The sequence below is a fragment of the Pseudomonas sp. NFPP04 genome, from assembly GCF_900113815.1.
Lineage (GTDB): Bacteria > Pseudomonadota > Gammaproteobacteria > Pseudomonadales > Pseudomonadaceae > Aquipseudomonas > Aquipseudomonas extremorientalis.
Window position 1 is genome coordinate 57,672 of the sequence record NZ_FOQS01000008.1, and the last position, 114,635, is coordinate 172,306.

Annotated in this window: 106 protein-coding genes, 1 tRNA gene and 2 pseudogenes (2 of these 109 cut by a window edge); 55 read left to right on the forward strand and 54 right to left on the reverse strand. The window is 60.4% G+C overall.

The window, feature by feature from the left end:
• Together BM017_RS17865 and BM017_RS17870 are read right to left on the reverse strand one after the other, a co-directional pair.
• Positions 1-1,335 carry the 5' portion of an AmpG family muropeptide MFS transporter gene (locus BM017_RS17865; RefSeq protein ID WP_092246767.1) on the reverse strand. The gene continues 198 nt to the left of window position 1, outside the view, so the window shows 1,335 of its 1,533 coding nt (coding positions 1-1,335); it begins with the start codon at positions 1,333-1,335; its stop codon lies off the left edge, out of view.
• A gap of 43 nt (positions 1,336-1,378) precedes the next feature.
• Positions 1,379-1,732, reverse strand: coding sequence for an MGMT family protein (locus BM017_RS17870; protein WP_058423311.1), 354 nt, complete (start codon positions 1,730-1,732; stop codon positions 1,379-1,381).
• Between the two features lie 154 nt (positions 1,733-1,886).
• Here BM017_RS17870 and BM017_RS17875 point away from each other — a divergent pair, with 154 nt between their 5' ends.
• The 5 genes from BM017_RS17875 to groL all read left to right on the forward strand — a co-directional run bounded on the left by BM017_RS17875 (position 1,887) and on the right by groL (position 6,516).
• Entirely contained in the window at positions 1,887-2,894 is a 1,008-nt protein-coding gene (locus BM017_RS17875; RefSeq protein WP_071489298.1) for a DUF481 domain-containing protein, read from the forward strand.
• Between the two features lie 106 nt (positions 2,895-3,000).
• Complete coding sequence (locus BM017_RS17880) at positions 3,001-3,732, forward strand: HugZ family pyridoxamine 5'-phosphate oxidase (RefSeq protein WP_092246770.1); 732 nt, start codon at positions 3,001-3,003, stop codon at positions 3,730-3,732.
• Positions 3,733-3,798: 66 nt separating this feature from the next.
• Positions 3,799-4,275, forward strand: a complete 477-nt coding sequence (locus BM017_RS17885) for an FxsA family protein (RefSeq protein WP_016975517.1) — start codon at positions 3,799-3,801, stop codon at positions 4,273-4,275.
• Between the two features lie 247 nt (positions 4,276-4,522).
• On the forward strand, positions 4,523-4,816 hold the full coding sequence (locus BM017_RS17890) for a co-chaperone GroES (protein ID WP_003193940.1): 294 nt from the start codon (positions 4,523-4,525) through the stop codon (positions 4,814-4,816).
• 50 nt (positions 4,817-4,866) lie between these two features.
• Positions 4,867-6,516, forward strand: a complete 1,650-nt coding sequence (gene groL / locus BM017_RS17895) for a chaperonin GroEL (protein ID WP_092246773.1) — start codon at positions 4,867-4,869, stop codon at positions 6,514-6,516.
• Positions 6,517-6,591: 75 nt separating this feature from the next.
• On the opposite strand, the gene BM017_RS17900 is transcribed toward groL, so the two are convergent.
• From BM017_RS17900 to BM017_RS17915, 4 genes are all read right to left on the reverse strand, one after another.
• A complete protein-coding gene (locus tag BM017_RS17900; protein ID WP_092246776.1) occupies positions 6,592-6,939 on the reverse strand; it encodes a hypothetical protein in 348 nt (115 codons plus the stop codon).
• A 120-nt stretch (positions 6,940-7,059) separates the two neighbouring features.
• Positions 7,060-8,358 (reverse strand): ATP-binding protein, encoded by a 1,299-nt coding sequence (locus BM017_RS17905; protein WP_092246779.1) that lies wholly within the window; start codon positions 8,356-8,358, stop codon positions 7,060-7,062.
• Positions 8,348-9,046, reverse strand: a complete 699-nt coding sequence (locus BM017_RS17910) for a response regulator (protein ID WP_092246783.1) — start codon at positions 9,044-9,046, stop codon at positions 8,348-8,350. The genes BM017_RS17905 and BM017_RS17910 overlap by 11 nt, the downstream gene beginning before the upstream one ends.
• A gap of 77 nt (positions 9,047-9,123) precedes the next feature.
• Positions 9,124-11,073, reverse strand: coding sequence for an LTA synthase family protein (locus tag BM017_RS17915; RefSeq protein ID WP_092246786.1), 1,950 nt, complete (start codon positions 11,071-11,073; stop codon positions 9,124-9,126).
• Positions 11,074-11,273: 200 nt separating this feature from the next.
• On the opposite strand from BM017_RS17915, the gene colR reads away from it, so the two are divergent.
• The 5 genes from colR (at position 11,274) to BM017_RS17940 (ending at position 15,044) form a co-directional block, all read left to right on the forward strand.
• Complete coding sequence (gene colR, locus BM017_RS17920) at positions 11,274-11,957, forward strand: two-component system response regulator ColR (protein WP_003175870.1); 684 nt, start codon at positions 11,274-11,276, stop codon at positions 11,955-11,957.
• A complete protein-coding gene (locus tag BM017_RS17925; protein WP_092246789.1) occupies positions 11,947-13,227 on the forward strand; it encodes a sensor histidine kinase in 1,281 nt (426 codons plus the stop codon). The genes colR and BM017_RS17925 overlap by 11 nt, the downstream gene beginning before the upstream one ends.
• Before the next feature lie 188 nt (positions 13,228-13,415).
• Positions 13,416-14,096, forward strand: a complete 681-nt coding sequence (locus BM017_RS17930) for a class I SAM-dependent methyltransferase (RefSeq protein WP_092246792.1) — start codon at positions 13,416-13,418, stop codon at positions 14,094-14,096.
• A gap of 4 nt (positions 14,097-14,100) precedes the next feature.
• Positions 14,101-14,820 carry a lipopolysaccharide kinase InaA family protein gene (locus BM017_RS17935; protein ID WP_092246795.1) on the forward strand — a complete coding sequence of 240 codons (720 nt, stop codon included), beginning with the start codon at positions 14,101-14,103 and terminating at the stop codon, positions 14,818-14,820.
• Positions 14,817-15,044, forward strand: a complete 228-nt coding sequence (locus BM017_RS17940; RefSeq protein WP_028617789.1) for a hypothetical protein — start codon at positions 14,817-14,819, stop codon at positions 15,042-15,044. The genes BM017_RS17935 and BM017_RS17940 overlap by 4 nt, the downstream gene beginning before the upstream one ends.
• A 250-nt stretch (positions 15,045-15,294) precedes the next feature.
• Here BM017_RS17940 and BM017_RS28895 read toward each other — a convergent pair whose 3' ends face one another.
• The 4 genes from BM017_RS28895 to BM017_RS17955 all read right to left on the reverse strand — a co-directional run bounded on the left by BM017_RS28895 (position 15,295) and on the right by BM017_RS17955 (position 20,380).
• Complete coding sequence (locus tag BM017_RS28895) at positions 15,295-16,302, reverse strand: hypothetical protein (RefSeq protein ID WP_139216866.1); 1,008 nt, start codon at positions 16,300-16,302, stop codon at positions 15,295-15,297.
• A gap of 454 nt (positions 16,303-16,756) precedes the next feature.
• Entirely contained in the window at positions 16,757-17,854 is a 1,098-nt protein-coding gene (locus BM017_RS17945; RefSeq protein WP_092247151.1) for a DUF1513 domain-containing protein, read from the reverse strand.
• A gap of 2 nt (positions 17,855-17,856) precedes the next feature.
• A complete protein-coding gene (locus BM017_RS17950; protein WP_071489310.1) occupies positions 17,857-18,921 on the reverse strand; it encodes an imelysin family protein in 1,065 nt (354 codons plus the stop codon).
• Between the two features lie 31 nt (positions 18,922-18,952).
• Complete coding sequence (locus BM017_RS17955) at positions 18,953-20,380, reverse strand: di-heme oxidoreductase family protein (protein ID WP_092246798.1); 1,428 nt, start codon at positions 20,378-20,380, stop codon at positions 18,953-18,955.
• A gap of 140 nt (positions 20,381-20,520) precedes the next feature.
• Here BM017_RS17955 and BM017_RS17960 point away from each other — a divergent pair, with 140 nt between their 5' ends.
• Complete coding sequence (locus BM017_RS17960) at positions 20,521-21,084, forward strand: NAD(P)H nitroreductase (protein WP_092246801.1); 564 nt, start codon at positions 20,521-20,523, stop codon at positions 21,082-21,084.
• 135 nt (positions 21,085-21,219) lie between these two features.
• Here BM017_RS17960 and BM017_RS29680 read toward each other — a convergent pair whose 3' ends face one another.
• The 8 genes and pseudogenes from BM017_RS29680 to gap form a co-directional block, all read right to left on the reverse strand.
• The gene (locus tag BM017_RS29680) at positions 21,220-21,975 is read right to left on the reverse strand and encodes a methyl-accepting chemotaxis protein (RefSeq protein WP_370468593.1); all 756 of its coding nucleotides are present in this window, start codon (positions 21,973-21,975) and stop codon (positions 21,220-21,222) included.
• A gap of 102 nt (positions 21,976-22,077) precedes the next feature.
• Positions 22,078-23,358: pseudogene (locus BM017_RS29685) on the reverse strand (HAMP domain-containing protein); the annotation flags it as partial.
• Positions 23,359-23,496: 138 nt separating this feature from the next.
• The gene (locus tag BM017_RS17970; RefSeq protein ID WP_092246807.1) at positions 23,497-23,898 is read right to left on the reverse strand and encodes a YbaN family protein; all 402 of its coding nucleotides are present in this window, start codon (positions 23,896-23,898) and stop codon (positions 23,497-23,499) included.
• Between the two features lie 147 nt (positions 23,899-24,045).
• Positions 24,046-24,654: a biliverdin-producing heme oxygenase gene (locus BM017_RS17975; RefSeq protein ID WP_071489315.1), complete on the reverse strand. Its 609-nt coding sequence runs from the start codon at positions 24,652-24,654 to the stop codon at positions 24,046-24,048.
• Between the two features lie 133 nt (positions 24,655-24,787).
• Positions 24,788-27,352, reverse strand: coding sequence for a TonB-dependent receptor (locus BM017_RS17980; RefSeq protein WP_092246810.1), 2,565 nt, complete (start codon positions 27,350-27,352; stop codon positions 24,788-24,790).
• A gap of 115 nt (positions 27,353-27,467) precedes the next feature.
• A complete protein-coding gene (locus tag BM017_RS17985) occupies positions 27,468-28,436 on the reverse strand; it encodes a FecR family protein (protein ID WP_092246813.1) in 969 nt (322 codons plus the stop codon).
• A 74-nt stretch (positions 28,437-28,510) separates the two neighbouring features.
• Positions 28,511-29,029: an RNA polymerase sigma factor gene (locus tag BM017_RS17990; protein ID WP_092246816.1), complete on the reverse strand. Its 519-nt coding sequence runs from the start codon at positions 29,027-29,029 to the stop codon at positions 28,511-28,513.
• Positions 29,030-29,243: 214 nt separating this feature from the next.
• Positions 29,244-30,245 (reverse strand): type I glyceraldehyde-3-phosphate dehydrogenase, encoded by a 1,002-nt coding sequence (gap, locus tag BM017_RS17995; RefSeq protein WP_058426789.1) that lies wholly within the window; start codon positions 30,243-30,245, stop codon positions 29,244-29,246.
• Between the two features lie 221 nt (positions 30,246-30,466).
• Between gap and edd the strand changes: the two genes are divergently transcribed.
• From edd to BM017_RS18015, 4 genes are read left to right on the forward strand one after another with little or no spacing between them, the layout of a single operon-like run.
• Positions 30,467-32,293 carry a phosphogluconate dehydratase gene (edd, locus tag BM017_RS18000; protein ID WP_092246819.1) on the forward strand — a complete coding sequence of 609 codons (1,827 nt, stop codon included), beginning with the start codon at positions 30,467-30,469 and terminating at the stop codon, positions 32,291-32,293.
• Positions 32,290-33,246, forward strand: coding sequence for a glucokinase (locus BM017_RS18005; protein WP_071489321.1), 957 nt, complete (start codon positions 32,290-32,292; stop codon positions 33,244-33,246). Before edd ends, BM017_RS18005 begins: the two co-directional genes overlap by 4 nt.
• Positions 33,247-33,305: 59 nt before the next feature.
• Positions 33,306-34,082 carry a response regulator gene (locus tag BM017_RS18010; RefSeq protein WP_219731708.1) on the forward strand — a complete coding sequence of 259 codons (777 nt, stop codon included), beginning with the start codon at positions 33,306-33,308 and terminating at the stop codon, positions 34,080-34,082.
• Positions 34,072-35,541 (forward strand): ATP-binding protein, encoded by a 1,470-nt coding sequence (locus BM017_RS18015; protein ID WP_071489322.1) that lies wholly within the window; start codon positions 34,072-34,074, stop codon positions 35,539-35,541. Before BM017_RS18010 ends, BM017_RS18015 begins: the two co-directional genes overlap by 11 nt.
• Before the next feature lie 60 nt (positions 35,542-35,601).
• Here the strand turns inward: BM017_RS18015 and BM017_RS18020 are convergent, their stop codons facing one another.
• Entirely contained in the window at positions 35,602-36,531 is a 930-nt protein-coding gene (locus tag BM017_RS18020) for an AraC family transcriptional regulator (RefSeq protein WP_092246822.1), read from the reverse strand.
• A gap of 328 nt (positions 36,532-36,859) precedes the next feature.
• Between BM017_RS18020 and BM017_RS18025 the strand changes: the two genes are divergently transcribed.
• Together BM017_RS18025 and BM017_RS18030 are read left to right on the forward strand one after the other, a co-directional pair.
• Complete coding sequence (locus BM017_RS18025) at positions 36,860-37,201, forward strand: antibiotic biosynthesis monooxygenase family protein (RefSeq protein ID WP_010208042.1); 342 nt, start codon at positions 36,860-36,862, stop codon at positions 37,199-37,201.
• 9 nt (positions 37,202-37,210) lie between these two features.
• Positions 37,211-37,489, forward strand: coding sequence for a hypothetical protein (locus tag BM017_RS18030; protein ID WP_083351504.1), 279 nt, complete (start codon positions 37,211-37,213; stop codon positions 37,487-37,489).
• A 123-nt stretch (positions 37,490-37,612) separates the two neighbouring features.
• Here the strand turns inward: BM017_RS18030 and BM017_RS18035 are convergent, their stop codons facing one another.
• Positions 37,613-38,245, reverse strand: coding sequence for a flavin reductase family protein (locus BM017_RS18035; protein ID WP_092246825.1), 633 nt, complete (start codon positions 38,243-38,245; stop codon positions 37,613-37,615).
• Between the two features lie 160 nt (positions 38,246-38,405).
• Here BM017_RS18035 and BM017_RS18040 point away from each other — a divergent pair, with 160 nt between their 5' ends.
• On the forward strand, positions 38,406-39,161 hold the full coding sequence (locus BM017_RS18040) for a COG4705 family protein (RefSeq protein WP_071489326.1): 756 nt from the start codon (positions 38,406-38,408) through the stop codon (positions 39,159-39,161).
• 53 nt (positions 39,162-39,214) lie between these two features.
• Here BM017_RS18040 and BM017_RS18045 read toward each other — a convergent pair whose 3' ends face one another.
• From BM017_RS18045 to BM017_RS18060, 4 genes are all read right to left on the reverse strand, one after another.
• Positions 39,215-40,534: an MFS transporter gene (locus BM017_RS18045; protein ID WP_071489327.1), complete on the reverse strand. Its 1,320-nt coding sequence runs from the start codon at positions 40,532-40,534 to the stop codon at positions 39,215-39,217.
• A 284-nt stretch (positions 40,535-40,818) separates the two neighbouring features.
• Complete coding sequence (locus BM017_RS18050) at positions 40,819-42,144, reverse strand: sigma-54-dependent transcriptional regulator (protein WP_092246828.1); 1,326 nt, start codon at positions 42,142-42,144, stop codon at positions 40,819-40,821.
• The gene (locus BM017_RS18055) at positions 42,138-43,904 is read right to left on the reverse strand and encodes an ATP-binding protein (RefSeq protein WP_092246831.1); all 1,767 of its coding nucleotides are present in this window, start codon (positions 43,902-43,904) and stop codon (positions 42,138-42,140) included. The genes BM017_RS18050 and BM017_RS18055 overlap by 7 nt, the downstream gene beginning before the upstream one ends.
• Before the next feature lie 195 nt (positions 43,905-44,099).
• Complete coding sequence (locus tag BM017_RS18060) at positions 44,100-45,623, reverse strand: fumarate hydratase (RefSeq protein WP_027605509.1); 1,524 nt, start codon at positions 45,621-45,623, stop codon at positions 44,100-44,102.
• 216 nt (positions 45,624-45,839) lie between these two features.
• Between BM017_RS18060 and BM017_RS18065 the strand changes: the two genes are divergently transcribed.
• Positions 45,840-46,772 carry an iron-sulfur-binding ferredoxin reductase gene (locus BM017_RS18065; RefSeq protein ID WP_071489330.1) on the forward strand — a complete coding sequence of 311 codons (933 nt, stop codon included), beginning with the start codon at positions 45,840-45,842 and terminating at the stop codon, positions 46,770-46,772.
• Positions 46,773-46,802: 30 nt separating this feature from the next.
• Complete coding sequence (locus BM017_RS18070) at positions 46,803-47,552, forward strand: enoyl-CoA hydratase (protein WP_092246834.1); 750 nt, start codon at positions 46,803-46,805, stop codon at positions 47,550-47,552.
• A gap of 161 nt (positions 47,553-47,713) precedes the next feature.
• Here the strand turns inward: BM017_RS18070 and pyk are convergent, their stop codons facing one another.
• Complete coding sequence (pyk, locus tag BM017_RS18075; protein ID WP_071496512.1) at positions 47,714-49,165, reverse strand: pyruvate kinase; 1,452 nt, start codon at positions 49,163-49,165, stop codon at positions 47,714-47,716.
• A gap of 173 nt (positions 49,166-49,338) precedes the next feature.
• Between pyk and BM017_RS18080 the strand changes: the two genes are divergently transcribed.
• Together BM017_RS18080 and BM017_RS18085 are read left to right on the forward strand one after the other, a co-directional pair.
• Positions 49,339-49,713 (forward strand): tetratricopeptide repeat protein, encoded by a 375-nt coding sequence (locus tag BM017_RS18080; protein WP_092246837.1) that lies wholly within the window; start codon positions 49,339-49,341, stop codon positions 49,711-49,713.
• A gap of 224 nt (positions 49,714-49,937) precedes the next feature.
• On the forward strand, positions 49,938-50,297 hold the full coding sequence (locus BM017_RS18085) for a PilZ domain-containing protein (protein ID WP_071489334.1): 360 nt from the start codon (positions 49,938-49,940) through the stop codon (positions 50,295-50,297).
• 76 nt (positions 50,298-50,373) lie between these two features.
• Here the strand turns inward: BM017_RS18085 and BM017_RS18090 are convergent, their stop codons facing one another.
• Genes BM017_RS18090 through BM017_RS18115 form a run of 6 tightly spaced genes read right to left on the reverse strand, consistent with a single transcriptional unit; the run spans position 50,374 to position 57,056 of the window.
• Positions 50,374-51,705, reverse strand: coding sequence for a DUF58 domain-containing protein (locus tag BM017_RS18090; protein WP_092246840.1), 1,332 nt, complete (start codon positions 51,703-51,705; stop codon positions 50,374-50,376).
• A gap of 7 nt (positions 51,706-51,712) precedes the next feature.
• The gene (locus tag BM017_RS18095) at positions 51,713-52,708 is read right to left on the reverse strand and encodes an AAA family ATPase (protein ID WP_071489518.1); all 996 of its coding nucleotides are present in this window, start codon (positions 52,706-52,708) and stop codon (positions 51,713-51,715) included.
• Positions 52,705-53,874, reverse strand: a complete 1,170-nt coding sequence (locus BM017_RS18100) for a DUF4350 domain-containing protein (protein ID WP_092246843.1) — start codon at positions 53,872-53,874, stop codon at positions 52,705-52,707. Before BM017_RS18100 ends, BM017_RS18095 begins: the two co-directional genes overlap by 4 nt.
• Positions 53,871-55,400 (reverse strand): DUF4129 domain-containing protein, encoded by a 1,530-nt coding sequence (locus BM017_RS18105; protein WP_092246847.1) that lies wholly within the window; start codon positions 55,398-55,400, stop codon positions 53,871-53,873. Before BM017_RS18105 ends, BM017_RS18100 begins: the two co-directional genes overlap by 4 nt.
• On the reverse strand, positions 55,387-56,367 hold the full coding sequence (locus BM017_RS18110; RefSeq protein ID WP_092246850.1) for a stage II sporulation protein M: 981 nt from the start codon (positions 56,365-56,367) through the stop codon (positions 55,387-55,389). The genes BM017_RS18105 and BM017_RS18110 overlap by 14 nt, the downstream gene beginning before the upstream one ends.
• A complete protein-coding gene (locus tag BM017_RS18115; protein WP_092246852.1) occupies positions 56,364-57,056 on the reverse strand; it encodes an RDD family protein in 693 nt (230 codons plus the stop codon). Before BM017_RS18115 ends, BM017_RS18110 begins: the two co-directional genes overlap by 4 nt.
• Positions 57,057-57,223: 167 nt before the next feature.
• Between BM017_RS18115 and sbcB the strand changes: the two genes are divergently transcribed.
• Positions 57,224-58,651 (forward strand): exodeoxyribonuclease I, encoded by a 1,428-nt coding sequence (gene sbcB / locus BM017_RS18120; RefSeq protein WP_092246855.1) that lies wholly within the window; start codon positions 57,224-57,226, stop codon positions 58,649-58,651.
• Positions 58,652-58,739: 88 nt separating this feature from the next.
• Here the strand turns inward: sbcB and mvaT are convergent, their stop codons facing one another.
• Positions 58,740-59,114, reverse strand: coding sequence for a histone-like nucleoid-structuring protein MvaT (mvaT, locus tag BM017_RS18125; protein WP_016970296.1), 375 nt, complete (start codon positions 59,112-59,114; stop codon positions 58,740-58,742).
• A gap of 351 nt (positions 59,115-59,465) precedes the next feature.
• On the opposite strand from mvaT, the gene purU reads away from it, so the two are divergent.
• Complete coding sequence (gene purU / locus BM017_RS18130; RefSeq protein WP_071489376.1) at positions 59,466-60,314, forward strand: formyltetrahydrofolate deformylase; 849 nt, start codon at positions 59,466-59,468, stop codon at positions 60,312-60,314.
• 86 nt (positions 60,315-60,400) lie between these two features.
• Complete coding sequence (locus BM017_RS29150; RefSeq protein ID WP_165447918.1) at positions 60,401-60,571, forward strand: hypothetical protein; 171 nt, start codon at positions 60,401-60,403, stop codon at positions 60,569-60,571.
• Here the strand turns inward: BM017_RS29150 and BM017_RS29690 are convergent, their stop codons facing one another.
• Both BM017_RS29690 and BM017_RS29695 read right to left on the reverse strand, forming a co-directional pair.
• A complete protein-coding gene (locus BM017_RS29690) occupies positions 60,572-61,336 on the reverse strand; it encodes a methyl-accepting chemotaxis protein (protein ID WP_371914386.1) in 765 nt (254 codons plus the stop codon). It abuts the gene before it with no gap.
• A gap of 93 nt (positions 61,337-61,429) precedes the next feature.
• Positions 61,430-62,461: pseudogene (locus BM017_RS29695) on the reverse strand (cache domain-containing protein); the annotation flags it as partial.
• 204 nt (positions 62,462-62,665) lie between these two features.
• On the opposite strand from BM017_RS29695, the gene BM017_RS18140 reads away from it, so the two are divergent.
• On the forward strand, positions 62,666-64,144 hold the full coding sequence (locus tag BM017_RS18140; protein WP_092247154.1) for a helicase HerA-like domain-containing protein: 1,479 nt from the start codon (positions 62,666-62,668) through the stop codon (positions 64,142-64,144).
• Between the two features lie 4 nt (positions 64,145-64,148).
• Here BM017_RS18140 and BM017_RS18145 read toward each other — a convergent pair whose 3' ends face one another.
• Positions 64,149-64,604, reverse strand: a complete 456-nt coding sequence (locus tag BM017_RS18145) for a DUF721 domain-containing protein (protein ID WP_071489378.1) — start codon at positions 64,602-64,604, stop codon at positions 64,149-64,151.
• A gap of 303 nt (positions 64,605-64,907) precedes the next feature.
• On the opposite strand from BM017_RS18145, the gene secA reads away from it, so the two are divergent.
• The 3 genes from secA (at position 64,908) to BM017_RS18160 (ending at position 69,942) form a co-directional block, all read left to right on the forward strand.
• The gene (secA, locus tag BM017_RS18150; RefSeq protein ID WP_092246861.1) at positions 64,908-67,643 is read left to right on the forward strand and encodes a preprotein translocase subunit SecA; all 2,736 of its coding nucleotides are present in this window, start codon (positions 64,908-64,910) and stop codon (positions 67,641-67,643) included.
• A gap of 123 nt (positions 67,644-67,766) precedes the next feature.
• Positions 67,767-68,984, forward strand: a complete 1,218-nt coding sequence (gene argJ / locus BM017_RS18155) for a bifunctional glutamate N-acetyltransferase/amino-acid acetyltransferase ArgJ (RefSeq protein WP_071489380.1) — start codon at positions 67,767-67,769, stop codon at positions 68,982-68,984.
• 13 nt (positions 68,985-68,997) lie between these two features.
• A complete protein-coding gene (locus BM017_RS18160; protein ID WP_071489381.1) occupies positions 68,998-69,942 on the forward strand; it encodes a Nudix family hydrolase in 945 nt (314 codons plus the stop codon).
• A 127-nt stretch (positions 69,943-70,069) separates the two neighbouring features.
• Here BM017_RS18160 and BM017_RS18165 read toward each other — a convergent pair whose 3' ends face one another.
• From BM017_RS18165 to BM017_RS18175, 3 genes are read right to left on the reverse strand one after another with little or no spacing between them, the layout of a single operon-like run.
• Positions 70,070-70,648: a cob(I)yrinic acid a,c-diamide adenosyltransferase gene (locus tag BM017_RS18165; protein ID WP_092246864.1), complete on the reverse strand. Its 579-nt coding sequence runs from the start codon at positions 70,646-70,648 to the stop codon at positions 70,070-70,072.
• Positions 70,649-70,650: 2 nt separating this feature from the next.
• A complete protein-coding gene (locus tag BM017_RS18170; protein WP_071489383.1) occupies positions 70,651-72,687 on the reverse strand; it encodes a sensor histidine kinase in 2,037 nt (678 codons plus the stop codon).
• A 46-nt stretch (positions 72,688-72,733) separates the two neighbouring features.
• Entirely contained in the window at positions 72,734-73,651 is a 918-nt protein-coding gene (locus tag BM017_RS18175) for a putative 2-dehydropantoate 2-reductase (RefSeq protein WP_092246867.1), read from the reverse strand.
• A gap of 123 nt (positions 73,652-73,774) precedes the next feature.
• On the opposite strand from BM017_RS18175, the gene BM017_RS18180 reads away from it, so the two are divergent.
• Together BM017_RS18180 and BM017_RS18185 are read left to right on the forward strand one after the other, a co-directional pair.
• A complete protein-coding gene (locus tag BM017_RS18180; protein ID WP_071489385.1) occupies positions 73,775-74,260 on the forward strand; it encodes a YajQ family cyclic di-GMP-binding protein in 486 nt (161 codons plus the stop codon).
• Positions 74,261-74,395: 135 nt separating this feature from the next.
• Entirely contained in the window at positions 74,396-75,238 is an 843-nt protein-coding gene (locus tag BM017_RS18185; protein ID WP_092246869.1) for a mechanosensitive ion channel family protein, read from the forward strand.
• A 192-nt stretch (positions 75,239-75,430) separates the two neighbouring features.
• On the opposite strand, the gene BM017_RS18190 is transcribed toward BM017_RS18185, so the two are convergent.
• On the reverse strand, positions 75,431-76,729 hold the full coding sequence (locus BM017_RS18190; RefSeq protein WP_092246872.1) for an OprD family porin: 1,299 nt from the start codon (positions 76,727-76,729) through the stop codon (positions 75,431-75,433).
• A gap of 745 nt (positions 76,730-77,474) precedes the next feature.
• Here BM017_RS18190 and BM017_RS18195 point away from each other — a divergent pair.
• A complete protein-coding gene (locus BM017_RS18195) occupies positions 77,475-77,900 on the forward strand; it encodes an HIT domain-containing protein (RefSeq protein WP_092246875.1) in 426 nt (141 codons plus the stop codon).
• Positions 77,901-77,903: 3 nt separating this feature from the next.
• Positions 77,904-78,110, forward strand: coding sequence for a SlyX family protein (locus BM017_RS18200; RefSeq protein ID WP_015885618.1), 207 nt, complete (start codon positions 77,904-77,906; stop codon positions 78,108-78,110).
• Positions 78,111-78,177: 67 nt separating this feature from the next.
• On the opposite strand, the gene BM017_RS29525 is transcribed toward BM017_RS18200, so the two are convergent.
• The gene (locus BM017_RS29525) at positions 78,178-78,780 is read right to left on the reverse strand and encodes a cold-shock protein (protein WP_092246878.1); all 603 of its coding nucleotides are present in this window, start codon (positions 78,778-78,780) and stop codon (positions 78,178-78,180) included.
• 413 nt (positions 78,781-79,193) lie between these two features.
• On the opposite strand from BM017_RS29525, the gene BM017_RS18210 reads away from it, so the two are divergent.
• The 20 genes from BM017_RS18210 to nadA all read left to right on the forward strand — a co-directional run bounded on the left by BM017_RS18210 (position 79,194) and on the right by nadA (position 95,842).
• The gene (locus BM017_RS18210) at positions 79,194-79,667 is read left to right on the forward strand and encodes a Dps family protein (protein ID WP_071489389.1); all 474 of its coding nucleotides are present in this window, start codon (positions 79,194-79,196) and stop codon (positions 79,665-79,667) included.
• A 180-nt stretch (positions 79,668-79,847) separates the two neighbouring features.
• Positions 79,848-80,192: a ribbon-helix-helix domain-containing protein gene (locus BM017_RS18215; protein ID WP_092246880.1), complete on the forward strand. Its 345-nt coding sequence runs from the start codon at positions 79,848-79,850 to the stop codon at positions 80,190-80,192.
• A gap of 165 nt (positions 80,193-80,357) precedes the next feature.
• Positions 80,358-80,579 carry an FmdB family zinc ribbon protein gene (locus BM017_RS18220; RefSeq protein ID WP_003209804.1) on the forward strand — a complete coding sequence of 74 codons (222 nt, stop codon included), beginning with the start codon at positions 80,358-80,360 and terminating at the stop codon, positions 80,577-80,579.
• Positions 80,580-80,686: 107 nt separating this feature from the next.
• Positions 80,687-82,462, forward strand: a complete 1,776-nt coding sequence (aspS, locus tag BM017_RS18225) for an aspartate--tRNA ligase (protein WP_071489391.1) — start codon at positions 80,687-80,689, stop codon at positions 82,460-82,462.
• A 136-nt stretch (positions 82,463-82,598) separates the two neighbouring features.
• Entirely contained in the window at positions 82,599-83,345 is a 747-nt protein-coding gene (locus tag BM017_RS18230) for a YebC/PmpR family DNA-binding transcriptional regulator (protein WP_071489392.1), read from the forward strand.
• A 157-nt stretch (positions 83,346-83,502) separates the two neighbouring features.
• Positions 83,503-84,027, forward strand: coding sequence for a crossover junction endodeoxyribonuclease RuvC (gene ruvC / locus BM017_RS18235; RefSeq protein WP_016975450.1), 525 nt, complete (start codon positions 83,503-83,505; stop codon positions 84,025-84,027).
• A gap of 66 nt (positions 84,028-84,093) precedes the next feature.
• Complete coding sequence (gene ruvA, locus BM017_RS18240) at positions 84,094-84,705, forward strand: Holliday junction branch migration protein RuvA (protein WP_003175802.1); 612 nt, start codon at positions 84,094-84,096, stop codon at positions 84,703-84,705.
• Positions 84,706-85,764, forward strand: coding sequence for a Holliday junction branch migration DNA helicase RuvB (gene ruvB / locus BM017_RS18245; protein ID WP_003193867.1), 1,059 nt, complete (start codon positions 84,706-84,708; stop codon positions 85,762-85,764).
• Between the two features lie 139 nt (positions 85,765-85,903).
• Positions 85,904-86,359, forward strand: a complete 456-nt coding sequence (gene ybgC, locus BM017_RS18250) for a tol-pal system-associated acyl-CoA thioesterase (protein ID WP_025854760.1) — start codon at positions 85,904-85,906, stop codon at positions 86,357-86,359.
• A gap of 1 nt (position 86,360) precedes the next feature.
• The gene (gene tolQ / locus BM017_RS18255; protein WP_015885609.1) at positions 86,361-87,056 is read left to right on the forward strand and encodes a protein TolQ; all 696 of its coding nucleotides are present in this window, start codon (positions 86,361-86,363) and stop codon (positions 87,054-87,056) included.
• Positions 87,057-87,079: 23 nt separating this feature from the next.
• Positions 87,080-87,532 (forward strand): protein TolR, encoded by a 453-nt coding sequence (gene tolR, locus BM017_RS18260; RefSeq protein ID WP_161793227.1) that lies wholly within the window; start codon positions 87,080-87,082, stop codon positions 87,530-87,532.
• Entirely contained in the window at positions 87,532-88,605 is a 1,074-nt protein-coding gene (gene tolA, locus BM017_RS18265) for a cell envelope integrity protein TolA (protein ID WP_034109149.1), read from the forward strand. Before tolR ends, tolA begins: the two co-directional genes overlap by 1 nt.
• Positions 88,606-88,622: 17 nt before the next feature.
• On the forward strand, positions 88,623-89,903 hold the full coding sequence (gene tolB, locus BM017_RS18270; RefSeq protein WP_071489395.1) for a Tol-Pal system beta propeller repeat protein TolB: 1,281 nt from the start codon (positions 88,623-88,625) through the stop codon (positions 89,901-89,903).
• A 55-nt stretch (positions 89,904-89,958) separates the two neighbouring features.
• Positions 89,959-90,459, forward strand: a complete 501-nt coding sequence (gene pal, locus BM017_RS18275; RefSeq protein ID WP_003209827.1) for a peptidoglycan-associated lipoprotein Pal — start codon at positions 89,959-89,961, stop codon at positions 90,457-90,459.
• A 6-nt stretch (positions 90,460-90,465) separates the two neighbouring features.
• Complete coding sequence (ybgF, locus tag BM017_RS18280) at positions 90,466-91,296, forward strand: tol-pal system protein YbgF (protein ID WP_058423266.1); 831 nt, start codon at positions 90,466-90,468, stop codon at positions 91,294-91,296.
• Between the two features lie 165 nt (positions 91,297-91,461).
• Positions 91,462-92,109 carry a 7-carboxy-7-deazaguanine synthase QueE gene (gene queE / locus BM017_RS18285; RefSeq protein WP_092246883.1) on the forward strand — a complete coding sequence of 216 codons (648 nt, stop codon included), beginning with the start codon at positions 91,462-91,464 and terminating at the stop codon, positions 92,107-92,109.
• Positions 92,110-92,125: 16 nt separating this feature from the next.
• Positions 92,126-92,800 (forward strand): 7-cyano-7-deazaguanine synthase QueC, encoded by a 675-nt coding sequence (queC, locus tag BM017_RS18290; RefSeq protein WP_071489524.1) that lies wholly within the window; start codon positions 92,126-92,128, stop codon positions 92,798-92,800.
• A 63-nt stretch (positions 92,801-92,863) separates the two neighbouring features.
• A tRNA-Lys gene (locus tag BM017_RS18295) sits at positions 92,864-92,939 on the forward strand.
• A gap of 317 nt (positions 92,940-93,256) precedes the next feature.
• The gene (locus tag BM017_RS18300) at positions 93,257-94,543 is read left to right on the forward strand and encodes an OmpP1/FadL family transporter (RefSeq protein WP_092246886.1); all 1,287 of its coding nucleotides are present in this window, start codon (positions 93,257-93,259) and stop codon (positions 94,541-94,543) included.
• Positions 94,544-94,783: 240 nt separating this feature from the next.
• Positions 94,784-95,842, forward strand: coding sequence for a quinolinate synthase NadA (gene nadA, locus BM017_RS18305; RefSeq protein WP_060754176.1), 1,059 nt, complete (start codon positions 94,784-94,786; stop codon positions 95,840-95,842).
• Positions 95,843-95,846: 4 nt separating this feature from the next.
• On the opposite strand, the gene BM017_RS18310 is transcribed toward nadA, so the two are convergent.
• From BM017_RS18310 to arcD (BM017_RS18365), 12 genes are all read right to left on the reverse strand, one after another.
• The gene (locus BM017_RS18310; protein WP_071489399.1) at positions 95,847-96,335 is read right to left on the reverse strand and encodes an RDD family protein; all 489 of its coding nucleotides are present in this window, start codon (positions 96,333-96,335) and stop codon (positions 95,847-95,849) included.
• Between the two features lie 96 nt (positions 96,336-96,431).
• Positions 96,432-96,647, reverse strand: coding sequence for a cold-shock protein (locus BM017_RS18315; RefSeq protein ID WP_071496541.1), 216 nt, complete (start codon positions 96,645-96,647; stop codon positions 96,432-96,434).
• 392 nt (positions 96,648-97,039) lie between these two features.
• The gene (gene gcvT, locus BM017_RS18320) at positions 97,040-98,164 is read right to left on the reverse strand and encodes a glycine cleavage system aminomethyltransferase GcvT (protein ID WP_092246889.1); all 1,125 of its coding nucleotides are present in this window, start codon (positions 98,162-98,164) and stop codon (positions 97,040-97,042) included.
• 39 nt (positions 98,165-98,203) lie between these two features.
• Positions 98,204-99,580 (reverse strand): L-serine ammonia-lyase, encoded by a 1,377-nt coding sequence (locus tag BM017_RS18325; RefSeq protein WP_092246892.1) that lies wholly within the window; start codon positions 99,578-99,580, stop codon positions 98,204-98,206.
• A gap of 160 nt (positions 99,581-99,740) precedes the next feature.
• Positions 99,741-102,581, reverse strand: a complete 2,841-nt coding sequence (gene gcvP, locus BM017_RS18330; protein WP_092246894.1) for an aminomethyl-transferring glycine dehydrogenase — start codon at positions 102,579-102,581, stop codon at positions 99,741-99,743.
• A gap of 10 nt (positions 102,582-102,591) precedes the next feature.
• Positions 102,592-102,975, reverse strand: a complete 384-nt coding sequence (gcvH, locus tag BM017_RS18335; protein ID WP_010208126.1) for a glycine cleavage system protein GcvH — start codon at positions 102,973-102,975, stop codon at positions 102,592-102,594.
• A gap of 368 nt (positions 102,976-103,343) precedes the next feature.
• The gene (locus tag BM017_RS18340; protein WP_092246897.1) at positions 103,344-104,855 is read right to left on the reverse strand and encodes a sigma-54-dependent transcriptional regulator; all 1,512 of its coding nucleotides are present in this window, start codon (positions 104,853-104,855) and stop codon (positions 103,344-103,346) included.
• A gap of 120 nt (positions 104,856-104,975) precedes the next feature.
• Positions 104,976-105,338: a DUF5064 family protein gene (locus BM017_RS18345; protein ID WP_058423256.1), complete on the reverse strand. Its 363-nt coding sequence runs from the start codon at positions 105,336-105,338 to the stop codon at positions 104,976-104,978.
• Between the two features lie 18 nt (positions 105,339-105,356).
• Entirely contained in the window at positions 105,357-106,286 is a 930-nt protein-coding gene (arcC, locus tag BM017_RS18350) for a carbamate kinase (RefSeq protein ID WP_071489405.1), read from the reverse strand.
• A gap of 156 nt (positions 106,287-106,442) precedes the next feature.
• Complete coding sequence (locus tag BM017_RS18355; protein WP_092246900.1) at positions 106,443-107,453, reverse strand: ornithine carbamoyltransferase; 1,011 nt, start codon at positions 107,451-107,453, stop codon at positions 106,443-106,445.
• 12 nt (positions 107,454-107,465) lie between these two features.
• A complete protein-coding gene (gene arcA / locus BM017_RS18360; protein WP_092246902.1) occupies positions 107,466-108,722 on the reverse strand; it encodes an arginine deiminase in 1,257 nt (418 codons plus the stop codon).
• Positions 108,723-108,742: 20 nt separating this feature from the next.
• Positions 108,743-110,170: an arginine-ornithine antiporter gene (arcD, locus tag BM017_RS18365; protein ID WP_071489407.1), complete on the reverse strand. Its 1,428-nt coding sequence runs from the start codon at positions 110,168-110,170 to the stop codon at positions 108,743-108,745.
• Between the two features lie 436 nt (positions 110,171-110,606).
• On the opposite strand from arcD (BM017_RS18365), the gene arcD (BM017_RS18370) reads away from it, so the two are divergent.
• Together arcD (BM017_RS18370) and BM017_RS18375 are read left to right on the forward strand one after the other, a co-directional pair.
• The gene (gene arcD, locus BM017_RS18370; RefSeq protein ID WP_092246905.1) at positions 110,607-112,034 is read left to right on the forward strand and encodes an arginine-ornithine antiporter; all 1,428 of its coding nucleotides are present in this window, start codon (positions 110,607-110,609) and stop codon (positions 112,032-112,034) included.
• Positions 112,031-112,894 carry a DNA-3-methyladenine glycosylase family protein gene (locus BM017_RS18375; protein WP_092246908.1) on the forward strand — a complete coding sequence of 288 codons (864 nt, stop codon included), beginning with the start codon at positions 112,031-112,033 and terminating at the stop codon, positions 112,892-112,894. The genes arcD (BM017_RS18370) and BM017_RS18375 overlap by 4 nt, the downstream gene beginning before the upstream one ends.
• A gap of 115 nt (positions 112,895-113,009) precedes the next feature.
• On the opposite strand, the gene BM017_RS18380 is transcribed toward BM017_RS18375, so the two are convergent.
• Both BM017_RS18380 and BM017_RS18385 read right to left on the reverse strand, forming a co-directional pair.
• Positions 113,010-114,359 (reverse strand): CoA transferase, encoded by a 1,350-nt coding sequence (locus tag BM017_RS18380; RefSeq protein ID WP_092246911.1) that lies wholly within the window; start codon positions 114,357-114,359, stop codon positions 113,010-113,012.
• A gap of 40 nt (positions 114,360-114,399) precedes the next feature.
• Positions 114,400-114,635 carry the end of a sensor histidine kinase gene (locus BM017_RS18385; protein ID WP_092246915.1) on the reverse strand. It continues 1,108 nt past the right edge of the window, so the window shows 236 of its 1,344 coding nt (coding positions 1,109-1,344); its start codon lies beyond the right edge, outside the window; its stop codon occupies positions 114,400-114,402.

The window sequence follows — 114,635 nt, forward strand, 5'->3', positions numbered from 1 at the left end:
TTGGGTGGCGGAGAACTTGAGGTTGGTCAGGCTCGACAGGTACGCCACAAACGCCGAGGTCGCCAGCCCTGAGCTGAAGTTATCCAGGGAAATGGTGAAGATCAGCATCTGCAGGTCCGGGCCCATGTCGGCGAGCATCACGAACAGCAGGTTGGTGCCGGCCGACGCCACACCGCCGATGAACAGGATCGGCAGGATACCGAAGCGCACAATCAGCAGGCCGCCCATGCCTGCACCCAGCAGGGTCATGATCAGGCCGAAGATCTTGCTGACCCCGGCGATCTGGTCCTTGGTGAAGCCCTGGTCGATGTAGAACACGTTGGCCATCACGCCCATCACGGTGTCGGACATGCGATAGGTGGCGATCAGTCCCAACAACAGCAACGCCTGCCAGCGGTAACGCAGGATGAAGTCATTGACCGGTGTCAGCACCGGCGCCAGACCCCGGCGACCCATGGCCGACAGGCACAGCGACGTGAGGGTTATATAGAGGATGGCGCGCAGGAAGGCGCGGTCTTCCATCAGCAGATCCCACAGGCTCACGCCGTGGAATATCACGCTGCCGAAGTCCGTGTTGAACAACTGGGTAAACATTGCTGGTACCGATACCAGCAGCACGATCAGCACGAACACCGATGCCAGTTGGTGTACGAAGCTGTAGCGCCCGGCCTGCAACTGGGTGCGCAGTGGCACATCAGGTTCGCGCATGAACAGCGTGGTCAGCAGCGCCGGAATCATCAGCACGCCGAACAGTACGTAGGTGCCGGTCCAGGCCGAGTGCTTGTAGTTGAAACCGGTGGAACCGAACCCTTCGGCAAAGAACAGTGCGCCTGCGGTGGCCAGCAGCGCGGCGATGCGATAACCGGACATGTAGCTGGCGGCCAGCGCAGCCTGGCGGCTGTCGTCGGCGATTTCCAGACGGTAGGCGTCGACCGCGATGTCCTGGGTGGCGGAGGCGAAAGCCACGATGACGGCGATAGCGATCAGCCAGGACAAGTGTTTCTGCGGGTCGCAGAAGCCCATGCCGATCAATCCGAGGATCACCAGCGACTGGGCCAGCACCAGCCATGAACGGCGGCGTCCGAGTTTACCGAGCAGCGGCAGGCGCCATTGGTCGAGCAGTGGCGACCAGACCCATTTAAAGGCATACGCCAAACCGATCAGGCTCGCATAGCCGATGGTCTCGCGTGCCACACCGGCCTCGCGCAACCACACTGAAAGCGTCGAGAACACCAACATGTAAGGCAGGCCGGCGGCAAAGCCGAGCAACAACAGGACTAACGTCGAAGGGCTGGCATAGGCAGCGAGCGCGGCGCGCCAGGTTTTACGGGGCATGGGCTGGAGTCTGCCTCAGATTTGCGGAAACAAAGCGCGCACTCTAACCGCTGTGCTCTACCGGGCGCCAGCCATGGCGCTGAATATCCACGCGATTGTTGCGGACCGTGACGCCTTCATCGCGCAAACGCGCCCGTTGTTCGTCACCCGAGGCACTGCCCACCGGCAGGCTTATCCGACCACCGGCACCCAGTACGCGGTGCCAGGGCAGCCGGGTGTCTTCTGGCAGTTGGCTCAACGTACGGCCCACCCAGCGTGCGGCACGGCCAAGGCCCGCCAGGTGAGCCAGCTCGCCGTAACTCACCACGCAGCCTTCGGGCACTTGCGCCAGGGTCAGGTACAGCGCGGTACGACGCATCTCGGCGGGGCTTTGCGGCGACTCGGCAGGTTGATTCATTGAGCGGCTATCCGTTTAAATCGTCGGCATATTTGTAAGAAACGTCGGTAAACATCGCGATGAGCATTGAACTCGACCTCGATACTTGAGTCAGTCCTAGCTATCTAACACGATAATGCCTCCTTTTCGCCAACCTTGAGCCCCATACCCGCTTATGTTGTCCAGAACCCTGCTGTGCCTTGCTGTTTTCAGCGCCTCCACGCCCTTGCTGGCCGACACCGTCTGGTTGAAGAACGGTGACCGTCTGACTGGCAAGATCAAAGTCTTTGATGGCGGCAAATTGCTGATCCAGACTGACTACGCCGGTGCCATCCCCGTGGACTGGAAGCAGGTGAAAACCCTGGAGAGCGACCAGGAGTTGCTGGTCAAGCAGGACGCCTACACCGGCGAGAAAGCCAAATCCCTGAAAGCAGCGGAGGATGGCAAGGTGGTGTTAGCCAACGGTGAAGCGCCCAAGACGGTGGACTTGGCAAGCATCCAGCAGATCATCAAGCCCAAGCCTGTGATCGAAGACCTGGTGTGGAAGGGCAATGTGGACATGGCGCTGGACTACAAACGCGCCGACAAAGACACCAACGACTACGACATCGATTTCAAGACCACCGCACGCCATGGTCAATGGCGCCATACCGGACAGGGCGAGTACAACCGCGAATTCCAGGACGATGTCACCACCACCGACAACTGGGCCCTGGAATACGATCTCGACCGCTTCCTGACCGAACACTGGTTCTGGCAGGGGCGCTTGACCTACAAGCGTGACAAGGTTGAAGACCTCTCGCGCCAGCGCACCGTCGGTACCGGCCCTGGCTACCAGTTCTGGGACGATGAGCTGGGTGCGTTCTCCCTGGGCTCGCTGGTCAACCGCACCGACTATGAATACGCCGACGGCGGCAAGGACAACTTCTATTCCCTGGCCATGAAGTGGAACTACAACCGCTACCTGGTGGGCAAGACCGTTGAATTCTTTACCAATGGTGAAGTGGGCAAGCCTATCGACGGTCCTGCTGAGTACTCGCTGGATGCGGAAATGGGCCTGCGCTACAAAGTCACCGAGTGGGCCTCCCTCAACCTCAAGGCCGAGCGCGACGTGATCAGCGGCGACTCCGACAGCAGCCTGAGCAAGACCCGCTACACCGCGGGCTTCGGCGTGGCCTGGTAACACGGCCGAACAAAACCTGCTTGGCAACCTTTGCCGATAATGATTACCTTGCGTTGAGATCCATTCCCATATGCCATGGGCGGCTGAATACCCGAGGAGTCATACGTTGAGCGCACAGGTTGCCAAGAACGCCCGAGAGCTGTTGCTCAAGGAATACCGTGGGGCTCTCTCCACTTTGTCCAAAGCCATGCCCGGCTTCCCGTTCGGCTCGGTCGTACCGTATTGCCTCGACGAGCAGGGTCGCCCGTTGATCCTGATCAGCCGTATCGCCCAGCACACCCACAACCTGCAGAAAGACCCCAAGTGTTCGCTGCTGGTGGGGGAACGCGAGGCCGATGATGTGCAGGCCGTCGGGCGCCTGACCTACCTGGCCGAAGCGGAAAAACTGGAGGAGGGCGACGCCATCGAGGCGGCGGCCGAGCGTTATTACCGTTACTTCCCGGATTCGGCCAACTACCACAAGGCCCACGACTTCGACTTCTGGGTACTCAAACCCGTACGCCACCGGTACATCGGTGGCTTTGGCGCGATTCACTGGGTCGACCAGTTGACCCTGGCCAACCCGTTCGCCGGCAAGGCCGAGCGCAGCATGATCGAGCACATGAACAGCGATCACGCCAAGGCCATTGCCCATTACGTCGATCTCAGCGGTTTGCCCACCTCCGAGCCCGCCCAATTGGCCGGCATCGACAGCGAAGGCATGCACTTGCGTATCGGCCAATCCTTATATTGGTTGCCGTTTGCGGAGCCTTGCAACACGCCGACACAAGTACGCGAAGCCCTGGTTTCATTGGCCCACGCCGAGGCCTGGCCGAAAAAAGCCAGCGCCGACGCTTGAATTCACGAAACGGCGACGTCATCTAAGGTGGACTGGCAAGGCATTCTTGCGTTGAGGAACCATTTGATGCGCCCTTTTTTATTGCTCTTTCTGCTGTTCCCGGTGTTGGAGCTGTTCGTATTCGTTCAAGTCAGCAGCGCGATCGGGTTTTTCCCGGCCCTGTTGCTGATCATTCTCGGCTCGATGCTCGGCGTCCTGGTGCTGCGCGTCGCCGGCCTGGCCACGGCGCTGCGTGCCCGTGAAAGCCTGAACCGTGGCGAGCTGCCCGCCCAGACCATGCTTGAAGGCCTGATGATGGCCCTGGCGGGTGGCCTGTTGATCCTGCCGGGCTTCATCAGCGATGTGGTCGGCCTGGTGATGCTGCTGCCGTTCACCCGCAAGCTGCTGGCCGGCAAGATGCGCCAGCGTGCCGAAGAGGCGGCGATTCGCCAGCGAGCTTTCGCCGACGACCTGCAACCCCGTGGCGGCCCCGCTCCGCGCCAGCCGCTGGGGCGTGAAGGGGATGTGATCGAAGGCGAGTTCGAACACCGCGACAGCAAATAACCGCTTCATTGGCACGGCACCTTCGGGTGCCGTGCTGCGTTTAACCGCAGGCAGACACAAAAATTTTCATCCCCGGCCCCTTGTAATAAGCATATGCGCCCTTATGTAACGGTCACCGCAAGGTTTCTGGTGGTGACACTGGACAGACTTCCGCGTTTCGCCCCGCGAACCGCGACCGGCACCGCCGGAATTTAACCCGCCGGAATTGATACCGGCCGATGAAAAACACAATTAGGAGAGATCGACAATGAAGCTTCGTCCTCTGCACGACCGCGTCGTAATCCGTCGCAGCGAAGAAGAAAAGAAAACCGCTGGCGGTATCGTTCTGCCAGGTTCGGCTGCTGAAAAAGCCAACCACGGTGTGATCGTCGCTGCGGGCCCAGGCAAGACCCTGGAGAACGGTGATGTACGCGCGCTGGCCGTGAAAGTGGGTGACAAGGTTGTTTTCGGCCCTTACTCCGGCAGCAACACAGTGAAAGTCGACGGCGAAGACCTGCTGGTTATGGCTGAGAACGAGATTCTCGCTGTTCTGGAAGACTGATTTCCCCGCTCATTTTCCCGTTACTCCAAAGTATTTAAGGAATATCGATCATGGCTGCTAAAGAAGTTAAATTCGGCGATTCCGCCCGCAAGAAAATGCTCACCGGTGTCAACGTCCTGGCTGACGCAGTAAAAGCGACCCTGGGCCCGAAAGGCCGTAACGTGATCATCGAGAAGAGCTTCGGCGCTCCGACCATCACCAAGGACGGCGTTTCCGTCGCCAAAGAAATCGAACTGGAAGACCGTTTCGAAAACATGGGCGCGCAGCTGGTCAAAGACGTTGCCTCCCGTGCCAACGATGACGCAGGCGACGGTACCACCACCGCGACCGTCCTGGCCCAGGCCATCGTCAACGAAGGCTACAAGGCCGTCGCTGCCGGCATGAATCCGATGGACCTCAAGCGCGGCATCGACAAGGCGACCATCGCCATCGTTGCCGAGCTGAAAAACCTGTCCAAGCCATGTGCCGACACCAAGGCTATCGCTCAGGTAGGCACCATCTCCGCCAACTCCGACAGCTCCATCGGTGACATCATTGCCCAAGCCATGGAAAAAGTCGGCAAGGAAGGCGTGATCACCGTGGAAGAAGGTTCGGGCCTGGAAAACGAACTGTCGGTTGTCGAAGGCATGCAGTTCGACCGTGGCTACCTGTCCCCGTACTTCGTCAACAAGCCGGAAACCATGGTTGCCGAGCTGGACAGCCCGCTGATCCTGCTGGTCGACAAGAAGATCTCCAACATCCGCGAACTGCTGCCAGTGCTGGAAGCCGTGGCCAAAGCCGGCCGCCCACTGCTGATCGTTTCCGAAGACGTTGAAGGCGAAGCCCTGGCGACGCTGGTTGTGAACAACATGCGTGGCATCGTTAAAGTCGCAGCCGTCAAGGCGCCAGGCTTTGGCGACCGTCGCAAGGCCATGCTGCAGGACATCGCCGTACTGACCGGCGCTACCGTTATCTCCGAAGAGATCGGCCTGAGCCTGGAAAGCGCCACCCTGGAAAACCTGGGTAGCGCCAAGCGCGTGACCATCTCCAAGGAAAACACCATCATCGTTGACGGTGCTGGTGTAGATCAGGACATCCAGTCGCGCATCACTCAGATCCGTGCCCAGGTTGCCGAAACTTCCTCGGACTACGACCGTGAAAAACTGCAAGAGCGTCTGGCCAAGCTGTCCGGCGGCGTTGCAGTGATCAAGGTTGGCGCCGGTTCCGAAGTTGAAATGAAAGAGAAGAAGGCCCGCGTTGAAGACGCCCTGCACGCAACCCGCGCAGCCGTTGAAGAAGGCGTGGTACCTGGCGGTGGCGTTGCGCTGATCCGTGCTCTGGAAGCCCTGACCAACCTGACCGGCGACAACGCTGACCAGAACGTGGGTATCGCTGTGCTGCGTCGCGCTGTTGAAGCGCCGCTGCGTCAGATCGCTGCCAACTCCGGCGACGAGCCAAGCGTTGTGGTCAACGAAGTCAAGAACGGCAAAGGTAACTACGGTTACAACGCTGCGACTGGCGTCTACGGCGACATGATTGAAATGGGCATCCTGGACCCTACCAAGGTGACTCGTTCCGCACTGCAAGCAGCATCCTCCATCGGCGGCCTGATTCTGACCACCGAAGCGGCTATCGCTGACGCTCCGAAGAAAGCCGAAGTAGGCGGTGGCGGCGGCATGCCAGACATGGGCGGCATGGGTGGCATGGGCGGCATGATGTAAGCCAGCCTTACCCGGCTCATAAAAAACCCCGCCTGCAGTGATGCAGGCGGGGTTTTTTTATGTCCGGTTGACCGCTCAACCCATGCCGCCGCGTCGCAACAGCTTCTTGAATGTCATCCCCCTGGCAAGCGCCGAGGGCACACGTGCAGCGGACCACGGTGCAGACGTGTGGCCGAGCGGGCCTTGGGCAGACAGAGTCGCGGCTTTAGTGCGTGGCCTGGGTATGGGCCGCCGCCAGCGGCTGGACATGGTCACCTCGCCCAGCAGTTTAAGGGTGTGGGCGTCGTAGCCGGGTGACTTGATCGAACCAGTGAAGTCAGGCGCTGCGCGGCTCACGGCAGCCGCCTGACTGGCCAGCAGCGCGCTGGCGACGATACACAGCGATAGCATCAACGTGGATAAATGCTGTTTTTGGGGACGCATGAACGGGCTCTCCAACCGGGTCCAGAGGACGGGGACCCAGGGCGCAGGGGCAACCCTGGATCAGGTGGCGAGATTACGGAGAATGCCAACGGTTCACTGTCACAGGCTGTAACACGCAGGCTATTGCGGGCGCAGCGGCAGGATCAGGGTCAGGCGTGCCCCGCCCAACGGGCTGCGCGCCACGGACAACTCACCGCGATGCCATTGGCTGGCGCGCCTGGCCAGTGCCAGCCCTAGGCCGAAGCCGCCGGGGTCATCGCCGCCCATGGCCAGTCGTACAAACGGCTCGAATATCTTTTCGCGGTTTTCGGCGAGTATGCCGGGGCCGTCGTCGTCCACATGCAGCACCAGGTGCTGGTCATCCTGGTGGGCAGCGCTGACGCTCACTTGGTCACGGGCGTAGGTGATTGCATTACTCAACAAGTTGCGCACGATCAAATGCAACAAGGCGCGGTCGCCGATCAATTGCAGGTCCGCCGGCTCGGTGTCCAGGCTCAGGCGCCGCTGGTGCCCGTCGAGCAAGGCAAACTCCTGATGCAGCCAGTCACGGATAGGGATGGGCTCATGCTGCAGGTCGGCGGGGGCGCCCGCCATCCGGGCAAAGGCCAGGCTGGCGCGCACCAGGGCTTCAAGCTCTTCCACATCGGTTTGCAGGCGTTCCTGCAAGCGTATGCGCGTGGACGGGTCATCGCTTTTGCCCAGCAGGGTCAAGGCAAAACGCATGCGTGCCAGCGGCGTGCGCAACTCATGGGAGACGGCCTGGGAAACCTCTCGGTGACGTTCGCTCATGGCGTTGATGTCTTGGGCATGTTGCTGCAAGGTCTGCAGCACGGGCGCCCATTCCTTGCCCATGGCTGGCAGCATCGCATTGGGGGTACGGGCCAGGGTAGCCAGGCAGCTATCGAGCGCTTGCAAGTCGGCACTACGCTGGCGGCGTGCGCGCAGACCGAACCACATCCACAGCACCAGCGGCAGGCCGGCCACGCACGCGGTGATCCCATACACCGGGAATTGCAGCAGGTCCTTGACCTCGGCGGTGCCCCACATCGGGCCGAATTGGATCAGCGTTTTGTCGTCGAGCGGGAAATAGGTGATGTCTTCATCGCTGCTCTGCGCCGGTTGCTGGTGCTGAAGCATGATCAGCGCTTCGGGCGGCAGTTCGACCTCATCCAGGGTGACGAGCCGGATCGGGTACTGGAAGCGCGCGCGCAGTACCTCCATACGCGCTTCACGCTGGTCAGCCGGCAAGGCCTTGAGCTGCTCCGCCACCAGATAGCCCGGTCCGGCCATCAAGCGCAAAAAGCTGTATTCGCCGACAAACACCGAGGCATTGGCGCACAGCCACAGCAAATACAGGGTCAACGCGCCCCAGCCGGTGCCCGCGAGAATCGCCATCCAGGGTCGCACTCTAGAGAACATGCCGGGCCTCTTGCGGTGTCTCGACAAACAGGTAGCCCTGGGCGGTGATGGTCTGGATCGTCACCGGGCAGCCCAGGCCCATCAGCTTTTTGCGCAGGCGCGATACGCGCATATCCACCGAGCGATTGAGCCCGTCGTACTCCAGGCCGCGCAGGCTTTGCAGGAGTTTTTCCCGGGTCAGCAACACCCCGCAGTGGCGGGCGAAGATCGCAAGCAATTCGAACTCGGCCACCGAGAACTGCAAGGGCACCTCATCGAGCCAGGCGAAATGGCAGTCGAGGTCCAATCGAAACGTGCCCCATTGGTAATACGTACGGGGCGCCTGGGGATGGCGACGCAGCAGCGAGCGGATACGGGCCAGCAACAACAGCGGGTCGACCGGTTTGACCACGTAATCGTCCGCACCGACGTTGAACCCCGTCAGTTGCTCGGCGTTTTCGTCCAGCGCCGTCATCATCAGGATCAGGCCGGGGTACTGCTCGCGGATCTGTCGGCACAGGGTAAAACCGTCGATGCCGGGTAGCATCACATCCAGAATCAACAACGCCGGTTTTTCGTCGAGAATACGCTGGGCGGCACGGTCGCCACGGTGCTCCACCGCCACGCTGAAACCTTCGGCGCGCAGGAACTCCGCCGTCAGGGCGGCCAGTGGGCGGTCATCTTCGATCAGCAGCAGGGTGTCGGACATGAAAAGGCGTCGTCGCCGGAGAATGGGCGCAAGTGTTACGCCCTTGCCCCGCAGGAGGCAAGGGCCACGCGTGGCGATCAGCGGGCGCTGATGGCGGGTTCTGCGACCTTCGGCGCTTTCCAGCCCAGCAACTGTTGTTTGAAGCCATAGCTGGCGGCCTGGTAGTAGGTGATGGCGCGCAGGATCAGCGGGTCATCACTGCCCACCCGCAGCTCCTGGCTTTCACCCAGGGCCTGATCGTGGCGACGCAGGCCCTGGCGCGGGCTGAGGATCGCCAGGTCTTTACCGTCAAACAGCCCCAGGTGCTGGTAGTTGCCGACCACCACACGGGGTGGCAGTGGGTTGTCTTGCAGCAGGTTGCGACCGAAGAAGGTCGATTCGTAGCTCAGGTTGAGCAGGCCGAGCAAGGTGGGCGCCAGGTCGATCTGGCTGGCCAGTTGCGCGGTTTCCCGGGCGTCGACCAGCTTGGGGGCGTAGATGAACAGCGGTATCTGGTAGTTGCTGATGGGCAAGTCTTCCTTGCCCGCGCTGCCGGCAGTGTGGTCGGCGACAAACACGAAGATCGTGTTATCGAACCACGGCTTCTGGCGTGCCGCCTCCAGGAACTCACCGATGGCGTGGTCGGTGTACTTCACCGCACCGTCGCGGCCGTTACCGGATTTGATATCGATGCGCCCATCCGGGTACGTGTAGGGGCGATGGTTGGAGGTGGTCATCAGTTGCAGCAGGAACGGCTGCTGCTTGGCGTAGTCGGCATCGGCCAGTTTCAGGGTTTGTTTGTAGAGGTCTTCGTCGGCCATGCCCCAGGCGTTTTTAAATGAGATCTCCGATTCTGGCACGCTGCTCTGGTCGACGACCCGATAGCCGTTGCCGCTGAAGAACGCATTCATATTGTCGAAGTAGCCACGTCCGCCGTAGACGAACACGCTGTCGTAGCCGATGGCGGTGAGTTGCTGGCCCAGGCTGGCAAAGCCGCTTTCGCGGCCGATGCGCTTGACAATGGAGCGGCCCGGCGTGGGTGGGATCGCCAGGGTGATGGCCTCCAGGCCTCGGTCAGTGCGGGTGCCGGTGGCATAGAAATTATTGAAATACAGGCTTTGTTTGCGCAGCGCATCCAGGTTGGGCGTCAGGTTGCGCTCGTCGCCGTTGCTGCCCATGTATTTGGCGCTGAAGCTTTCGATGGTCACCAGCACGATATTGGGTGTGCGCAGCGTGCCGGGGTTATCGATGGCGCGGCGGATATCCAAGGGGTCCTTGTCGATGAAGCGAGCATTGGGCTCACTCAGTTCGGCGCGCAACTGTTTGGCGACAACGTCCGCGGGCAGGCTTTTATAGAACTGGGTGTAGTCCAGTTCGTTGTTACGGAACGCGGCGAAAAACTGATACGGGCCATTGCTCGCCAGTTCGTTCTTGTAGGCGTTGCCACCTTGGGCGCGTGGGCTGTCCTGGCTGATCAGTTGCAGGCTGAGGCCAGCAACCACCAACAGGCCCAGGGCATTGACCAGGCGACCCCGCATTGCCGGCAGCGGTGCATTCATCGCGGCGATGAACGGTTTGCGCAGAACCAGGCTCAACACCACGGCGAGCATCGCCAGCAGGCTGAGCAGCTTGCCGATCGGGTAGGACTCCAGCAGGTTGTTCAACACCTCATCGGAGTACACCAGGTAATCGACGGCGATAAAGTTGAAGCGCACGCCGAATTCATCCCAGAACAACCATTCGGCGACCGAGGTGAACAGCATGGCGAACAGGCTGACGGTCAGTACCGCCTGCAGGAACCAGCGGTGACCGCGACGGCGCCAGAGGGCAGGTGGGCACAGCAGCAGATACAACCCCAGTGGCAGGGCGGCATAGGCCAGAAAGCCCAGGTCGTACAGCAGGCCCACGCCAAACACCGGCAGCAGGTTGCCACCGACTTCGTCCAGGTGAGTGATGAGCAGCACGCTGCGCGTGAGCAGGAAAACCAACAGCCAGGCACCGGTGACCAGCAGCAAATAGCGCATAGGCGCTGTTTTGAGAAACCCCATGTCCAACTTCCTTATATCGATGGGCGCGATCTTCGCTCTGACACTGTAGTCAGTTTGTGAAGCTATAGTGAAAAACTCGTTCGACTAATTAATCGGTTGAAAACCTTTATCGACGGCGCTTGCGGGTCTATCCCTGAGCCACACTTGGCCTTAAGCTGCGCGAGCCAACACGGCCGTTACCGCGTACGGAGAAACTGCCCATGCGAATTCTACTGGTTGAAGACAACCGCGATATTCTGGCCAACCTGGCCGACTACCTGGGGCTGAAGGGCTACACCGTGGACTGTGCGCAGGACGGTTTGTCGGGCTTGCACCTGGCCGCCACCGAGCATTACGACCTGATCGTGCTCGATATCATGCTGCCCGGCATTGATGGCTACACCCTGTGCAAACGCCTGCGTGAAGACGCCCGCCGCGATACGCCGGTGATCATGCTCACTGCCCGCGATCAGTTGGACGACCGGCTGCAGGGCTTCAAGTCCGGCGCCGACGATTACCTGCTCAAACCGTTTGCGCTATCGGAACTGGCCGCACGTATCGAAGCCGTGCTGCGCCGTGCCCAGGGCGGCGGTCGCCGCGCCCTGCAGGTCGGTGACCTGAGCTACGATCTCGATACCCTGGAAGTTACCCGCGAAGGGCGCCTGCTCAAGCTCAACCCGGTCGGCCTGAAACTGCTGGCGGTGCTGATGCAGAAGAGCCCGCACGTGCTGCGCCGCGAAATTCTCGAAGAAGCCCTGTGGGGCGATGACTGCCCGGACAGTGACAGCCTGCGCAGCCACGTTCACCAATTGCGCCAGGTGATCGATAAACCTTTTGCCAAGCCGTTGCTGCAGACGGTGCACGGTGTGGGTTATCGCCTGGCCGAGGGTCGTGATGGAGTTTAAGCAAAGCCTTGCGCAACGGATCATCATCGCCTTTGCCTTGATGAGTGCGTTGGTGGCGGGGGCCTTCGCCATGGGTATCGTGGCGACGGTGCACCTGGTGGAAGAGAAGTTGATCTCGGCGGGCCTGGGCGGCGACTTGCAACGCCTGCTGCTGATGGACACCGTCGAGGACTGGCGGCACCGGCCCGAGCCGGACCAGCTGTTTTATTTCAGTGGTGGCCCCGGCGACTTCGAGTTGCCCAAGGACCTACGCCACCTTGAGCCCGGTTTCCATGAAGTATTCCGCGAGGCGCTGTCGTACCACGCCATGGTCGAAGTGGTCGACGGGCGGCGCTACGTACTGTTGCAGGACCAAAGCGATTTCGAAGAGCGCGAGCGCGTGTTGTTCGCCGTGGTGCTGGTGGGCTTTGTGCTCAGCCTGGCGCTGGCGGTGTTCCTCGGCTGGGTGCTGGCGCGCAAAGTGATGGCGCCGGTGGTGCGCCTGGCCCGTCAGGTGCGCCACCGTGACCAATTGCTCGGCCTGGCCCCGCCCTTGGCGCCGGATTACGCGGCGGATGAAGTGGGCGAACTGGCGGTGGCGTTCGACGCCACATTGGGACGGCTGCGCCAGGCCCTGTCCCGTGAACAGCTGTTTACCAGTGACGTGAGCCATGAGCTGCGCACACCCTTGATGGTGTTGGCCAGCTCCTGCGAACTGCTGCTGGAAAACCCCGCCATCGATCAGCGCGGGCGCAACCAGGTGCTGCGCATTGCCCGGGCCTGCGAAGAAATGCGCGAACTGGTGCAGACTTTCCTGATGCTGGCCCGTGCCCAGCATGACGAAGCGGCAATGTCGCCCCAGGTCAGCCTGACGCAGGTGGCCGAAGATCTGCTCGGCATCTGGCGCGAGCCCATCGAGCACAAAGGCCTGGAACTGATCTATCAGCCCGGCACCCCCCTGGATACGCGCTATAACACCACCTTCCTGCATGCGGTGATGGGCAACCTGCTGCGCAATGCCCTGCACTACACCGAGCAGGGGTTTATCCGGCTGACCCTGGAACCGAGCGGATTTATCGTGGAGGACAGCGGTGTCGGTATCCCCGAGGACAAGCGCGAGGCGATGTTCGAGCCGTTCGTACGCGGCAGCGAGAAGCGCGGTGAGGGCCTGGGTTTGGGGTTGTCGCTGGTGCAGCGCATCTGCGAGAACCAGGGCTGGAGCGTCAGCCTCAGTACCATGGAGCCCAACGGCTGCCGCTTTCATGTGCAATTGAGTCAGGTCAACGCCTGACGCCATCCCCTGCCGCTATCCTGCCAGAGATCCCGGTAATTCGGCGAAGATGGCCCCATGCTATTGCGTGAGTCTGTAAAGTCTTGAAATGTATAGGGCTGGACAGGACAAGTTTTTCACAACGGGTTGACCTGTTAATCACAGTGCGCTGCTTAACGTTGTAGGCATCAGCTACTGGAGACCCGTTGATGCCTACCCCGATCAAGCTCGAATTTTCCGAAAAGTACGACGACGAACACGCTCAAGAATATTTGCTCAAGCATCAGGACAATCTGGCGCGCCGGTTGTCCCACAAACGCGACGAGCAATTGGCCCGTGGCGCGCTGGCGATGGCGGGTGAGCCTGGCCTGGTGCTGGACTTGCCCTGCGGCGCCGGGCGTTTCTGGCCCTTGCTGGCGGAAAAGCCCAACCGCGTGATCATTGGCGCCGACAACTCGGCGTCGATGTTGAAGGTGGCAATGGCAGCCCAGCCCGCCGATGTGGTGAAACGGGTACGACCCTTGCAGACATCGGCCTTTGATATTGCTTTGCCAGATAACGCGGTCGACAGCATTTTCTGTATGCGCCTGTTGCACCACATTGGTGATCCGGCGCATCGCGTGGCGATATTGCGCGAGTTTCAACGCGTTACCCGTGACAGCGTGATTGTTTCGTTGTGGGTCGATGGCAATTTCAAGGCCTGGAAACGCAAGCGGCTCGAACAGCAGCGTCGCAAGAAAGGTGAGCAGGAAGGTTACCAAAACAGATTTGTGTTACCGGCTGCTACTGTTGAAGCAGAGTTTGAGGAAGCCGGCTTCCGTGTCCAGGAGTCCCTGGACTTCATACCGCTCTACGCCATGTGGCGAGTGTACGTATTACGCAAGAGGTAACAGGATGGCAGTTGAGTGCGTAGCAGGCAGTCACGTAGCTCCCGAGGAACGATTCGATTATTTCTGGCACCAGCAAGGCGAGTGGGTCGAAGAGCCCAATCGTCGCCGTGGTGGTGAAAGCGGTGTGCAGCGTGTGATCAGCCCCAACGGACGCTTGCTCTACAGCAAGCGCCAGACCGGGCACATCTACCGCAGTTGGCTGCATCCGTTTGGCCGCCCGACGGTGCTGCGTGAGCGCGATGCCCTCAAGGGCTTGCGTTTGTTGGACGTGCGTGTGCCGGAAATGGTGTTTTGCGAAGCGCGCCGCGACCCCGAGCACCAATGGAAAGCGCTGCTGGTCACTGCCGCCCTCGACGGTTTCGACGAAATCGAGAACTGGTACGCCGCCGGTGGCCGCGAGCAATACGGCGAACTGGTGCATGAGCGTGTGCTCCAGGAACTGGCCGGCACCCTGGCGCGCATGCACAAGGGCCGATGGCAGCATGGCTGCCTCTACATCAAGCATATCTTTGTGCGGGTGACGGGCGAGGGTGACTCGGCCAACGTCGAAGTGGCGCTGCTGGACTTCGAGAAATGCCGCCAGCGCCTGACCGCTTATCGGGCCGCCTCCCATGACATGCTGCAATTGCGCCGCCATTCGTCGTGGAACGATACCGACTGGAAGAAACTCAGCTACTTTTACGAGACGGCGTTTGGCAGCGCTATCAAGGGTTTAACCAGATGAAGCTAGAAATAGCACGAGGTCTGTTCCTGGTCGGGGCGCTGGGCGTTGCAGCCCTGGCGCTGGCGGCGTGGGAACAGCCTCGCACCCAGGTGCTCAGTGCAACGCAGGGTGGCGCGCAATGCCTGTTGCCGCGCGTTGCCAAGGCGAGCACGGCGGCCAAGCCCGATCATGAGTTGTTGCTGTTCATGTTTGGCATGTCTCAAGGGATGAGGCCACAGAGTTGATGAGTTTAAAGGCAAAATGAAAAGGCCTCGCGTTACGAGGCCTTTTTTGGGCTTGTTAAAGTAGAAGGGCGTAACTTTCTTTAGTGTTTTTAATGTTCGGCCTCAGTGCGTGTATAACTTATTGAGCCGTTTTGTAGGTCAGGTACTCTGGTTGTAAAGTCGTAAAGAATGCTGTGGGGGCATTGCTTTATTTGCCGTGTTGCCTCGTTGAAGGTGCTGTCGGTTTATGAGTGTCAACGTTAACTTGGCATTATGTGGGAACTTCGTAGTTATGTTTTTTGGGCGGCAAAGCTCCAACTTCAGGGTACGCTATTTTTGTCTGCTTGGAGTACTCGGTTTTATCAGTTGGCAGGGCTGAGTAGGACCTTTCGTGGGCGACCCTATACAAGATGGCAGCCTCACTGCCTGCGTCGATTGTTGCGTAATTAAATGGAGGAGGAAGGGGTGAGTAGCGTTCACCGTCAATTTTTCCGTTGTTTTTGTATTGGTAGGGGGAAAAGTTTTTTTCTGGGTCGGCAGGGTCCGTGGGCATATGGTTACGATGGCTAAGTTCGGTTGTTAAAGAGTCAATGTAGTGGAGTAGACGTACCAAGTAGTAAGCAGCATTAGCTTGGCTTACTGGGTCCGGATTACTAGGAGTATAGTTACCGACAACCTCTATTAACCATTCATCGGGAATGATTTTAGGTCGGCTATTTACAATCTCACGATTCTCTTTGAGAATCTGACCTGCTAACCGCTTATCCCACTCTGGCCTTCCCGTAGGGCCAGTGGGTGCGACGTCGGTGTTTAATTCTGGGCGTTTGGCCTCAGTGCCACTGATGGGGGGCGTCGTTGTTTTAGGTGTTACAGTTTTCTCTGTGTCTGGAGGTGTGTCGGAAGTTTTAGCTTCTCTATTATGTTCGGTTATATCGGTTTTTTTGTTTTTCTCTGTATCTTTGGCTGGGTCTTTCAGGGCCGAATAACCGTTCTCGAGGAAGTTCAAGAACAGTTCATAATTTGAGTTTTTTGTGGGAGGCTTTCCGGGGCCATTATAGCCATCATATATCGGTCGCCCAGGTGTAGGTGATGCTCTGCTGTCCGTGCCTGATGTGATGTACCCGACCACTTGCGAGAAATCGTACATCCTGTCTGCCCGATCATTGGGGTCGGGGTTATCAATCGAAAAGTTACCAACCTTTTTATAAGCCCGGTCGAAGTCACTTTCTGGGTGCGGTCCGAAATAATACTCTTTAAGTCTGGGATTGCTGTCGACCATTTCACGTGCGCCGCGGTTATCGCCCCATGGGCGTCCAGTGGGATGGGATGGAGGGTTGGCGCGTATAACCTGAGTCTTTTGGTCTGTATTGGAGTTGCGGGTATCCGGTCCACAGGGATAGTTAGTGGCTGGCGATTCAGATGGGCACGGCGATCGATTGGCGGGCGGTGTGTGCGCTGACTGCATACCGTTGAGCGTTATAAGGTTGAACATTTATTCTCCTGGCTTGTGTAGTGATTAAAGTCACGTAGCTAAGTGGTAAATGTTCCGAATTCGTTCCATAGAGTGCGAAAGTGCCTACGGCGAGTATCTTCTACTTCTTAAGGTATTGCCGAACTCAACTTACTCTCAGAGATTTCTGAGTTACTTCCCCCTTCTGATATCAAGCAGGCGTAACAGCGAGCCGTTGCTTAACGTGGCATTCGGCTCGTGTCGGGTGAGAAGCGACCTGCACTCAGATCAGATGCAGATGGTTATCCCAAAGCCCTGCCGGCAACTCCAGCGGCGTTGCCACCAACTGTTTCTGGCGACAATCGTAGAACCGGCAACGGCCCTGGCCCGAGGTCACGACAAACCCATCCTCGACCGCGCCCACGCCGGCGCAGTCGGGCAGCGGTCCGTCCAGGCGCAGCTCGCCGCTGTCCATGTTCCAGATAAAGAAGCGGTTGCCCCGTGGGGCAGTCAACGCCACCAGGCGCAATTCGCTGTGCACTGCGACGCTGGCGGTGTAGTGCCCCATCGCCTGCAACTGCTCGTCCGCCACCGGAAACGCCACGTATGGCTGCCCCGGACGCTTGATCGCCAGCAACTCGGAACGCTCCTGTGATGCCCCCATGAACTGCTGCCCGGTGAGGATGGTGCCATCGCTGGCGATCCCCATGTGCCGCACGCTGTTCATCTGCTGGCCGAGGGTTTCCTTGCTGATCAAGGTACCGTCGCGCTGCATCAGCACCAGGCTCGGTTCCATGGCGTCGAGGTTCATCTCCACGCGGCTTTCGGCTTCGGTACGAATGCCGCCGTTGGCCACCACCAGGGTCTCGCCGTCGGGCATCCACGACACCTGGTGCGGGCCGATGCCGTGGGTGGAGATCTCGCCGGTATGCACCAGCCGCTCGCCTTCGAACCGGTACACACCGAGCAGGCCACGGCCGGGGTCGGTTGTGTCGTTCTCGGTGGCGTACAGCCAGTCGCCGCTCTTGTGAATGACCGCGTGGCCATAGAAGTGGCGGTTGACCCGGGAGGTGATGGTTTGCAGCAGCGCGCCATCGCGCAGGTCGATCAGGTAACTCTCGGTGCCCGGGCGACGGGCGACAAACAGCGCAATCGGCAGCGTCGGGTGGTTGATGATGTCGTGGCAGCGCTGGCCGACCTGGGTGGCAAATACCTGCCTGCCGTCCAGGCGGTAACCCACGGCGTAGTGCTTGCCGTCCGCATCATCCCGCGCCGAGAGCAGCAGCGGGCCCTTGTCTTTGCTTTTGAACAGCGTCCAGCCACCCAGTGTGAGAGCACTGAGCAGCACGCTGCCGATGGCCAAAGCCTGTCGCCTGAGCATCATCAGTCACCGTCGTTGGCGTTAAAGCCCAGTTGGATGCCCAGCGCCTTGGCCAGCTCGCCCTCGTGCAGGCGGTGGACGACGTTGAGGCTGTCATAGATATCGTTGAGCTGCTGGCGCCCAGCGTCATCGTTCAACAGTTCGTTGAGGGTGCGCTGGTTGCTGGCGAACAGTTTCAGCGACGCGGCATAGGCGGCGTCGATCTTGTCGGCCAACGGCTTCTGCTCGGACGGCAGCAGGCCACGCAGGCCTTTGTTGTCGACGCCGACCCATACGGTCTGGGCTGCCGCGAGGCTGGCTTCGAGGCTTTGCAGGGACGACTGGCTGCGCCATGCATCGGCCTGGAACGGCTGCGGGATACCCTTGGTCTGGCGGCCCATCGGCGTGCCGAGTTTTTTCTTCAGGGTGTCCAGTGCGGTGACCTGCACGCGCAGCAGATCGGCAATGGCTTCGTGGGAATCGGCGTAGCGCTGGTTCGGAAACTTGGTCATCTGCGCCAGCATGCCGTCGGTGCTGTTCCAGCTGGCCAGGATCTCTTCGGCCAGGGCCTTCTGACGGTCACCGATGGCGACCAGCAGCGGGCAGTAACGGGCCTTTTGTGCGTCGTCGGCGATGTCGGTCTTGGCGTCGTAGAGGATGTATTCGTAGGCGGACAGGCCTTGCACCACCACGCTGGACTTGGCCAGGGCGGCGCCGTCGATCTGCGGCTGGCTGGCGACCAGTTGCTCGACCTGGCGGCCGACCAGGTTCTTCTTGTCCGGCCAGAACTGCACCTGCCACGAACGGTTGCCCTCGGCCAGCGGCCCGATCAGCAGCGGTTGCAGCTCGGCCCAAGCCTTTTGTGCATGCAGGAAATCGGCACGCGCGGTGTCCAGGCTCTCCTTGCCCTGGCAGTAGGCCAGCGCGCTGACGGCCAGTTGGCGGTCGGCTTCGACCCAGCGGCTGTAGGTCGGCAGGATCACTTGCTTGGCGATGGCCGCAGAGGTCACTGCTTGCGGGTCTTGCGGCGAGCAGGCGCCTAGGGCGAGGGCGGCCAGGCTGGTGAACAACAACTTGGGACGGAACATGTCGAGCTCCCTTCTATAAGTGGGGCGAAGCTTATAAAGAATTCAGGAACGCCAGCAACGCTGCGCGCTGCTCGGCATTGAAGGACAACACATGCTGCTGCGCCGCTTGGGCTTCACCGCCATGCCACAGCACGGCTTCGAGCAGGCTGCGGGCGCGGCCGTCATGCAAGAACTGGGTATGGCCACTCACGGTTTGCGTCAGGCCAATGCCCCACAACGGCGGCGTGCGCCAGTCGCGGCCACCGGCCTTGAATTCTGTGCGGTTGTCGGCGAGGCCCGGTCCCATGTCGTGCAACAGCAGGTCGCTGTAGGGGCGGATCACCTGGTTGGCCAGTTCAGGTTCGGCGGCATTGGCGGCCGTGGTGAATGCAGGCGTGTGGCAACCCTGGCAGCCGGCTTGATAGAACAGGTTTTTACCGGCCAGCACCTGCGGCGTGTTGACGCCACGGCGCGCCGGCACCGCCAGGTTGCGCGTGTAGAACAGCACCAGGCGCAGGATGTTGTCGCTGACTTCCGGCTCGCCATCGGGGCCATTGCCGTTGGGGGCCTGTTTGCAGGCGACTTGGGCATCGGTGCAGTCATCAAAGGGTCTCAGGGATGTGGTGAGGCCCATATCACCAGAGAACGCGTGAACATTTTGTTGATTGAGGTTGGGTTGCCCGGCTTTCCAGCCAAAACGCCCGAGCACGGTTTTTTGCTGGGCGTCGTCCCAGACCCAGTTGGCGCGGCCGACAATGGCTTGCTTGTCGGCGGTCTTCGGGTCGGTGTTGCGTAGGATGTCGGCGTCGCTGATGGCTTCGAGCAAGCCCAGGCCGATCATCGGCGGCGCGATGCGTGCGGAAAAGCGCGTGTCGGGGTGCATCGGGCCGTAGCCAAGCTGAGTGATCTGCAGGTCGGGTTTACGCAACTCGACCACCGTGCCGTCCTTGAACGTCACGTTGACCGGCGTGTAATCGACCCGCACCTTGCCTTCCGGCGGCACGCCCGGCACGGCCATGTCCTGCAATTGCCCACCGTAGACCGGCTCGGGCACCACGCCAATGTGCTCGATGGCCTTGGCATAGGCGGGCGCATCCGGAATCGACAGGCGTACCAGCATCGACACCGCGTTGGGTGCATCGGGCAGCGGTGGGTGACCACGACCGTCTTTTATATGGCAGTTCTGGCAGGCGTTGGTGTTGAACAGCGGGCCGAGGCCATCACGCGCCGTGGTGGTGGACGGTGCGATCACCCAGGGGCTGCGAAAGAAGCTGTTGCCGACGCTGAAATCCAGGCGGCGGGTGGGCGACAGGTTGGCCGAGGGCAGGGAAAACGCGTTCTGGTCGCGCTTGTTCACCGTCGCAGCACCGCCCGCCCGTGATTCACCCGGCTCGGCCTTGGTAAATCTGGGCGCGTCATCGCAGCCAGCCAGGCTCAAGGCCAGCAAGGCTGCGGACAGGCGAAAAAGCGAAGGGGACATCGAATTTCCTGAACCACGGCGGAAAATAAGGTCGCAAAGTCTAACAGGGCAGGGCGCAATGAATAAGAGCAATTATCGTTTGGTGGCATCCCGATTCATTCCCGCTAGAATGACCGCACATTTTTTTCTGGAGGTGGCCCATGCAGGCTCTCGACGCTTTGCTCAACCGTGTTTCCGTGCCGCGCCTGCTGGAACCGGCGCCGACCCAGGAGCAGCGCGATGTGCTGTTTGCCGCCGCCATGCGTGCGCCCGACCACGGCCAACTGCGCCCTTGGCGCTTCCTCACGGTTGAAGGCGCTGCTCGCGAACAGATGGGCACCTTGTTGGCCGAAGCGGCCCGGCTGCAAGACGCCGATGCGCCACAGGCGGTGATCGACAAGGCCCAGAACGGCCCGTTGCGCGCGCCGTTGGTGGTGGTGGTGATTGCCCGTTTGCAGGAGCACTTCAAGGTGCCCAAGTCCGAGCAACTGCTGGCTGCTGCCTGTGCGGCTCATGGCATCCTGTTGGCGGCGTATGCCCAGGGGATTGGTGCGGTATGGCGCACCGGGGAATTGTCCTACTCGGCCCACGTGGCCAAAGGCCTGGGGCTGACGGCGGATGAGGAGTTGATTGGCTTCCTGTACCTGGGCACACCGCAGAACCCGCCGCGTACCGCGGCTAAAGAAGACCTGACGCAGTTTGTCAGTGCCTGGACCGGTCTCTAAATCCAAAGTGATCAAACTGTGGGAGGGGGCAAGCCCCCGATGTGGGGGGGGCAGCTACAGAAGCGTTGACTGGCACTCTGCTATCGGGGGCAAGCCCCCTCCCACATTGGAACTGTGTTGTTTTTGAGATTGGGTTTACACCCTGAACTGATCCATCAACTTCATCTGCTGGCTGGCCAGTGCATTGAGTTGGCTGCTGATGGCCGCCGACTCGGTGGCCTGGCCGGTGAGGGTTTCGGTCACGGTACGGATCGCCGAGACGTTGCGGTTGACCTCTTCGGCCACGGCGCTCTGCTGTTCGGCGGCGCTGGCGATCTGTAGGTTCATGTCGCTGATCACGGTCACCGCATCGCTGATCTTGCCCAAGGCCTGCACCGCCTGATGGATCTGCCCGGCATTGCTCTGGGCCTGGCTCTGGCTGGAATGCATGGTCGCCACCACGCCACGGGTGCCGCTCTGGATGCGCTCGATCACCAGGCGGATTTCCTCCACCGAATCCTGGGTACGCTTGGCCAGGTTACGCACTTCGTCGGCTACCACCGCAAACCCTCGACCGCTTTCCCCGGCGCGTGCCGCTTCGATGGCGGCATTGAGGGCCAGCAGGTTGGTCTGCTCGGCAATGCTGCGGATCACTTCCAGCACTGAACCAATCTGTTCGCTGTTGACCGCCAGGGCTTCGACTTCGCCCACGGCCTTGCTGACTTCTTCGGCCAGGGTGGTGATGTCGCGGGTGCTCTGCTCGATGATCGACATGCCTTCACGCGCCGACTGGTCGGCACCGCGTGCCGCGCTGGCGGCATTGGACGCGCTGTTGGCGACGTCGTGGGCGGTGGCGCTCATTTCGTTGGACGCGGTGGCCACCTGGTCGATTTCGCGGAACTGCACCTGCATGCCTTCGCTGGTCTGGCGTGCGATGGCCGAAGACTGGTCTGCGGTGCCGCGTGCTTCGGTGATGCTTTGCTTGATCTGGGCGATGGTCGGTTGCAGCTTGTCGAGGAAGCGGTTGAACCAGTTCACCAGTTCGCCCAGTTCATCCTTCTTGGCGTAGGCCAGGCGTTGGGTGAGGTCGCCGTCGCCGCTGGCGATGTCCTTGAGCATGGCGGCCACGCTGTTGATCGGCCGGGTCACGCCGGTAGCGGTCAGCCAGATCAATAGCAAACCGAGCAGGCCGGCGGCGGCGGCCACCAGCAGTGCCTTCAGGGTGCCGGCGGATTGGGCGTCGTCAAGCACCCGCTGCAACTTGACGTTGTCGGCGAGCATCACGGCTTTTGGCAGCTTGATCACCACGCCCCAGGATTTGGCGTCGGCAATCGGCTTGACCGGGTACACGGCGCGGATGGTGTCGTCCTGTTCGCGGATCATGCGGTTGTCACTGGCCAGCAACTGTACGATTTCCTTGCCCTCGGCGCCGAGGGTGTCGATCAGGTTCTTGCCGACCTTGGCCGGCTCGCCGCTGTAGGCGGCAATCAGGCCGGTACTGGAGAGAATCTCCAGGTGCGCTGCGCCGTTGAACAGGTCCTTCTGTGCAGCGTCGGCGGTTGCTTGCAGGGCGGTGAGGGCGATGTCGACACCGACGACGCCGATGAGTTTACCCCCCACGATCAGTGGCGAGGCGATGGTGGTCATCAGTACCTTTTTGCCGGCCACCGTATCTTCATAGGGGTCCAGCAGGCAGGTATTGCGGGTGTCCCGTGGGCAGGTGTACCAGATGTTGTAGGGCGTACCGTTGAGGGTGAGGGTGGTCTTGTTCAGGTCTTCTTCGACCATGATGGTGTTCAAGCCTTCACCGCCGGCACGGCTCCAATAGCTGGAGAAGCGCCCTGTTTCGTTGGAGACGCGTGCCTTGTCATCGACGAACTCGCTGTCCTTGCCGTCGAGGCCGTTGGGTTCGAATGACAGCCAGAACCCCAGCACTTTGCTGTTGCGATCGAAGGTGGTTTTCAGGCTCTGGTTGATTTCTTCGCGCAGCGCGCCGGCTTCCAGGCCACGCTTGCTGGCCATGGTGCGCAAATCCTTGATCTGGTCGGCCAGCGCGGTCAGCGCCATCAGGCTGTCGCCAAAGGTTTTCTGCAACTGCACCGCTTGCTCGGCGGCCCTGGCTTGCAGCAGTTGTTCCACGCTGGCGGTGAGCATGCGCGAGCTGGAATCGCTGACCAACAGATCATTCTGGTTGGTGTTGTAGATATTGATGCCGACGACCAGCGCTATCACCCCCAACAGGCAAAGGCCGGACAGCAGCACGATTTTCAGGCGGATGGAGAGGGTGTTGAACATAGGCTCACTCGCGAATGGACTGGTGGGGATGCATGCAGCAGAGCCAAGTCCATTCAGCGCTATGTCTGAAACATCGGCGTCACAAATCAATTCATGAGAAAGAGGCGATGAGCGGTAGGAAAACACCTACATGCGGCGTCAGACAGGCGCTGCAAGCCTTTCCGGGCGTGACCAGATCCACAGGTTGCCCAGGCTCATTCCGGCAATGGCCAGGTAGATCGGCCAGCCGTGGTCGAGCATCACCAGCATCAGCATGGCGCACAGCAGCATGCTTACAGTGGCGCTGACTTTGGCTCGGCGAGCGATGATCTTGCCGTTGCGCCAGTTGAACAGGATCGGCCCGAACAGCCGGTGGTTCTCCAGCCAGGCGCTGAGGCGTGGCGAGCTTTTAGTGGCGGCCCAGGCGGCCAGCAGGATGAATTCGGTGGTGGGCAAACCCGGCACGACAATCGCGATCAACCCAATGCCCAGGCTGACATAGGCCAGCAGGCCGAAGAGGATCCGGGCGAGTTTCGAGGTGGATTGGGTTTTGCGGGTCATGGTTTATTTGTAACGTCGCGAAGTGAGCGCCAACTGTGGGAGGGGGCTTGCCCCCGATGGGGATGTGTCAGCTAGAAAAGCGTTGACTGGCACTCTGCTATCGGGGGCAAGCCCCCTCCCACAGTTGATGGCATTTCAATCTGGATGTCAGGCCAATTCAGGGGCGCTAGCGTACGCCTGTTCGAGCAAGACGGTGAAGCGTACAAACGCGTCGATCGCACCTTTTTCCACTGCGGCTTCCTCTTCGGCACTGAACTCCAGGGCATCGAGGGTACGGGTGAAGCTTTTCCAGCCTTCGGCGCGACCACCGGCCGGCTCACCCAGGTGACGGGCACCGAAGGTTTCGCTCAGGCCCAGGCCCACGGCACGCTTGATCAGGAACGCAGCGCCCAGTTTGGAGCCTTCGGACACAAACAGCCAGCCCAGGGCTTCGGCCTTGCTCGGGTTTTTCACGGCGCCGGCGACCGGTGCAGGCACCTCGGTGTCCAGGTCGCCCAGGTCCAGTTTGGCGGCTTCGGCACGGCAACGCTCGGCCAGGTCCGGCACGATCTTGATCAGTTCGGCATCGTTGTACAGGGCCACCAGTTCCGATTGGAACAGGTACTGCGCCACCACGAAACGGGCGAAGTTGGCCCGGGTTTCAAACGGGGCGTGAGCCTTGACCAGTGCGTCGAGCTTGGTGTGCGGCTCGTTGGTGATCTGGTTCAGGCGTTGGGAGCGCAGGCTTGCGCGTTCTGCGGTAGGGGAAGCGGTCATGAAAAGTCCTTGAGAAGGGATGCGCCTGGGTGCCCGAAAGAGAGCTGTTATCAACTAGACGAACAAGAAGACGCGGCACAGTAAAAAATCCTCACCCCGTCGAAGAAATTTCAACGGGGTGAGTAGGGCGGTGCTAGATGTCCCAGATCACGTTGATCGCAAAGTTGCGGCCCGGCTGGGTCAGGCGGTCGAGGTTGGCTGGGCCGGTCACGGCGGCTTCGCCGACACTGTCGTAGCTGCGCACGTCATCCCAGTTCCAGTACTTCTTGTCGGTGAGGTTGTAGAGGCCGCCGTTGATGGTCACGTCGTGGGTGACTTTGTAGAAGGCGGTCAGGTCGACCACACCGAAGCCAGGGGTCTTGAAGGGGCCGCTGGTGTCGCCGTCCGGCGCGTGGAAGGTGGTGCTGTCGACGCGATCCTGCTTTTTCACCAGGGTCCAGCTCAACAGGCCACCGTAGTTGTCCTGGTCGTAGCCCAGGCCGAAGACCCCCTTGAGCGGGTTGACGCTGTTCAGCGGCTCGCCATTATCGTCGTTGCGGCCATAGGCATAGGACACCGAGCCCTGGGTGTAGAGACCTTGCGGCGCACCGAAGGCATCCAGGTTCAGGCGGCCCTTGGCTTCGGCGCCCTTGATGGTGGCGCGCTTGATGTTGATGGCCTGGAACTGTTCAAGACTGCCCCCGGCAACGGCGTTGTCTTCGTCGATAAAGTCGCGGTATTTGTTGTAAAAAACGGCGATCTCGAAGGAGCCTTTGTCGAACTTGCCGCGAATCCCGGTTTCGACGCCTTTGCTGGTTTCTGGCTTGAGGTCGGGGTTCGGCTCGACGGTGTAGCCCAGGTTCAGGTTTTCAAAGCGGCCGTACAAGGCTTTGGCGGACGGCGTACGGAAACCTTCGGCGTACTGGCCGAACCAGGTGTATTGATCCGTCAGGGCGTACGTCAGGCCAAACTTGGGCGTCACACGGTGCCAGGTTTTTTCCTTGTCGCTCACCGGGTCCGCCCCTGTCGGGTTGACGGTGTTGAGAAATTCCTGGGTCAGCTTGGGTTTGAGCTGGGTGTAGTCGTAGCGCACGGCGGGCAGGAAGGTCCACTTGTCCCAGGTGATCTGGTCCTGTGCGAACAGCGAATACGTGTTGATGGTCGGGTCGGGGAAGTCGCTGGACTTCTTCACACTGTCGCTGGCAATCGGGCTGGGTGCACCGATGGCGGTGCACCCACTGCCGACGGCCACGCAGGTCGCGTTGCCCTCGCGCGAACCGGTGACTTTCTGCTGCTTGAGGGTGGTGCCGTAGGTCACCTGGTGGTCGGTTTCACCGAGGCTGAACGCCTTGTCGAGCTGGGCGTCGAAAATCCACTGTTTTTCCTGGTAGAGCGTGTCGCGGGTGCGCAGGACACGACGGCCTGACTGATAGATCTCGGCGGTGGTCTGGTCGGTCTTGGCGATCTGGTAATTGAGGCTGGTCTTGATGCGGTCGGCAATCGGCGACTCGAGGGCGAAGCTGTTTTCCAGGCCGAAACGTTCACGGGTAATGGTGTCGTTGCCACGACGATCACGGTAGAGGTTGAAGCCTCGGCCGCCGATGAACGGGCCGCCTACCGCGTTCTTCAGGTTGACGTCGCGATCGTCTTTGTACTTCTCGTAGGTCAGGCCCAAGCGGTTGTCATCGCCATAGTTCCAGCCGAGCTTGGCCAGGATGTTGGTGGTGCGCGCGTCCTCCGGGTTGGCGCCGGTGCGGGCCAGGCCGGTGGCGTTGTTGCCGTCGTAGGATTCGGTCTCGTGGCCATTGCGCTGGCTCAGGTGCAGCAAACCATCGAAGTCCTGCACGCGGCCGGCGACGGTGCCGGAGGTCAGCCAGCTTTCGTCGGCGGAGCTGTAGCCGGTCTTGAGGCGGGCGCCGAAATCCTGGCCTGGCTTGATGATGTCGTCCGGGTCGAGGGTGAAGTAGCTCACGGCGCCACCGATGGCGCTGCTGCCGTACAGGGCGGAGGCCGGACCGCGCAGGATCTCCACACGCTTGACGATCTCCGGGTCGACGTAGTTGCGACGGGTCTTGGCGTAGGGGCCGTTGAAAAAGTTGTCCGGCACTTCCACGCCGTCCACCTGGGTGAGGATGCGGTCGCCGTCGATACCGCGGATGTTGAAGCCGGCGTTACCGGAGCGGGTGCCCGCGCCGCCGACCGAGACGCCGGGCTCGTAGCGCACCAGTTCGCGGATGTTGTTGACGTTCTGGCGGTCCAGTTCTTCGCGGTCCTGCACGCTGACGGTGCTCGGTACGCTGGTCACATCCTGCTCGTTACGGGTGGCGCTGATGGTTACCTGTTGCAGGTTTAGGGTGCCGCCCGCTGCGCGTTTTTCCAGGATGATGTTGTTGCTGCCCAGCTTGCGATAGCTCAGGTTGGTCCCCACCAACAGCCGGTCCAGGGCTTTTTCCGGCGACAACGGACCGCGTACGCCAGGGGATGACACACCCTGGGCCAGTTCCGCCGGCAGGCCGACCTGCCAGCCGGTCACGGCGGTAAATGCGTTGAGTGCAGAGACCAGCGATTGCTGCTCGATGCTGAAGTTGTAGTTGCCATGGCTGCGCGGAGCAGGCTCGGCGGCGGTGGCGGTCATCACTGGCGCACCGGCCAGCAGGATGGCCGCCGTCAGCAAGGACAGCACGGGCGAAGAGGACCGGCGGTTGAAACAAGAGGACATCGAGAGCGCTCCGGGGTACGAATCTTATAGTTGCGAACCGAACCAAATAGGAATCAGTTGCATTGGCTAAGACGAGACGTACCAGTGCCAGCTATCGAGTAAAAATAATTCTCATTTAGTTGAGGATCACCAGCGCCGGGTATTCCGACAACTTGGCCGAGGTGATGTGGGCCAGCGAGCGCACCACATCCAGGGGCTGGTCGAGGCGGTAATTGCCGGTGACGGCGACGCTGGCGAGTTGGTCGTTGGTGTTGACGATCCAGCCAGGGTAATAGCGGCGCAGCTCGGCGAGCACTTCGCTCATGGGGCAGTTTTCGAAGATCAGCCGGCCTTGCACCCACGCCAGGTCCTTGTTGGCGTCCAGTCTGGCGGGCGAGCCGAAACCCTTGGGGCCGACGCGGATGCTTTCCCCGGCGCTCAGACGCACGCGGGCATCATTGAAGGTATTGCTCAGGTCGACATCGCCACGTTGCACCTGCACCTGTGCTTCGCCATTGAGGTAGCGCACGGCGAAGGCGGTATCGCGCACGCTGGCGCGCACGGGGCCGGCGTCGATTTCCAGGGGCAGGCCATGGTTGGGTTTGATTTCGAAAAACGCCTCGCCCTGGTACAGGCGAGCGATGCGCTGATGGTCCTTGATGCTGCTGGAAAACGCCGAATTGGTGTTGAGCAGCACCTTTGAACCGTCGTCCAGTTGCAGGCGCTGGCGTTCGCCCACCACGGTGAGGTGATCGGCCTGCAGGCGCACCGGCAGGTTGCTGAAGCTGAACAGCCCGATCAGCAACACGGCGGCGGTGGCCAAAGGTTTCCAATGGGGTTTGATCCGCCGCCAGGCGCTGGGCTTGCGCGGTGCTGCCAGGGCGACGGCGGCGCTGTGCACTGGCGCGCCACCCCAGGCCGCCTGGGCCTTGGCGAAGGCGTGGACGTGGGCGGGATCGCTGGCCAGCCAGGCTTCGAATTCGGCCTGCTGCCCGGGCTGCGGGCACTGCAAGGCGATCAGCCAGTCGAGGGCTTGGTCCATGGCCGTGTCTTGCAACACCTCATGAGCCAGCTCATGGGGGTGCAGTTTGTTCGGGTCCGTCACGGTGTTCCTCGGGTCTTCGCCACGTTCTATTTAACTTTCCTACAGCTTGGGTCGACGTTTCTGTCGGGGGAAGCTTAAGGCCGATCCAGCCGTTCGGCCACACCTACACAGATGGCCATGATCAACTTCAGTTCCTTTTGTACGGTGCTCAAGGACACTTCCAACTGATCGGCGATCTCCTGGTAACTGTAACCGTGCAGGCGGCTGAGGATGAAGATCTGCTGCTGGCGGGCGCTCAACTGGCCCAGGCTGACGCTCAGGGCCTCGAGCATTTGCTCGGCCTGGGTGGCATCTTCGGGCGTGCTGATGGGGGCGGCGACACTTTGCAGGACGTCCAGCGGGACATCTTCCTGCAGCGTGCGTGCCTGGATCCTGCGCGCACGCAGATGATCCAGCGCCAGGTTGCGCGCGGTCTGATAGACGAAGGGTTCAAGGTGATCGATCGGTCGCTCGCTGAGGGCCCGGGTGACGCGCAGGTAGGTTTCCTGCAACAGGTCCTCGGCGGTGCTGTGGTTATTGACCATCCGCTGCAAGGTGCGAAGCAGAATCACCCGTTGGGCGAGAAAGACGTGGTTGAAGCGAGATTGGCTCACAGTGCTACCAGACCGATTTGCAGTTAATGATAATGCTTATCATCAACTGAAATGGCAAGTAGCTATTTTCCTTATGCGGGACACAAACCAGTGTGGGAGGGGGCTACACCCCGATGGCAGTGTGTCAGTCAACAAAGATGTTGAATGTGCCACCGCTATCGGGGGCAAGCCCCCTCCCACACAAGCCTCTTCAGAAGGTCCCGCACAGCTCACATTACTCGGCGTTGCACAGCGCCAGGCAGTTATCCAGCATGCGGTTGGAGAAGCCCCACTCGTTGTCGTACCAGGCCAGCACTTTCAGCAATTTACCGCTGACCTTGGTGTGATTGGCATCGAAGATCGACGACAGCGGGTTGTGGTTGAAGTCACTGGAAACCAGCGGCAGGGTGTTGTAGCCGAGGATCTTCGAGTGCTGGCTGGCTTCTTTGAGCAGCGCGTTGACTTCTTGCGCCGTGGCTTCTTTCTTCAGTTGTACGGTGAGGTCCACCAGCGACACGTTGATCACCGGCACCCGCACCGCCATGCCGGTCAGCTTGCCCGCCAGCTCCGGCAGCACCAGGCCTACCGCTTCGGCGGCGCCGGTCTTGCTCGGGATCATGTTCTGGGTGGCCGAACGCGCGCGGTACGGGTCGGTGTGGTAGACGTCAGTCAGGTTCTGGTCGTTGGTATAGGCATGGATGGTGGTCATCAGGCCGCTCTCGATACCCAGCTCGCGGTGCAGCACTTGAGCCACTGGCGCCAGGCAGTTGGTGGTGCACGAGGCGTTGGAGATGATCTGGTGGGATTGACGCAGAATGTCATGGTTGACGCCGTAGACCACGGTGGCGTCCGCGCCCTTGGCCGGTGCCGAGATGATCACCTTGCGTGCGCCGGCGGTAATATGGGCGGCAGCCTTGTCACGGTCGGTGAACAGGCCGGTACATTCGAACACCACGTCGATCTTGTGCGCAGCCCAGGGCAGGTCGGCCGGGTTGCGAATGGCACTGACGGCAATCCGGTCGCCATTGACGGTCAGGCTTTCCTGATCGTGGGCGACCTCTGCTTCGAAAGTGCCATGCACGGTGTCGTATTTGAGCAGGTGGGCATTGATCGAACTGTCGCCCAGATCATTGATGGCGACGATCTGCAAATCCTGGCGGTAGCCTTGGGTATACAGTGCGCGCAGGACATTACGGCCGATACGGCCAAAACCATTGATTGCGATACGAAGAGTCATTGGAAAGTGCCTGTCGTCGATTTGTTGTAAGAATTACAAGATTATTCGCATAAAAATAGAAAACAAGCCTTTTTAGTGGCAATATTTTGTTCAATCTACAACGAGTGACCTGAATCAACTGGTCCGATGATCCAAACGACTCCCTGCCATCCCATGCGCTGCGGGCGTTTGATCAGCATAGACACTCAGGTCGCCACATCCGTTAGCCTGGAGTTCTACACATGCATCCCCGCGTCCTTGAGGTCACCGAACGGCTTATCGCCCGCAGCCGCGCCACCCGCGAGGCTTACCTTGCGCTCATTCGCGGCGCAGCCAGCGACGGTCCGATGCGCGGCAAGCTGCAATGCGCCAACTTTGCCCACGGCGTGGCCGGTTGCGGCACTGAAGATAAAAATAGCCTGCGCATGATGAATGCCGCCAACGTGGCAATTGTTTCGTCATATAACGACATGCTCTCGGCGCACCAGCCGTACGAACATTTCCCTGAACAGATCAAGAAAGCCCTGCGCGAAGTCGGCTCGGTCGGCCAGTTCGCCGGCGGCACTCCCGCGATGTGCGACGGCGTGACCCAGGGCGAGCCCGGTATGGAGCTGAGCCTGCTCAGCCGTGAAGTCATCGCCATGTCCACGGCGGTAGCGCTGTCCCACAACATGTTCGACGCGGCCTTGATGCTGGGCATCTGCGACAAGATCGTCCCCGGCCTGATGATGGGCGCGCTGCGCTACGGCCACCTGCCGATGATCTTCGTACCGGGCGGGCCGATGCCGTCGGGCATTTCCAACAAGCAGAAGGCCGATGTGCGCCAGCGCTATGCCGAAGGCAAGGCCACCCGCGAAGAGCTGCTGGAATCGGAGATGAAGTCCTACCACAGCCCCGGCACCTGCACCTTCTACGGCACCGCCAACACCAATCAGTTGCTGATGGAAGTCATGGGCCTGCACCTGCCGGGCGCCTCGTTCGTCAACCCGTACACGCCGCTGCGTGATGCGCTGACCCGCGAAGCCGCGCACCAGGTCACGCGCCTCACCAAGGCCAACGGCAACTTCACGCCGATCGGCGAGATCGTCGACGAGAAATCCATCGTCAACTCCATCATCGCGCTCAACGCCACCGGCGGCTCCACCAACCACACCCTGCACATGCCGGCCATCGCCATGTCGGCGGGCATCATCCTCACCTGGGACGACATGGCCGACCTTTCCGAGGTGGTGCCGACCCTGTCCCACGTGTATCCCAACGGCAAGGCCGATATCAACCACTTCCAGGCGGCGGGCGGCATGTCGTTCCTGATCCGTGAGCTGCTCGAAGCCGGCCTGCTCCACGAAGACGTCAACACCGTGGCCGGCAAGGGCCTGATCCGCTACACCCAGGAGCCGTTCCTGGTGGACGGCGAGCTGATCTGGCGCGACGGTCCCATCGAGAGTCTCGACGAAAGCATCCTGCGCCCGGTGGCCCGCGCGTTCTCGCCCGAGGGCGGTTTGCGCGTGATGGAAGGCAACCTGGGGCGTGGCGTGATGAAAGTCTCGGCCGTGGCCCTCGAGCACCAGATTGTCGAAGCACCCGCCGTGGTGTTCCAGGACCAGCAGGACCTGGCCGATGCGTTCAAGGCTGGCCAGTTGGAAAAAGACTTCGTCGCCGTGATGCGCTTCCAGGGCCCGCGTTCCAATGGCATGCCGGAATTGCACAAGATGACGCCGTTCCTCGGTGTATTGCAGGATCGTGGCTTCAAGGTCGCGCTGGTAACAGACGGGCGTATGTCGGGCGCGTCGGGTAAGATCCCCGCCGCGATTCACGTCAACCCCGAAGCCCAGAGCGGCGGGCCACTGGCGCGGGTGCAGGATGGCGATATCATTCGTGTGGATGGCGTGAAGGGCACCCTGGAGCTTAAGGTGGACGCCGAAGAATTTGCAGCGCGTGCGCCTGCCACGGGCCTGTTGGGTAACAACGTGGGGGCCGGTCGCGAGCTGTTTGCATTTATGCGCTTGGCCGCAAGCTCCGCAGAGCAGGGCGCCAGCGCCTTTACCTCTGCCTTGGAGACGCTTAAGTGAAGTTAGCGCTGGTCGGTGACATCGGGGGCACCAATGCCCGTTTTGCGTTGTGGCGGGATCAGGAACTGCATTCGATCCGCGTGCATGCCACGGCGGATCATTCCAGTCCTGAGGCCGCTATCAAGGTTTACCTCAAGGAGGAAGGCCTGGAAATCGGGGACATCGGCGCGGTGTGTCTTTCCGTCGCTGGTCCGGTGAGCGGAGATGAATTTAAATTCACCAACAACCACTGGCGCCTGAGCAAGACTGCGTTTTGCAAGACATTGCAGGTGGATGATCTGCTGTTGGTCAATGATTTCTCGGCCATGGCCCTGGGCATGACCCGCCTCAAGCCCGACGAATTCCGCGTGGTCTGCGAGGGCACGCCGGAGCCGTTGCGGCCTGCGGTGGTGATCGGTCCGGGCACCGGGCTGGGTGTCGGTACCTTGCTGGACCTGGGCGGTGGCCGTTTTGCGGCGCTGCCGGGGGAGGGCGGGCACGTCGACCTGCCGCTGAGCAGCCCACGGGAAACCCAGCTGTGGCAGCACATCTACACCGAGATCGGGCATGTCAGCGCTGAAACGGCTTTGAGCGGTGGCGGGCTGCCACGTCTGTACCGGGCGATCTGTGCGGTCGACGGCCATGCGCCGGTACTGGAAACCCCCGAAGCCATCACGGCCGCCGGCCTGGCCGGTGACCCGGTGGCGATGGAAGTGTTGGACCAGTTCAGCATCTGGCTGGGCCGCGTAGCCGGTAACAATGTGCTGACCACCGGCGGACGCGGTGGTGTGTACATCGTGGGCGGGGTGATACCGAGGTTTGCCGACTTCTTTATCCACAGCGGTTTTGCCAGGAGCTTTGCTGACAAAGGCTGCATGAGCGACTACTTCAAGGGTATTCCGGTGTGGTTGGTGACGGCGCCGTATTCCGGGTTGACCGGGGCTGGCGTCGCGTTGGAACAGGCTTTTGCATAGGGACTGATGGCCCTATCGGGGGCAAGCCCCCTCCCACATTTGGAACGCATTTGCCCCCGATGAGGCCATCAATAACACCCCATAACAACAAGGAGGACCCCGTGAGCGTAATCAGTAAATCGATCCTCCTGGTCGATGACGACCAGGAAATCCGCGAATTGCTGCAGACCTACCTCAGTCGCGCCGGTTTCCAGGTGCGTGGGGTGCCGGATGGCGCGGGGTTCCGCCAGGCGATGAACGAGGCACCGTGCGACCTGGTCATCCTCGATGTGATGTTGCCGGACGAAGACGGTTTCAGCCTTTGCCGCTGGATCCGCCAGCACCCGCGCCAGGCGCAGGTGCCGATCATCATGCTCACCGCCAGTTCCGACGAGGCCGACCGTGTGATCGGCCTGGAGCTGGGCGCCGACGACTACATCGGCAAACCCTTCAGCCCTCGCGAGTTGCAAGCGCGGATCAAGGCCTTGTTGCGCCGTTGCCAGTTCGGCCAGGAGCGCAGCAGCGGCGGCGATGTGCTGGTGTTCGATGAGTGGCGGCTGGACATGATCAGCCACCGTCTGTTCCATGTGGACGGCGAAGAAGTGATCCTCTCCGGCGCCGATTTTGCCCTGCTCAAATTGTTTCTCGACCACCCGCAGCAGATCCTCGACCGCGACACCATCGGCAACGCCACCCGGGGTCGTGACCTGATGCCGCTGGATCGCATCGTCGACATGGCTGTCAGCCGCCTGCGCCAACGCCTGCGCGACACCGAAAAGCCCCCTCGTCTGATCCGCACCGTGCGGGGCAGTGGTTATCAACTGGCAGCCAGCGTGGTTGCCGGCAATGTCCACTGAGCCGTTGACCGAACGCCGCCGACGCTTCCCGGTACCGCGTTCGCTGCTGGGGCGCATGCTGCTGCTGACGCTGCTGGCAGTGTTGTTCGCCCAGGCGCTGTCCAGCGTGATCTGGGTCTCGCAATTGCGCGCCACCCAGCTCGAAGGCCTGGTCACCAGTGCCCGCAGCCTGGCGCATTCGATGACCGCCAGCGTGAGTTATTTTCGTTCGTTACCGGTGGCGTATCGGCCGCTGGTGCTCGATCAACTGCGCAGCATGGGTGGCACGCGTTTTGTGGTGACGCTCAATGATCGCCCGCTGGACATGGCCATCCTGCCGCAGACCCCGCGCAAACAGGCGGTGCTTGAAGCGGTGGATGAGGTGCTCAAGCAGACCCTGGGCGCCGATGTGCATATGTCGGTGGAGTTCGTCAGCGCCGAAGACCTGCGCATCTTCAATGCCGGCCTGAAACTCGATGAGCTGCCGCGTTCCTGGGCCCACTACGCGCTGACCCTGGAACCGGTGAACCCGCCGGTGCTGGTCACCCAGATCCAACTGGCCCAGGGCGAATGGCTGTACATCGCCTCGCTGTTGCCCGAGCCCTACACCAGCCTTGAAGAACAAGGCCTGCCGTCCCAGCAGGTGTGGTTTATCGTGCTGACCAGCGGTTTTCTGCTGCTGTTCATCGGCCTGCTGGTGCACTGGCAAAGCCGGCCGCTCAAGCGCTTGGCGCGGGCGGCGCGGGACATGTCCCTGGGCGCCGACGTGGAGCCAGTGGCCGAAGGTGGCGGCAGCGAAGTGGTGGAAGTGGGCCGTGCTTTCAACGCCATGCGTGAGCGCATCAGCCGCTACCTGACCGAGCGCAGTCAATTGTTCAGTGCGATTTCCCACGACTTGCGCACACCGATCACCCGCCTGCGCCTGCGCGTGGAACTGCTGGAGGACGAGAACCTGCAAACCAAGTTCGGCCGTGACCTGGATGAACTGGAGTTGCTGGTGAAGGGCGCGCTGCAATGCGTGAAGGACACGGATATCCACGAGAACATTGAGCCGGTGGACCTCAATCATGTGCTCGAATGCCTGGTGGAGCCTTACGTGGCACCCAACGGCAACGGCCGGGTCACGCTGGACGGTGCTGCCCTGGCGGCGTATCCGGGCAAGCCGCTGGCGCTCAAGCGCTGCATCGGCAACCTGATCGACAATGCCTTGAAGTATGGGCAGAACGCCCATCTGCACATCGAGGACGATGGCGCGGAGTTCGTCCTGCATGTGGACGACGAGGGGCCCGGCGTGCCGGAGCAGCGCCTGGAGCAAGTCTTCGAGCCACACTTCCGCCTCGCCGGGCAGCAACAGGGTTATGGCTTGGGCCTGGGGATTGCGCGCAACATTGCGCACAGCCATGGCGGTGAAGTGAGTTTGCAGAATTTGCGTGAGGGTGGCTTGCGCGTGACCCTGCAACTGCCGCGCGGATTAGACTGAACACAAGCGGTAACAGTGTGGGAGGGGGCAAGCCCCTCCCACATGTTGATCGTCATTGGCTCAGATGCTCTGGCGCAACCGGGCCAGGTCACGCAACGGCGGTGCGCCAAACAATCGGCTGTATTCCCGGCTGAATTGCGATGGGCTTTCATACCCCACCCGATACCCCGCCGCCGACGCTTCCAACCCTTCGGCAATCATCAAGCGCCGTGCCTCCTGCAAGCGCAACTGCTTCTGGTATTGCAACGGGCTCATGGCGGTGATCGCCTTGAAACGGTGGTGCAAGGTCGAAACGCTCAGGTTCACTTCCTTGGCCAGGTCATCGATGCGCAGCGGTTGTTCGTAGTTGCCGTTCAACCACTTGATCGCCTGGCTGACCCGATGGCTCTGACTGTTGGCCACGGCGATTTCATACAGCCGATAGCCCTGCGGCCCACGCAATAACCGGTAAAGAATTTCGCGGTTGATCAACGGCGCGAGCATGGCGATGTCTTTCGGCGTATCCAACAGGCGGGCCAGTCGCAGTACGGCGTCCAACAGTTGGCCATCGATGCGGTCGACGTACATGCCGCGAGAAGTCGGGCGCGATGGCACGCCCATCGGGCCAGCCTCGGCAATCAGCGCGGTGAGCTGTGCCGGATCGATATTGATGCGCACCGACAGGTTCGGGTCCTCCGGTGTTGCATCGATGATCCGCCCGGCCACCGGCATCGCTACCGAGAACACCAGGTAGTTGAGCGGGTCGTAGGCAAAGATTTCGTCGGCCAGGCGTACTTCCTTGCTGCCACTGGCGAGGATGCACAGGGCCGGTTCCACCAGCACCGGCATGAAGTCGCGCGGGGTGTTGTGGCGGTTCAGAAACAGGGTGGTGATGGCCGTACCGTAGGAGCCGTCCTCCCAGGTATGCCGGTGCACGATGCTGGCCAGTTCGGCGCGCTGTTTTTCCATCTCGGCGTCGAGGGGAATGGCTGTATGTTCGGGCGACGACATGGAACGTCCTCTACTGGCTACTTCGATGGGGTCAGCTTAGCGGCGGCTTTTCAAACAGTGTTACGTCGATTCTGCACAATCCTTGCCTGATCCTGCGATACATCGTGAATCAGGCAATCGCGGCACCTGTCATCTCCCTGAAACAAGGCCTCGGGTCATGGAATAAAACCTCTGTGCCAGACGTCCTCCCTACGCTTCTCGCAGGATTGTGCAATAAGCCGACAGGAATTGACTAACCGCGCGCCGACTCGCGCCGTTATCTTTGATCCTGTGGCAACACGCCCTCACAGTGCTTGCCGAGCATCACTTCTCAACGGGAGAGTCGAACATGTCCACCCCCATTCCCGCGAGCCATATGGCCTTTATCCGCGCCCGCACTGGGTGCAGCACCGAACTCGGTGCACGCTTGAGCAGTTTGATCGAACCGGGCCGCCAGGCTCAGGGTTGCCTGCAGTTCTCGTTGCAGCATTCCCAGGTTGATCCTGATGTGTGGTTGATCTCCGGTTTCTGGAGCAGCGAGCAGGCGATGAGCGCCTACTTCAACTCCCCGGCGCTGATGATCTTCACCGAGCTGTTGAACGACATGGTCGTGCGCAGCATGGACTTCCAGACCTTCACCGATGCATCCGCCGCACACGCCTACGGCGAGTACCTGCAACTCGCCGGCTGAAGGTCTAGAATGGCCGACTTTCCATTGGCCAGGACCTGCAACATGGCACGTAAACAATTTGCCCACCACGAAGCCGTATCCGCCGTAGTACCGGGTGAAGGGGGCTACAGCGCCGCCGTTGCCGTCAAGGCACTGGATGGCATGGGCGCCCCGCAGTTTCACAAGATCCTTGACGGACAGACGTTCAAGACAGCCTCCGATGCTGACGATGCAGCCACTGTGCAGCTTGAACGGCTGACGGGTGTGGACGAAGAGGGTCAACTGACCTGGGCGAGCGCCGCCAACTGAGCAACACCGACAGTCCAATGTGGGAGGGGCTTGCCCCCTATAGCGGCGTGTCAGTCAACAACGATGTTGAATGTGCCATTGCCATCGGGGGCAAGCCCCCTCCCACGTTTTATTGTCTTTCAGTCAGGGTTTGCTGGCGCCTGGGCGATACATCCTGAACAGGGCTTCTGGCCCCAACTGAAAGTAATCCGCCGGTCCGCCACCGCGCAGGATCGGCTCGGCGGCGGCGGTATCGTAGATGCCATCCTTGAGCAGCCACTTGGCAATGTGCACCGCGACCACCTCGCCGAGCACCAGCCAGCTCGGCACCAATGCCTTGTCGGCACGTTGCAGCTGAATGATCTGCGTCACCTTGCATTCGAACGAGACCGGGCTTTCGCCCACCCGCGGCACACCAACGATCTTCGAGGCCACCGGCGTCAGGCCGGCCAATTCAAACTCGTTCACCTCAGGTGAGACGGCAGCACAGCTCTGGTTCATCTGCTCAGCCAACGGACGGGTGGCCAGGTTCCATACAAACTCGCCGGTCTGTTCGATGTTGTTCAGGCTGTCTTTGCGCCCGACGCTGGAAAATCCAATGATCGGCGGAATGTAGTTGAACGCATTGAAAAAACTGTAGGGCGCCAGGTTCAGGTGACCTTCGTTGTCATGGGACGAGATCCAGCCGATCGGCCGTGGACCGACGATGGCATTGAACGGGTCATGGGGCAGGCCGTGGCCGTTGGCGGGTTCGTAGAAGTGGATATCGTCAGGCATGGCCGGGGTTCCTGCAGTGGTCGTCGATGAAGTGGCCATACTATGGAATTTTCATTCATCGCCCACCTATTTTTCACAGCTCCACCGTCAGTCTGCGCCCACTGTCGACAACCCAATAAGTCGGCCTATTGAGAGACTGAGCTTTGGAGCCTTCCCCCTTATGAATAAACTTCCTCAGATCACCCTGGCGTTCTGGGTCATGAAAATCTGCGCGACCACCTTGGGCGAAACCGCCGGGGATTTGCTGTCGATGACCCTGGATGTCGGTTATGCCATCAGTTCGATGATGCTGATCAGCGTGTTCCTGATCACCTTGGTGACGCAACTGCGCTCGAAAACCTATAACCCGGTGCTGTACTGGATCGTGATTCTGTCCACTAGCACCGCAGGCACCACGATGTCGGATTTCATGGACCGCACCTTGGGGCTGGGTTATGCCACGGGCTCCATGATCCTGATCGCGATCCTGATGATCATCTTCGCGTTGTGGCACCTCAGCGGCGATTCGCTGAACGTGAACAAGGTGCAGACCTTTCGGGGTGAGTTGTTCTACTGGATGGCCATCCTGTTCTCCAACACCTTGGGCACCGCGTTGGGCGATTTCCTGGCAGATGACTCCGGGCTGGGCTTTGCTGGCGGCGCCTTGTTGATCGGCTCGGCGATTGCGGCGGTGGTGGCACTCAAATACTTCACCAGGATTTCTTCGGTGCTGTTGTTCTGGGTGGCGTTTGTACTGACCCGGCCGTTCGGCGCGACCTTGGGTGACTTCCTTACCAAGCCCCATGAAAAGGGCGGGTTGGACTTCGGCACCATCGGTTCGTCGGCAGTGTTGGCGGCGGTGTTGGTGGTGATGATTGCGGGGGCGTCTTACGCGCAGCGGCGGTACGGACGTAAGACGATAGCTGAGTTGTCCTGATTCAACCTGTGGGAGGGTTTGCCCCCTCCCGCAGGGTTGACTGCAACTGACGTTTAGTCGGTGGTAATGCGCGAGTGCTTGCGGGTGTCCTTCATGGTCACGTAGACCACCAGGGACACCGCGATACACGCGGTCACGTACCAGTAGTAACCGGTTTCCATGCCGATGCTCTTGAACCACAGCGCGATGTATTCAGCGGTGCCGCCGAAGATCGACACCGTCAGCGCATACGGCAGGCCCACGCCCAGGGCGCGGATTTCGGTGGGGAACAGTTCGGCTTTCACCACGGCGTTGATCGAGGTGTAGCCGCTGACGATGATCAGCGCCGCCATGATCAGGAAGAACGCGCCCCACCAGGTCTGGATGGTATGCAGGGTGGTGAGGATCGGCACGGTGAACAGCGTACCGAGTATGCCGAAGGCGATCAGGATCGGCCGCCGGCCGATTTTATCCGACAGCCCGCCGACGATGGGTTGCAGGCACATGAACAGGAACAGCGTCGCCGCCGAGATGGTGGTGGAGTCGGAAATGCTCATGCCGACGGTGTTCACCAGGTACTTCTGCATGTAGGTGGTGTAGGTGTAGAACGCCAGCGTACCGCCCATGGTCAGGCCGACCACGGTCAGCAGTTCCTTGGGGTGGCGCATCAAGGTGCGCATTGCGCTTTCCTTGGCCTTTTCCTTTTTGGTGAACGACTCGGTTTCTTCCATGCCGCGCCGCAGGTACAGCGCAACCACTGCGCAGAGTGCGCCGATGGCGAACGGGATACGCCAGCCCCAGGCATACAGTTGCTCGGTGGTCAGCAGTTGTTGCAGCACGATCAGCACCGCCAGGGCGATGAGCTGGCCGGAGATCAGCGTCACGTATTGGAAGCTGGAGTAGAAACCACGACGTTGCTTGGTCGCCATCTCGCTGAGGTAAGTGGCGGAGGTGCCGTATTCGCCGCCGACCGACAGTCCCTGCAGCAAGCGGGCAAATACCAGCAGGATCGGCGCGCCGATACCGATGATTTCATAGCCCGGGCTCAGGGCAATCAGCAGCGAGCCGAAGCACATCAGGTAGACCGAGGCCATCAGGGCTTTTTTACGGCCGACCTTGTCGGCGTACAGGCCCATCAGCCAGCCACCGATCGGGCGCATCAGGAAGCCCACGGCGAAGATCGCGGCGGTGTTGAGCAGTTGGGCGGTGGTGTCGCCTTTGGGGAAGAAAGTCTTGGCGAAGTACAACGAGAAAGCGGCGTAGACGTACCAGTCGTACCATTCGACCATGTTGCCGACGGAACCACTGAAAATCGATTTGATGCGGCTGGAGGTAGTGCGCTCTTTTGCCGGCGCGGCCGCCGACCCCAGAGGCAGGGCGTTGGAGTTATCCATTGAAGGATCCTTCATCTAGTTGTTTTTATGGAGCGGCGCGTGCGCAGCCTGGGTCGAGCTATAGCAGGAGCTGTGCCAGGTGGATGAAGGCCCGGAACAGAGGGGTTTGAGGATTTATTTGAGCGAAAAACCGCTGATGATTTGCAGGCAGTGGGCGGAAATCCGCTTATGGCTGTTGTCCTCATTGGGGGCAAGCCCCCTCCCACACTTGAATGTGTTCACAGATCAAAATGTGGGAGGGGGCTTGCCCCCGATAAGGCCTGGCAGTCAACACAAAGGTTGGCCTAGAGAAACATCTCCCGCACCAACCCATGGCGCTGCATCTTTTCATTGAAGGTACGCCGTGGCAGTTGCAGCTCGGCCAGTACCGCCTTGATATCGCCTTTGTGTCGGGTCAGCGCGGCTTTCAGGCAGTGGGCTTCGAAGGCCTCTTGCTGCGCGGCCAGGGACTGTCCGGCCTCGATGCCTTCCGGCTCCGGGTCGCCCAGGCCCAGCACCTGGCGTTCGGCGACGTTGGCCAACTCGCGCACGTTGCCCGGCCAGTCATGGCTGAGCAAGCGCCCCAACTGCGCGCCGCTCAATGGCTCGACGCTGCGGCCCAGGCGTTCGGCAGCACTTTGTGCAAAGTGATCGAACAGCAACGGGATATCTTCGCGGCGCTCGCGCAGGGGCGGCAGGCGCAATTGCGCGACGTTCAATCGATACGCCAGGTCTTCGCGAAAGCGCCCGGCGCGGGCCTCTTCCAGCAGGTCCGGCTTGGTGGCGGCGATGATGCGCAGGTCCACGTGGATGCTCTGGTTGGAGCCCAGCCGCTCCAACTTCTGCTCCTGCAGCACACGCAGCAATTTCACCTGTTGGGCCAGCGGCATGCTTTCGATTTCATCGAGGAACAGCGTGCCGCCGTGGGCGTATTCCAGCTTGCCGATGCGCTTGCCCTGGGCGCCGGTGAACGCGCCGCTTTCGTGACCAAACAGCTCGGCCTCGAATAACTGTTCCGGGATTGCCGCGCAATTGAGCGCCACGAATGGCTTCTTCGCACGTGGACCAAAATCATGCAGGCAGCGCGCGACCATTTCCTTGCCACTGCCGGTCTCGCCACGGATCAGCACGTTGACCGGCAGGCTCGCCAGGTCCAGCACCTGGCGGCGCAAGGTCTGCAAACCCCGGGACACGCCCAGCAGCGTCGATTCCAATTGCGCCCGGTGGTCGGCCTGCTGATGCAGGCGACGGTTTTCCAGGATCAAGCCACGTTTGTCCAGGGCACGGCGCAGGCTGTTGAGCAGGGCGTCGGGGCTGAAGGGTTTTTCGAGGAAGTCATAGGCGCCGTCGCGCATGGCTTCGACCGCCATCGGTACATCGCCATGGCCGGTGAGCAGGATCACCGGTAAATCGGCATCACGGCGCCGCACTTCAGCCAGCAGCTCCAGGCCGCTGAGACCCGGCATGCGCACGTCGCTGAGGATCACGCCGGGGAAATCCCTGGGCAGTTGCGCCAGGCATTCTTCGGCGCGGCTGAACAACTGCACTTCAAAGCCTGACAGGCTCAACCATTGCTCGACGGCCGTGCGGATGCTGGCTTCGTCATCGACCACAATCACCGCGTTCAACATAGGTCGGGCGTCTCCAGCGCGATGGGCAAGGTCAGGGTAAAGACTGCGCCGTCGCCCCGGTTACCGGCGATCAGGCGACCGCCCAATTCGTGCACGATAGCGTAGGACACCGCCAACCCCAAGCCGAGGCCGTCTCCCACCGGCTTGGTGGTGAAGAACGGGTCGAACACGCTGCTCAGGTGTTCTTCGGCAATCCCGCCGCCGCTGTCGCTGACCGTGAGTTGCCAGAGTTGCTGGTCGGCGTGCAGGCGGATTTCCAGGCGTTTGCGCGGTTTGTCGGCCATGGCGTCGAGGGCGTTGCGTAACAGATTGATCAGCACCTGTTCCAGGCGGATCGCGTCACCGCGTACCCAGGCGGGGCGGGCCAGGTCCAGCACCACGCCGATGGCCTCATCGCGCAGGCGTGCGTCGAGCAGGTGCAGGGACTGGTCGACCACCGTGGCCAAGTCCAGGCGTTCGCGCAGGCCACTCGGGCTTTTGCGCGCGAAGGTCTTGAGGTGGCCGGTGAGGGCGGCCATGCGTGTGAGCATATCGTCCAGCGGTGTCAGGGCCTCGTAGGCGTCGTCAATGCGGCCGTGATCGAGCAGCAGGCGCAAGGTGGCCAACTGCATGCGCTGGGCGGTCAGTGGCTGGTTGATTTCGTGGGCGAGGGCGGCGGACATCTGCCCCAGCGCCGCCAGTTTGGCCGATTGCACCAGGCCATCCTGGGCGGTGCGCAACGCCTGGGTGCGTTCTTCCACCAGTTGCTCAAGCTCCTCGCGGCTGCGCTGGCGCAAGCGGGCCAGGCGCCAGCGTTGGGTCAGGAACAGCACCAGGAACACCAGCGCCAGCCAGGAACCGGCGGCAGCGAGCCCGGCGTTGCGTTGGTCCTCAAAGGCGAATTGGGGCTTGCGCAGCAGGTGCAGGGTCCAGCCTTCGGCTTTCAGGGGCAGCGATTCCCAGATGTAGTTGGCATTGCCATCCGGGCCGTTGACGCGCATCAGATGGCTGTTTTCGTCAAAGCGCTGCAGGGTCTGGGTTTCCAGCGCCTGCAGTTGTTTTTTGTCGTATTGGCGGGTGGCTTTCAGCTCGGCAAGGTCGTTGGCCGATAACGGTCGCAGGTTGCGATAACGCCAGCCGGGCTGGTTGGCGATAAACACGATGCCGCGCGCATCGCTGACCAGCAGCAGGTCATTGCCCTGGGCCCATTCGCGTTCGAGCTCGGGGAACTCCAGCTTGACCACCATGGCGCCGAGGAACTGCTCGTGTTCATCCAGCACGGCGCTGGAGAGGAAATACCCTGGGATGCCGGTCGTCACCCCCACGGCATAAAAACGCCCGGTGCCCTGGCTCAGAGTCTGGCTGAAGTACGGTCGGAACGCGTAGTTATGGCCCACGTAACTGCTCGGCAGGTTCCAGTTGCTGGCGGCGACCGCAAGGCCGGTGCGATCCATCAATTCCAGGGTGGAGGACTGCGCGGCCCCATTGATGCGTTCGAGCTTGCGGTTGAGCACGTCCTGGGTGGCGGCGTCCAGCGGGCCTTTCAACGCGCTGATCATTTCCGAGTCCAGCGCCAGCACGGCGGGCAGCGCACGGTAGCGTTCGATCAGGGTGTGCAACGAGCTGGCATAGAGTGCAAGTTGCTGATTGGCACGGGCGGCATCGTCCACCAGGGCCTGGCGTTCAGCGTGGCGGGTGGCCAGGGCTGCGGCCAGCAGTGCGCCAGCGATGATCAGCAGGGAGTAGAAGGTCAGGCGCAGGGGGCGCGGGATCACGATCATACGGTGATGGGCAGGCACGGTAAGGGGAGTGCACCATAGCATGCACGACGTTTATGTTGGGGCAAGCCCGCTCGCCACAACAAGCCCAGTGGCCACAGAAAGCCCAGAGGTCACAACCGCCGCGTTTTCCACAGGCCATAAAAAAGGCGACCGGGCCATGGGCCGCAGTCGCCTTTATGTTTGGAGTGGAAGCGCTTACTGCACTTCTACCGCCAGGCTTTCACTGATCTTTTTCTGCCAGATGGCAGGACCGGTGATGTGCACGGACTCGCCCTTGCTGTCGACAGCAACGGTGACCGGCATGTCTTTCACGTCGAACTCGTAGATCGCTTCCATGCCCAGTTCGGCAAACGCGACAACACGCGACTTCTTGATGGCTTGCGCCACCAGGTAAGCAGCGCCGCCGACGGCCATCAGGTACACGGCCTTGTGGTCCTTGATCGCTTCGATCGCAGTCGGGCCGCGTTCGGATTTGCCGATCATGCCCAGCAGGCCGGTTTGTTCGAGGATCTGGCGAGTGAACTTGTCCATCCGCGTAGCGGTGGTCGGGCCTGCCGGGCCAACCACTTCTTCGCGCACCGGATCAACCGGCCCGACGTAGTAGATGAAGCGACCTTTCAGGTCCACCGGCAGGCTTTCGCCCTTGTTCAACATCTCGACCATGCGTTTGTGCGCGGCGTCGCGACCGGTGAGCATCTTGCCGTTGAGCAACACGGTTTCGCCTGGTTTCCAGCTCTGCACTTCTTCCGGGGTCAGGGTGTCGAGGTTGACGCGACGGGCCGACGGGCCGGCTTCCCAGACGATTTCCGGGTAGGCATCCAACGGTGGCGCTTCCAGCGACGCCGGGCCCGAACCGTCGAGCACGAAGTGTGCGTGGCGGGTGGCGGCGCAGTTGGGGATCATGCACACCGGCAGGGACGCGGCGTGGGTCGGGTAGTCCATGATCTTCACGTCGAGCACGGTGGTCAGGCCACCCAGGCCCTGGGCGCCGATGCCCAGTTGGTTGACCTTCTCGAACAGCTCCAGACGCATTTCTTCGATACGGTTCTGCGGGCCGCGCTTTTTCAACTCGTGGATGTCGATGGATTCCATCAACACTTCCTTGGCCATCACCGCAGCTTTCTCGGCGGTGCCGCCGATGCCGATACCCAGCATGCCCGGTGGGCACCAGCCGGCGCCCATGGTCGGAACGGTCTTGAGCACCCAGTCGACGATCGAGTCGGACGGGTTGAGCATGGCCATTTTCGACTTGTTCTCGGAGCCGCCGCCCTTGGCCGCCACGTCCACTTCTACAGTGTTACCCGGGACGATGGAGTAGTGGATGACCGCCGGGGTGTTGTCCTTGGTGTTTTTGCGCGCGCCTGCCGGGTCGGCGAGGATGGATGCACGCAGGACGTTTTCCGGCAGGTTGTAGGCGCGACGCACGCCTTCGTTGATCATGTCGTCCAGGCCCATGGTGGCGCCATCCCAACGCACGTCCATGCCCACGCGCACGAACACGGTGACGATACCGGTGTCCTGGCAGATCGGACGATGGCCGGTGGCGCACATGCGCGAATTGATCAGGATCTGGGCGATGGAATCACGTGCTGCTGGCGATTCTTCGCGCAGGTAGGCTTCGTGCATGGCCTGGATGAAATCAACGGGGTGGTAGTAGGAAATGAATTGCAGGGCGTCGGCAACGCTCTGAATCAGGTCGTCTTGCTTGATCACGGTCATGAGTCGCGCTCCTCTATAAGGGAACATTCAATAAAGGTGGGCCCAGTGTTGCATCGGTCGGCTGAGGCCACCTTTCCAAGGCACGCCAAAGTGGTGCAGGCGCGACGCTAAAAAGGCGCGGCAGTATAACCCGGCGCGGTGGCCGATACACCCGACTATGGTCAAACTGTCGCAGGCATGATTCCCTGTGCGCGCCCCTTGTGATTGAGTCCTTATATGCCTGAACTGTACGTCGGCGAACACCATTGGTCGGTAGCCCCCGGCAGCAACCTGCTGGATGCCTTGAACCTGGCAGGTGTGGCCGTGCCCTACAGTTGCCGCGCCGGCAGTTGCCATGCCTGCCTGGTGCGGTGCCAGGGCGAGGTCGAAGACAAGCAGCCCGAGGCCTTGAGCCCGGCGCAGCGCCAGGACGGCTGGCGGTTGGCCTGCCAGTGTCAGGTCAGCGGCGACCTGCGGGTTGAAACGTTTGACCCGACGCGTGACGGCTTGCCGGCCCAGGTGGTGGGTGTCGATTGGCTGAACCCGAACGTGCTGCGCCTGCGCCTGCAACCAGAGCGAGGTTTGCGTTACCGGGCTGGGCAGCACCTGGTGTTGTGGGCCGGGCAAGTGGCGCGACCTTATTCCCTGGCGAGCTTGCCCCAGGAAGATCCATTCCTGGAGTTTCATCTCGATTGTCGCCTGCCCGGCGAATTCAGCGATCTTGCCCGGCAGTTGCAGGTGGGTGATCGACTGCGCCTGGGGGATTTGCGCGGCGGTGCGCTGCAATATGATCCGGACTGGCAAACACGGCCATTGTGGCTGCTGGCATCCGGGACTGGGTTGGGGCCCCTGTGGGGTGTGTTGCGTGAGGCGCTGCGCCAGGATCACCAGGGCGCCATCCGCGTCATTCACCTGGCCCATGATGCCGAAGGCCATTATCTGGCCGAGCCCTTGGCTGCGCTGGCTGCACAGCATCCCAACCTGTCGGTGGAACTGTGGACGGCGGCGCAGGTGGCCCAGGCATTGGCGCAACTGCGGCTTGTTTCGCGGCAAACGCTGGCCTTACTCTGCGGGCACCCGGCCAGCGTCGAGGCGTTTTCCAGGCGCCTGTTCCTGGCGGGATTGCCGCGTAATCAGCTGCTGGCCGATGTGTTCTTGCCCCGCGGTTGAGCGCTGAATGTTCCAGCCGCGAGATTTGCCATGACCGATGCCATCCAACAGTTGCGCGAACGCGGGGCGTTGATCCTGCAGTTCAATCGTCCCGACAAGAAGAACGCTCTGACCCGCGCCATGTACACGCAATTGGCCAATGCACTGGAGCACGCCGACGCGGATGCCGATATCCGCTGCGTGCTGATCCAGGGCAGCAGCGAGTGCTTCACGGCCGGCAACGACATCGGTGATTTTCTCGAACAGCCGCCCAGCGACCTCGACAGCCCACCGTTTCACTTCATGAAAAGCCTGCTCAACTGTCGAAAACCCGTAATTGCTGCGGTGGCGGGGTCTGCGGTGGGTATTGGTACAACCCTGCTACTGCATTGCGACCTGGTGTACATCAGCCGCGATGCGCGTTTGCGCATGCCGTTCGTCAACCTGGGGTTGTGCCCGGAGTTTGGCTCGAGCCTGATCTTGCCAAGGTTGCTGGGGCACGCAAAGGCCGCCGAATTGTTGCTGTTGGGTGAGGGATTTACCGGCGAACAGGCAGTTGCGTGGGGGCTTGCCACTGAAGCGCTGGGCAACGGCGAGGCGGCGCTGGCCAAGGCGCGGGAAGTGGCCGAACGGTTTGAGACCCTGGCGTCGGGTGCGGTGCAGGTGACCAAGCAGCTCATGAAAAGTGTGGATCGCGAGCAGTTGCGCCAGGTGATCGAGGAGGAGGGTGCCTTGTTCACCCAGCGGTTGAAGTCGCCGGAGGCGATTGCGGCGCTGTCAGCGTTTATCACCCGGCGATGAATGTGTGGTGGTTGATCGGGCTTCATCGGGGGCAAGCCCCCTCCCACCTTTGGTCGGCGGCGCGGTCAAGATGAGGTGCTTTGGCATCAAACAACCGCTTCCCTGAAATGCAAAAAGCCCCGCCATTTTCATGGCGGGGCTTTTGTTTGTCAGCGTGTCACTCAGACCTGAGGGTCGCCCACGTGCAGGATCTTCATGCCATTGGTGCCACCGGTGGTGTGGTAGCTGTCGCCTTTGGTCAGGATGACCCAGTCGCCTTGCTCCACGACGCCGCGCTTGACCAACTCGTCGATTGCCTTCTGGCTGACTTCGTTCGGTGCCAGTGAAGCCGGATCAAACGGAACGGTGTACACGCCACGGAACAGCGCCGCGCGGGCCTGGGCTTCACGGTGCGGTGTGAACGCGTAGATCGGCACCGAGGAGCGGATGCGCGACATGATCAACGGCGTGTAGCCACTTTCGGTCAAGGCGATGATCGCTTTAACGCCCGGGAAGTGGTTGGCGGTGTACATGGCGGCCAGGGCGATGCTCTGGTCACAGCTTTCGAACTCTTTGCCAATACGGTGGCTGGAGGTCTTGCTGGTCGGGTGCTTTTCGGCGCCGAGGCAGATACGTGCCATTGCCTGAACGGCTTCCAGCGGATACGGGCCGGCGGCGCTTTCAGCCGAGAGCATCACGGCGTCGGTGTAGTCGAGCACGGCGTTGGCCACGTCGGACACTTCGGCACGGGTCGGCATCGGATTCTGGATCATCGATTCCATCATCTGGGTCGCCACGATCACCGCTTTGTTGTGGCGGCGTGCGTGCAGGATGATCTTTTTCTGGATACCGATCAGCTCGGCGTCACCGATTTCCACGCCCAGGTCGCCACGGGCAACCATCACCGCGTCGGAAGCCTTGATCAGGCCGTCGAGGGTTTCGTCGTCGGCCACGGCTTCGGCGCGTTCGATCTTCGCCACCAGCCAGGCGGTGCCGCCGGCTTCGTCGCGCAGTTTGCGAGCGTATTCCATGTCGGCGGCATCGCGCGGGAAGGACACGGCGAGGTAGTCCACTTCCATTTCGGCGGCGAGCTTGATGTCAGCCTTGTCTTTTTCAGTCAGGGCCGGTGCCGTCAAGCCACCGCCACGACGGTTGATGCCTTTGTGGTCGGACAGCGGGCCGCCGATGGTCACGGTGCAGATCAACTCGGTGCCGGTGGCGGTGTCGACGCGCATGACCACGCGGCCATCGTCCAGCAGCAGTTCGTCACCGACGCCGCAGTCCTTGACCAGGTCCGGGTAGTCAATACCCACGACTTGCTGGTTGCCTTCGGTCAGCGGGTGGCTGGTGGAGAAGGTGAAGGTGTCGCCGATTTTCAGCTCGATCCGCTTGTTGGCGAACTTGGCGATACGGATTTTCGGGCCTTGCAGGTCACCCAGCAGTGCCACGAAGCGGCCGTGCTTGGCAGCCAGGTCACGCACCAGCTTGGCGCGAGCCTTGTGCTCGTCCGGGGTGCCGTGGGAGAAGTTCAGACGGGCAACGTCCAAACCAGCCAGAATCAGCTGTTCGAGGACTTCCGGCGAGTTGCTGGCCGGGCCAAGGGTGGCGACGATTTTGGTACGACGGACGGACATGCACAGACTCCTGAGTTCAAGCGCTGAGGAAGGCTACTATGCTCTTTCGTTGTAGTCATTGTTCGTTTGCACTACTTATCGACGATTGCCTTGTTTTCGCTGCGGCTGAATACGAACATCCTTGAAGATTTTTAACGAGGGGTCGATACACTGCACAAGACAGGAGAACCCTCATGCGAATTTTGCTCATTGCTGCCCTGGCCGTCAGTGTTATCGGCTGCACCCGTTGGTCGATGGACCACCATTTGAACAATGCCTACCGCGCCTACAAGGTCGGCGATTGCGAGCGTGTCACCCTGGAGTTGTCCCAGGTCGACCGTGAAAGCCGCACGCGCCGCTATGTGCAACCGGAGGTATCGATGTTGCGCGGGCAATGCCTTGAACGGCAGAAACTGTTCGTCGATGCGGTGCAGACCTATCAATTCATCATCAATCAGTACCCGTCGAGTGAGTACGCCTATCGTGCTCGTGCGAGGCTCGATACCTTGCAGCAGTTGGGGCATTACCGCGGTGCAAGTGTCGCCCAGCCGCGTCCCGCTTCATTGTGATGATAATCGCCATTTCATAACTGGCCTGTTGCCAGTCTTGGGCTATCCTTTGAATGTTCGTTTGTACAAGTTTCTATGCAAACGAATGCGGGCCCGGACTCGGTAGCTGTTCTGGCGACGGACTATTGCCCGTTGTCTTACCGAGATCCATGGAGAGCGGGTTTTATTACTCGTTCCGAATCACTGGCACGGCCGCGTTATGGCCACTGGATGGCGATCTCACCATGTTTACCGACCGACGGATCGAGCGGCATCAGCTACCTTACTTCCTGCAAGTGTTTAACCGTCTCACCGACAAGCCCATCGGTTTTTTGGGCAATGTTTCGGAAGACGGGCTGATGTTGATCAGCCAATTGCCCATGATGGTCGACGTGGATTTCGAGCTGCGCTTGAAGATTCCGGAGGCTGACGGCACCTTTTATCCCATTGATCTCACGGCTACCTGCCTGTGGAGCCACGAAGATATCAACCCGCAGCATTACGATTCCGGGTTCAGTGTGCTGCAGGCCCCGGAGGAGTATGGGCAATTGATCAACGTCTTGTTGCATTACTTCAGTTTTGACCCCTTGCAGGCTTCGGCCTAGCTACAACGCACTGTCGACCCGGTTCAGAGGGATTTACCTCTGCCGTGGTCGAGTGTGGTTTTTCAGAACGCTTTTCTCAGAAAGCGCCGGCTTTCTTCCAGCCCAGGTAGCGTGTCACCAGTGCGGGGCCCAGCTCGGATGGCAAGGTGTCCAGGACGGATAAGCCATGTGCGGTCAGGCGGTCATGCAGCTCGTCCCGTGTGTTGAGGTAGTCGATGGTGCCGCTGTAGGCCAGGGCTTCGGGCAAGGTTTGCACGGGGGCTTGACGCAGTTGGTCGAGTACCTCCTCGCGCAAGCTGGCCACCAGCACCTTATGTTGACGACTGATGCGTTTGACGGCCGTCAACAGGGCTTCATCGTCCTCGTCCCGCAGGTTGCTCACCACAATGACCAAGGCTCGACGCTTCTGCCGGGCCAGCAGTTGGCTTGCCGCCGCCTGGTAATCGGCGGTCCGTCGGGTGGTGTCCAGGTCGTACACCGCATTGAGCAACAGGTTCAACTGGCTACTGCCCTTGACCGGCGCCAGGTAGCGCGATTGGTCACCGGCAAAGGTGCACAGCCCCACGGCATCGCCCTGGCGCAAGGCAACATAGCTGAGCAGCAGGCACGCATTGAGGGCGTGGTCAAAATGAGACAGTTCGTCATCCTGGCTTCGCATGCGCCGGCCGCAATCAAGCATGAATACTATCTGTTGGTCGCGCTCATCCTGGTATTCACGGGCGATGGGGGTGCGTTGTCGGGCGGTGGCTTTCCAGTCGATCTGTCGCAGGCTGTCGCCTTCGCGAAACTCACGTAGTTGATGAAATTCCAGCCCCAGACCGCGCCTTTGACGTTGACGAACGCCCAATTGGCTCAGCCAGTTGTCCACACCCAGCAGTTGGGCGCCGTAGAGCCGAGCGAAATCCGGGTAGACGCGGGTGGAGTCGCTCACTTCGATATGGCGTCGTGCCGCCCACAGCCCCATAGGGCTGGGTAGATGTATTTCGCAACGGCTGAAACTGAAATGCCCTCGCCGCAGGGGGCGAAGGCGGTAGCCCAGTTCGCTGCGTTCACCGGGATACAAGGTTATGGGTTGAGGCATGTTCTCCACGCTCAGCCCGTCGGGGGCATGATCGAATACCTGCACCGTCAGCGGCTGTGGGAAGTCGTGCTCCAGAGCCAGGCGGATTTCGCCCCAGCGTCCCAGCGCCAGGCTGCCGGGCATCTGCCGTTGTACATGCGGAGATGGGCGGCGATGCAATCGTACGGCGTCCAGCATGGCCAGCAGCAACAACGCCAGGAGTAACCCCCAGACGACTGAGTGCAAGGTGTCCGGTACTGTGAGCTGCAATGCTGCCGCAGTGCCCAGCAAAATGCCCAGACCCAGCAATGCGCCGAGCCAGTTCAACAGCAGACGGGTCGGCTTCATGGGCGAGTCACTGCCGGGGTGCCGGAATCTGATCCAACAACTGCCTGAGCACTTGGTCGACCTCCAGCCCATCGATATCCAGCTCTGGCGCGATACGTACGCGATGACGCAGTACTGCCAGGGCGCATCCCTTGATATCGTCCGGTGTTACAAATTCACCACCGCGCAACAAGGCGCGGGCACGGGCGCCGCGGACCAGGTCGATTGAGGCGCGCGGTCCGGCACCGATCGCCAGCCCTGGCCAGCTGCGTGTAGCGCGTGCCAGGCGCACGGCATAGTCGAGCACCTGTTCATCCAGGGCAAGGTCACTGGCAACCTGCTGCAGTTGCAGCACATCTTCGGCCTGCAATACGGTGCGCAATGGGTGTACAGCCAGCATGTCGGCCCGCGACGAGCGGGTGACTTCGCGCACCATCTCCAGTTCCTGCTGCGCGTCGGGGTAATCCATGCGCACCTTGAGCATGAAGCGATCCAGTTCCGCCTCCGGCAGGGGGTATGTGCCTTCCTGTTCGATGGGATTCTGTGTCGCCAACACCATGAACGGTTGGCCGATGGGCAGCGCCTCGCCTTCGAGGGTCACCTGCCGTTCCTGCATGGCCTCGAGCAAGGCTGCCTGGGTCTTGGCTGGAGCACGGTTGATTTCATCGGCCAGCAACAAGTGGGTGAACACTGGCCCCTTGCGCAGCTTGAACTGTTCGGTATGCAGGTCATACACGGCGTGGCCTGTGACGTCGCTGGGCATCAGGTCCGGGGTGAACTGGATACGCGCGAAATCGCCCTCGAAGCAGCGTGCCAAGGCGCGCACCAGCAAGGTTTTGCCCAGCCCTGGCACGCCTTCGAGCAGCACGTGGCCACCGGCGATCAGTGCGGTCAGGACGTCTTCGATCACCGAATCCTGGCCAATCACTGCCTTGCGCAACTCAGTGCGCAGGGCTTGGGCTTGCCCACTGGCGCGTTGCAGGGCTTCACTGGTCAAGGCAGTGGTGCTTGGGAAATCACTCATAAGGCATTCCTGAGGGTTTGCAGGCACGCCACCTGTCGGCTGAAATCGGCGCTGGAAAGCCGTTTTGCCGGGAGTGGGCCAAGGGCCTGGTTGATGACGTGAGAGGGTTGGCGCGTCAGGTGTTCAAGCACGCGGCGCTGTTCTGCGTTGTCGAGGCGTTCAAAACCGGGGTGGCGGCGTCGGGCCGCACGCAAGATATCGCGTTGCAAGGCCTGCAGCAGGGTGCCCTGGCCGATGCGCCGCAGCAGGAAATCGGCACTGGCTTTCAGGTGTTCCTGCAATTGGCGACGCGCGGGGGATGCAGGGGCCCGAATCGGGCCTTGACGCACGCCGGCCCGCCAAAGTCCCAAGGCGACGAGGGCAGTGAGTGCCACCAGGGCTTGGGGGAAATACCGCATCAGCAAGGTGAACAGGTCGTCGAAGTCGCTGTTGAACAGCAAAGTCACGGCGGTGCCCTGGTTCAGGTACCACAGCAGCCAGGCGTTGTCGTGCTTGCCGATGTTCGGGGTTTTCCACAGGTCGCTGTCCGTGATCACTGTGACACTGCCTTCCCCAAGGTCGAGCTGCATCAGGTGGCTGGCCCTTGCGCTGTTGGCGGAGAATTGAGCCAGGTGCTTGGGGTCGGTCAGGTTGAAATCTGTGTCGAAACTGAAATAAGCCGGTGCGGTTTCATTGTCGACATAGAGTTTGGTCAGGTCCCGGGCTTTCTTGCTTGAGGGCTTTTTGAGGGAAGTGGCAGGTTCTTCAGGTTCGTCACTCAGTGTCTGGTGAATCTGCAGGCGATCGAGCAGCAGGTCACCGCTTTTGCCAGTCTCTTCATCCCACAGCGCCTCGGCGACCAGCAACAGATGGCCGCCTGACCTGGTCCACTCCAGCAACTGTTCTACCTGGCGTGGCGACATATTACTGCGCTCGCCGAGCAGCAGTAGGCTGTTGCCCTTGGAGGGCAAGGTATCCAGCTGTTTCAGGTTATAGGCATGCTCTACGGTCAGGCCTTGTTGGCGCAGAAAGTGTTCGGCTGCCAGGTAAGGATTGGCCAGCGCCTCTGGCGAAGGACCACGATCTACCACTTCGTCATAGGGAGTCGCCTTGCTCCATGCGTAGTAACCGCCCGCGCCAAGCAGGCACGCCAGTAATAACCCCACCCATAGTAATGGCCGATTCATGGATTGCTCCCTGGGCTGAACAGGGCGCGCCAATCACTGCATAGTTTCTGCTGGGCAGGGAGCGGAGGCAGGCGGTGACCATAAGCGAGGTTTTGCCAATGACGGGTCAGTTCATCACTGAAGGCCAGCAGCTGTGGTTGCTGCAACTGGTGTACACGTGCCAGGACCTGGCCTTCGGTATCAGCGCCTTTCAATGGCAGGTTGAAATCATGCAATAACCGGCTGAGCAGGCCTCGATACAGCAGGGCGAGGGCTACCCTGGGTTGGGTGGCCCATAGCTGTTCGGCGGCGCCGGCAACGTCGTCGGGCAAGGTTTCGGTACCCAGTTCAAGACCGAACAATTGCGTGGGCAGGGGTTTGGCAACCTCTGTCTTACGCGGCCCGCGCCGGCTGACGAAGGTGTGCAACCAGTCTCGGTAACGCCACGCGAGCATGATCAGGCTGCCGATGAAAACGCCCCACAGTAGAACTTCCAAGCCTTGGGCGATGTGCTTGAAGGTATTGCTGTTGAGGTTGTCCAGCAGCGCCTTCAGCCAATCGGGAAGTCTGCCGTCACTGTGTGTTTTGTTTTTACCGGCTGGCTTTTCTTCGCCAAACCGATAACGGGTTACGGTTTCCGGGTTCTTGAAGGGCGGTTTGTCCAGCAGCGATTTGATGGATTGGCTCGCGCTCGGGGTACTCAGCGGTTTGGAGGGACTGGAAGCTTCGGCCATGACAGGATGGCTGAGAGGCAGCAGCATCAGTCCGATCATCAATAACAACAGCGGGGCCACATTGCTCAGGCGCTGACGAAGGCGTCGGAAGACCAGCTCCAGGTCCCAGGCTTCCAATACGGTGCGACGATTAAGGTAGAGGCTGAAGCCGCAGGCGACATAGATGGGTTCCCAAAATATCAGCAGCAAGACATAGAATGCGTTGCCCAGGTGCTCCAGCCATAACCCTTCCGAACTTGTCGCCAATAACAGGCGCTGCCAGTCCCAATCCATCTCGAGGTTTTGTGGGATGAACAGATAGAACAGTGCCATGCAGCCGAACCACAGGCCTATTTCCAGGTGCATTCCGATGATGGTGAGCCAGCGCGCGGCTCCGGCATTGCGTTGCTGCAACACGCCCAGGCGTTTCTGGCGTGCCGGGCCGTCCAGGCCTTCGAGTTGGCTCACCGGCATTACAAAGCTGCGGCTCAGGCTCAGCCGTCGCCAGGTCAGGCTGGCCAGCAGTTGACCCTTGAGGAGGAGCGGCCACTGGCGCACAGCGTGCTTGATAGTGGGCGTTTCACCAAACAGGGCCTTGGACAAAATGTACAGCGGCAAGCGGTCGAAGGCCGGCTTGAGCCACCAGAACAGAAATATGGCGGTGGACGGATACTGCCACAGCAGGGCTGTAAGCAAGGCGTACACAGGTACGGTGACCAATGCCCAACTGCCCATCAATAGCACGCGATGCTCCCGTGCCATCAAGGCGCCAAGATCCATGGCTTCCCAGGCAGTACGCGGCCGGATGACCACGCTGGCATCAGTCAGGCGCATGGCGATTCCTTCCCGCAAAGCCCAGGTAAGTGCCCACCAGCAGCCACAGAACAGCGCCCACCAGGTATTTGACCCACGGGGTTATCACGGTGGTGGATGACCAATAAGCCTCGATGAACGCTGCGATCAGCAGGAAAATCATGACACCGCAGAGCATTTGCACGCTCTTGCGTGCAGCCAGCCGCAATGATTCACCACGGGTCAATTGTCCCGGAGCGATCAGTGCCCACCCCAACTGCAAGCCTGCGGCCCCGGCGAGGGCGATCGCGGTCAGTTCGAATGCGCCATGGCCGATGACGAATGACCAGAAGGTCTGGCCATAGCCGATCTCGGTCAGGTGACCGGAGACCGCACCGATGATGAGGCCGTTGAAAATCAGAAAGAACACGCTGCCCAGACCGAACACTAAACCGGCGGCAAACGTCTGGAACGCGATACCGATGTTGTGCATCACGTAGTAGCCGAACATCATCCAATCTTCGCTCGATGCACGCTCGGCGGCGCGGCCCAGGCGGCTGGCATCAGGGTCGTACATGCCCTGCATCTCGGCCACCTGTTGCGGGCTGACGATGCTGTAGATCAGGTCGGGAAACAGGTAGACCAGCAGGGCAATACCCACCAGGCTGCCAAAGAACAGCAGGCTGGCGATCAGCACAAAACGCCACTGCTCCCGTACCAGCCGAGGAAAATCGGCGAGTACAAAGCTCAGCGCATTCGCCGCCAGTTGGCTGCGATGACGGTAGAGTTGTTGGTGGCCGCGCAGGGCCAGTTGTTGCAATGGGTCTACCAGATAGCTGCTGTAGCCGCGTTCCTGGGCCAGGGCCAAATGCTGGCACAGGCGTCGATATTGATGAGGGAAATCGGCCACGTCACCGGCCTTGGCCTGGCCTTGCTCCAACTGTTTGAGCTGTTCGGCGAAGGCTTGCCATTGGCGCTGGTGACGGCTTTCGAAAAGGCTCTGTTTCATGCTGGCCCCAGCAGGCCACGGGCCACGCCATTGAGTTGTTCCGCAGCGCGGGCGGGGGATACCTGCAAGGGGGCTGCAAGAATCGAGGCCAATTCGTGAACGCGCTCGGTGGACAGTTCCCCCTGGCGTTCCGCGAAACCAAGGATCGCCCGTTGTTCGCTCAAATCCAGGGCGAAGGGCAGGCGCAGGGCCGTCGCTTGAGGAATCTGGGGGCGTACCAGCGGCTGTTCACGGTAGATCACCAGAGTGCCGGCGGCCAGGTCGCCCAGGCGCTTGAAATGGGGGTGCTGCAGGCAACTGATCGCGCCGAGGCAGTAGCCGAACGGCAGCATGTCGACAAACCGCAGCAGGTTGCGGATCAGTGATGCGGACCAGCCAATCGGAGTGCCGTCATCTTGTACGACACGCAACCCCATGACCTGCTTGCCGGGTGAGCAACCCTGGTTGAGCACCTCGAACAGCACCATGTACCACCAACTGATCAGGAACAGCAGCAGCGCTCCCAGGCCGATACCGACGTTGCCAAGCAAGGCCAATGGCACCAGCAGAACGCCCATGACCACCGCGCGTACGCCCAGGTCGAAGGCAAAGGCGAGCACGCGCGGCACCAGGCCGGCCGGGCGCAGGGGCAGGTCGATGCCCTCCGGGGTCTCGATCTGGTAGCGGGTGTCCAATGGGGCTGACGGCATCGCGATCCTTGGCAGTGCAGAGTGGCTGGAAGACACGGATGCTAGCAGTGTCGGGGATGGAAGCAACCACTCAAGATTTTGCTGGATGTTTGTACAGTATATTTGGTGCTGGTCGCGGACGCCTTCCAGCGCCTAGACTTTGTCGATCTTCAGTACAGGAACAGCCCGTGAACTCCATTTTCTGGTACGACTATGAAACCACCGGCATCAACCCGCGCAGCGATCGCCCTCTTCAGGTAGCCGGAATTCGTACCGACCTTGAACTCAACGAGATCGGCGCGCCGGTCAATCTCTATTGCCAGCCCAGCGACGATATCCTGCCGCACCCCATCGCCTGTGCGATCACTGGAATCACGCCCGCAATACTCGCGGAAAAAGGCTTGGCCGAGGCCGACTTCATGACTCGGGTGCACACTGAACTGGCCGTCCCGGGTACATGCGGCGCCGGTTACAACACGCTGCGGTTTGATGACGAGATGACGCGCTACAGCCTCTATCGAAATTTTTTCGACCCCTACGCACGAGAATGGCAGGGGGGTAACAGTCGCTGGGATTTGATCGACGTGGTTCGCACCGCCTACGCCCTGCGCCCGGAGGGCATCGAGTGGCCGCAGGAGGATGGGCGTGTCACGCTCAAGCTGGAGCGGCTGACCGAAGCCAATGGTATCGACCATGGCCAGGCACACGATGCGTTATCCGATGTGCGTGCCACGATTGCATTGGCTCGGCTGGTACGTGAGAAACAGCCCAAGTTGTATGAATGGCTGTTTCAACTGCGCAGCAAGCAACGGGTGATGGACCAGGTGCGTCTGCTGCAACCGATGGTGCATATTTCCGGGCGTTTCTCTGCCGAACGTCATTACCTGGGGGTGGTGCTGCCGCTTGCATGGCACCCGCGTAATCGCAATGCATTGATTGTCTGTGACCTCGGACTCGACCCGCAAGGGCTGCTGGACCTTGATGCCGATACCTTGCGCCAGCGTCTCTACACTCGCCGTGACGATCTGGCCGACGGTGAACTGCCGGTCCCCCTCAAATTGGTGCATATCAATCGCTGCCCCGTGGTGGCGCCCTTGAATGTGCTGCGCGCAGAAGATCGTGAGCGTCTGCACTTGGACATGAGTATTTATCAGGAGCGGGCGCTGCGGCTAACTGACGCACAGGAACTTTGGCGCGATAAGTTGGCGGCCATTTACGCGCACGAAGACTTCACGCCGAGTTCGGACCCTGAGCAACAGCTTTACGACGGTTTTATCGGAGACCGTGACCGGCGTTTATGTGAACAAGTCCGAACGGCTGAACCTGCGCAATTAGCGCGCCAGCAGTGGCCTTTTGATGACGAGCGTTTGCCTGAATTATTGTTCCGCTACCGAGCACGCAACTTCCCCGATACGTTGAACAGCGAGGAGCAACTGCGCTGGAAACTTTTCTGTCAGCAACGTTTGTCGAGCCCGGAATGGGGCGCACCGAATACCCTTGAGGCGTTTGAACAGGCTCGGCGTGAATTCGCTATAAGTGCTTCACCGTTGCAGTCCCAGGTGCTGGAGCAATGGCAGGAGTATGCGGACTCTCTAGCAACCAGAATGAATCTGTAGTCGGTTTTGCAGACTATGCAGACAATAAAAAACGCCAGCAAGCTGGCGTTTTTTATGTGTAACGGCTCAGGCGCAAGCCTGGTGAGGCTTAGCCCAGCAGGGTAGCCCAACCTTCAACTACGTCACCGCCCCACTTGGCTTTCCACTCTTTCAGCGTTTTGTGGTTGCCACCTTTGGTTTCAATCACTTCGCCGTTGTGCGGGTTTTTGTACTGTTTGACTTTGCGGGCACGCTTGGTACCGGTAGTTTTTACGGCGCCGCGTGGAGCCTTAACTTTCGACTCTGGATCCAGCAGCGCAATGATGTCACGCAGGGATTTGGAGTATTCACCCATCAGGGCGCGCAATTTACCTTCGAATTCCAGCTCGGTTTGCAGTTTGTCGTCTTGGGACAGGTTCTTCAAACGGGCTTGCAGCTCTTTGATAGCTTCTTCGGTGGCACGGTATTCGTTGATCAGAGACATGTGGACTACCTTATGTAGAGCGCTGATTGACAGGGATAGTGGCCCAATAATAGTCAGGCGGTTTGCCCAAGTAAACATTTAAGGTCGCATTTATGTGAATTACTTTGAATGTTTGTAGCAATGCTATGCATTCGAGTTAATTACCAGGGCGTAGACCCTAAGATAAATCTGCTTGAAAAGCGGGAGCAGCCGTGACGTGGCGCAACAGCCTCATATATGCAGTGGTAAAACCATAGGCTATTAAGGGGCAAGGCTGTGGGCGGTGATCAGAATAAACGTTAACGAGTACTGCAGTTTTCCTGCGCAATCGCTAGAATGGCGGCCTTTGCGAAGTTCTGGAGTTTCCCCCTAATGCGCACTTTTCGGCTGGTGATTGCTTGCCCGGACCGGGTCGGCATCGTTGCCAAAGTCAGTAACTTTCTGGCCTCCCACAACGGCTGGATCACCGAGGCGAGTCATCACTCGGACAATCTCAGCGGTTGGTTCTTCATGCGTCACGAGATTCGTGCCGATTCGCTGCCTTTTGGTCTTGATGCCTTCCGCGAAGCGTTTGCGCCGATCGCCGAAGAGTTTTCGATGACCTGGCACATCACCGACACCGAGCAGAAAAAACGCGTGGTGTTGATGGCCAGCCGCGAATCCCACTGCCTGGCCGATTTGCTGCACCGCTGGCACAGTGATGAACTGGACTGCGAGATCGCTTGCGTGATTTCCAACCACGACGACCTGCGCAGCATGGTCGAGTGGCATGGCATTCCGTATTACCACGTGCCGGTCAACCCGCAGGACAAGGAGCCGGCGTTCGCCGAGGTTTCTCGCCTGGTCAAGCAGCACGAGGCTGACGTTGTGGTGCTGGCGCGCTACATGCAAATCCTGCCGCCGGAACTGTGCCGCGAATACGCCGGCAAGGTGATCAACATTCACCACAGCTTCCTGCCGTCGTTCGTAGGGGCCAAGCCGTACCACCAGGCTTCCCTGCGGGGGGTGAAGTTGATCGGCGCGACTTGCCACTACGTCACCGAGGAGCTGGACGCCGGCCCGATCATCGAGCAGGACGTGGTGCGTGTCAGCCACAGCGACAGCATTGAAGACATGGTGCGTTTCGGCCGTGACGTCGAGAAGATGGTCCTGGCCCGAGGCCTGCGCTACCACCTGGAAGACCGCGTGCTGGTGCACGGCAACAAGACAGTGGTGTTCTGACCGACCTGTTGTGATTGAAGAATGAAGGGCCTGGGCGTTAAATCGTTCCAGGCCTTTTTTCTTTGCGCGCCTTTGAGGATTGAGCGATGAGTGATCCGTTGGACAAAGCCACGTCAAAAGCCCCCGCTACGTTGGGGGAGGGGTGTTTGAGTCGATATGACCCGGATGACCTGGACAGCGAGGACGGCACCGAATTTCCCGGTGCCGCCGAGTTGTGGGAGCAGGAGCAGGCCAGGTCCGAGCCTGAGGACTGCTGATCAAATCCGGAAACTACCGACCAATTGCTTCAACCGTGTCGCTTGTTGCTCAAGGTCGGCACATGCTCGCAGCGTGGATTGCAAGTTTTCCACCCCTTCCTGATTGAGGGTGTTGATCTCGGTAATGTCCATGTTGATCGACTCCACCACTGAAGTCTGTTCCTCAGTCGCGGTGGCGACCGACTGGTTCATGCCGTCGATCTCGCCGATGCGCTGGGTCACGCTGTTCAGGCGTTCGCCGGCCAGGTTGGCGATGTCCACGCTGTCGAGGCTATGGCGCTGACTATCACTCATGGTACTGACCGAATCCCGGGCGCCGACTTGCAGTTCCTCGATCATCTTCTGCACTTGCTGCGCGGATTCCTGCGTGCGATGCGCCAGGTTGCGCACTTCATCGGCAACCACCGCAAACCCACGGCCCGCTTCCCCGGCACGTGCCGCTTCAATGGCAGCGTTTAACGCCAGCAGGTTGGTTTGCTGGGAAATACTGGTAATGACTTCGAGAATCTGGCCAATATTCACCGTCTTGCTGTTAAGCGCTTCGATATTGCTGCTGGAAGCGCTGATCATCGCTGACAGCTGATTCATCGCCTTGATATTGCGCTCGACCACTTGCTGGCCGTCCTCAGCCAGATGCCGCGCATCGCTGGCCTGATGGGACGCTTGCGCGGCATTGCGCGCAATTTCCTGGGCGGCTGCGCCCAATTCATTGATGGCGGCGGCGACACTGTTGGTACGGTTGGCCTGCTCGTCGGAGTTGACCATCGACGAGTTGGACGCGCTGACCACCCGCAGTGCTACCTCATTCACCTGTTCGGTGGCTGAGGACACCTCGCGGATCGACGTATGAATACGCTCCACGAAGCGGTTGAACGCGTTACCCAGTGTGCCGAACTCATCATGATTCTGGATGGTCAGGCGACGGGTCAGGTCGCCTTCGCCATCGGCAATATCCTGCATGGCGCGGGTCATCACATGCAGCGGTTGCATCAATACGCGGATAAGCATGCCGAGCAGGGCAATGATGATCACCACGGCAATAACCGTGGCTATTACCGCCGAAGTGCGGAATTCGCTGAGCATGGCGAAGGATTTGTCTTTATCTACTGAAATACCGAGGTACCAGTTCACCGAGGGCAGGCCCTTGATCGGTGTAAAAGTCACGATGTTGTCCTTGCCGTTGACCTCGACTTCGCTGAAGTCAGGGCTGATCTTCGGTGTGTTTTTTGGATAAACGTCAGCCAGGGTTTTCATCACCAGGTTTTTGTCCGGGTGTACCAGTACCTTGCCATCGGCGCTGACCAGAAACGCATAGCCCATGCCGCCGAAGTCCAGCGCGCCAATGTTATCCACCAGGGTTTGCAGGCTCAGGTCGCCACCCACTACGCCGATGCTCTGAGCGCCTCGAGTGCTGGGGGTAGCCACGGAGATGATCAATTTGCCGGTGGCCGCATCGATATAGGGTTCGGTCAGGGTTGAGCCGTTGCTGCTTTGGGCGCCCTTGTACCAGGGCCGCACACGCGGGTCGAAACCATCCGGCATCTTGGTGTCGGGGCGGATGGTAAAGGCGCCCTGACTGTCGCCGACGTAGGTCGCCATAAATGAGGACGTCAGGGTTTTCTGTTCCAACAGGCCGGCAACCGCAGACGGCTCGGGGTTGATGGCGATGTTTTGTGCGGCGTTTTCCACCAGCGCAATACGCCCGCTAAGCCAGGTTTGAATGTTGCTAGCGGTGACGTCGCCCATTTCATGCAGGTAGTTGTTGAGGTCGTCGCGAATGGCGTTGCGTTGCAGGTAGTCGTTGTAGAGGGTAAACAGCGCGAAAGCCGCGATGACGATAAGGGAGGCTGCAAGCAGGATTTTGTGGCTGAAGCGCAGATTTTTATTCATGGCTTGTAGGGTCCGCTAAGGTCTTAATATCCAAGGCGCGTCCTTGTGGGATGCGCAAAATGACAGCGTCAAAAAAGGTGTGATACTTCTTGTAGTAGCTCTGGTGGTCCATGTAGGAACTATCTGACCTATTTTTAGACTTTGTGGGTCTCACATCTGCCTATATCGACCTGGCGACACTAAAGATTAACCATGGGTGACGAAATGCCTGACTCCTCGCAACTGCTTATCGGTGCCGATCTTTCCGGCCAGCCCATCGCCCAGGCCATGCGGTTGGCCAATCGCCACGGGTTGATCGCCGGTGCCACCGGCACGGGCAAGACCGTTACATTGCAACGCCTGGCGGAAGCCTTCAGTGACGCCGGCGTGGCGGTGTTTGCCGCGGACATCAAAGGGGACCTTTGCGGCCTGGGCGCCGCAGCGAACCCGCAAGGCAAGGTCGCCGAGCGCATCGCCAGCATGCCTTTCCTGAACTACACGGCCAAGGCTTATCCGGTCACGCTGTGGGATATCCACGGGCAGTCCGGTCATCCATTGCGCACCACCATCAGCGAGATGGGCCCGTTGTTGCTCGGTAGTCTCCTGGAGCTCACTGACAGCCAACAGTCGGCGCTTTACGCAGCGTTCAAGGTGGCGGATCGTGAAGGCTTGCTGTTGCTGGACCTCAAGGACCTCAAGGCACTGCTTAACCACTTGCGCTATCACCCGGAATTACTGGGTGAAGACGCGGCGCTGATGACCACCGGATCCAGCCAGGCCCTCTTGCGGCGCCTGGCGGTGCTGGAGCAACAGGGCGCTGAAGCCTTGTTTGGCGAACCGGCCCTGCAGTTGGAAGACATCCTGCAACCCACCAGCGATGGGCGCGGGCGCATCCATCTGCTGGACGCCAGCCGCCTGGTGCACGAGGCGCCGAAGGTGTATGCGACGTTCCTGCTGTGGCTGTTGGCGGAGCTATTCGAGCAACTGCCCGAGCGTGGCGATGCAGACAAGCCGCTGCTTGCACTGTTTTTTGATGAAGCTCATTTGTTGTTCGCCGATACGCCCAAGGCCTTGCAGGAGCGCCTGGAACAGGTGGTGCGGCTGATTCGCTCCAAAGGCGTCGGTGTGTATTTCGTCACTCAATCGCCAGGCGACCTGCCGGACAGCGTGTTGGCCCAACTCGGCCTGCGCATCCAGCATGGCTTGCGGGCGTTCACCACCAAGGAACAGAAATCCCTGCGCGCCGTAGCGGATGGGTTTCGGCCAAACCCTGCATTTGATGCCTTGTCGGTATTGACGGAACTGGGCACAGGTGAGGCCTTGGTGGGCACCTTGCAGGAAAAAGGCACGCCGGAAGTCGTCCAGCGCGTTTTGGTGGCACCGCCGCAATCACGGATAGGGCCGCTCAGCGAAGCCGAACGCGCCGCGTTGGTAGCCAGCTCGCCGCTGCAGGGGCGTTATGACAAGCCGATCGACCGGGAGTCCGCTTACGAAGTGCTGATGTCACGCAAGGCGCTTGGCCCGACCGAAGAAACCAGGCCGACCAACGACGAGCCGAGCTTCACCGACAGGGCCGGTGCATTTCTGGGCACCACGGCAGGCAAGGCGTTGAAATCGGCGATGCAGCAGGCCGCCAATCAGATGGGACGGCAACTGGTGCGTGGTTTGTTGGGATCGTTGCTAGGCGGCAGCAAGCGCAAATAGAGACTCAGGGTTTGGGCCTGGCGTGGGCTGCCAGCCGCTCAAGTGCAGCGCGCAAGGCGGGGTTGCTGATCCCGTCGGCTGTTGCCTGAATGGTTTCGGCGGCATTCGTCGACAGGTCGTGAGTATGCTCCACCACGGCAGGCAGGGTGGTGGGCGGTTGTACCTTGAACTGGATGCGCGTCAGGCCGGCGAATTCATCAAAGGCCATCAATTGACGTTGCAGGCGTTTTTGCTGATAACGCAGACGTGTCGCCCAATGGCCATCTGTGACAATTAGCAGCAGGTTGCCTTCGCGCCAGGACGCTACGCGGCAGTGTTCGCGCGCGGCCGGTTGCAGCTGGCTTTCAAGCAGGCGTTGCAGGCGGCCCAGGCGTTGCGCATGGCCGAAGATGGCTTTCAGCGGCTTGGCATCACGAAGCAACACCGCAGGCGCGCGGGCTGGTGAGGGGCGAAATGCCATTATTGGACACCTTAAGTAACAGAGCTGCCATCGTAGCAGAAAGCCCCCGTACGCCCCAGGCGCTGCATCCATGGGTTTTGTTCGTGAAATCAATCGGTAACTTCTGCGCTCCATGGGTTGAAGTTCCGGTAAAAGCCCTTATTTTAAACAAGCCCTCTCACCGCCCCATGCCAGCATCGGGGAACAACGCCACTTTCCTCACCCACGATTCCGGGTAGAATGCGCGTTCGCATGCGGCCGTGAGGGCTGCTCGGGCCACTCACGGTGCGCCCTCCATCCCTATGTGTGGAAGAACCTGCCGATATGTTTGCGCCTTTGTTAAAGAAACTTTTTGGAAGCAAGAATGAGCGCGAAGTCAAACGCATGCTCAAGACGGTGCAGCTGGTCAATGCCTTCGAAGAGCAGATGGTTGCCCTTTCGGACGAGCAATTGCGCGCCAAGACCCAAGAGTTCAAGGCCCGCATAGCCAAAGGTGAAACCCTCGACAAGCTGCTTCCCGAAGCCTTTGCGGTCGCCCGTGAAGCCGGTAAGCGTGTCATGGGCATGCGCCACTTCGACGTCCAGTTGATCGGCGGCATGACCTTGCATGAAGGCATGATTGCCGAAATGCGCACCGGTGAAGGCAAGACCCTGGTGGCGACCCTGGGCGTTTACCTCAACGCATTGTCCGGCAAGGGCGTGCACGTGGTGACGGTGAACGACTACCTGGCTCGCCGCGATGCCAACTGGATGCGCCCGCTCTATGAATTCCTCGGCCTGACCGTCGGCGTGGTAACGCCGTTCCAGCCGCCGGAGGAGAAGCGCGCCGCCTATGCCGCCGACATCACCTACGGCACCAACAACGAATTCGGTTTCGACTACCTGCGCGACAACATGGCGTTCAGCATGGAAGAAAAATTCCAGCGCGAACTCAACTTTGCCGTGATCGACGAAGTCGACTCCATCCTCATCGACGAAGCCCGTACCCCGCTGATCATCTCCGGCCAGGCCGAAGACAGCTCGCGCCTGTACACCGAGATCAACAAGTTGATCCCGCGCCTGGAGCAGCACATCGAGGAAGTCGAAGGCGTGGTGACCAAAGAAGGCCACTTCACCATCGACGAGAAGACCCGCCAGGTCGAACTCAACGAAGCCGGTCACCAGTTCGTCGAAGAAATGCTGACCCAGATCGGCGAGCTGGCCGAGGGGGAAAGCCTGTACTCGGCGCACAACCTGGGCCTGTTGACCCACGTGTATGCCGGCCTGCGTGCCCACAAGCTGTTCCATCGCAATGTCGAGTACATCGTGCAGGACGGCCAGGTCGTGCTGGTCGACGAGCACACCGGCCGTACCATGCCGGGTCGCCGTCTGTCCGAAGGCCTGCACCAGGCCATCGAAGCGAAGGAACACCTCAACATCCAGGCTGAAAGCCAGACGTTGGCGTCCACCACCTTCCAGAACTACTTCCGTCTTTACAACAAACTGTCCGGCATGACCGGTACGGCCGACACCGAAGCGTTCGAATTCCACCAGATCTACGGTCTGTCGGTGGTGGTTATCCCGCCGAACAAGCCACTGGCGCGTAAGGACTACAACGACCTGGTGTTCCTGACCGCCGAAGAGAAGTACGCGGCGATCATCAACGACATCAAGGACGGCATGGCCAAGGGCCGTCCGATCCTGGTGGGTACCGCCACCATCGAGACTTCCGAGCATGTGTCCAACCTGCTCAACAAGGAAGGCATCGAGCACAAGGTCCTCAACGCCAAGTTCCACGAAAAAGAAGCCGAGATCATCGCCCAGGCCGGTCGTCCGGGCGCACTGACCATCGCCACCAACATGGCGGGTCGTGGTACCGACATCCTGTTGGGCGGCAACTGGGAAGTGGAAGTCGCGGCCCTGGACAACCCGAGCCCCGAGCAGATCGCCCAGATCAAGGCCGACTGGCAGAAGCGCCACCAGGCCGTGCTGGAATCCGGCGGCCTGCAGGTGATCGCTTCCGAGCGTCACGAATCGCGCCGTATCGACAACCAGCTGCGTGGCCGTGCCGGTCGCCAGGGTGACGCCGGTTCCAGCCGCTTCTACCTGTCCCTGGAAGACAGCCTGATGCGCATCTTCGCCTCGGACCGCGTGAAAAACTTCATGAAGGCCCTGGGCATGCAGTCCGGTGAAGCGATCGAGCACCGCATGGTGACCAACGCCATCGAGAAGGCGCAGCGCAAGGTTGAAGGCCGCAACTTCGATATTCGTAAGCAACTGCTCGAGTTCGATGACGTCAACAACGAACAGCGTAAAGTGATCTATCACATGCGTAACACGTTGCTGGCCGCCGACAACATTGGCGAGACCATCGCCGATTTCCGCCAGGACGTGCTCAACGCCACCGTCAGCGCACACATCCCGCCACAATCCCTGCCTGAGCAGTGGGATGTTGCCGGCCTGGAAGCGGCGTTGAAGAGCGACTTCGGTGTCGACTTGCCGGTCCAGCAGTGGTTGGACGAAGACGACCATCTTTACGAAGAAACCCTGCGCGAAAAACTGATGGCCGAATTGCTGGCCGCGTACAACGAGAAAGAAGAGCAGGCGAGTGCCGAAGCACTGCGCACCTTCGAGAAGCAAATCGTTCTGCGCGTGCTGGACGACCTGTGGAAAGACCACCTGTCGACCATGGACCACCTGCGTCACGGCATTCACCTGCGCGGTTACGCCCAGAAGAACCCGAAGCAGGAGTACAAGCGCGAGTCGTACACGCTGTTCTCCGAACTGCTGGATTCGATCAAGCGCGATTCCATCCGTGTGCTCTCCCACGTTCAGGTGCGTCGCGAAGACCCGATCGAGGAAGAGGCCCGCCTGCGTCAGGAAGCCGAGGCACTGGCTGCGCGTATGCAGTTCCAGCACGACGAAGCACCGGGCCTGGAAGCTCCTGAGGTATTGGGCGAAGAGATCGATGTGGCCCTGGCTAAAAGCCCGGTGCGCAACGAACAGAAGCTGGGTCGCAACGAGCTGTGCTGGTGCGGCTCGGGCAAGAAGTTCAAACACTGCCACGGCCAGATCGAATAAGATTTCCGCCTGACGCTGCAACACCCTGCGCCGCGACCGGCTCCTGCCGTCGCGGCGTTTTGCCATTAATTTCACCGTCGCTCACGACGGCACAGACATCACCCATTTTTAAGGAGCGCATTCATGGCTGTTGGTCTTGGTCCTTTGCCCACGTTGCACCCGGTTGCCGGTTTTGAACTCGGTATCGCTTCGGCCGGCATCAAGCGCCCGGGGCGCAAGGATGTGGTCGTGATGCGTTGCGCCGAAGGCTCGACCGTTGCTGGTGTGTTCACCCTCAACGCCTTCTGCGCCGCGCCGGTGATCCTGGCCAAGCAACGCGTGGCCGGTACCATCCGCTACCTGCTGACCAACACCGGTAATGCCAACGCTGGCACCGGCGAGCCAGGTCTGGTAGCGGCGGCGCGTACCTGCGCCAAGCTGGCCCAACTGACCGGCGTGGACGCCAGCCAAGTGCTGCCGTATTCCACCGGCGTGATCGGTGAGCCATTGCCCGTCGAGAAAATCGAAGGCGCGCTGCAAGCCGCATTGGACGACCTGTCTGTGGATAACTGGGCGGCCGCCGCCACCGGCATCATGACCACCGACACCCTGCCAAAAGGCGCCAGCCGCCAGTTCGTGCACGACGGCGTGACTGTCACCGTGACCGGCATCAGCAAAGGTGCGGGCATGATCCGTCCAAACATGGCCACCATGCTCGGCTACATCGCCACCGACGCCAAAGTCTCCCGCGACGTGCTGCACAGCCTGATCCTGGACGGCGCCAACAAGTCGTTCAACCGCATCACCATCGATGGCGACACTTCGACCAACGACTGCTGCATGCTGATCGCCACCGGCCAGGCCAACCTGCCGGAGATCACCGAGGCCAGCGGCCCGCTGTTCGCCGCGTTGAAGCAGGCGGTGTTTGAAGTGTGCATGGACGTGGCGCAGGCCATCGTGCGGGACGGCGAGGGCGCGACCAAGTTCGTGACGGTTGAAGTCAACGGCGGCGCTAACCACCAGGAATGCCTGGACGTGGGTTACACCGTGGCTCACTCGCCACTGATCAAGACCGCGCTGTTCGCCTCTGACCCGAACTGGGGCCGTATCCTGGCGGCCGTCGGCCGCGCCGGTGTGCCGGACCTGGACGTGAGCAAGATCGATGTGTTCCTGGGCGATGTGTGCATTGCCAGCCGTGGCGCCCGTGCTGAAACCTACACCGAAGCCCAGGGTTCGGCGGTCATGCAGCAGGAAGAAATCACCATCCGCATCGAGTTGGGTCGCGGCGAATGCAGCGAAACCATCTGGACCACTGACCTGTCCCACGAGTACGTGAAGATCAACGCGGAATACCGTACCTAAGAGGATAAGCGCGGTGAAACGAGTGCATGTAGCAGCAGCGGTGATCCGCGGTGTCGACGGCAAAATCCTGCTGGCGCGCCGCGCCGATACCCAGCATCAGGGCGGCCTCTGGGAGTTTCCCGGCGGCAAGGTGGAAGCCAATGAATCGGTAGCCGGCGCACTGTCCCGCGAATTGCAGGAAGAGCTGGGCATCCAGGTCACCACGGCGCGACCGCTGATCAAGGTGCAGCATGACTACCCGGACAAGCAGGTGTTACTGGATGTCTGGGAAGTCTCGGCTTTTACCGGTGAGCCCCATGGCGCCGAAGGGCAACCGCTGGAGTGGGTGGCGCCCCGGGATCTGCTCAACTACGAGTTCCCGGCGGCCAATGCACCGATCGTTGCGGCTGCGCGTTTACCTGCCGAGTACCTGATCACACCGGGCGAACTGGAAACCCCGACGTTACTGCGGGGTATTCAGAAAGCCATTGCTGGCGGCATCAAGCTGGTGCAACTGCGCGCGCCCAACGGCTACGACCCCAAATACCGCGACCTTGCGGTGGATGCGGTGGGCCTGTGTGCGGGCAAGGCCCAGTTGATGCTCAAGGGGCCGTTTGAATGGCTGGGGGATTTTCCTGCGGCCGGTTGGCACATGACCTCGGCGCAATTGCGCAAATACGCCAGCAAGGGGCGCCCGTTGCCAAAGGATCGCTGGCTGGCTGCTTCCTGCCATAACGCCGAGGAATTGGCTCTGGCAGAAATGATGGACGTGGATTTTGTCACGCTGTCGCCGGTGCAACCGACCCAGACCCATCCTGATGCGCAGCCGTTGGGTTGGGAGCAGGCCGCAGAGCTGATCCGTGGGTTCAGCAAACCGGTGTTTCTGTTGGGTGGGGTTGGACCCGCCGAGCGGGAGAAGGCTTGGGAGGCTGGGGCCCAAGGTGTCGCAGGGATTCGCGCGTTCTGGCCTGAGATTTGAGGCTGTTCTGACCGGCCTTATCGGGGAGGCAAGCCCCCTCCCACATTCGACCGAGTTCTACCGTTGGAATGCGGTCAAATGTGGGAGCGGGCTTGCTTGCGAAGGCGTCAGATCAGGCGCTGGATAATCAGTGGGGTTTAGCGGCAGCCTGCCATAAAACCTCGGCCACGCCCTGGCGCCTTGCAATCACCCGCGCCGCCACAAACAGCAAATCCGACAACCGATTGATATACGCCAACCCCACCCCTTCCAACGGCTCGATCGCATTCAACTGCTGACACCGCCGCTCCGCACTGCGCGCCAGGCTGCGGCACATATGGGCCTGGGCGACCAACGCCGAGCCTCCGGGCAGGATGAAGTTCTCCAGCGGTCCCACTTCTTCATTCCAGCGGTCAATCGCCGCCTCCAGCCGGTCCACTTCCGCCGCATTCAACGCCTTGTACACCGGCATCGCCAACTCGCCCCCCAAGTCGAACAAGCGATGCTGGCAAGGCGTAAGCACCTCGATCACATCCTTCAGTTCCGGATGTTTGCCACTCTGTTCTTCCAGGCTGGCCAGTAACAAGCCCAACTGGCTGTTCAACGTATCAACCTCGCCAATGGCCTCCACCCGTGGGTGATCCTTGGGCACGCGGCGGCCGTCGCCCAGGCCGGTTTCGCCCTTGTCGCCGGTGCGGGTGTAGATTTTCGACAGGCGAAAGCCCATGTTCATTGCTCCAGTTGGGTGAGTTCGTAAGGCGGCAGCTGGCTGCCGGCCAGGGGTAAGCGCAAGGTAAAGCAGGTGCCCTGACCGAGGGTGGAGTGCACTTCCATCTGGCCTTTGTGGTTGTTGGTGATGATGAAATACGACACCGACAGCCCAAGCCCGGTGCCCTGGCCGATTTCCTTGGTGGTGAAGAACGGCTCGAAAGTGCGTTTGCGCACGTTTTCGCTCATGCCGATGCCGTTGTCTTCCACCTGGATCTCCGCCCACGGCGGGTTGAGGCGGGTGCGCAGGATGATGCGCCCCGGTTCGCTGTCGTCTTCACGCAGGTGGATGGCCTGGGCTGCGTTTTTCAGCAGGTTGAGCAGGACCTGTTCGAGTTCGTTGGCGGTGCCGGGCACCGGACCCAATTGGGGATCGAACTGGCGGATGATCGCCTGGCCCTTGAAGTCAAAGCCGATGGCCAGGTCGAAATCGTTACCGGCGATCTCCACCGCCTGGTCGATCAATGCCGGCAAGTCGCAAGGCGCCATCTGTCGGTTGCTGCGGCGACTGAAACTGAGCATATGGGTGACGATCTTCGCCGCCCGCGCCCCGGCCTGCTGGATGCCGTCGAGCAACTGCGGCACTTCGCGGCTTTGCAGGTAGCGGTTGACGGTCTCCAGCTCGATACCCACCTGTTCCGCGTGTTCCAGGTTCTTCGGCAAGTCGGGGGACAAGCGGCGGCGGATGTTCTGCACGTTATGCAGGATCGCGCCCAGCGGGTTGTTGATCTCGTGGGCCATGCCGGCGGCCAGGCCGCCGACGGAAAGCATTTTCTCCGACTGCACCATCATTTCTTCCAGGGACAGGCGCTGGGTGATGTCATCGATGCGGATCACCACGCCACGTCCGGCACCGCCCATCAGCGGGTAAAACGTGAGGGCATAGTGCTTGGCTTCGTCGTCCTTGAACCAGGTGACGCGTTCGATGCGCTCCACCGTGTGTTGTTCGACCGCCGCCCTGATCTGCGGCAAGTAAGGCTTGAGCGGCTGGAAGGCCAGGTAGATCGGCTGATTCAGGGCTTCATCCAGGCGCGTGCCGGAGAGGGCGCTGGCTTCCTGGTTCCATTGGGTGACGTAGAGCTGTTCATCCAGGGCGATCAAGGCCGAGGGCATCGAGTCGATGATGCTGTTCAGGTAATTCTGGAAACCGGTGAGCTTTTTCTCGATCTTGCTGCGGACCTGGACTTCCAGCTCCAGCTTGCGGTTGGTGTGGCGCGTCTCCTCGGCCAAGCCTTGGGCCTGGTCGTACGCCGCCTGGGAGTCGTCCCGTGCACGCTTGAGCTGCTGCTCTCGGGCTTCGATGCGCGACAGCATGGTGTTGAAGGCTTCGGCCAGGCTGCCGATTTCATCGCGGTTACCGCGACCGGCACGCAGGGCGTAGTTCTCTTCGCGGGTGACCTGGCGCGACAGTTCTTCCAGCTCGTGGATCGGCCGGGTGATCAGGCGTTTGATCTGGCGGGCGATGACCAGCCACAACAGTACGCTGAAAATCAGGATGCCCAGGCTGGCTGTCAGCGTGCCGGTGTAGAACGCCACTGGCAGCTCGCTGCTGGCCACCAGCAGCAAATGCCCGGACGGTTGGCCGGCGCGAGGCAGGGTGATGACTTGGTTGCTGCGAAACTCGGTGACACGCCAGGCCTCGATATGCCGGTAGTTATCGGGAAGGTGCAGGCGGTCACCGTGTTGCATCTGCGCTAAACGGTTGCCGTCGCCGTCATACAGGGCGGCGGCGCGCAGCGGCGAATAGCTGGTCAGTTCATTGAGCAATGCGTCGGCCTTGGCCGGCGATTCGAGGGCCTCGGCGGCGAGCGCCGGGTTGGACACCAGGCGGCCGATGGCCTGCAAGGCCTGGGGCGCCATGCTTTCCTGGGAAATCCAGTAGGCGGCGCTGATAAAGGTCAGGTTGGCCACCAGCAGTACGGTGGTCAATAGCACCAGCAGGGCGGCCAGCAGTTTCTGCCCGACCGGTAGGTTTTCAAGACGCTGGCGCAGCGGCATCAGGGTTTTCCCAGGTGATAGACAGGCGGGCAGGGTAGCGCGTGGTTCAGTCGCGGGGCAATCCGCGTGCAAGCAACTGCTCGACCAGGCGCACTTGCAACTGTTGAAGGTGCGGCAGGTTCAGTTGGTGACGGGCAGCCGCCTGGCAAGCATAGCCCAATAGGTAGCTGATTTCGGTGCGGCGGCCGGCGGCCACGTCCTGGTACATGGAGGAGTAGTTCGCGGCGGTGGCCTGGATCACCCGTTCCACCTCGTGTTGCAGGTCCAGCGCGGCGTCGGGCTGGCCGCAGCATTCCAGCAGTTCGCCGAGTTCGGCGCACAGGGTGGCGACTTCGCACTGGTGGGCCTGTAGCTCGCCATTGCGGCACTGATACAGCACGGTCAGCGGGTTGATGGCGCAATTGAGCGCCAACTTGCGCCAGAGCCGCGTGAGGATGTCGGTGCTCCAATCGTGGGGGATGCCGGCGGCGTGCAAGTCGTCGAGCCACAGCGGCGGGGTAGGGTGGCCCGCATCGCCCAGCCAGGTGTAGCCATGCCCGGCGAACACCACGCGCCAGTCGCCGTCGCGAAACGCGCCTTCGGTGCTGGAGGCGAAGATGCAGCGGGCCTGGGGCAGTTGCGCGGCGACGGCATCCTGGCTGCCCAGGCCGTTCTGTAACAGGATCAGTTCGGCGTCCAGTGCAAGGCGGTGTTGCAACTGTGCGACGGCGGCTTGAGCGTCGTAGGCTTTGCATGCTACCAGCAGACGATGAATCGGCCCCGGACTGTCAGCTGTTTCGCCGATCACCGGGTAGGTGTGTTCTACACCTTGTTCCACCAGGGTCAGCCCCTTGGCTACCTGATAACTGGCCAAGCGCGCTTCATCGCGCAGGATCAACCGTACGGGCACGCCAGCGCGCGCCAGGCGAGTGGCCCAAAGGGTGCCCAGGCTGCCGGCGCCGAGAATATGCCAGGTGGTCGACATCAGTTTTTGCTCCGTAGGGTCGCCCGCAGCGAACGGGACGAAAGAACCGCTATAATGCCCCGGCATTTTAGCTTGGGCGCGCTCCATCTCTACTGAGCCCGCCCCTTATATTGGAGATATGACATGCCTTCGTTCGACGTGGTATCCGAACTGGACAAACACGAAGTCACCAACGCCGTCGAGAACGCCGTCAAGGAGCTGGATCGCCGCTATGACTTGAAAGGCAAGGGCAGCTTCGAATTCAAGGAAAAAGAGCTGACCGTCAACCTGACTGCTGAAGCCGATTTCCAGCTGGAAGCGATGATCGAGATCCTCAAGCTGTCGCTGGTCAAGCGCAAGATCGATGTGCAGTGCCTTGAAGTCAAGGACGCCTACGCCTCCGGCAAATTGATGAAGCAGGAAGCCGTGCTCAAGGAAGGCATCGACAAGGAGCTGGCGAAGAAGATCGTCGCCCACATCAAGGACGCCAAGCTGAAAGTCCAGGCCGCGATCCAGGGTGAACAGGTACGCGTTACCGGCAAGAAGCGTGACGACCTGCAAGAAGCCATCGCGGCCCTGCGCGCCAAGACCTTCGACATGCCGCTGCAGTTCAATAACTTCCGCGACTGATGGCACATTGGGGAACCTGTGGGCGTTTTTGACGTCCCACGCCCCACAACCTGCGCCTACTATTGAGCCCTCCTGGGCTCAATTGCATTTATGGCCACTCGATACGCCGAACATCCGGTAACCAGGAGAATGTAGATGGATTTCAATGCTGAAGTGGATCACCTGATCAAGACCTCAGAGTCGTGGCTGCCGATGATCATGGAATACGGCAGCCGGTTTTTGCTGGCGGTGGTCACCCTGGCCATCGGTTGGTGGCTGATCAATGTGTTGACCCACCGCGTGGGACGTTTGCTGGCAATGCGCAATGCCGACCTGGCCCTGCAACACTTCATTACCAGCCTGGCGAACATTGCGCTCAAAGTCATGCTGGTGGTCAACGTGGCCTCGATGATCGGCGTGGCAACCACCTCGTTCGTAGCCGCGATTGGTGCCGCCACCCTGGCCATCGGCCTGGCCTTGCAAGGCAGCCTGGCGAACTTTGCCGGCGGCGTGCTGATTCTGCTGTTCCGCCCGTTCCGCATTGGTGACTGGATCGAAGCCCAGGGCACCTCGGGTACCGTCGACAGCATCCAGATCTTCCACACCGTGCTGCGCACCGGCGACAACAAGACCGTGATCATCCCTAACGGCAGCCTATCCAACGGCCTGATCACCAACACCAACCGCCAGCCGACCCGCAAGGTGGTGTTTGATGTGGGTGTGGACTATGAAGCCGACCTGCAGAAAGCCCGTGAAGTGCTGCTGGAGCTGGCGAAGGATCCGCGCGTACTGGCCGATCCGGCCGCCGTGGCGGTGGTTTCGACTTTGGGCGACAGTTCGATCACCGTTTCCCTGCGTTGCTGGACCAAGACAGCGGATTATTGGGATGTGATGTTCATGTTGAATGAACTGGCGCGTGACCGTTTGAAAGCGGCGGGGATTGATATTCCATTTCCGCAGCGGGTTATTCGTGTGATGCAGGAAACAGCTGCCAAGTAATTTGAGGTTATCGTCTTGAACTTGGCCGATAGGTCAGGTTCAAGGTGCAAGTGTTAATCTCGTTAGTTAGCTTGCTAGTTATTCCTGTGCTGAAACATTACAGCCATAAAAAAGCCGCTCCCTTGTTAAACAAGGGAGCGGCTTTTTGTTTAAGGCCGAGGCCTTAAGTCATCGTTGTAATCAAACGATCAATTACAAGATGTTCAGCGGGTAGTTCGCGATCAGGCGCAGTTCGTCGATCGAAGGCGAACCGTAGTAAACGCCATCACCCGAACGATAAGTAGCTTGACGCAAACGCAGACTCAGGTTTTTTGCCGGGCCGCTTTGGATCACGTACTTGGCTTCGATATCGCGTTCCCACTCTTTACCGTTCGATGTGGTTGCGGTATTGGCGCCGCTACCGGTGACGTAACGAGTCATGAAGCTCAGGCCAGGAATGCCAAAGGTCGCCATGTTGATGTCGTAGCGAGCCTGATAGGACTTCTCGCCTTCGGCGTTGAAGTCGGAACGGGCGATGGAGTTGGCCAGGAATACCGTGCCGCCGCCGTCTACGCCGTAGCCGTAGTCGCCGTCGCCGGTGACTTTCTGGGCTGCCAGGGTAAAGGTGTGAGCACCGATGGTGTAAGCGCCCTGCAAGCTGAACGCACGGTTGTCGAGCTTGGTGCGTTGTGCGAACGGCAGAGCGCTGTCTTTGGAAGCACGTTGCAGGCCTTCGCCCTCGCTCTTGGTGTCGTAGATGTTGAAGTCCAGGGCGAAAGACTGGTCGTCGCTCAGTGCGTGGGTCCAGTTCAGGTTGCTGTAGTACTTGCGGAAGTAATCTTCGGTCTTCGCGTAGTACAGGCTGCCGGTGAACTCAGGTGTGAACGAGTAGACACCACCGACAAAGTCGGTTTTGGTCAAACCAAGGCTGTCGTGGTAGGTCTGGTTCTGCGCAATGCTGGAAGTGAAGTGACCGCCTTCCAGTTTCAGGCCCTTGATCTCGTTACTGGTGATCGAGATACCTTGTGGCAGCTCTGGCAGCAAACGGCTGTCGTCAGAGGCGAACACAGGAGCTGTTGTGTACTGGTCACCGACTTTCAGGACCGTATTGGAGATACGGAACTTAACGGCACCGCCGCCTTTGGAGTAGTCGTCTTGCGAGCGACCATCGGAACCGGTTGGGAATAGACCGGTACCCGCACGGCCCTTGCCGCTGTCGAGCTTGACGCCCAACAGGCCAATCACATCAACACCGACACCGATGGTGCCTTGGGTGAAGCCCGATTCGTACAGGGCATTGAAGCCCAGGCCGGTTTCTTCAGCACGGCTCTGGGAGCCTGGGCCCGACGGGTTGTTGCGGAAGTCGCGGCTGAAGTACAGAGCGCGAGTATTGATGCTGAAAGTGCTGTCTTCAACAAAGCCCTTGGAATCGTCCTGGGCGGACGCCATTGCGAACTGCGAGGTGCCTGCTGAAACAGCCAGGGCGATCATGCTCCACTTCATCACGCGCATCGTGATTTGCTCCTTTGGTTTTAGGAAGAGTACTGCCGTCCCACCTGTATTTTTATCTGGGCGGCTCTTTCTTTTATGTGTCGGCGCAAAGTTATATCACGCAGACTCTATTGACGATACTTACCCATCTATCCTTTCAGCTTCTTTACGAGGCTGTCGTAAATTGCTAGCTCCATGTCGCAAATCCACAGTCCTGTTGTAACCGGACTGACAACTTCAATACTGTTTCCAAACCCTTTTCAAAGTTTGAACGCTTCCTTGATACGCATTGAAACGCTGCTGTTCTTTATCGCGAAACACCTGCTTCCAATCGGGTGTCGTTGCCGACGATGCAGGTGTCAATGCAACAAGCGTGCACAAAGCGGTAACCGAATGTCATTTTTTCGTGAAAACCGTTCCGGCCCTGTAAAAACCGCATAAGCACGGGCTTTTTACGCCGTTTGGTTTGGGCTTGACGCGGCTGTGTTACCCCTCTTCGGTGGTACATAAAACCTGTGCGCGGGAAAAACGTTACCGGTTCACCCTCATGAGTGGGTACTTGGCGGATCCCTTTGAGGCACAAGTGGGTCATTTTGGTGCGTCCCGGTGAGGCCCGGTTTAGCGTAGCTCAAATATTCGACCGCCTCGAAAGAGTGCATGTTTTTTCATCACTGGCGCCGGCGCTTTCCTGCATTCGCCGTGAAGCCGTGCGCATTCGAAGGTATGCTGGGCGCCTGAACCTGACTTGCCGAACGGAGTGCCCACGGTGTTCGCCCTAGATCAACGCCTGCAACAAGACACACTGGTCATCGGGGACTTCCCGCTGTGCCGCCTGCTGCTGTCCAATGACTCAAACTACCCGTGGTTCATCCTGGTGCCACGCATCAACGCTATCAGCGAAGTGTTTCAACTGGATGTCGCCGACCAGCAGCGTTTGTGGCAAGAAACGACTGCCCTGGCCCAGTTGTTGAATGAAGGCTTGGCCGCCGACAAGATGAACATCGGCGCCCTGGGCAATGTGGTCAGCCAATTGCACGTGCATGTGATCGTGCGCAAGCGCGACGATGCTGCCTGGCCGGCGCCAGTATGGGGCAAGCATCCGGCGCAGCCTTACACCGATGAGCAAGTCGCTGCCATCCGCGTCCGTCTGCGCGAGCTGTTGCCTGCCGACTTCATTTTCAACCAGGGCTGAATCATGGACCTGCAAGACCGCGTCACCGACCTGGAAAGCCGCCTGGCCTTCCAGGACGACACCATCGAGACCCTCAATGACATCCTCGTCACGCAGCAGCGTGCTGTAGAGCGCCTGCAATTGCAGATGACCGCGCTGCTCAAGCGCCAGGAAGAAATGGGCGGCCAGTTCGAAACCTCCGAAGAAGAAGCGCCGCCTCCTCACTATTGATAGCCACGCATAAAAAAACCGCGACCCAGCCAGGCTGGATCGCGGTTTTTTGCTGCGAACGCAGGTATCAGCGGCGCGGCAGTGCAGCGATCACGTCTTCGGCCTGCAGGCCTTTGTCGCGATTCATCACGGAGAACTCCACGCGCTGGCCTTCCACCAGGACGCGATGGCCTTCGCCGCGAATGGCCCGGAAGTGGACGAAGATATCGTCGCCCGAATCACGGGAAATAAAGCCGAAGCCTTTGGATGTGTTGAACCACTTGACGGTACCGGTATCCCGATTGGTCATGTCGTAGGTTTGCGACGAGGCCGCAGGGGACGAACGGTAGAAGCTGATGGCCAGGTGAAGAACGATGGCGACCACAGCGATCACCAGGCTGAGCAGGATGGCCGGGTGGCCGCCGACTTCAGGCATGGGTGCCAGGAGGGTGAGGGTTTGTACGACAACGGTCAGTACCAGCAGCGCGCTGACCAGGTTTTGCAGTTGATGACGCGTGCCTTTGTTCCAGTAAGGGATCACCGGTGCCAGCGTCAGGTTAAGAAGGCCGAACATGGCCAGGTACAGAGCGTCGTGTTGTTCCAGATACGGCAGGCTTTCAGGCTGCAGGCTCGGGATAAAGGACAGCAGCAAAGCTGCAACGCCCGTTAGCAGGTGGACGATTTTCAACATTTTGATTAACTCACGTTAAGACGGATCACAAGGAAGAGCTGACTGGCACGGTTCGCTTCTGAACAATGGGAGGCGTTGGGCACGTGCGCGGGTATCAGCCTATGCCGCTGCCGCAGAAAGTAACGGCGGCGACACGCTGTCTATTTAACAGCAAAGGCTGTGCCTACTCAAATCAAGCATTTCGGGGTATTGCAAGGGCGATGGCATTTCTGCAGCAAACGCTTGTCCTAGACACGTGCAGGTTTTTCAAACGGCCAGCAGAGAAATTTCCTACTTGCCTCAAAGGCTTGGGTTGCTCCGGTCGGCAGGGCGCACCGGGGCGAATTGCCGCGCCGGGCTGCGCATCACCGGCACTCTTGCTAGAGTGGTCCTGCACCTGATCAATGAATGCTTGTCAATTGAAGGGGATAAACATGGCAATCGATATCGGTATCAGTGAAGAAGATCGTAAATCCATCGTCGACGGGCTTTCGCGACTGCTTTCCGATACCTATGTTCTGTATCTGAAAACCCACAACTTCCATTGGAACGTCACGGGCCCCATGTTCCGCACGCTGCACTTGATGTTCGAAGAGCAGTACAACGAACTGGCCCTGGCCGTGGACTCCATTGCCGAGCGTATCCGTGCCCTGGGGTTTGCTGCGCCGGGTGCCTACTCCATCTATGCCCGTCTTTCTTCCATCAAGGAAGAAGAGGGCGTGCCCAGTGCCGAAGAGATGATCAAGCAGTTGGTGGCTGGCCAGGAAGCGGTCACCCGCACCGCGCGCGGTATCTTCCCGCTGCTCGACAAGGTCAGCGATGAGCCGACGGCCGACCTGCTGACCCAGCGTATGCAGGTGCATGAGAAAACCGCGTGGATGCTGCGGTCCCTGCTTGAAAATCAGTAAACGCTGACCTTGAGTGGCGCCGCCCTGGCGCCGCTCGCTTGTTTCCGCGCATTTCCTGGCGTTGTCCTACGTCGATCAACTCCGCGTCTTCTGGCTGCCTGCCGCTCCCTGCTGTTTTTATAGGGCATTGCCCAATGGGACGACCCATGGGCGGTTGTTTGGCAATGGAGTGTCAGGTGTATGTCACGCGGAGTCGGTAATGGAGTGATGGAAACCGGTGGTTTCCATAAGATAAAGATCGACCCTTTTGCAAAAGGGTTCGATATGGGGCTGGCCAAGCCGCTGTCCCGGTCGGTGAGGCTCAATGGTTTTTCCACGTGCCTGCGGCTGGAGCAGATCTATTGGAATATCCTCACGGAAATCGCCAGGATCAATGCCTGTTCAGTCAGTGCGTTGCTGTCTTATGTCGATCGGGAAGTACACTTGCGTTATGGCGGTGTGAAGAACTTCAGTGGGTTGGTCAGGGTGGTGTGCGTGGTTCATGTCCTCAAAGGGCGTTTTGACCCTGCGTGCTCACCGGGATAGCCACCGGGCTTCGGGGCCGGCCCTCCATCATGGCGGGCAGGGCCCTGGGCAGAAGCCGGCTGCGCTGCCTCGATTTACCAGATATAATCCCGCGCTTTGCTACGCATGCTGCGGACCCGTAGGGCAGGCGTGGCGCAGTAACGTTCTGATCGCCGAGACATCGCCATGCCCATGTACGACTACCAATGTGCTTCCTGCGGTCATCAGCTGGAAGCCATTCAGAAGATCAGCGCAGCGCCGTTGGTCGATTGCCCAGCCTGCCAGGCGCCTGAGCTCAAGAAGATGTTGTCCATGCCGGGCTTCCGCTTGAGCGGCAACGGCTGGTACGAGACCGACTTCAAGACCGGCTCGAAGAAGAACCTGGCCGGCGGCGACAAAGCAGACTGAGTTGAACTCTACGCGCAGGCTCCTGCATTATCCGTCCCCTGCTTTAATGTACGGTGACGAGGCAGGCCTCCACCGAATTTCGAATTACGAGAAGTGAAACCACTACCATGATGCGCAGCCACTATTGCGGCCAACTGAACGAGACCCTGGAAGGTCAGGAAATCACCCTTTGCGGATGGGTTCACCGTCGCCGCGACCACGGCGGGGTGATCTTCCTCGATATCCGTGATCGTGATGGTCTGGCCCAGGTGGTGTTCGACCCGGATCGCGCCGAAAGCTTCGCCGCCGCCGACCGCGTGCGCAGCGAATACGTCGTGAAGATCACCGGCAAGGTTCGCCTGCGTCCGGCGGGTGCCGTGAACAAGAACATGGCGTCCGGCGGCATCGAAGTGCTGGGCTATGAGCTGGAAGTACTGAACGAGTCGGAAACCCCGCCGTTCCCACTCAACGAATACTCTGACGTGGGCGAAGAAACCCGCCTGCGCTATCGCTTCCTGGACCTGCGTCGTCCGGAAATGGCCGAGAAGCTGCGCCTGCGTTCGCGCATGACCACCAGCATCCGTCGTTTCCTCGACGAAAACGGCTTCCTCGATGTCGAAACCCCGATCCTGACCCGGGCCACCCCGGAAGGCGCGCGCGACTACCTGGTACCTAGCCGTACCCACGCCGGTTCGTTCTTCGCCCTGCCGCAATCGCCGCAGCTGTTCAAGCAACTGCTGATGGTCGCCGGCTTCGACCGCTACTACCAGATCGCCAAGTGCTTCCGCGACGAAGACCTGCGCGCTGACCGCCAGCCTGAATTCACCCAGATCGACATCGAGACCAGCTTCCTCGATGAAAAAGAGATCATGGGCCTGACCGAACAGATGATCCGCAACCTGTTCAAGGAAGTGCTGGGCCTGGAATTCGGCGACTTCCCGCACATGACCTTCGAAGAAGCCATGCGCCGCTACGGTTCCGACAAGCCAGACCTGCGTAACCCGCTGGAACTGGTGGACGTGGCCGACCAACTCAAAGAAGTCGACTTCAAGGTGTTCAGCGGCCCGGCCAACGACCCTAAATGCCGCATCGCCGCCCTGCGCGTGCCTGGCGGCGCGAGCATGCCGCGCAAGCAGATCGACGACTACACCAAGTTCGTTGGCATCTACGGTGCCAAGGGCCTGGCGTATATCAAGGTCAACGAGCGCGCCAATGGCGTTGACGGCCTGCAATCGCCGATCGTGAAGAACATTCCGCTGGACAACCTGAACGCGATCCTCGATCGCGTCGGCGCAGTCGACGGCGATATCGTGTTCTTCGGCGCCGACAAGGCCAAGATCGTCAGCGAAGCCTTGGGCGCGCTGCGCATCAAGCTGGGTCACGACTTGAACCTGCTGACCTGCGAATGGGCCCCGATGTGGGTCGTTGACTTCCCGATGTTCGAAGAAAACGACGACGGTAGCTTCAGCGCCTTGCACCACCCGTTCACCGCGCCGAAATGCTCGCCGGCCGAACTGGAAGCCAACCCGGCTGGCGCGCTGTCCCGCGCGTATGACATGGTATTGAACGGTACCGAGCTGGGTGGCGGTTCGATCCGTATCCACCGCAAGGAAATGCAGCAAGCGGTGTTCCGCCTGTTGGGCATCAACGAAGCGGAACAGGAAGAGAAGTTCGGCTTCCTGCTCGACGCCCTGAAATACGGTGCGCCGCCCCATGGTGGCCTGGCGTTCGGCCTGGACCGCCTGGTGATGCTGATGACCGGCGCCCAGTCGATCCGTGAAGTGATCGCCTTCCCGAAAACCCAGAGCGCTGCGGACGTCATGACCCAGGCGCCAGGTGTGGTGGATGCCAAGGCATTGCGCGAGCTGCACATCCGTCTGCGCGAGACGCCGAAGGCTGAGTAAGGCTGCTGCGTGAAAGCGCATTGAGGTTTACGCAGTCAAAAAAGGCGCATCTTCGGATGCGCCTTTGCGTTACAAGGGTTGCATTCCGCCTGGGGCGGAATTGATAAGGTTTCTAGAGAATTTTTGGAGTTGTGTTATGGCTGGCCATTCCAAGTGGGCGAACATCAAGCACCGCAAAGAGCGTCAGGATGCCAAGAAAGGCAAGATTTTCACTAAATGGATCCGCGAGCTGACCGTCGCGGCCCGCCAGGGTGGGGGTGATCCAGGCTCCAACCCGCGTCTGCGCTTGGCGCTGGACAAGGCCCTTGGCGCGAACATGAGTCGCGACATCATCGACCGCGCCGTGGCCCGCGGTGCCGGCGCTGCCGATACCGACGACATGGTCGAGCTGAGCTACGAAGGCTATGGCCCGGGTGGCGTGGCCGTGATGGTCGAGTGCATGACCGACAACCGCAACCGTACTGCCGCCGCTGTGCGTCATGCATTCAGCAAATGTGGTGGCAACCTCGGCACTGACGGTTCGGTGGCCTACCTGTTCGAGCGCAAGGGGCAGATTACCTTCGCGCCGGGCACCGATGAAGATGCGCTGATGGAAGCGGCGATGGAGGCGGATGCCGACGACGTGGTGACCAACGAAGACGGTTCCATCGACGTGTTCACTTCGTTCGCCAGCTTCTATGCGGTGCGCAATGCCCTGGAAGCGGCCGGTTTCAAAGGTACCGACGCGGAAATCGTGATGCTGCCGACCACCAGCGCCGAGCTGGACCTGGACGGTGCGCAGAAAGTGCTGAAGATGCTGGATATGCTCGAAGACCTGGATGATGTGCAGAACGTGTATTCCAACGCCGACATCCCTGAGTCTGTAGCCGAACAGCTAGGCTGAAGGACGATGTAGATCAAAAAGTGGGAGGGGGCTTGCCCCCGATGACAGTGTGTCAGTTACGTATAAATCGACTGATCCACTGCTATCGGGGGCAAGCCCCCTCCCACATAGGGTCTTCTCTGTGTCAAAAAATGTGCTTACCCAACCCGCAGGCGTTATGACTTTAATCCTAGGTATCGACCCCGGTTCGCGCATCACCGGTTTTGGCGTGGTGCAACAGACCCCGCGTGGCTGCGTGTACGTGGCTTCGGGCTGCATCCGCACCGGCGCGGGCGAGTTGGCCGAGCGCCTGCAGATCGTTTATCGCGGCGTGCGTGAGGTGATCCAGACCTACGGGCCGGTGACCATGGGTATCGAAAAGGTGTTCATGGCAAAGAATGCCGACTCCGCGTTGAAGCTTGGCCAGGCCCGTGGCGCCGCCATCGTTGCCGGCGCCGAGGAGGGCATGGAAATCGCCGAGTACACCGCCACCCAGGTCAAACAGGCCGTGGTCGGCACCGGCGCGGCGAACAAAGAGCAGGTGCAGATGATGGTCATGCATATGCTCAAGCTCACTTCAAAACCGCAGATCGACGCCTCGGACGCCCTGGCTATTGCCATTTGCCATGCGCACACTCGCTCAAGCTTACTGCCTCACGGCCTGGGCACGGCACGCAGTCGTGGCGGGCGCCTGCGTCTCTGATAGCATCAGCGCAATCGTTATTTCCGGTCGGGCCCTGCTCTGACCCTAGCTTTAAGGATCTGAACCGTGATTGGACGCTTGCGCGGCACTCTGGCTGAGAAACAGCCGCCACACCTGATTCTGGATGTAAATGGGTTGGGGTATGAGCTGGAAGTACCCATGACCACCTTGTATCGCCTCCCGTCGGTCGGTGAGCCGATTACGCTGCATACTCACTTGGTGGTACGTGAAGATGCGCAATTGCTCTATGGTTTCATTGGCAAGCGTGACCGTGACTTCTTCCGTGAGCTCATCCGCCTGAATGGCGTAGGGCCGAAACTGGCCCTGGCGTTGATGTCGAGCCTGGAAGTGGATGAGCTGGTGCGTGCCGTTTCGGCCCAGGACACCTCGGCGCTGACCAAGGTGCCAGGCGTCGGCAAGAAGACCGCCGAGCGCCTGCTGGTGGAACTCAAGGACCGCTTCAAGGCCTGGGAGGTCGTACCGAGCATGTTCGCCCTTGTACCGAACCAGCCGGACATGCCGGCCGGCCAGGTGGCGAGCGCCGAAAGCGATGCGGTCAGCGCGCTGATTTCCCTGGGTTACAAACCCCAGGAAGCCAGCAAGGCCGTATCGGCCATCAAGGACAAGAACCTGAGCAGTGAAGACATGATCCGCCGCGCCCTGAAGGGAATGATTTAAGTGATTGAAGCTGATCGTCTGATTGCAGCCACCGGCCCGCGCGACCGTGAAGAGGTCCAGGACCGCGCCATCCGCCCCCTGAGCCTGGCCGAATACATTGGCCAGCCCACCGTGCGCGAGCAGATGGAATTGTTCATCCAGGCTGCGCGTGGGCGCAGTGAGTCCCTGGACCACACGCTGATCTTCGGCCCACCGGGCCTGGGCAAGACCACCCTGGCCAACATCATTGCCCAGGAAATGGGCGTATCGATCAAGTCCACCTCCGGCCCGGTGCTGGAACGTCCGGGTGACCTGGCGGCGTTGCTGACCAACCTTGAACCGCACGATGTGCTGTTTATCGACGAGATCCATCGGTTATCCCCGATCGTCGAAGAAGTGTTGTACCCGGCCATGGAAGACTTCCAGCTCGACATCATGATCGGCGAAGGCCCTGCCGCCCGCTCGATCAAGCTCGACCTGCCGCCGTTCACGCTGGTCGGCGCTACAACCCGCGCAGGGATGCTGACCAACCCACTGCGAGACCGTTTCGGCATTGTTCAACGTCTAGAGTTCTATAGCACGGCTGATCTGGCGACCATTGTCAGCCGTTCGGCGAGCATTCTCGGCTTGCCGCTGGACCCGGAAGGCGCGTTTGAAATCGCCCGTCGGGCCCGCGGCACGCCGCGGATCGCCAACCGCCTGCTGCGACGCGTGCGAGACTTTGCCGAGGTGCGGGCCAAGGGGCACATCACCAAGGCCGTGGCCGACCTGGCCTTGAACCTGCTGGACGTGGATGAGCACGGCTTCGATCACCAGGATCGACGTCTGCTCCTGACCATGATCGAGAAGTTCGACGGTGGCCCGGTGGGCGTCGACAGCCTGGCGGCGGCCATCAGTGAAGAGCGCCACACCATTGAGGATGTGTTGGAACCGTACCTGATCCAGCAGGGCTACATCATGCGCACGCCAAGAGGCAGGGTGGTGACGCGTCACGCCTATCTGCACTTTGGGTTAAACATTCCGTCACGATTGGGCGAGATGCCCGTAGTAGACGAATTCCTCGATGCAGTGGACGATTAAAAACCTATAGCCAGTCGATTTATCCGAGGTTTGTGCTGTCCTAGTGGCTGGTGTCGTCATTCAGTCGTTAGAAATGTTTCAGACAATGAAAAAACAGTTGCCCAGCCGGATTGGCAACCTGAGGAGTAAGCACTAGAGTATGCGCGCGCAAAACGGGGATCAGTCGTTCGCACATCGCTGTCGCGTTTATTACGAGGACACCGATGCCGGCGGCATCGTGTATTACGTCAACTACCTCAAGTTCATGGAGCGGGCTCGAACCGAGCGGCTACGGGAGCTGGGCTTTGCCCAATCCGAGCTGGCAGGGGAGGACCTGTTATTCGTCGTGCACTCCAGCGAGGCGCGGTATCACGCGCCGGCGCGGCTGGACGACGAATTGTTGGTCAGCGCTGAAGTAATCGAATTGAACCGTGTCAGCCTGCGTTTCAAGCAGCAGGTCAGGCGGGCAACGGATGCAACGCTGCTCTGTGAGGGGCAGTTCCTGGTGGCCTGTGTGCGCACCAATAGCTTGAAACCCCGGGCCATTCCCGAAGCTCTACGTGCGGCCTTTGCCGACGTAAGCGGCGCGGGTAAACAATCAAAGCAGGAGATTTAGCGTGGAACCTACCGTCGTCGACCATTCCTCCATGTGGAGCCTGGTCAGCAATGCCAGTGTTGTGGTTCAACTGGTCATGCTGACCCTGGTAGCCGCATCGGTTACCTCTTGGGTCATGATTTTTCAGCGCAGCAACCTGCTGCGTGCCGGTCGACGTGCCCTGGAGAGCTTTGAAGAGCGCTTCTGGTCGGGTATCGACCTGTCCAAGCTGTACCGCCAGGCTGGCAGCAACCCGGACCCGGACTCGGGCGTCGAGCAGATCTTCCGCGCCGGCTTCAAGGAATTCTCCCGTCTGCGCCAGCAGCCAGGCGTTGACCCGGAAGCGGTGATGGAAGGTGTGGCCCGTGCCATGCGCGTGGCCATTTCCCGCGAAGAAGAAAAGCTTGAGCAAAGCCTGCCGTTCCTCGCCACCGTCGGCTCCGTGAGCCCGTACATCGGTCTGTTCGGTACCGTGTGGGGGATCATGAACTCCTTCCGTGGCCTGGCCCAGGCCCAGCAAGCGACACTGGCCACCGTGGCACCGGGTATCGCCGAGGCCCTGATCGCCACCGCGATCGGCCTGTTTGCCGCTATCCCCGCAGTAATCGCCTACAACCGCTTCGCTGCCACCAGCGAAACGTTGATCGGTCGTTACTACACCTTCGCCGACGAGTTCCAGGCGATCCTGCACCGTAAAGTGCACACCAGCGAAGAATAAGCAGGTAATTCCCAATGGCTTTAATCGCTCGAGCTCGCAAAAAGCGCAAGCCGGTCGCCGAGATGAACGTAGTGCCTTACATCGACGTGATGCTGGTGCTGCTGGTTATCTTCATGGTGACCGCGCCGATGCTCAACCAGGGCGTGAAGGTTGATTTGCCCAAGGTTTCCAGTGAAGCCTTGCCGCAAGACAACAACACTCAAGTCCTGACCATTTCGATCAAGGCTGACAAGACCTATTACTGGAACCTTGGCAGCGAAGTCGACACGCAGAAGCAGCAAGACAAGGCGCTCACCTTGCCTGCGATGACCGATGCAGTGACCAAGATCATTCGCTCCGGCAACGAAGGCGGCAAGCACACCCAGGTGTTCATCCGTGGCGACAAATCGGTCGACTACGGCTCCGTCATGGGCGCCATGGGCGGGCTGCAGAAGGCCGGCGTGGGTAACGTTGGCTTGATTACCGAGGCGCCCTGATGCAGCAACAGCGAGAGCCGTCCGCCTCGGAAAGCTACTTCTGGCCTAGCGTCTGGGCGATTGCGCTGCATGTCCTGGTGTTTGGCATGCTGTTCGTCAGCTTCGCCATGACCCCGGACCTGCCGCCAGCCAAGCCGATCGTGCAGGCGACCCTGTATCAGCTGAAATCGAAAAGCCAGGCCACCACCCAGACCAATCAGAAGATTGCGGGTGAGGCCCAGAAGTCGGCTGCGCGCCAGACTGAAGTCGAACAGATGGAACAGAAGAAGGTCGAGCAGGAAGCGGTGAAGGCGGCTGCGGAACAAAAGAAAGAAGAGGCGGCTCAAAAGGCCGAGGAATCGAAAAAGGCTGACGAAGCCAAGAAGGCTGACGAGGCGAAAAAGGCTGATGAAGCCAAGAAAGCCGAGAAAGCTGCCGAAGCGAAAAAGGCCGAAGAGAAACAATTGGCTGATATAGCCAAGAAGAAATCTGAAGAAGAAGCCAAGAAGGCTGCCGAAGAAGAGGCCAAGAAAAAGGCCGCTGAAGACGCCAAGAAGAAAATAGTCGAAGACGCGAAGAAAAAAGCCGCCGAAGACGCCAAGAAAAAAGCTGAAGCAGACGAGGCGAAGAAAAAAGTCGCCGACGACGCGAAGAAGAAAGCTGCCGCCGACGCCCAGAAGAAAAAGGCCCAGGAAGCAGCGCGCAAATCCGCCGAAGAGAAGAAGGCCCAGGCCTTGGCAGATTTGCTCTCCGACACGCCGCAGCGTCAGCAAGCCTTGGCCGATGAACGTGGTGATGAAGTCGCGGGCAGTTTCGACGATCTGATTCGGGCACGGGCAGCGGAAGGCTGGACACGTCCACCTTCGGCGCGCAAAGGCATGACAGTAGTGCTGCAGATCGGCATGTTGCCGGACGGTACGGTGACTTCGGTCAGCGTGGCCAAGTCCAGTGGTGACGGTTCGTTCGACAGTTCGGCGGTTGCCGCAGTCAAGAACATTGGCCGGTTGACCGAGATGCAGGGAATGAAACCAAGCGACTTCGCTCCCTATCGTTCATTCAAGATGACATTCACACCTGAGGATCTAGCCTTGTGAGAAACCTTCTTCGAGGAATGCTTGTCGTTATTTGCTGTATGGCAGGGATAGCGGCGGCGGATGAAAAGAACATCCTGGTTACCAGCGGTAGTGATCGGGCCACTCCGATCGCGGTAGTACCGTTCGGCTGGCAGGGCGGCAGCGTGCTGCCGGACGACATGGCCCAGATTGTCAGTGATGACCTGCGCAACTCCGGCTATTACGCACCGATTCCGAAAGGCAACATGATCAGCCAGCCTACCCAGGCCAGCGAAGTCATTTTCCGTGACTGGAAAGCAGTGGGCGCGCAGTACCTGATGGTCGGCAATATCACGCCGGCCGGTGGTCGTCTGCAAATCACCTACGCCTTGTTCAACGTGGCGACCGAGCAGCAGGTCTTGACCGGCAGCGTCTCGGGTACGGCCGAGCAGATCCGCGACATGGCCCACTACATCTCGGACCAGTCGTTCGAAAAACTCACCGGTATCAAGGGGGCTTTCTCGACGCGTCTGCTGTATGTAACGGCTGAGCGTTTCTCGGTAGACAACACTCGTTACACCTTGCAGCGTTCGGACTACGACGGTGCTCGCGCTGTGACCTTGCTGCAATCCCGTGAGCCAATCCTGTCCCCGCGTTTCGCGCCGGACGGCAAGCGTATTGCCTACGTGTCTTTCGAGCAGAAGCGTCCGCGTATCTTCGTCCAGCACATTGATACTGGCCGTCGTGAGCAGATCACCAACTTCGAAGGCCTCAACGGTGCGCCGGCTTGGTCACCGGATGGTTCGCGCCTGGCGTTCGTGCTGTCCAAGGACGGCAACCCGGACATCTACGTGATGAACATGGCTTCACGCCAGATCACTCGCGCAACCAGCGGCCCAGGTATCAATACCGAACCGTTCTGGGGCAAGGATGGTTCGACCATCTACTTCACCTCTGACCGTGGCGGCAAGCCACAGGTCTATAAGGCGAATGTGAATGGTGGTGGTGCAGAGCGCGTTACTTTTATCGGTAACTACAACGCCAACCCTAAGCTTTCGGCTGATGAAAAGACGTTGGTGATGATTCACCGTCAGGATGGTTTCACTAATTTCCGGGTTGCGGCCCAGGATTTGCAGCGCGGAACCGTAAAAATCCTTACAGATACCAACCTTGATGAGTCAGCCACTGTTGCGCCCAACGGCACCATGGTAATCTACGCCACCCGCCAGCAGGGCCGGGGAGTCTTGATGCTCGTGTCCATTAATGGACGCGTAAGGCTCCCGCTTCCTACCGCACAAGGCGAAGTCAGAGAACCATCCTGGTCCCCTTACCTGAACTGACGCGGCGCTACAAAAAGATTTGCTTAACACACTGGGGTTCATTAGGAGTTTCACGATGGAAATGCTGAAGTTTGGTAAGTTTGCTGCTCTGGCTCTGGCTCTGTCCGTAGCCGTTGGTTGCTCGTCTAAAGGCGGCGACAATGCCGGTGAAGGCGCAGCTGTTGATCCAAACGCTGGTTACGGCGCTAACACTGGTGCGGTTGACGGCTCCCTGAGCGAAGAAGCTGCTCTGCGCGCTATCACCACTTTCTACTTCGAATACGACAGTTCGGACCTGAAACCAGAAGCCATGCGCGCTCTGGACGTTCACGCGAAGGACCTGAAAGCTAACGGCGCTCGCGTTGTTCTGGAAGGTAACACTGACGAACGTGGTACTCGTGAGTACAACATGGCACTGGGCGAGCGTCGTGCGAAAGCCGTTCAGCGTTACCTGGTACTGCAAGGTGTTGCTCCAGGCCAACTGGAACTGGTTTCCTACGGTAAAGAGCGTCCAGTTGCTACTGGCCACGACGAGCAGTCCTGGGCTCAAAACCGTCGCGTCGAACTGCGTAAGTAATTCGTCATGCGAACGTGCCGTCGTGCTCTGACTGTATTGGCTCTCAGCCTTGCACCGCTTGCGGTGTGGGCTGCGGTTCCTGTGGAAGATAGCAACTCTGGCTATAACAATAGCGGGAGCAGTTATCCGCCAGCGGGTTATGGCACGAACGGCGCCTATGCGGGGGGAGCGGCTACGTCCGCTCCCTCGGCACAGGGCGAACTGTTCAACCAGCTGCAACGCATGCAGGATCAAATCGCGCAGCAGCAAGGCGCTATTGAGGTACTGCAAAACCAGGTGAACCAGCTCAAGCAAGAAGGCCTGGAGCGTTACAAGGATCTTGATCAACGTATTGGAGCCGGCGTTCAACCTGCCGCAACTCCTGATAATTCTTCTGCCGGTGGCGCGCCTAGCGCTGCTGCCGGTGCAGCAGCAGGGGCGGCTGCCAGCCAAGCCCCTGCCGCGAGCAGCGAACCGGGTGATCCGGCGAAGGAAAAGCTGTATTACGATGCAGCCTTCGACCTGATCAAAGCCAAGGATTTCGACAAGGCCAGCCAGGCCTTTACCGCTTTCCTGCGTAAATACCCGAATAGCCAATATGCGGGCAACGCCCAATACTGGTTAGGTGAAGTCAACCTGGCAAAGGGTGACCTACAGGGCGCGGGCCAGGCATTTGCCAAGGTCAGCCAGCTGTACCCCAAGCACGCCAAGGTGCCGGACTCGCTGTACAAACTCGCTGACGTAGAACGCCGCCTGGGTCATACCGACAAGGTCAAAGGCATTCTGCAACAGGTGGTGGCCCAGTATCCGGGGACTTCCGCTGCCCAGTTGGCCCAACGGGACTTGCAGCGCTTGTAAGCGATGTTTGCCCGTTTAGAAGAAACCCGCGCCTGGCGCGGGTTTTTTCGTTAGAATCCACGCCCTTTTATGAAACACGCTTTTTGGGGTCTACGCGTTGGCGGGGTCCCTCAAAGTGCCTGACGGAGGCGGACAGCCTGTTTAGCTGTTACGCCCGTGGCGACTATGCAAGACACATTACGTATTACCGAAGTTTTTTACTCGTTGCAGGGTGAAACGCGGACGGCCGGCCTGCCCACAGTATTTGTGCGCCTGACCGGTTGCCCCTTGCGTTGCCAGTACTGCGACAGCGCCTACGCCTTCAGTGGTGGCACGGTGCGCACCCTCGATGACATCCTGGAGCAGGTTGCCGGCTACAAGCCGCGCTATGTCTGTGTGACCGGCGGTGAGCCGCTGGCCCAGCCCAATGCCATCCCATTGCTCAAGCAGCTGTGTGACGCCGGTTACGAGGTCTCCCTGGAAACCAGTGGCGCCTTGGATATCTCTGCAGTTGACCCCCGCGTAAGCCGGGTAGTCGACCTCAAGACCCCCGATTCCAAGGAATCGCATCGCAACCGCTACGAGAACATCGAGCTGTTGACGGCCAACGACCAGGTCAAGTTCGTTATCTGTTCGCGTGACGACTACGACTGGGCGAACTCCAAGCTGATTCAATACGGGCTGGACCGCCGTGCAGGCGAAGTGCTGTTCTCACCAAGCCACCATGACCTGAGTGCACGTGACCTCGCCGATTGGGTGGTTGCGGACAATCTGCCGGTGCGCCTGCAATTGCAGTTGCATAAATACCTTTGGAACGACGAGCCAGGACGCTGATATGACTGAACACACCATGGATCAAAAACGCGCGGTAATCCTGCTGTCCGGCGGCCTCGACTCCGCCACGGTGGTTGCCATGGCGCAGGCGCAAGGCTACAGCTGCTACACCATGAGCTTCGACTACGGCCAGCGTCACCGTGCCGAGTTGAACGCTGCGGCCCGCGTCGCCCGCGACATGGGCGTGGTCGAACACAAGGTGATTGGCCTGAACCTCAACGGCATCGGCGGCTCAGCACTGACCGACAGCAGCATCGATGTGCCAGAAACCCCCGGTGAAGGCATCCCGGTGACCTACGTGCCGGCACGTAACACGGTGTTCCTATCCCTGGCGCTTGGCTGGGCAGAGGTACTTCACGCTCGCGACATTTTCATCGGCGTCAACGCGGTGGATTATTCAGGTTACCCTGACTGCCGTCCGGAGTTCGTCGAGTCGTTCGAACGCATGGCCAACCTGGCGACAAAGGCCGGTGTAGAAGGGCAGGGCTTCCGTATCCTGGCGCCGCTGCAAAACCTGAGCAAGGCTGACATCGTGAAGGCAGGCGTAGGACTTGGCGTCGATTATTCGCTGACTGTTTCCTGCTATCAGGCAGACGATGACGGCCGTGCTTGTGGGAAATGCGACAGCTGCAGACTGCGTGCAGAAGGCTTCCAAGCCGCCGGAATTACTGACCCAACGCGTTATTTCTGATTTATTTCAAATAAGGTGTTGAATAATCCTTAGAAATCAGTATTATACGCGCCACCACACAGCGGGTCGTTAGCTCAGTTGGTAGAGCAGTTGGCTTTTAACCAATTGGTCGTAGGTTCGAATCCCACACGACCCACCATTTTTGGCGGTTTAGAAAATCCGGAAGGCCCACGCAAGTGAGGATTTCCGGGTTTTTTTTTGCCTGCCTGAAAACCCGACAGCCCCAGGCCAACGAAAAGCCTGGGGCTTTTTTGCGTCTGCGCGAGGCTGACGCTATCGCCGAAACCCGTAGGTCACAATCGGGTTTCAAGGTCATTACTGGAAACGAAAAAACAGGCAAAGTCTTTGAAATGCATAGAATTGTCCGACAATCCTGCGCATGAAAAACTCTTCATAAACCGGCCGCTCGAACGTTGGTAGCTTCCCCATCGCTGCCCCACAATTCGAGTCCTAATAATGAATAACAAAACTCTTAAAGGCGCCTTGGCGCTCGCCGTTTCCCTTGCCTCAACCCCGTTGTTCGCCGGTGGTTTCGCGCTCAATGAACAAAGCATCAGTTCAATGGGCACGGGCTACGCCGGTCGTTCCTCCTCCGCCGAAGACGCCAGCACGGTGTTCGGCAACCCCGCCGGCATGTCGCGTCTGAAACAGAATGAAGTCAGCCTCGGCGCGACTTACCTCGATGCCAAATCCAACATCAAGGACGCCAGTTCCTCGCAGTTCGGTGCCAACAACCCAGGCACCAATAAGGGCGACATGGTGCCCGGCATTGCCGTGCCGATGGGCTACCTGGTCACGCCTATTGATGAGCACTGGGCGTTCGGCCTGGGTATCTACGCGCCGTTCGGCCTGGTGACCGACTATGAGCACAGCTTCCAGGGCAATGGCTTTGGCAACAAGAGCAAGGTCCAGGTCATCACCGTGCAGCCGACGGTCAGCTATGCCTTCAACGACAAAGTGTCGGTGGGCTTTGGCCCGACCTTCAATCGCATCAGTGGCGAGCTGGATTCCAATGTGCCGCTGGGTGGCGGAGCCGGCGAAAGCGTGAAGGTCAAAGGCGACGACAATGCCACCGGGTTCAATGCCGGTCTCCTGGTGCAGCCCCTTGAAAGTACGCGCATCGGTGTGACCTATCACTCGCAGGTGGTCTACCACCTCAGCGGCAAGACCCACGCGTCCGGTTTGATCTCCGATGCCTTCGACGGTGGGCCACAAAAGTATGACGCCAGCCTGGATGTGACTACGCCCTCTTCGGTGGATTTCTCGGTAACCCATCAACTCAATGATGACTGGACCTTGTACCTCGGCAGCACCTACACCCGTTGGAGCCAGTTGAAGAAGATCACCATCAACAACGACGGGGTCTCCGACCTCACCGCTCAATTCGGTGGCCTGGGCTCGATCACCGAACAACAGCATTGGCATGACACCTGGTCCCATGCCATTGGCGCGGCCTATCGGGTCAACAAAGAACTCGTACTGCGGACCGGTTTCTCGGTGGACCAGACGCCTACCAACAACACCGACCGCTCCGTTCGAATTCCTACGGGGGACCGCACTGTTTTCAGCTTGGGTGCTGGCTGGACGCCCGTCGATAACCTGACCTTCGATGTGGCGTATTCCTACCTCAAGGAAGAACCGATCAAGGTGCGGCAGAACCTTTCCCAGGTTGGCCTGACTTACGATGCCAAATATGAAAACAGTGCCAACGGGTTTGGTGGCTCGGTGACTTACCGTTTTTGATAAAAAAACCGGCGGTAAATACGGGAAGCCCCATGCGGGCTTCCCGTTTTTTTGCCCGACGCAGGCGCAGGCGAACACCAGATTAGGCTTTTGAAACCATTCGATATTCTGTAGCCTTGCCGAGCTTCACCTTAACCCGTGCTTGATGAACACAATCACTTCGTCCGGCGGCGCCCGAAGGGCTCCAGAGCCGGTGGTACACTCGACTTTCGCGCAACTGCGCCTGCAGGTCTTGCGAACATGACGCAAATTTCCGAACGCCTTCTGGTTCAAGCCCACCTCGACGCCAAGCAGCCCAAGGCCCTCAGCGCCGATGAAGAGGCGAGCCTGCGCACTGCCATCGCCGCCGAGCTCAAGGCTCAGGATGCGGTGCTGGTTGCCCACTTCTACTGTGACCCGGTGATCCAGGCCCTGGCCGAAGAAACCGGTGGCTGTGTCTCCGACTCCCTGGAAATGGCGCGCTTCGGCGCCGCTCACCCGGCCAAGACCGTGTTGGTCGCCGGTGTGCGTTTCATGGGCGAGACCGCCAAGATCCTCACCCCTGAAAAACGTATCCTCATGCCCACCCTGGAGGCCACCTGCTCCCTGGACCTGGGCTGCCCCGTCGATGAGTTCTCGGCGTTCTGCGATCAGCATCCCGAACGCACCGTGGTGGTGTATGCCAACACCTCGGCGGCGGTCAAAGCCCGGGCGGATTGGGTGGTGACGTCAAGCTGCGCGCTGGAAATCGTCGAAAGCCTGATGGACAACGGCGAGACGATCATCTGGGGGCCGGACAAACACCTGGGCACTTACATCCAGCGCCAGACCGGTGCAGATATGCTGCTATGGGACGGCGCCTGCATCGTCCACGAAGAATTCAAATCCAAGCAGTTGGAAGACATGAAGGCGCTGTACCCGGATGCGGCCATCCTGGTGCATCCGGAATCGCCGACATCGGTGATCGAGCTGGCGGATGCCGTAGGCTCGACCAGCCAGCTGATTGCCGCGGCCCAACGCCTGCCGAATAAAACCTTTATCGTCGCGACCGACCGCGGCATCTTCTACAAGATGCAGCAACTGTGCCCGGACAAGGTCTTCGTCGAGGCGCCTACCGCCGGCAATGGTGCGGCGTGCCGCAGTTGCGCGCATTGTCCATGGATGGCAATGAACACGCTGGAGCGCACGTTGCAGTGCCTGCGTGAAGGCAGTAACGAGATATTCGTTGAGCCTTCGGTGATCCCGCAGGCTGTGCGTCCGCTCAAGCGCATGTTGGACTTTACCCAGGCCGCGCGCTTGAAGCTGGCGGGTAACGCCTGAGTCGCTACTTTTTCTGTTTGGGGATACGAACCAGCTGGCTGTCGGAATAGATGTCATGCCAGCTGCGTTTGCGCTTATCAAACAGCGACCAGATAAACCCCAGCCCTACGCACAACCACGACGCAATCGACACCACGAAGCGCAGCAACGCCTGCCACAGGCTGATCCGCGAGCCGTCAGCGTTCTGCACGCGTACGCCCCACACCTGCATGCCCAGGGTCTGGCCGGAATGAGTCCAGAACTTGGCGAAGAAGCCGAACAGCACAAACAACAGGATCGTCGACAGCAACGGGTCGCCGTCCAGCGCGCCGGATTCGGTGAGGGTGCGCATCCTGGCTTCACCGACAAACGCGATCCAGATCAGCTTGTAGATAAACGCGGTGACGATCAGCAGTGCGGTGCATAGCAGGAAATCATAGAACATCGCTGCCAGGCGACGGCCCAGGCCAACGGCGGGGAATTCGCCTTGCGGGCTCAGCAGGGGTTTCGACATGGCAGGGCTCTCTTATGAAAAAAAGCCATTTTACGAGCAAATGCACATAAAAAAGCCCCTGATGTCACCATCAGGGGCTTTTTGTCGCAGAAGAACTCAGTGGTTTTCTGCTTGTACTTCGTCAGCCTGCATGCCCTTCTGGCCTTGCACAGCAACGAATGTCACTTTCTGGCCTTCTTTCAGGCTCTTGAAGCCGTTGCCCTGAATAGCGCGGAAATGCACGAACAGATCCGGACCGCTTTCTGGAGTGATAAAACCAAACCCTTTCTCGTCGTTAAACCACTTGACGGTACCGCTCTGACGTTCAGCCATTTTCTTATTTCCTTGACGCTAAAAATTAATGACAGCCCCTTTCGCATGAAAGAGTACTGGGCTGGGTTGCAGGAAAGTAAGAGACGTCGAACGGGTTGTAGCGGACTTCTTCAGCTACTGCCCAGGTCCAGGTTCCAAGCGACCCATGCAAACACAGTGGGCAAACTCTACGCCAACTAATAGAGAAAAAACAAGCCCTGCCAAAAGCCCAGGTTTTGCTGGGGCTCATGACACTTGGTTGAACAGTGTGGAACTGACTTATTCGATAGAGTTGGTCACTTGTTATAGGTTGAACCCTCTATAAAAGACTATCGGAAGTGCACTGTTTTATGGCGGTTGCGTTACAGATTAGTGCACGTTAACGCAACCTCGTTACTTATAGAAACAGTCAATCAGCCACGATAGTAACGTTGTGGCACAAATGGCATTTTACTTACACGAAGTGGCACCTTTTTCCCACGCACCAGCGCAGAGACTTCGGTATCCGTTGCAATAAAAGCGCTGTCCAGGTAACCCATGGCGAGCGGGCCGCCGAGGGTCGGGCCGAAACCACCGCTGCACACACTGCCGATCACGGTGCCGTCTGCGTCGACAATTTCCGCGCCTTCACGCACGGGTGTGCGCTCCTGTGGCAGCAGGCCTACACGTTTGCGGCTCACGCCGGTTTGCTGCTGGGTGAAGATCTGGTCGGCGCCAGGGAAGCCACCGGCACGTGCACCGTCGGCACGGCGGGCCTTCGAGATAGCCCACAACAGGCTGGCCTCGATGGGGGTGGTGTCGGTGTTCATGTCGTGGCCGTAGAGGCACAAGCCGGCTTCCAGGCGCAACGAATCGCGGGCACCCAGGCCGATGGCCTGTACTTCGGTCTCGGCCAGCAGGCTGCGCGCCAGGCTTTCGGCATTGGCCGCAGGTACGGAGATTTCGAAGCCGTCTTCACCGGTATAGCCCGAACGGCTGACATAGCAGTCCACGCCCAGCAGGCGCAGGGCGGCGAATTGCATGAAGGTCATCTTGGTGACTTCCGGTGCCAGGCGCGCCAGCACCTTGACCGCGGCCGGGCCCTGCAGCGCCAGCAACGCACGCTCTTCGAAGAGCGGCTCGATGGTGCACTGGTCGCCGATGTGTTGGCGCAGGTGCGCGAGGTCCTGATCCTTGCAGGCGGCATTGACCACCAGGAACAGTTCGTCGTTACCCAGGTTCGCCACCATCAGGTCATCGAGAATGCCGCCTTGCTCATTGGTGAACATCGCGTAGCGCTGCATGCCCACCGGCAGGTCGATGATGTCGACCGGCACCAGGGTTTCTAGGGCCTTGGCAGCGTTGGCGCCGGTGAGGCGGATCTGGCCCATGTGGGACACGTCGAACAAACCGGCTTGATCACGGGTGTGCAGGTGTTCCTTCATCACGCCCAGTGGGTATTGCACCGGCATGTCGTAGCCGGCGAAGGGCACCATGCGTGCGCCCAGTTCGAGGTGCAGGGCGTGCAGAGGGGTTTTCAACAGGGTTTCGGTGGACATATTCAGCTCCTGAAAAACGTGCTGGCGCGCTGTTAGGCGTCAGCACTCGATAATGTTGACCGCCAAACCGCCGCGGGCGGTTTCCTTGTATTTGCTTTTCATGTCGGCGCCGGTCTGGCGCATGGTGCGGATCACTTTATCGAGGGACACAAAGTGCTGCCCATCGCCGCGCAAGGCCATGCGCACTGCGTTGATCGCCTTGACCGAGCCCATGGCGTTACGCTCGATGCAGGGCACCTGCACCAGTCCGCCAATCGGGTCGCAGGTCAGGCCGAGGTTGTGTTCCATGCCGATTTCGGCGGCGTTTTCCACCTGGGACACGCTGCCGCCCAACACTTCGCACAACGCACCGGCGGCCATGGAACAGGCCACGCCGACCTCGCCCTGGCAGCCGACTTCGGCGCCGGAGATCGAGGCGTTTTCCTTGTACAGAATGCCGATGGCGGCCGCCGTGAGCAGGAAGCGCACTACGCCATCCTCATTCGCGCCGGGAATGAAGCGCATGTAGTAATGCAGCACCGCCGGCACAATCCCGGCCGCACCATTGGTGGGCGCCGTGACCACGCGCCCGCCGTTGGCGTTTTCTTCATTGACCGCCAGGGCGTAGAGGTTGACCCAATCGAGCACCGACAACGGATCGCGCAACGCCGACTCCGGGTTCTTGCACAACTGGCGATGCAGGGCCGCCGCGCGACGCTTGACCTTCAATCCACCGGGCAGAATCCCTTCGTTGCGGCAACCGGCGTCCACGCATTCCTGCATCACCTGCCAGATCTTCAGCAGGCCGGCGCGGGTTTCCGCTTCCGGGCGCCAGGCGCTTTCATTGGTCAGCATCACCTGGCTGATGGACAGCCCATAGGTGGTGCAATGGCTCAGCAAGTCCTTGGCGTGCTTGAACGGGAAGGTCAGGGGTGTGGCGTCTTCGACAATCCGGTCGGCACCGGCGGCGTCCTCATCCACCACAAAACCGCCGCCCACCGAGTAGTACTCGCGGCTGCGAATCTGGATGTTGGCGGCGTCGAAGGCACGGAAAATCATGCCGTTGGGATGGTAGGCGAGGGGTTTGCGAATCATCGCCAGGTGTTCTTTCTCGTTGAACGCAATGCGGTGTTCACCGAGCAGATTCAGGTGGCCGTCCTTGCGCATCTGCGCCAGGCGTGTCGCCACGGTTTCGGTATTCACGGTGTCCGGGTGTTCGCCTTCCAGGCCCAGCAACACGGCTTTGTCGCTGCCGTGGCCTTTGCCGGTGGCGCCCAGCGACCCATAGAGTTCCACCTTGACGCAGGTGGTGGCGCCCAGCAGGTGGTCACGCTTGAGACCCTCGACGAATCGAGCGGCCGCACGCATCGGGCCGACGGTGTGGGAGCTGGAGGGGCCAATGCCAATCTTGAACAGGTCGAACACGCTAAGGGACATGGTTGTTCTCCGGTTTCTTATTATTTTCTGAAAGTTGACTCGATCTAGTGTGGGAGGGGGCTTGCCCCCGATGACAGTGTGTCAGTCAGCTTATCTGTGGCTGATGCACCGCAATCGGGGGCAAGCCCCCTCCCACATTTGTACCCAATGCATCCTTTGGTTATGCGTAGCTCTCGATCGACGGGCACGCACACACCAGATTACGGTCACCAAACACGTTGTCGACACGCCCCACCGGCGGCCAGTACTTGCCTTCGATCAACGATGGCACTGGATACACCGCCTGTTCGCGGGTGTAGGGGTGGGTCCACTCACTTACCAGTTCAGCTGCGGTGTGGGGTGCGTTTTTCAGCGGGTTGTCGTCCTTGTCCAGCGTGCCGTTCTCCACTGCGCGGATTTCTTCGCGGATGGCGATCATGGCGTTGCAGAAACGGTCCAGTTCCTCCTTGGATTCGCTTTCGGTCGGCTCGATCATCAAGGTGCCGGCCACTGGGAACGACATGGTCGGCGCATGGAAGCCGAAGTCGATCAGGCGCTTGGCCACGTCATCCACACTGATGCCGCTGCTGTCCTTCAGCGGGCGCAGATCCAGGATGCATTCGTGCGCCACCAGGCCGTTGCTGCCGGTGTACAGCACCGGGTAGTGCTCTTCCAGGCGACGGGAAATGTAGTTGGCATTCAGGATCGCCAATTGCGAAGCGCGCTTGAGGCCTGCGCCGCCCATCATGCTGATGTACATCCAGGTGATCGGCAGGATGCTCGCGCTGCCGAACGGCGCGGCGCACACCGCGCCTTCCTTGCGTTCCATGGCCGCGTGGCCGGGCAGGAACGGCGTGAGGTGCGACTTGACGCCAATCGGGCCGACGCCCGGGCCGCCACCGCCGTGGGGGATGCAGAAGGTCTTGTGCAGGTTCAGGTGGGACACGTCGCCGCCGAACTTGCCCGGGGCGCACAGGCCGACCATGGCGTTCATGTTGGCACCATCGATGTACACCTGGCCGCCGTTGTCGTGAATGATGCCGCAGATTTCGCGGATGCCTTCTTCGAACACGCCGTGGGTGGACGGGTAGGTGATCATCAAGGCCGCAAGGTGCTCGCGGTGCTCGATGGCCTTGGCGCGCAGGTCTTCGATGTCGACGTTGCCACGTGCGTCGCACGCGGTGACGACCACGCGCATGCCGGCCATGTTGGCGGTCGCCGGGTTGGTGCCGTGGGCCGATGACGGGATCAGGCAGATGTCGCGACGTTCCTCGCCACGGCTCTGGTGGTAGGCGCGAATGGCCAGGAGGCCGGCGTACTCACCCTGGGAACCGGCGTTCGGTTGCAGCGAGATCGCGTCGTAGCCGGTGGCCGCGCACAGCATGGCTTCCAGCTCGGACGTCAATTGCAGGTAGCCGGCGCTTTGTTCGGCCGGGGCGAATGGGTGCAGGGCACCGAATTCGGCCCAGGTCACCGGGATCATTTCGCTGGCGGCGTTGAGTTTCATGGTGCACGAGCCCAGCGGGATCATGGTGCGGTCCAGCGCCAGGTCCTTGTCGGCCAGTTTGCGCAGGTAGCGCATCAGCTCGGTTTCCGAGTGATAGCGGTTGAACACCGGGTGGCTGAGCACAGGCGACTGGCGCAGCAGGGCGGCAGGCAGGGTGCTGTCTACGCTGGCGTTGAAGGCCGGCAGGGACTTGCCGTCGGCGAAGATCGACCACAGGGCTTCGATATCGGCCTGGGTGGTGGTTTCGTCAACCGAAATACCCAGGCGCTCGGCGTCCACCACGCGCAGGTTGATGCTTTGTGCGCGGGCCGTGTCGTGCAGGGCGGCGGTCTTGGCGCCAGTGTTCAGGGTAATGGTATCGAAGAAGTTGGCTTGTTCGACGGTCAGGCCCAGGGCGGTCAAGCCCTTGGCCAGGATCGCCGTCAGCTGGTGCACGCGCCGGGCAATCTGGGTCAGGCCCTTGGGGCCGTGGTACACGGCGTACATGCTGGCGATGTTGGCCAGCAGCACCTGGGCGGTGCAGATGTTCGACGTGGCTTTCTCGCGACGGATATGTTGCTCACGGGTCTGCATGGCCAAGCGCAGGGCCGGCTTGCCGAAACGGTCGACGGACACGCCGACCAGACGGCCCGGCATGTCGCGCTTGAACGCATCCTTGGTGGAGAAGTACGCCGCGTGCGGGCCACCAAAGCCCAGCGGCACGCCGAAGCGTTGCGCGCTGCCGATGGCCACGTCGGCGCCGAACTCACCCGGTGGGGTCAGCAGGGTCAGGGCCAGCAGGTCGGCGGCCACGGCCACCAGGGCATTGGCGGCGTGGAAGCGCTCGGTCAGTTCGCGGTAGTCGAACACGTCGCCGTTGCTGGCCGGGTATTGCAGCAGGGCGCCGAAGAATGGGCTGACGTCGGTCAGTTCACGCTCATCGCCGACGACCACGTCGATGCCCAGCGGTTCGGCACGGGTGCGCAGCACGTCGAGGGTCTGCGGGTGGCTGTGGATCGAGGCGAAGAAGGCGTTGCTGCTCTTGTTCTTGCTCAGGCGCTTGCAGAAGGTCATGGCTTCGGCGGCGGCGGTGGCTTCGTCGAGCAGGGAGGCATTGGCGATCGGCAGGCCGGTGAGGTCGCTGATCAGGGTCTGGAAGTTCAGCAGCGCTTCCAGGCGGCCTTGGGAGATTTCGGGCTGGTACGGGGTGTAGGCGGTGTACCAGGCCGGGTTTTCCAGGAGGTTGCGCAGGATCGGCGACGGCGTGTGGCAGTTGTAGTAGCCCTGGCCGATGTAGGTCTTGAACAGTTGGTTCTTGCCGGCGATGGCCTTGATCTTGGCCAGGGCCTCGGCTTCGCTGAGGCCGTCTTCCAGGCCGAGCACGCTGGTGCCCTTGATGCTTTCCGGGATCACGCTGGCGCTCAGGGCTTCCAGGGAGTCAAAGCCCAGGCTGGCGAGCATCTGTTGCTCGTCTTCGTGGCGCGGGCCGATATGGCGGGCGATGAATTCGTTGGCGGTGGTGAGATTAACGGTCATGGCGCGCTCCTCAAGCTTCAGCGTTGGCTTTGATCAGGCGATCGTACGCGTCCTGATCCAACAGTTTAGCGACTGCCCCGGCATCGGCCGGTTTAAAGCGGAAGAACCAACCTTCGCCCATCGGGTCTTCGTTGACCAGTTCCGGGCTGCCGTCAAGCTTGTCGTTCACTTCGAGGACTTCCCCGTCCAGCGGCATGTACACGCCGCTGGCGGCCTTGACCGATTCCACGGTGGACGCTTCGGCGCCCTTGTCGTAGGCCTGCAACTCCGGCAGTTGCACGAAAACCACATCACCCAGCGCGTTCTGCGCAAAAGCGGTGATACCCACGGTGACGCTGCCGTCGGCTTCGGCGCGCAGCCATTCGTGATCTTCAGTGAAACGCAACTCGCTCATGGAAACTCCTCAGGGCCAGATTCGTCTGGTGGACGGGATTGGAATAATGAGGAGTTGCTTAGCAATATCGCGGCCAACGTGATTAAACCGTTGTAAATCAATAGCTTGATAAAATCGGTTATGAGGATATGCATGTTGGCTGTATCGATTTCGCTACAGTTGGGCCTGTGAAAAAAAGCCTATGTGGATCAAAGCCTTGCATGGCGCGTAAAAAACAGGGTTGTAGCGATATCGTTACGCTGTAGCGCTTTCAGTACAGCGGATGTCGTTCTCAGACCAAAATCTGTAATGCGGTCAACGTTTGGAATGGTGCCAATGTGGGAGGGGGCAGGCCTCCTCCCACATTTGACCTCTATCGACCCAGCCAGTCAGGGCTTGCCGGTGGGAATGCCGTACTTGCGCAGACGATGGGCAATCGCCGTATGGGAAGTCTGCAAGCGGCTGGCCAGTTGGCGAGTCGAGGGGTAGCTGGTGTAGAGGGTTTCCAGCAGGTTGCGCTCGAAGTCTTCCACCGCCTGTTCCAGGCTGTCGATTTCGCCGTCGCTCTGGCGCGCCACCGAGGTGCCAGCGATGTCGAGGTCGCCGATGTCCACCAGGCTACTTTCGCAGATCGCTGCGGCGCGGAAGATCACGTTCTGCAACTGGCGTACGTTGCCCGGCCAGCGGTTGCCCAGCAGCGCCGGGTAAGTGCCGGGCGCCAGGCGGCAGACCGGGCGCTGGATCTGCGCACAGGCCTGCTGCATGAAATAGCGGGCCAGCAACAGGATGTCCTGGCCGCGTGCGCGCAGGGGCGGTACTTCGACGTTGAGCACGTTGAGGCGGTAGAACAGGTCTTCGCGGAAGGTGCCTTCGCTGACCATCTTCTCCAGGTCGCGGTGGGTGGCGCTGAGGATGCGCACATTGACCTTCACTTCACGGTCGCCACCGACACGCCGGAAGCTGCCGTCATTGAGAAAACGCAGCAGCTTGGCCTGCAAGTACGGCGACATCTCGCCGATCTCATCGAGGAACACCGTGCCCTGGTTGGCCAGTTCCATCAGCCCCGGCTTGCCACCGCGCTGCGCGCCGGTAAAGGCGCCGGGCGCATAGCCGAACAGTTCACTCTCGGCGAGGTTTTCCGGCAGCGCCGCGCAGTTCAAGGCCAGGAACGGCGCACTGTGACGTGCACTGATGGCGTGACAGGCACGCGCCACCAATTCTTTACCGGTGCCGGTCTCACCCTGGATCAACAGCGGCGCATCCAACGCCGCCACGCGCTGCGCGCGCGCCTTTAGGGTGCGGATCACCGGCGACTCGCCAAGCAGCGCGTCAAAGCCCTCCGCATGATCATGGTGCAGCGCCGACAGTTGTTCACCGATGCGGTTGGGTTGGTAGAGGGTGAGCAGGGCGCCCGCGTCAGTGATCGGCGTGGCGTCCAGCAGCAGGGTCTGACCGTTGACGCTGATCTCGCGCAGCGGCAAGCGAAAGCCCTGTTCCAGCAAGGTGTCCAGCAGCGCAGGGTCGTTGAACAGTGCGCTGATGCTTTCGCCGGCCGGTTCGCGGCCATACAGGGCGATCAGCGCCGGGTTCGCGAGCAGGATCTTGCCCGCGCTGTCCAGCGCCAGCACCGGGTCGGTCATGGCGGCCAGCAGGGCGTCGAGTTGCAGGTGACGGCGTTGGCCGGGGAGGATGTCCACCACGGTCACCGCCTGCACGCCGTGCACGCTGAACAGCGCGTCGCGCAGTTCTTCGAGCACATCGGCGCTGAGGGTCGGCGCGTCGATGTAGACGTTGGGCGGCACCATCTCCACCGCATCCAAGTTGAGATTGCGCCCACCGAGCAGGGCCAGGACTTCCTGGGTAATGCCGACGCGGTCGATGAAGCTGACGTGGATACGCATGGGGCGCTAACGATTCTGGGGAGCTGGAGGCGGCAAGTATGCCTTGCAGATGTTGGAGATCAAAATGTGGGAGGGGCGGTGCGACGATTCGACTTGCCCCCTCCCACAGTTGGAGCGCAGTTATTCCAGGTGTTCGGGTTTGATCGGGTCCCCGGCCTTCACATCCAATTGATGCCGCACATCCTCGAACATCAGGTCGTACTGCTTGTGCATCGAGCCGTTCAATACCGCGACCTTCGGCATCCCATACTTCTGCGCGATGTTCATCGCATGCCGCGCAAAGTCGAACGCCTGGTCCTTGGGCAGGAAGAACTCTTCCTTGAGGTCCTTGCCCTGCACCGAGCCATGCAGCTTGAACAGCATGCCCTTGCCCTCCTTTGGGTCCTGGCTGACTTCGTAGTCGATGCACAGGTTGTAGCTGTAGTCCTGGGCATTCAGTGCGTGACGTTCAACATGCAAGTGACCGGGTTCAAAGGTGGCCATAGGCGTCTCTCCTCTACTTCACAGATAGGTGATGCCAGGTGTTGCCGTGCTGATGCGGGTGCCGGCGCTGCCCTGGACGATGGCTTCAATGTCCGAGAGTGAACCGATGACGGCGGTTTTGCCAGTCTTGCGGGCGAACTCGCAGGCCGCTTGCACCTTGGGGCCCATGGAACCGGCGGCGAAGCCGAGCTTTTCCATTTCGTCGGGATGGGCCTGGCCGATGGCTTTCTGGGTCGGCTTGCCGTAGTCGATGAAGGCCGCGTTGACGTCGGTGGCGATCACCAGCAAATCGGCGTCCAGTTGCGAGGCCAGCAGCGAGGAACACAGGTCCTTGTCGATCACGGCCTCAATCCCGCGCAGCTTGCCGTCTTCGCCATACATCGTCGGGATGCCGCCGCCGCCGGCGCAGATCACGATAGCGCTTTTTTCCAGCAGCCACTTGATCGGGCGGATTTCAAAAATGCGTTTGGGCCGTGGGCTGGCAACAACGCGACGGTACTTGTCACCATCCGGCGCAATGGCCCAGCCTTTTTCGGCGGCGAGTTTCTCCGCTTCGGCCTTGGAGTACACCGGGCCGATGGGCTTGGTCGGGTTCTTGAAGGCAGGGTCCTTGGCGTCCACTTCCACTTGGGTGAGCAGGGTGGCGAAGGGCACCTCGAAGTCCAGCAGGTTGCCCAGTTCCTGTTCGATGATGTAGCCGATCATGCCTTCGGTCTCGGCGCCGAGCACGTCCAGCGGGTACGGTGACACCTGGGTGTAGGCCGCCGCCTGCAACGACAGCAGGCCGACCTGCGGGCCATTGCCGTGGGCGATCACCAGCTCGTTGCCGGCATGGATCTTGGCGATCTGTTCGGTGGCGATGCGGATATTGGAGCGCTGGTTGTCCGCGGTCATGGGTTCACCACGGCGCAGGAGGGCGTTGCCGCCCAGGGCTACGACGATGCGCATACAGAATGTCCTTCTGAAAGTTCTGATGACGGAGCGCGGTCAATGTGGGAGCTGGCTTGCCTGCGATAGCATCACTGCAGCCTTCTTGAAAGACCGAGGTGCCTGCATCGCGGGCAAGCCCGGCTCCCACGTTTGTCCTCATTGCCAACTAGAGGTTTAGATATCTGCGAGTGCCGACACCAGAATCGCCTTGATGGTATGCATGCGGTTTTCCGCCTGCTCGAACGCGATGTTGGCCGGCGACTCGAACACCTCTTCAGTCACCTCCACGCCATTGGCCAGGTTCGGGTACCGCGTGGCGATGTCCTTGCCCACCTTGGTTTCGCTGTTGTGAAACGCCGGCAGGCAGTGCATGAATTTCACCCGTGGGTTGCCCGAGGCTTTCATCATCTTGGCGTTGACCTGGTACGGCAGCAGTTGCTCGATGCGCTCGTCCCACGCTTCCACCGGCTCGCCCATGGAGACCCAGATATCGGTGTGGATGAAGTCCACGCCTTTCACTGCTTCCTTCGGGTCTTCGGTGATGGTGATGCGTGCGCCGCTTTCTTCGGCAAACGCCTGGCATTGCTTGATGAAGTCCGCGTGCGGCCACAGCGCTTTCGGTGCGCCGATGCGCACGTCCATGCCCAGCTTGGCGCCGATCATCAACAGCGAATTGCCCATGTTGTAGCGCGCGTCACCGAGGTAGGCGTAGCTGATGTCATGCAGCGGCTTGTCGCTGTGTTCGCGCATGGTCAGGGTGTCGGCGATCATTTGGGTCGGGTGGAATTCGGCAGTGAGGCCGTTGAACACCGGCACGCCGGCGAACTTGGCCAGCTCTTCGACGATTTCCTGCTCGAAGCCACGGTACTCGATCGCATCAAACATGCGGCCGAGTACGCGGGCGGTGTCTTTCATGCTTTCCTTGTGGCCGATCTGCGACGACACTGGGTCGATGTAGGTGACGTGGGCGCCCTGGTCATGGGCCGCGACTTCGAACGCGCAGCGGGTGCGGGTCGAGGTTTTTTCGAAGATCAGCGCGATGTTCTTGCCCTGCAGGTGCGGACGCTCGGTGCCGGTGTATTTGGCGCGCTTGAGGTCGCGTGAAAGGTCCAGCAGGTAGTGCAGTTCGCGGGTGGTGTGGTGCATCAGCGACAGCAGGCTGCGGTTGCGCATATTGAAAGCCATGATGGAATCTCCTTAATAGTCGATAGGGTCGCGGATGATCGGGCAGGTCATGCAGTGGCCGCCGCCACGCCCGCGGCCGAGTTCACCGGCGCTGATGGTGATGACTTCCACGCCGGCCTTGCGCAGCAGGGTGTTGGTGTAGGTATTGCGGTCGTAACCGATCACCACGCCAGGCTCCACGGCCACCACGTTGTTACCGTCATCCCACTGTTCGCGCTCGGCGGCGAAGCTGTTGCCGCCGGTCTCGACCACGCGCAGTGCCTTGAGGTTGAGGGCTGCGGCCACGGTTTCGAGGAAGTTGGTTTTCTCGCGTTGGATGTCGATGCCGTGCGGCTTGCTCTCATCCGGGCGCAGGGTGAACGGCACGATCTGGTTGACCACTTCGGGGAAGACGGTCACCAGGTCGCGGTCGCAGAAGCTGAACACGGTGTCCAGGTGCATCGCCGCGCGGGATTTCGGCAGGCCGGCGACGATCACGCGCTCCACGGCCTTGTTCTTGAACAGGTTGAGCGCCAGTTGGCCGATGGCCTGGTGGGATGAGCGCTCGCCCATGCCAATCAGTACCACGCCGTTGCCGATCGGCATCACGTCGCCGCCTTCCAGGGTGGAGGCGCCGTGCTCCTGGTCGGGGTCGCCGTACCAGATCTGGAAGTCCGCGTTGGTGAACTCGGGGTGGAATTTATAGATGGCCGAGGCCAGCAGGGTTTCCTGGCGTCGCGCCGGCCAGTACATCGGGTTCAGCGTCACGCCGCCGTAGATCCAGCAGGTGGTGTCGCGGGTGAACTGAGTGTTGGGCAGCGGCGGCAGGATGAAGCTCGAATGCCCGAGGAAGTCGCGGAACATCTCGATGGTCTTGCCGCCGAAGCTGCTCGGCAGGTCGTCGGCCGACACGCCGCCAATCAGGTACTCACTGATTTTGCGCGGCTCCAGGCTGCGCAGCCAGGAGCCGACTTCATCGACCAGGCCGAGGCCAACCGTGTTGGCGGTGATCTTGCGCTCCAGGATCCAGTCCAATGCTTCGGGGATGGCGACGATGTCGGTGAGCAGGTTGTGCATTTCCAGCACATCAATATCCCGCTCGCGCATCTTGGTGACGAAGTCGAAGTGGTCGCGCTTGGCCTGGGCCACCCACAGCACGTCATCGAACAGCAGTTCATCGCAGTTGTTGGGGGTCAGCCGCTGGTGGGCCAAACCTGGGGAGCACACCATGACTTTGCGCAGTTTGCCGGCTTCGGAATGTACGCCGTACTTCACTTTTTCCGTGGTCATTACAGATCCTCCAGTCAGAATTACAGAGTCAGGAAGCCGTCGTAGAGGCCATAGGCAGCCACCAGGGCGCCAATGACTACCGCGGCGAAAATCAGCTTCTCGACGTTGGTGAAAATCGGTTTGCCCAGTTCATGCTTGGCCTTGGCGAACAGGATCACGCCGGGGGCATACAGCAGGGCGGAAAGCAGCAGGTATTTGACGCCGCCGGCGTAAAGCAGCCAGACCGCATAGACCAGCGCGATAGCGCCGATGAACAGGTCTTTCTTGCGCTCGGCAATGGCGTTTTCGTAAGTCTCGCCGCGTACCGCCAGCAGCAACGCGTAGGCCGCCGACCACAGGTAGGGCACCAGGATCATCGAGGTGGCGAGGTAGATCAGCGACAGGTAGGTGCTGGCGGAAAACAGCGTGATCACCAGGAATATCTGCACCATGGCGTTGGTCAGCCACAGGGCGTTGGCCGGTACGTGGTTGGCGTTCTCCTTGCGCAGGAACTCTGGCATGGTGTGGTCCTTGGCGGCGGCGAACATGATCTCCGCACACAGCAGCACCCACGACAGCAGTGCCCCCAGCAGCGAGATGATCAAACCGACGCTGATCAGCACCGCGCCCCAGTGGCCCACCACATGCTCCAGCACGGCGGCCATCGACGGGTTCTGCAGCTTGGCCAGTTCCGGTTGGGTCATGATCCCCAGGGACAGCACGTTCACCAGCATCAGGAACAGCAGCACGGTGATAAAGCCGATCACGGTGGCCTTGCCCACGTCGGAGCGTTTTTCCGCACGGGACGAGAAGATGCTCGCGCCTTCGATGCCGATGAACACCCACACAGTGACCAGCATCATGTTGCGCACCTGATTCATCACACTGCCCAGGTCGGGGTTTTTCACGCCCCAGATGTCGGCGGTGAAGATGTCCAGCTTGAATGCGAACAGCGCGATCAGCACGAACAGCACCAGCGGCACGACCTTGGCGACGGTGGTCACCAGGTTGATGAACGCCGCTTCCTTGATCCCGCGCAGCACCAGGAAATGCACGGCCCACAGCAGCACCGAGGCACCGATCACCGCAGCCGGCGTGTTGCCTTCGCCGAAAATGGGGAAGAAGTAACCCAGGGTGCTGAACAGCAACACGAAGTAACCCACGTTGCCCAGCCACGCACTGATCCAGTAACCCCAGGCGGACGAGAAACCCATGTAATCGCCGAAACCCGCCTTGGCGTAGGCGTACACGCCACCGTCGAGGTCGGGCTTGCGGTTGGCGAGGGTCTGGAACACAAAAGCGAGGGTCAACATGCCGATGGCGGTAATTACCCAACCAATCAATACCGCGCCGACATCGGCACTGGCGGCCATGTTTTGCGGCAGTGAAAAGATCCCGCCGCCAATCATCGAGCCCACGACAAGTGCAACCAGTGCGCCGAGTCGTAGTTTTCCGGGAGATTCAGACATCGCATAACTCCAATGCAGGAGAAGAGAGACCACAGAATAAATCCGTGCGCTAATCAAACAGCTGACTCAGATCACTTCATTGGCACATTCCATTGTGAATTAATGACTTAGGGTAGAAGTTCGCGGGCGATGCAAATCCTCGGGAAAGCTTGGCGCAGAGCCATCTATCCCTTTTTGATTAATCATTTGGCCAAGTCTATGGACGTTTGAAGCTAGTCCGTATTCCTGAATGTGCAAACTTTTTGAACGATGTTTTACGAAGTCTCAGACCCGGGCGTATTTAAATTCTAAATACGCCTGAACGGGACGACCTGACATGCCATTGTGTTATGAGCTCGTCTGTTTTATCGCCTTCACTAATAACCACTACACTCGCTGAGTTAATTAGCCGAGTGCACGGTTGTCAGCTCAAGTTGCTGTTCATTCAGGAGTGTTCATGTCTCAACCGGCCCAGAAACTGCGTCTTGGTGCCCTGATTGCCTTGGTGGTGGGGTCGATGATCGGCGGCGGGATTTTTTCCTTGCCGCAAAACATGGCCGCACGCGCCGAGGTGGGTGCCGTGTTGATCGGCTGGGCGATCACCGCGGTCGGCATGCTGACCCTGGCCTTCGTGTTCCAGACCCTGGCCAATCGCAAGCCCGAACTGGATTCGGGCGTGTATGCCTACGCCAAGGCCGGGTTTGGTGACTACATGGGGTTCTCGTCGGCCTGGGGCTACTGGATCAGCGCGTGGATGGGCAACGTCGGTTACTTCGTGTTGCTATTCAGTACCCTCGGCTACTTTTTCCCGGTGTTCGGCCAGGGCAACACGCCGGTGGCCATCGGCTGCGCATCATTGTTGCTGTGGGCCGTGCATTTCCTGGTGCTGCGCGGGATCAAGGAGGCAGCGTTCATCAACCAGATCACCACGGTGGCGAAGATCGTGCCGTTGCTGATGTTTATCGTGATCGCCGCCGTAGCGTTCAAGGCGGATATCTTCACTCGCGATATCTGGGGCCTGGGCAACCCGAATATGGGCAACGTGGTGGACCAGGTGCGCAACATGATGCTGGTCACCGTGTTTGTGTTTATCGGCATCGAGGGCGCCAGTGTGTACTCGGCGCGGGCCGAGAAACGCTCGGACGTGGGCCGCGCCACGGTGATCGGTTTTCTGGGCGTGCTGGCCCTGCTGGTGCTGGTGAATGTGTTGTCCCTGGGCATCATGAGCCAGCCGGAACTCGCGCAATTGCAAAACCCGTCCCTGGCCGGTGTGCTGGAGCATATCGTCGGCCCCTGGGGGGCGATGGCGATCAGCATCGGCCTGGCGGTGTCACTGCTCGGCGCCTTGTTGTCCTGGGCGCTGCTCTGTGCGGAAATCCTCTACGCCACGGCCCATGACAAGACCATGCCGGCGTTCCTGAAAAAGGAAAACGCCAACCAGGTGCCGGTCAACGCGCTGTGGCTGACCAATGTGATGATCCAGGTGTTCCTGGTGATCACGCTGTTTTCCCACAGCACCTACACCACCCTGATTTACCTGGCCTCGTCGATGATCCTGGTGCCCTACCTGTGGTCGGCGGCGTATGCCGTGTTATTGAGCGGGCGCGGCGAAACCTACGAAGATGCCCACGGCCAGCGCTTGAAGGACTTGATGGTGGGCCTGATTGCACTCGGCTACGCCGTGTGGCTGCTCTACGCCGGGGGCTTGAAGTACCTGCTGCTGTCGGCGCTGTTGTATGCGCCGGGGGTGATCCTGTTTGCCCTCGCCAAGCGTGAGCAGCGCCAGCCCTTGTTTACCCACATGGAAAAAGGCATTTTCAGCTGTGTGATCACCGGCGCAGGGCTGGCGGCGTATGGGCTGTACAGTGGGGTATTGTCGTTGTGAGGCTGACGTATCAGCCGCCTTATGATTGGGCGGCGATGGTAGGTTTTCTGGCGGCGCGGGCGATTACGGGTATGGAGACCGTCGAGGCCGGCGTTTACCGGCGCAGCATCAGCGTGGGTGGCCGGCATGGCTGGCTCAGCGTCGCGCCGGGCGCGGGTGACTGGCTGGACGTCGCGGTGGATTTTCCGGAGGCGGCGGCGCTGCCCGAGATCGATCGGCGCTTGCGCAACATGTTTGATCTGGACGCCCAACCTCAACGGATCAGCGCTCAACTGGCGACTGATCCCTTGATGGCTCAGCTGGTTGCGGCCCGTCCCGGCCTGCGTGTGCCGGGCACCTGGGACGGCCTGGAGTTGGCGATTCGTGCAGTGCTGGGCCAGCAGATTACGGTGGTGGCGGCGATTCGCCTGGCGGGCAAGTTGGTGGCGCAGTATGGCCAACTGCTTGAGACGCCGTACGCCGGTATCACCCATGTGTTCCCCGCGCCCGAGGTGCTGGCGGCGGCGGACCTGGCCACCTTGGGCATGCCGAAGGCGCGTGGGCGGACCTTGTCCGGTGTCGCGCAGGCGCTCCTGGATGACCCTGAGGTGTTCCAACCCAAGGCCAGCCTCAAGGAAGGTGTGGCGCGCTTGGTGGCGTTGCCGGGGATTGGCGACTGGACCGCGCAGTACATCGCCATGCGCCAGATGCGTGAGGCGGATGCATTTGCGTCGGGGGATATCGGATTGATCAATGCGCTGGCGGCGCTGGAAGGTGGGCCGGTGTCGGCGCGGCAGCTGCTGGCGCGGGCCGAGGCGTGGCGGCCGTTGCGGGCGTATGCAGCGCAGCATCTCTGGACGTCGTTGCAGCGCTCAGATTGATGGTGCCTGTACTGGCCTCATCGCAGGCAAGCCAGCTCCCACACTTGACCGAGTACATCCTTTGGAATGTGGTCAAAATGTGGGAGGGGGCTTGCCCCCGATGGCGATAGTCGAGTCACCACTGCGCTTGGTGTGAACCCAGTTCCCCAGCCGGCAGATCCCATTGCAACGGCGTGCCGCTGATAGTCACCGGCGGCAACAATCGATGCGCCTGGCCCCAGGCCGTCTGTTCCACTACCAGGCCTTGATCGCTCGGTTGCTCGGCCCGCAACGCCGGCTGCTCCGGCACTTGTCCGGCGTCCACCAGCAACTTCGCCGTACGCGCCAGCGACAACAGCGCCGCCCCACCACGGCCGGATTTCAATCGCTCACTGAGTGCCTGAATCGCACTGGCCGCCATCAAATACCCGGTGGCGTGATCCAGCGCCTGCAATGGCAGCGGCACCGGTTTGTCCGCTTGTTTCCAGGCCATGCCCGCGGCGGCAATCCCGCTGCTCATCTGCACCAGGCTGTCGAAACCCCGGCGATTGCGCCACGGGCCGCTCCAGCCGTAGGCGTTGAGGCTCACGTCGATCAGGCCGGGGGCGAGGGTTTGCAGTTCACTGGCGCTGTAGCCCAGTTGTTCCAGGGCGTCGGCACGGTAACCGTGGAACACAATGTCGGCGTCCTTGAGCAGGCGTTCGAAAACCTCGCGGTCTTGGGCGCTTTTCAAGTCCAGGCGGGCGCAGCGTTTGCCCAGGGTCATTTCCGGCACCACGCCGGGTTCGTTCCAGGTCGGCGAGTCGATACGCAATACATCCGCACCCAACCCTGCGAGGAAGCGGCTGGCCACCGGGCCGGCCAGCACGCGGGTCAGGTCCAGCACCTTGAGGCCCGCCAGCGGCCGCGCCACCGAGCCGAGCCAGGGCTTTTTGACGGAGGTTGCAAAGGTCTGGCGCTGCACCAGGGCCTCGGCATTGACGGCCAGGCCCTGAGGATGGGTTTGCCAGGCTTGCCAGGTACGCATCTGCGCGGCGCAACCGCCTTCATCGACAATCGCCTGTTCCAGTTCGGCGGTATTCCAAGTGGCAACTTTGTTGGCCATCGCGATGCGATCAGCCACCTTGCCCAGTACCCGTTCGGCGGCGGCGCGGTGGTGGGGTGCGTTGGTGTGCAGGCGAATCCAGCCATCGGCGCTGGCGTAGTCACCGGCCACCGGGTCCCACAGCGGCGGCGTCTCCCAGCCTACCGGACGAATCGAAGACGAGAACCAGAAGGACGCGAGTCGCCGGTCTACGCTGACGCCGGGAAGGCGCCCGGTCTTTTGCTGGATCAGATGGGCCACGGCCTGGCCGGCCGCACCGATACTGGCAACGGCCAGGTCGCTGACGGCAAAGGCCGAGGGCAGGGCGCCGGCTTCGGTGCTGGTCAGCGGCGCGCGCGGTAGATCGAGTGCGGCTTGGATGGGAGTCAGCAGGTTTGTCATCAAAGGCCCTCCATGAGAGAAGGGCCACTATAGAAGATCATCAGGCCGGTGTGACAATCCCGGGTTCCAGCGGCAGGTCGATACTGGCGATAAAACCGCCTTGGGCGTGATTGGCCAGGAACAGGCTGCCGCCATGGCGCTCGGCGGCGCGACGGGCTATCGCCAGGCCCAGGCCGTGACCTTGTGCGGTCTGGCCGGGGGCGCGGTAGAACGGTTCGCCCAATTGGCTCAGGTGTTCGGCGTCAACGCCGGGGCCGTGGTCGCGCACGCTGATCA

Bases quoted from the DNA above. Each gene is read 5' to 3' on its own strand.
- aspS (WP_071489391.1), top strand. From the start codon at position 80,687: ATGATGCGCAGCCACTATTGCGGCCAACTGAACGAGACCCTGGAAGGT.
- BM017_RS17955 (WP_092246798.1), bottom strand. From the start codon at position 20,380: ATGTCCCCTTCGCTTTTTCGCCTGTCCGCAGCCTTGCTGGCCTTGAGC.
- gcvH (WP_010208126.1), bottom strand. From the start codon at position 102,975: ATGAGCGAGTTGCGTTTCACTGAAGATCACGAATGGCTGCGCGCCGAA.
- arcD (WP_092246905.1), top strand. From the start codon at position 110,607: ATGTCTCAACCGGCCCAGAAACTGCGTCTTGGTGCCCTGATTGCCTTG.
- BM017_RS18010 (WP_219731708.1), top strand. From the start codon at position 33,306: ATGAGGCCATCAATAACACCCCATAACAACAAGGAGGACCCCGTGAGC.
- BM017_RS18110 (WP_092246850.1), bottom strand. From the start codon at position 56,367: ATGAAACAGAGCCTTTTCGAAAGCCGTCACCAGCGCCAATGGCAAGCC.
- ybgF (WP_058423266.1), top strand. From the start codon at position 90,466: ATGCGAACGTGCCGTCGTGCTCTGACTGTATTGGCTCTCAGCCTTGCA.
- gcvT (WP_092246889.1), bottom strand. From the start codon at position 98,164: ATGTCCACCGAAACCCTGTTGAAAACCCCTCTGCACGCCCTGCACCTC.
- BM017_RS18190 (WP_092246872.1), bottom strand. From the start codon at position 76,729: ATGCGCGTGATGAAGTGGAGCATGATCGCCCTGGCTGTTTCAGCAGGC.
- argJ (WP_071489380.1), top strand. From the start codon at position 67,767: ATGGCTGTTGGTCTTGGTCCTTTGCCCACGTTGCACCCGGTTGCCGGT.
- BM017_RS18220 (WP_003209804.1), top strand. From the start codon at position 80,358: ATGCCCATGTACGACTACCAATGTGCTTCCTGCGGTCATCAGCTGGAA.
- BM017_RS18315 (WP_071496541.1), bottom strand. From the start codon at position 96,647: ATGGCTGAACGTCAGAGCGGTACCGTCAAGTGGTTTAACGACGAGAAA.
- nadA (WP_060754176.1), top strand. From the start codon at position 94,784: ATGACGCAAATTTCCGAACGCCTTCTGGTTCAAGCCCACCTCGACGCC.
- queC (WP_071489524.1), top strand. From the start codon at position 92,126: ATGGATCAAAAACGCGCGGTAATCCTGCTGTCCGGCGGCCTCGACTCC.
- BM017_RS18140 (WP_092247154.1), top strand. From the start codon at position 62,666: ATGCCTGACTCCTCGCAACTGCTTATCGGTGCCGATCTTTCCGGCCAG.
- BM017_RS18050 (WP_092246828.1), bottom strand. From the start codon at position 42,144: ATGTTGAACGCGGTGATTGTGGTCGATGACGAAGCCAGCATCCGCACG.
- BM017_RS17970 (WP_092246807.1), bottom strand. From the start codon at position 23,898: ATGACCCGCAAAACCCAATCCACCTCGAAACTCGCCCGGATCCTCTTC.
- secA (WP_092246861.1), top strand. From the start codon at position 64,908: ATGTTTGCGCCTTTGTTAAAGAAACTTTTTGGAAGCAAGAATGAGCGC.
- BM017_RS18095 (WP_071489518.1), bottom strand. From the start codon at position 52,708: ATGAGTGATTTCCCAAGCACCACTGCCTTGACCAGTGAAGCCCTGCAA.
- BM017_RS17975 (WP_071489315.1), bottom strand. From the start codon at position 24,654: ATGACCGCTTCCCCTACCGCAGAACGCGCAAGCCTGCGCTCCCAACGC.
- BM017_RS18055 (WP_092246831.1), bottom strand. From the start codon at position 43,904: ATGATCGTGATCCCGCGCCCCCTGCGCCTGACCTTCTACTCCCTGCTG.
- mvaT (WP_016970296.1), bottom strand. From the start codon at position 59,114: ATGTCTCTGATCAACGAATACCGTGCCACCGAAGAAGCTATCAAAGAG.
- BM017_RS18345 (WP_058423256.1), bottom strand. From the start codon at position 105,338: ATGGCCACCTTTGAACCCGGTCACTTGCATGTTGAACGTCACGCACTG.
- BM017_RS18035 (WP_092246825.1), bottom strand. From the start codon at position 38,245: ATGCCTGACGATATCCACTTCTACGAACCCGCCAACGGCCACGGCCTG.
- tolA (WP_034109149.1), top strand. From the start codon at position 87,532: ATGCAGCAACAGCGAGAGCCGTCCGCCTCGGAAAGCTACTTCTGGCCT.
- BM017_RS17885 (WP_016975517.1), top strand. From the start codon at position 3,799: ATGCGCCCTTTTTTATTGCTCTTTCTGCTGTTCCCGGTGTTGGAGCTG.
- BM017_RS17980 (WP_092246810.1), bottom strand. From the start codon at position 27,352: ATGTCCTCTTGTTTCAACCGCCGGTCCTCTTCGCCCGTGCTGTCCTTG.
- BM017_RS18085 (WP_071489334.1), top strand. From the start codon at position 49,938: ATGTTTACCGACCGACGGATCGAGCGGCATCAGCTACCTTACTTCCTG.
- BM017_RS18185 (WP_092246869.1), top strand. From the start codon at position 74,396: ATGGATTTCAATGCTGAAGTGGATCACCTGATCAAGACCTCAGAGTCG.
- BM017_RS18070 (WP_092246834.1), top strand. From the start codon at position 46,803: ATGACCGATGCCATCCAACAGTTGCGCGAACGCGGGGCGTTGATCCTG.
- BM017_RS18175 (WP_092246867.1), bottom strand. From the start codon at position 73,651: ATGTCGACCACCTGGCATATTCTCGGCGCCGGCAGCCTGGGCACCCTT.
- BM017_RS18230 (WP_071489392.1), top strand. From the start codon at position 82,599: ATGGCTGGCCATTCCAAGTGGGCGAACATCAAGCACCGCAAAGAGCGT.
- purU (WP_071489376.1), top strand. From the start codon at position 59,466: ATGCGCACTTTTCGGCTGGTGATTGCTTGCCCGGACCGGGTCGGCATC.
- BM017_RS29525 (WP_092246878.1), bottom strand. From the start codon at position 78,780: ATGTTGAAAATCGTCCACCTGCTAACGGGCGTTGCAGCTTTGCTGCTG.
- BM017_RS17900 (WP_092246776.1), bottom strand. From the start codon at position 6,939: ATGCGTCCCCAAAAACAGCATTTATCCACGTTGATGCTATCGCTGTGT.
- arcA (WP_092246902.1), bottom strand. From the start codon at position 108,722: ATGACCACGGAAAAAGTGAAGTACGGCGTACATTCCGAAGCCGGCAAA.
- BM017_RS18300 (WP_092246886.1), top strand. From the start codon at position 93,257: ATGAATAACAAAACTCTTAAAGGCGCCTTGGCGCTCGCCGTTTCCCTT.
- BM017_RS18015 (WP_071489322.1), top strand. From the start codon at position 34,072: ATGTCCACTGAGCCGTTGACCGAACGCCGCCGACGCTTCCCGGTACCG.
- BM017_RS17945 (WP_092247151.1), bottom strand. From the start codon at position 17,854: ATGCTCAGGCGACAGGCTTTGGCCATCGGCAGCGTGCTGCTCAGTGCT.
- BM017_RS17930 (WP_092246792.1), top strand. From the start codon at position 13,416: ATGCCTACCCCGATCAAGCTCGAATTTTCCGAAAAGTACGACGACGAA.
- BM017_RS17915 (WP_092246786.1), bottom strand. From the start codon at position 11,073: ATGGGGTTTCTCAAAACAGCGCCTATGCGCTATTTGCTGCTGGTCACC.
- arcD (WP_071489407.1), bottom strand. From the start codon at position 110,170: ATGTCTGAATCTCCCGGAAAACTACGACTCGGCGCACTGGTTGCACTT.
- BM017_RS17875 (WP_071489298.1), top strand. From the start codon at position 1,887: ATGTTGTCCAGAACCCTGCTGTGCCTTGCTGTTTTCAGCGCCTCCACG.
- BM017_RS17960 (WP_092246801.1), top strand. From the start codon at position 20,521: ATGCAGGCTCTCGACGCTTTGCTCAACCGTGTTTCCGTGCCGCGCCTG.
- BM017_RS18065 (WP_071489330.1), top strand. From the start codon at position 45,840: ATGCCTGAACTGTACGTCGGCGAACACCATTGGTCGGTAGCCCCCGGC.
- gap (WP_058426789.1), bottom strand. From the start codon at position 30,245: ATGACTCTTCGTATCGCAATCAATGGTTTTGGCCGTATCGGCCGTAAT.
- BM017_RS18080 (WP_092246837.1), top strand. From the start codon at position 49,339: ATGCGAATTTTGCTCATTGCTGCCCTGGCCGTCAGTGTTATCGGCTGC.
- BM017_RS18145 (WP_071489378.1), bottom strand. From the start codon at position 64,604: ATGGCATTTCGCCCCTCACCAGCCCGCGCGCCTGCGGTGTTGCTTCGT.
- BM017_RS18380 (WP_092246911.1), bottom strand. From the start codon at position 114,359: ATGACAAACCTGCTGACTCCCATCCAAGCCGCACTCGATCTACCGCGC.
- BM017_RS18090 (WP_092246840.1), bottom strand. From the start codon at position 51,705: ATGAAGCCGACCCGTCTGCTGTTGAACTGGCTCGGCGCATTGCTGGGT.
- BM017_RS18020 (WP_092246822.1), bottom strand. From the start codon at position 36,531: ATGTCGTCGCCCGAACATACAGCCATTCCCCTCGACGCCGAGATGGAA.
- ybgC (WP_025854760.1), top strand. From the start codon at position 85,904: ATGCGCGCGCAAAACGGGGATCAGTCGTTCGCACATCGCTGTCGCGTT.
- BM017_RS18210 (WP_071489389.1), top strand. From the start codon at position 79,194: ATGGCAATCGATATCGGTATCAGTGAAGAAGATCGTAAATCCATCGTC.
- BM017_RS18025 (WP_010208042.1), top strand. From the start codon at position 36,860: ATGTCCACCCCCATTCCCGCGAGCCATATGGCCTTTATCCGCGCCCGC.
- BM017_RS18115 (WP_092246852.1), bottom strand. From the start codon at position 57,056: ATGCCGTCAGCCCCATTGGACACCCGCTACCAGATCGAGACCCCGGAG.
- BM017_RS17905 (WP_092246779.1), bottom strand. From the start codon at position 8,358: ATGTTCTCTAGAGTGCGACCCTGGATGGCGATTCTCGCGGGCACCGGC.
- pal (WP_003209827.1), top strand. From the start codon at position 89,959: ATGGAAATGCTGAAGTTTGGTAAGTTTGCTGCTCTGGCTCTGGCTCTG.
- BM017_RS18170 (WP_071489383.1), bottom strand. From the start codon at position 72,687: ATGCCGCTGCGCCAGCGTCTTGAAAACCTACCGGTCGGGCAGAAACTG.
- BM017_RS18100 (WP_092246843.1), bottom strand. From the start codon at position 53,874: ATGAATCGGCCATTACTATGGGTGGGGTTATTACTGGCGTGCCTGCTT.
- BM017_RS18030 (WP_083351504.1), top strand. From the start codon at position 37,211: ATGGCCGACTTTCCATTGGCCAGGACCTGCAACATGGCACGTAAACAA.
- BM017_RS18060 (WP_027605509.1), bottom strand. From the start codon at position 45,623: ATGACCGTGATCAAGCAAGACGACCTGATTCAGAGCGTTGCCGACGCC.
- BM017_RS18325 (WP_092246892.1), bottom strand. From the start codon at position 99,580: ATGTCCCTTAGCGTGTTCGACCTGTTCAAGATTGGCATTGGCCCCTCC.
- BM017_RS29680 (WP_370468593.1), bottom strand. From the start codon at position 21,975: ATGCAGGTGCAGTTCCGCGAAATCGACCAGGTGGCCACCGCGTCCAAC.
- BM017_RS18215 (WP_092246880.1), top strand. From the start codon at position 79,848: ATGTCACGCGGAGTCGGTAATGGAGTGATGGAAACCGGTGGTTTCCAT.
- arcC (WP_071489405.1), bottom strand. From the start codon at position 106,286: ATGCGCATCGTCGTAGCCCTGGGCGGCAACGCCCTCCTGCGCCGTGGT.
- BM017_RS18340 (WP_092246897.1), bottom strand. From the start codon at position 104,855: ATGCGTATCCACGTCAGCTTCATCGACCGCGTCGGCATTACCCAGGAA.
- BM017_RS17925 (WP_092246789.1), top strand. From the start codon at position 11,947: ATGGAGTTTAAGCAAAGCCTTGCGCAACGGATCATCATCGCCTTTGCC.
- tolB (WP_071489395.1), top strand. From the start codon at position 88,623: ATGCTTGTCGTTATTTGCTGTATGGCAGGGATAGCGGCGGCGGATGAA.
- BM017_RS18200 (WP_015885618.1), top strand. From the start codon at position 77,904: ATGGACCTGCAAGACCGCGTCACCGACCTGGAAAGCCGCCTGGCCTTC.
- BM017_RS17950 (WP_071489310.1), bottom strand. From the start codon at position 18,921: ATGTTCCGTCCCAAGTTGTTGTTCACCAGCCTGGCCGCCCTCGCCCTA.
- BM017_RS17890 (WP_003193940.1), top strand. From the start codon at position 4,523: ATGAAGCTTCGTCCTCTGCACGACCGCGTCGTAATCCGTCGCAGCGAA.
- edd (WP_092246819.1), top strand. From the start codon at position 30,467: ATGCATCCCCGCGTCCTTGAGGTCACCGAACGGCTTATCGCCCGCAGC.
- BM017_RS18310 (WP_071489399.1), bottom strand. From the start codon at position 96,335: ATGTCGAAACCCCTGCTGAGCCCGCAAGGCGAATTCCCCGCCGTTGGC.
- BM017_RS28895 (WP_139216866.1), bottom strand. From the start codon at position 16,302: ATGGTCGACAGCAATCCCAGACTTAAAGAGTATTATTTCGGACCGCAC.
- BM017_RS29690 (WP_371914386.1), bottom strand. From the start codon at position 61,336: ATGGTCAACTCCGACGAGCAGGCCAACCGTACCAACAGTGTCGCCGCC.
- BM017_RS18045 (WP_071489327.1), bottom strand. From the start codon at position 40,534: ATGGATAACTCCAACGCCCTGCCTCTGGGGTCGGCGGCCGCGCCGGCA.
- colR (WP_003175870.1), top strand. From the start codon at position 11,274: ATGCGAATTCTACTGGTTGAAGACAACCGCGATATTCTGGCCAACCTG.
- BM017_RS17940 (WP_028617789.1), top strand. From the start codon at position 14,817: ATGAAGCTAGAAATAGCACGAGGTCTGTTCCTGGTCGGGGCGCTGGGC.
- groL (WP_092246773.1), top strand. From the start codon at position 4,867: ATGGCTGCTAAAGAAGTTAAATTCGGCGATTCCGCCCGCAAGAAAATG.
- BM017_RS17910 (WP_092246783.1), bottom strand. From the start codon at position 9,046: ATGTCCGACACCCTGCTGCTGATCGAAGATGACCGCCCACTGGCCGCC.
- BM017_RS18355 (WP_092246900.1), bottom strand. From the start codon at position 107,453: ATGGCTTTCAATATGCGCAACCGCAGCCTGCTGTCGCTGATGCACCAC.
- gcvP (WP_092246894.1), bottom strand. From the start codon at position 102,581: ATGACCGTTAATCTCACCACCGCCAACGAATTCATCGCCCGCCATATC.
- BM017_RS29150 (WP_165447918.1), top strand. From the start codon at position 60,401: ATGAGTGATCCGTTGGACAAAGCCACGTCAAAAGCCCCCGCTACGTTG.
- ruvC (WP_016975450.1), top strand. From the start codon at position 83,503: ATGACTTTAATCCTAGGTATCGACCCCGGTTCGCGCATCACCGGTTTT.
- BM017_RS18180 (WP_071489385.1), top strand. From the start codon at position 73,775: ATGCCTTCGTTCGACGTGGTATCCGAACTGGACAAACACGAAGTCACC.
- BM017_RS17870 (WP_058423311.1), bottom strand. From the start codon at position 1,732: ATGAATCAACCTGCCGAGTCGCCGCAAAGCCCCGCCGAGATGCGTCGT.
- queE (WP_092246883.1), top strand. From the start codon at position 91,462: ATGCAAGACACATTACGTATTACCGAAGTTTTTTACTCGTTGCAGGGT.
- pyk (WP_071496512.1), bottom strand. From the start codon at position 49,165: ATGTCCGTCCGTCGTACCAAAATCGTCGCCACCCTTGGCCCGGCCAGC.
- BM017_RS17935 (WP_092246795.1), top strand. From the start codon at position 14,101: ATGGCAGTTGAGTGCGTAGCAGGCAGTCACGTAGCTCCCGAGGAACGA.
- BM017_RS18040 (WP_071489326.1), top strand. From the start codon at position 38,406: ATGAATAAACTTCCTCAGATCACCCTGGCGTTCTGGGTCATGAAAATC.
- BM017_RS18165 (WP_092246864.1), bottom strand. From the start codon at position 70,648: ATGGGCTTTCGCCTGTCGAAAATCTACACCCGCACCGGCGACAAGGGC.
- BM017_RS18105 (WP_092246847.1), bottom strand. From the start codon at position 55,400: ATGCGCCTGACTGATGCCAGCGTGGTCATCCGGCCGCGTACTGCCTGG.